Raw genomic sequence first — 105132 nt, 5'->3', positions numbered from 1 at the left:
TTCAGGGAAGCGGTCTGACGAACCGCCGGATGCGTGGTCCGCATGTCCGGTGGTGTGGGAGGCGGGTCGGGCGACCCGACCCGCCTACCCGATTGCGATCCCCCGGTGACGGGACGGAGGCCGTGTGCGACCATGGTCCGGATTTGGGCGTCACATGACCCGACCATGACCGGATGTCGTCCCGACACTGGAGGACCGAATGGCTGACCACGAGCGCGGTGGTTCCGGGCGAAGCGGCCCGATCGCCGCCGTCTGCGCGACCCTCGCCGTGTGCCTGCTGCTCACGGGCGGGGTCGTGTACACGGTCGACCGGATCTCGTCGAACCTGGGCGGATGGGACGCCTCCGCGCCCGTGGGGGAGATCACCGACGGGAGCATCCAGACACCGCCCGCCGCCGACCTGACCGGGCCGCCGACCTCCCCGGACGTCGTCGCCGAGGGCGGAGCGCGGGAGGCGGCAGGCGGCGCCGGGGCCGACGACGGCGCCGACGAGCAGCAGAACCCGGGCGCGGGCGTCGCCCGGCCCACGGCGGAGTGGCTCGACGAGGTGTCGGAGGCGACGCGGATCCCCCGCCGCGCGCTGGAGGGGTACGCCAGCGCCCAGCTCTCGATGGAGGAGCGGCAGCCCTCGTGCCGTCTGTCGTGGCCGACGCTGGCGGGGATCGGGTACGTCGAGTCGCGGCACGGCACCTACGGCGGGGGCGAGATCGGGCCGGACGGCGCCACGACCGTGGACATCATCGGCATCCCGCTGGACGGCGGCAACAACACCCGGGCCATCGCGGACACCGACGGCGGTGAGCTGGACGGCGACGACGTGTGGGACCGGGCGGTCGGTCCGATGCAGTTCATCCCCGGCACCTGGGCCCGGTGGGGCACGGCGCTGGAGGGCCGCGTCGCCGACCCGCAGAGCATCGACGACGCCGCGCTGTCCGCCGCCCGCTACCTGTGCGACGGGGGCCGCGACCTCACGGTGGCGGCGGACTGGGAGAGCGCGATGCTCGAGTACAACGAGTCCAGGACCTACCTCGCCGACGTGCTCGCCTACGCGCACGCCTACGCCGACGCCGCCTGACCGGCGCGGAGTCCGCGCCCTCGGGCCGCTGGTCCGGGGGCGCCGGGGCGGTCCGGGCGGGCGGGTCTAGGGTCGAGGCGTGAACACGCGTACGAGGCTGCTGCGCCGCATCAGGGTCTGGATCGTCCTCTTCATCGCGGGCCTGGTGGTCAGCGGAGTGACCGCCTTCCCGCTGCCCGCCGAGATCCGGCTCCTCGCGTCCCTCCTGCACGGCCCGTTCGCCCCCGTCGCGGAGGCGCTGCCGGGGCTGGTCCACTGGGTGGAGCGGGTCCGGGAGGGGCTGGACACCGTTGAGCGCGACCACCCGTTCGTGCTCTACGGGACCGACTGGCTGGCCTTCGCCCACCTGGTGATCGCGGTGGCCTTCTACGGCCCGTTCCGGGACCCGGTGCGCAACGTGTGGGTGATCCAGTTCGGGATGATCGCGTGCGTGATGGTGATCCCGCTCGCGCTGGTCTGCGGGCCGATCCGGGGGATCCCGTTCTTCTGGCAGCTGATCGACATGTCGTTCGGGGTGTTCGGGATCGTGCCGCTGGTGATCGTGTACCGGATGATCCGCCGCCTGGAGGCGCTCGGGACGGCGCCGGTGCACGGGACGGCGCCGGTCAGTCCCGCTCCAGCCGCTCCAGCAGCGTCCGACTGATGTCCAGGAGTTGGGTGCGCTGTTCGGGGCTGAGCAGGTCGAGGAGGTTCTCGCGCATGCTCCGGACGTGGCGCGGACCCGCCTCGTCGAGCACCCTCTGACCTTCGTCGGTCAGGACGGCGAACACGCTGCGCCGGTCGGTCTCGCAGTGGACGCGCTCCACCCAGCCCGCCTCGCCGAGCTTGCGGACGGCGTGCGAGATCCGGCTGGGCTTGGTGTGCGTGCGTTCGGCCAGCTCGCTCATCCGCAGTGACCGGTCGGGGTCCTTGGAGAGCATGACGAGCAGTTCGTAGTAGGTGAGCGGCAGGTCGACGGCCTCCTGGAGGTCCTGTTCGACCCGTTGGTCGAGCAGGCGGAAGGCCAGCGTCGCCGCGTCCCAGGTCCGTTCCTCCGTGGCGTCCAGGCAACCGTCGTGGCTCATGGTGAAATGCTACCACGCTGGAATGTTGCGCGCTGAAGTAAATTCCTCTACTCTCGTGCTCAATAGTTCAGCGCTGGAATATTCAGCGCTCGCGCACCACCCGAAGGAAGGGCCGCCATGCCCCCCGAGTCCGACCCGTCCCCGACCGCCGCCGCGGACCGCCCCCGGGGCGCCCGCCGACCGCGAGCCGCCCTCGCGGTCCTGGCGCTGGCGCACTTCACCGTCTCGGTCGACTTCAACATCGTCTACGTCGCGCTGCCGGAGATCGGCGACGCGCTCGGCTTCACGTCCCGATCCCTGCCGTGGGTGGTCAACGCCTTCGCCCTGGGCTTCGGCGGGTTCCTGCTCCTGGGCGGCCGCGCCGTCGACCGGCTGGGCGCCCGCCGCATGCTCGCCCTCGGCGCCGGTCTCATGGCCGCCGCCTCCGTGGCCGGCGCCCTGGCGGGACACCCCGGCGTGCTGGTCGCCGCCCGGGCCGCACAGGGACTGGGCGCCGCCGCGCTCTTCCCCGCCACACTGGCCCTGGTGAACTCCGTCTTCGCGGCCGGTCCCGAACGCACCCGGGCCATGGCGGTCTGGGGAACGGCCGGAGCCTTCGGCGCCCTGGCGGGCGGCGCGGTCGGCGGGCTGCTCACCAGCTACCTCGGCTGGTCGTCGGTGTTCTGGGCGCTGGTCCCGCTCGCCCTCGCCGTCGCGCTCGCGGCGCCGCGCCTGCTGCCCCGGGACGGGCGCGCGCCCGGCACCGGCGGGTTCGACGTCCTGGGCGGCGGACTGGTGACCGCCGCGTCGCTGCTGCTCGTGTTCGGGGTGTTCCGCACCCAGGAGGCGGGCTGGTTCGCCCTGGAGAGCACCGGTTCCCTCGCCCTCGGCCTGGTGCTGCTCGGTCTGCTGACCGTCGTCGAACGCCGCTCCGCCGACCCCCTGCTGCCCACGGCGCTGCTCACCGACCGGACGCTGCTGGTGACGATGGCGCTCATCCTCGTGCTCATGGGCGTCGTGAACACGCTGCACTACGTCTACACCACGCACGTCCAGTCCGTCCTCGGGCTCGGCCCCCTCGTCGCCGGGCTGGGCTTCCTGCCGCAGGGACTGTTCGCGATGCTCGGTTCCATGCTGGTCCTGCCCGCCGTCCTCCGGCGGTGGGGGACGCGCGCCGCCCTGTTCGCCGGCGTGCTGTCGGTCGGCGTCACCTCGCTGGTCTTCGCCCTCGCGGTGACCGGGGAGAGCTACTGGCTGACCCTCCCCGCCGTCGTGCTGCTCGGGATCACCGCGGGAACGACCTACCCGCTGGTCTTCGCCTCCGCGGGCAGCGGCGTCGCCCCGGAGCGGCAGGGGGTCGCTTCGGCCATGGTGTCCACGTCCCAGCAGGTGGGCGGGGCGCTCGGACTGGCGGTGCTGGTCGCCGTCGCCAACGCCGGGGGCGGAACGGAGCCCACGTCGGGCGGGCTCGCCGCGGCCTCGCTCGCCGGCGGCGCGGTGACCGTCGCGACCGCGTTCCTGGCCCTCGCCGTCCGGCGCGCGTGACGGGCGGGCCCAGCGGCTCAGGGCCGTGCCGCCCCGGCTCCCCGCGCGTCCTCGCGCGGGGAGCGGCTCATGCGCCGGACCACGACGCCGAGGATCTGGTGCTCCGGACAGGGGCCGTGGTGGCGGGAGTCGATGCTCCCGATGTTGTCGCCGAGCAGGGCCACGTGGGCGGGAGGGACGTTCCCGTCGAGGCCGACCGCGTCGGGGTAGCGCTCCCCCGCGGTGGCGGCCACGCGCTTGATGTACCACCCCTCCCCGGGGACGTCCGGGCCCAACGGCGCCGACCCGCGCCACCCGGACTCCGCGGAGGGCAGCCCGACGACCACCACGGCGCCCCGCTCCACCCCGTCGCGGCCCCGCCGCACCAGCACCCGGTCGCGGGGGGCGAAGGCGGGCGCCATGCTCTCCCCGTCCACCGTGACGACGACGTACCCGCGGCGCAGACGCCACGCCACGGCGGCCGCCGCGACGACGGCGACGGCGAGCACGGCGGCCGACGCCGCCCCGACCCACACCGGAACGTTCACACGATCGCCTCCTCGGGAGCGTCGGGACGGCGCCCGGCGCCGTCCTCGGCGTACCCCTCGGCCTGGAGGGCGAACAGCCGGGCGTACTCACCGCCCCGTGCCATGAGTTCCCCGTGCCGCCCGACCTCGGTGATCCGCCCCTCCTCCAGGACCGCGATCCGGTCCGCCTCGCGCACCGAGCCCATCCTGTGGGACACCATGACGGTCGCCGTGCCGCGGCGCAGGGTCCGCAGCCGGTCCTGGACCTCCCGCTCGGCCTGCGGGTCCAGCCCGGAGGTCGGCTCGTCCACGATCAGCAGGTCCCGCCCCTCGCGCATGAGCGATCGCGCGATCGCGAGCCGCTGCCACTGCCCGCCGGAGAGGGTGACGCCGGACTCGTCGTCGTCCTCCCCCTGGTAGAACACCCGCGAGAGCACGGTGTCGTATCCGTGCGGCAGGTCGGCGACGAAGCCGTCCGCGCCCGCCGCGCGGGCCGCGGCGCGGACCCGGCCGTCGTCGTCGGCGGCGTCCAGGGCTCCGAGCGCGATGTTCTCCCGCACGGGCAGGTCGTAGGACATGAAGTCCTGGAACACGGCGCTCATGCGCGAGCGCAGTTCGCCGACGTCCATGCGCCGGATGTCCACCCCGTCCCACAGGACCCGTCCCCGCGTCGGGTCGTACATCCGGCACAGGATCTTGACGAGGGTGCTCTTGCCCGCGCCGTTGAGCCCCACCAGCGCCAGCGAGCCCCCGGCCGGGACGGTCAGGGAGACCCCGCGGAGCACCCAGGGGCCGTCGTCGGTGTAGCGGAACCACACGTCCTCCAGCCGGACCTCCCCGCGCAGCGGCTCCACGGGATCGGGATCGGCGGGGGAGGGCAGGTCCGTCGGAGTGCCGACCACGTCGTCGTAGTGGCCCATGAGCAGCAGGGACTGGTAGGCGCGGGAGAGGGTCTCCACGATGCCGGCCAGGGCGCCCTGCACCCCCGCCACCGCGGCGACGAAAGCGGACACGTCGCCGATCGTGAACGCGCCCCGCACCGCGGCGGTCACCATCCAGACGAGGCCTCCGGCGGAGACCAGCGCGCCCAGCAGGGCCAGCGGCGCGTGGGTGGCCACCACCCGCCGGTCCACCCGTTCCTCGGCCCGGTTGACCTGGACGGTCTCCTCCCTCATCCGGCCGAGCAGGAAGTCCCCGGTCCCGAACAGGCGGGTCTCCTTGATCGCCGCCACGTTCAGTGTGAGCGCCCGGTAGAACACCTGCCGCCGCATGCGCGGGCTCATCCGCCACATCATCCCGGCGCGCTGGCGGTTCAGCGCGAGCTGGACGACCAGGGACGGAAGGGCCGCCGCCACGGTGACGGCGGTGACGACGGGGCTGACGGTCACCAGGATCCCGAGGAAGCTCGTGATGGTCAGAGCGGTGGTCACCGTCCCGAACAGGGAGCCGATGATCTCCTCCGGCGCGGCGGTGGCGGAGGACTGCGCGAGGCGCAGCCGGTCGAGGAACGCGGGATCCTCGAAGCGGCGCAGACCGTCGATCCGGTTGACCGCCCCGTACAGGCGCTGCTCCACCAGCAGGCCCACACCCCTCCGGACCCGGGAGTTCAGGTAGGTGGCCAGGTGGTCCGCCAGGGCGCCGACGAGGGTGCACGCGCCCAGCAGGACGACGACCAGGACCGGTGCGCCCGCCAGCGCACCGGGCACGCCGGGGGCCGGTCCGCCGAACTGGAGGGTGTCCAGCAGCCACTTGGTGAGCAGCGCGCCCGCCGCGGGCAGCAGCCCGGTCGCCACGGTCAGCGCGCCGTACGACGCCAACGACCAGGGTGCGGCCCGCCACGCGATCTCCAGCGAGCGCAGGGCCCGCGCGCACGCGGCGCGCGGGCCCAGGCGTCCGCTGGCGGGGGACGGGCCCATCACGCCCCCACGAGGGCGTCCTCGAGGTCCTTGACCGCCACCGCGGAGCGGACCACCACCCCCCGGGCGTCGGCGAAGACGAAGGCGGGGATTCCGGTGAGCGAGAACGCCTGGCCGACGTCGTCGTGGACCTTCTGCATGACCACGGTCACGTGTCCCTCCAGAACGGAGGTGTAGGTCCGCGCCTCGCCCCGCGGGTCGCCGACGAAGGCGATCACCTGCTCACGGGACAGACCCACCTGGCGCGCGAAGTCCACCAACGGCTGGAGCTGCTCCTTGCACGACCCGCAGGCGGTGTCGAAGAACGCGTACAGGGCCATGCCGCCGAGCCGGTCCGCGGAGGAGACGGTGACCCCGTCGGTGCTCTGGGCGGTGAACTCCGGGACCGGCGTGCCGGCGGGGACGTCCTCCAGATCCGGGGAGGGGACGGACGGCCCGCCGCCCGGGGAGCTCTCCAGCTGCCTCAGGCGACGTACGAGCGCCATGGTCAACAGCAGGTTGAACAGGGTGAGGGCGGTCAGCAGCACGACCGCCGCGATGAGGATTCCCACGGTGTTCTCCAAACTCACGGACGGGGGAGCCGCGCGGTCGGCCGTCCTCCCGCGCTGGAGCCGAAGAGGTCGACGAGGTCGTCGTAGTAGAAGGTCACGGCCGTGACCGCGACGGCGCCGACGACGGCCAGGCCGACCGCTCCCAGCGGGGCGGGAAGCCCCGGTCCGGCGGCGGTCGCGCAGGCCAGACCGGTCGCGGCCAGGCAGGTCAGGGCGAGGTTGCGCCACACGTGCGGCCACCCGAGCGACGTCCGGGTCTTGCCGAAGCAGGAGCAGGGAACGGCGTTCCCGGCACGTGCGGAGTACAGGGCCAGCAGGGTGAACGCGGCGAACAGGCCGGTGGCCGCCGCGAGGGCGGGCCCGCGCGCCCAGGAACCGGCGAGCAGGGCGGTCCCGACCACCAGTTCGACCGCGGTGTGCGCGACGGAGGCGGCGCGGACCGGGAAGCGGACGGCGGACAGGGGAAGACGCGCGGCCAGGACCGACCAGGTCTCCTCGTTGGCCGTACCGCGGGCCTTGGAGAGCCCGGAGGCGAGGAAGACCCCGGCGACGGCCAGTTGCAGGAAGAGGGCGGTGAGCGAGAGCAAGGAACCGGTGCCTCACGGGTGGGGGGTGGGCCGGGGCCGGTGGCGGAACGGCGGAACGCGGTCCGCCACCGGGGGAGGGGAGGGTCAGCGGCAGCAGCCGACGGGGTCCCAGCGGTAGCTGCCGTCGCTGCACTGGTACTTGTAGTCGCGGGACAGGAAGTAGGCGCTGCCGCCGCAGTACGGGAGGCGGCACCGGTAGGTGGTGTAGCTGCACTCGAACTGGTCGGCCTTGGCGGTGGCCTTCGGGGCGAGGCGCTCCAGGATGCGGTCGCCGAGGCGGGCGAGGGGGGTCGCCGTCATCACTCACATCTCCTTGTGTCGTGGATCACTCCCTCGTGGGAGCGGTATCACACTAGGACGGCGGGTGCGTTTTTCGAATGCGCCAACGGGCCAATTGAGCAAGATTTGAGCCTTGTGTGGAAGATGTTTCCCAGGCAACCGATCGGTTCCATTCCTCCGACCGGAGAATGCCCGGGCGACATGCCGTGAGGTGCGAATACGCGTGTCCCGGAGAACCGTCCGCATAGCCTGGGAGCCTCTGGCCGGTCCGATGGACAGGGGCTCCGGGCGGGTATCTGCCTGGGAGGAGCACCATCGAGACGGAGGACGACGGATGGCGACCACGTGGTTGGGACCGGACGCGCGCACCGAGGCGCTCGCGTCGTTGGCCGACGAGGAACTCGACGTCCTCGTCGTGGGCGGGGGCATCGTCGGGGCGGGTGTCGCGCTGGACGCGGTGTCGCGCGGTCTGTCCACCGGGCTGATCGAGGCGCGGGACTTCGCCTCGGGTACCTCCAGCAGATCCAGCAAGCTCATCCACGGCGGACTCCGCTATCTGGAGCAGTTGGACTTCGAACTGGTCCGCGAGGCGCTCACCGAACGGGGGCTGCTGCTCACGACGATCGCCCCGCACCTGGTCCGCCCGGTGCCCTTTCTTTTCCCTTTCTCCCACCACTGGGAGCGGTTCTACATCGGCGCCGGAGTGACCCTTTATGACGCCCTCGCCCTGACGTCGAGAAACAATCGCGGGCTGCCCGCGCACCGGCACCTGACCAGATCGGGCGCGCTGCGGGTCTTCCCCGCGCTCAGGAGGGACGCCCTGGCCGGCGCCGTGCAGTACTGGGACGCCCAGGTCGACGACGCCCGCTTCGTCACCACCGTGCTGCGCACCGCCGCGGGGCTCGGCGCGCGGATCGCCTCGCGCGTCCAGGCGGTCGGTTTCCTGCGGGAGGGGGAGCACGTGGTCGGCGCCCGCGCGGCCGATCTGGAGACCGGTGCGGAGCTGCGCGTCCGCGCCCGCCAGGTGGTCAACGCCGCCGGGGTGTGGACCGACGACATCCAGGAGATGGTCGGCGGTCGCGGCCAGATCCACGTGCGCGCCTCCAAGGGCGTCCACCTGGTCGTTCCGCGCGACCGCGTCCAGGCGTCCTCCGGCATGATCCTGCGCACGGAGAAGAGCGTCCTGTTCGTCATCCCCTGGGGGCGGCACTGGATCATCGGCACCACCGACACCGACTGGGACCTCGACAAGGAGAACCCGGCCGCGAGCCGTGCCGACATCGACTACGTCCTCGACCACGTCAACCAGGTCCTGCGCACCCCGCTGGGCAGGGACGACGTCGAGGGGGTCTTCGCGGGACTGCGCCCGCTGCTGTCCGGGGAGTCCGAGGAGAGCTCCCAGCTGTCCCGCGAGCACACGGTGGCCCATCCGGTGCCGGGCCTGGTCCTCATCGCGGGCGGCAAGTACACCACCTACCGCGTCATGGCCAAGGACGCGGTCGACGCGGTCGCGCACGGCCTCGGCGGCGGCGTCCCGGCCTCGGTCACCGACCGCCTGCCGCTCGTCGGCGCCGACGGGTACGCGGCCCTGCGGAACCAGCGCCACGCGCTCGCGCGGAGTTCGGGCCTGCACGTCTCGCGCGTCACCCACCTGCTGCGCCGCTACGGGTCCTCCGTCCACGACCTGCTGACGCTGATCCGGGAACGCCCCGACCTGGGCCGGCCGCTCGCCGCCGCCGACGACTACCTGCGCGCGGAGATCGTCTACGCCGCCCTGGCGGAGGGCGCCCGCCATCTGGAGGACGTGCTGAGCAGGCGGACCCGGATCTCCTTCGAGACCTGGGACCGGGGGATCGCCGTCGCCGAGGAGGCGGCCGAACTGCTCGCGGTGCCGCTCGAATGGAGCGAGGAGCAGGTCAAGCGGGAGGTCGAGTTCTACCGCAAGGGGATCGAGGCCGAGCGCGCCGCCCAGGAGCAGGACACCGACCAGGAGGCCGACGCCATCCAGCACGGGGCTCCGGAGATCGTCCCGGAGGCCGGGATCGGGCGGCCCGGCGGGGACTGACCCCTCCCGGCGGCGGGCCGGGGACGGCGGCTCCCGGCGCCGTCGCCGCGGCCAGTGTGGCCCGGAACACACGTTTGGCGTTAGGGTGCGGTACCGACATCCCCTCACCCCGCCGCGAAGGACCCCCATGATCACGGTGCTTCTCGTCGAGGACGACGTCAGGCTCGCCGACGCCCTCGCGGGCGCCCTGGAGGGCCACGGGTACACGGTCGAACAGGCCCGCACCGCGAAGGCCGCGCTCGCCGCCGCGCCCGTCGACATCGTTCTGCTGGACCTCGGCCTGCCCGACATGGACGGCATCGACCTGTGCCGTCGCCTGCGCGAACGTCCCGACGGCGGCGACACCGCCGTCATCATGGTCACCGCCCGGGGCGACCGCCACGAACGGGTGCGCGGCCTGCGCTCGGGCGCCGACGACTACGTGGTCAAACCCCTCGCGCTGGAGGAGCTGTGCGCCCGGATGGAGGCGGTCCTGCGGCGCACGGCCCGCCGGGGCGCACCCGCTCTCTCCGCGGGAGCGGTCGCCGTCGACCCGGCCACGCGCACCGCCACGTGCGCGGGCGTCCCGGTCGACCTCACCCGCAAGGAGTTCGACCTGCTCGCCGTCCTCGTCCGGGAGGCGGGGACGGTCGTCCCGCGCGAGCAGCTGCTGCTGCGGGTGTGGCAGACCGCCTGGCAGGGCACGCGCCGCACCCTGGAGGTGCACGTGGGGACGCTGCGCTCCAAGCTCGGCGTGCCGGGGCTCATCGAGACCGTGCGCGGCGTCGGGTACCGCCTGGTCCCGGACGCGCGGCCCGTGGCGGCCGACCGCGTCCCGCCCCCGGCCCGGGAGGGCGAGCCCGCGCCGCCGACCGCGTCCGCCGTCGCGCCGACGGCGCGGACGTGAGCCCGCTCCGACCGTCGGGAGCCTGAGCGGTGCGCCGACGCGTCGTGATCGTCTACGTCACCCTGCTGGTCGCCGGATGCCTGGGACTGGCCCTGCCGCTGTGCGGAAGCATCGCCGCGCGCGGGACCTCCGCCATGCTCCTCGACCGCATCAACGACACCGCGCGCTTCGCCGGGCTGGCCGAGCCGGGCGTGATCACCGGGTCGGCCGGGAGCCTGAGCGGCGAGCTGGTCGCCTACGACCGGCTGTACGGGATCAGGGCGCTCGTGGTCGACCGGGACGGCACCGTGGTCGCCGCGTCCAGGGAGGGCCTCACGCTGGCCGACCTCGACCCCTCCCCCGAGGACGACGCGGTGCTCCCGCCCGAGGTGCGCACCGCGCTCGCGGGCAACCGGATGGGCGCCGACACCGTCGTCTGGCCGTGGCAGGAGGAACCGCTGATCGTCGCCGAACCGATCGGCGGCGCGGGGGAGGTCGTCGGAGCCGCCGTGACCGCCTCGCCGACCGGGGCCCTGCGCGGGGCGACGCTCGTCCTGTGGGGGGAGGCCCTGGCGGCGGTCGCCCTGTTGATGGTCGCGGGCATCGCCGCCGCCGGTCCGCTCACCCGCTGGGTACTGCGGCCCATCGACGACCTGGACGAGGCGACGCGGGCGGTGAGCGACGGCAGCCTGGACACCCGGGTGCACACGGCGGCCGGCCCGCCCGAGCTGCGCCGGTTGGCGGAGTCGTTCAACCAGATGGCCGACACCATCACGACCATGATCGAGCGGCAGCGCCTGTTCGTCGCCTACGCCGGGCACCAGGTGCGCAACCCGCTGGCGGCGCTGCGGCTGCGGGTGGACTCCCTCGCGCGACACCTGCCGCCCGAGGGCCGCCAGGGCCACCGGCTGGCCCTGGACGAGGTGGACCGCCTGTCCCGGGTCTGCGACAGCCTGCTCACGCTGGCCCGGACCGAGGACGCCGACCACTCCACGGTGTGGGAGGACGTCGCCGCGGTCGCCGAGGCCCGGGTGGCGGCGTGGTCGCCGATCGCCGAGCGGGCCGGAGCCGTCCTGGCGGCCGAGGGGGAGCGGGGCGTCCGGGTCAGGTGCGTGGAGGGCACGCTCGACCAGACGCTGGACGCGCTGATCGACAACGCCCTGAAGTTCGGCGGGGAGGGCGTGCGGATCGCGGTGCGGGTGCGGGGCCCGTTCGCCGACCCGGACGGCGCGGGTGCGGGTCACGTGGACGTGCACGTGGTCGACGACGGGCCGGGGCTGTCCGAGGACCAGCTGGTCAACGCCGCCCGTCCGTTCTGGCGGGACGGACACGACGGGGTCGGCGGCAGCGGGCTGGGGCTGTCGGTCGTCGTCACGCTGCTGGAGCTCCAGGGCGCCAGGCTCACCCTCCGGCAGCGCAGCCCGCACGGGATCGACGCCCGGGTGCGCCTCCCGGTCGACGGGACGCGGACCTCGGCCGGTCAGGCGCCCGAACTGTCGTAGGCGTACTTCATCGAGCGGTAGTAGGCCGCCGCCCCCGGGTGCAGCGGCACCGGCAGCGTGGCGATCGCCGAGCGCGGGTTCAGGTGCAGCGCCACCGGATGGACGCCGACCAGGTCGGAGCGCGAATCGAACAGCAACCGGGTCAACTCCCCGGCCACCTCGTCCGGCATCCGCTCGTTGACCACGAGCAGGCTCGGCACGCCGATCGTGCGCACGGCCGGGACGTCCTCGTAGGTCCCGGCGGGGACGGGCATCTCCGTGAAGAACTCGCCGTACTCCTCGACCAGCGCGGGAACGAACTCGGCCAGGTCGATCAGCCGGATCGGCGTACGCGCGGCGAGTTCGGCCACGGCCCGGGTGGGCAGGCCGCCCGACCAGAAGAACGCGTCCACGCGCCCCTCCTCCAACGCGCGCGCGGACTCGCCGATCGGCAGGCGGGTCGGGACCACGCCCGCGGCCCCCGCCGCCCGTTCCTCCTCGGTGATCTCGTCCAGACCCGCCAACGCCAGCAGCCGCTCGGCCATCATCTCGGTGCCGGACCCGCTCGCGCCCATGGACACCGTCGCGCCCTCCAGGTCGGCGATCTCCGTGTGGGGCGCGTCGGCGCGGACCACCAGGTGGGTGTGGTTGTCGTACAGGCGCGCGATCGCCGCGACGGGCATCGGCGCGTCGAACGGGGGCTCTCCGGCGACGGCCAACGCCGCCACGTCGGCGAGGGAGAACGCCGCGTCCACGGCCCCGGCCGCGACGAGCCGGTTGTTCTCCACACTCGCGGCGGTGGGGATCGCGACGATCTCCGTGTCGTCCGGGCGGGCGAGGACGGCGCTCGCCAGACCGGAGCCGTAGTCGAAGTAGACGCCGCCCTCGCCGCCGGTGCCCACCGACAACCGCAGCGGAATCTCGTGCGGCGGAAGAGAACTCGTCAGGAGGGCGCCGACGAGCACGCCTGTGACCGCGGCCCGCATCATCGACCACGAATCGTGACATCCCGCCCACGCCATGGTCAGACGATAGCAACACGGACGGAACCTCAGCTGAACCTCAAAACGCGGCGCGGACACTGTCCGCGGCCGGTCGGTTGTCACTAGGTTTGCGCCTGGAGCGGCTCCCGCCGGAATCGGTTCCGGACCCTCGGGCGATCCCCGGTGGAATACCTCCGGCGCCCTCCTTGCTCCCGAACTGCCCCCCAGAGGATTCCGAGAGGACTCGACCATGCGACGCGCCCTGCCGTCCCTGGCCGCCCTGCCCGTCAGCGTTCTCCTGCTGGCGAGTTGCGCACAGCCCGCCGACCAAGCCGCCCAGGAGGAGACGCCGATCGGCGAAGGCGCGGTCCGCGACCAGCTCAGCATCGTCACCGGCGGTACCACCGGTGTGTACTTCCAGATCGGCGGTGTCCTCAGCACGATCATCGGGGACGAGATCGAGGGCCAGAGCGCCTCGGCCGAGACCACCGGCGCCTCCGTGGAGAACCTGCGCCTCCTCGGCAACGGCGAGGCCGACATGGCCATCGTCCAGGGCGACGCCGCCGGTCAGGCGTTCGACGGCCTCGCGGACTTCGAGAACAGCCCGGTCGAGTCCTACGCGCTCGGCGTGCTCTACCCGAACGTCTTCCACACGGTGGCCCTGGCGGCGACCGTCGAGGAGCAGGAGCTGTCCTGCTTCCGGGACGTGCTCGGCACCCGCTACTCGGTGGGCGCTCCCGGCAGCGGCAACGCGGCCACCACCAGCGCCGTGTTCGAGGCCCTGGAGATGTCCATGGGCGACATCGAGATCGAGCAGCTCGGGTACGCCGAGACCGACACCGCGCTGCGCAACGACCAGCTCGACGCCGGGTCGTGGGTCGTCGGCGAGGGCCACGCCGGGCTCGCTGAGCTGGCCACCACCGAGGACGTCGCCCTCGTCCCCATGTGCGAGGACGAGCGCTCCGCCATCACCGCCGGGTCCAGCAGCTACACCGAGCACACGATCCCGGGCGGCACCTACGAGGGCGTCGACGAGGACGTCGAGACCATCGCGGTGTGGAACTCGCTGGTGGTCGGCGGCGACTTCAACGAGGACCAGGCCTACGACATCACCGCCGCGCTGTTCGCGAACGTCGACGCGGTCCTGGAGGCCTACGCCCCGGCGGAGGACTACCTGGTCCCCGAGACCATCCTGAACAGCCCCGTCCCGGTGCACCCCGGCGCCGCCCGCTTCTACGAGGAGCAGGGCGTCGAGCTGCCCGACGAGCTGGTGGCGGACACCGGCGCGCAGGGCTAGGACGCCTGCGATGGCCGTCCGATCCGACCCGACCGACCGGCCATCCGCGGGCGCCGGAGCCCTCCGGCGCCCGCGGTCCGCGGCCCTGTGGGGCGGCGTGCTCGCCGCCGCCGCTGTCGCCGCCCTGCTGTGGCCCGTGTGGCCCGCCCTCCGCGTGACGGACGACGGAACCGTGATCGGCCACCTCCCGCTCGCCGAGGGCGAGACCCTCACGATCGCCTACGTCCACTCCATCGACGGCCTGCCGATCGAGGAGGACCTGACCGTGCGCGACGGCCGCCTCGTCGCCGTGTCCACCCGCAGCGTCCAGTACGGCGCGGGCATGGGCCAGATCCCCGGGGAGGGGGAGGCCCACGCCGACGGGGAGTGGTGGGTGGTCGACGCCATGGACCGCGACGTCGGCGCCGAGATGGTGCTGCGCCCCGGCTCCGCGGCGGTCGACCACCGCCTGCGCACGCCCCGCACCGAGGTGCGGCTCTCGCCGTGCCTCACCGCGCACCGCGTGGTCGTCGCCCCCGTGCGGGTGTCCACCCTCCGGTCGCTCCTCGGCCGCGTCCCGCGGCCCGAGTGCTGACCCGCCCCGAGACCTCCCGCTGAGAACCCGAGGAATGACCATGGATGAGACCCCGACGGCGGTGCGTCCGCAGGGCGCCCCCGACGAAGCAGGGGAAGGGACCGGCTCCGGAGCCCGGCCCGGACGCACCGGCAGGGCCGCCGACGTCCTCCCGGACGTGGACGGCCGGGACCGCGGCGACGGTCCCCTGTGGCGGAAGGTCGCCGCCGAACGGTGGGGCGAGGGCCGGGCGGCGACCGCGGTCGGCGCGGTGGTGGCCGTCCTCGCGGTCGGTCTGACCCTCTTCCAGCTCTACATCGCGCTCTTCGCCGGGCTGGACGCGCGCCAGCAGCGGATCGTCCACCTGCTGTTCGTCATGGTGATGGTCTTCCTGCTCATGCGCCCCTTCGACCTGGACGCCACGTCCCGGTTCTCGGCGGTCCGGCTCGTCCGGGCGCTGGCGCCCCGCCGCGGGGCCGCCGCGGACGGGGCCCCGGACGGGCGGGACCCGCGCGACACGGCGGCCCGGCGGGTGCTGACCGGGGTCGGCGGGGTGCTCGACCTGGTGCTGCTCGCCGCGGCCGTGGCGGCCAGCGTGTACCCGATCGTGTACCAGGACGAGCTGAACGCGCGCGCGGGCGCCTACACCGAGCTGGACTGGATCCTGGGCCTGGTCCTCATGGTCGTGCTGCTGGAGGCCACGCGCCGGGCGGTCGGGATGATCATGGTGGTGCTGGTCGCCGCGTTCGTCTACTACGCGTGGATCGGCCCGCTCATCCCCGGCCAGTTCGGGCACACCGGCGCGACCATCCAGCGCATCTCCACGCACGCCTACCTGGGCGACGGGATCTACGGCCTCACCCTCGGCGTGGTCGTGACCTTCGTGTTCGTGTTCATCCTCTTCGGCGCGCTGCTCAGCAAGACCGGTGGCGGCAACTTCTTCGTCGGGCTGGCCTACGTGGTCACCGGGAGGATGGTCGGCGGACCCGCCAAGGGCGCGGTGCTGGCCAGCGCGCTGATGGGCTCGGTGTCCGGGAGCGCGATCGCCAACGTCGTCACCTCCGGCCCGTTCACCATCCCGCTGATGCGCAAGGTCGGCTACCGCAGGGAGGACGCGGCCGGCGTCGAGGCCGCGGCCTCGACCGGAGGGCAGATCCTGCCGCCCATCATGGGCGCGGGCGCGTTCATCATGGCCGAGCGCACCGGGATCGCCTACGCCGACATCGTCAAGGTCGCGATCATCCCGGCGCTCATGTACTTCGGCGTGATGTTCCTGTTCGTGGACATCCTGGCGCGCAAGTACGGCATCGGCGCGGCCAGGAGCGAGGACCTGCCCAGACTGCGCCTGGTCCTGGCGGCGGGCTGGCACTTCCTCCTGCCGCTGCTGCTGCTCATCGTCCTGCTGCTCCAGTACGTGCCGCCGACGCAGGCGGGCCTGTACGCGTGCGGCGCCCTGCTCGTCGTGGCGATGCTGCGGGCGAGCAGCCGCCTGTCGCCGAGCGACTTCCTCGACGTGTTCGTCACCGCGGCGCGCAACACCCTTCCGGTGTCGGTGGCGTGCGCGGTGGCGGGCGTCATCGTCGGCATGGTCGGCCTGACCGGGCTCGGTCTGACGCTGTCGAACGTGCTGGTGACGGTGTTCGCCGGCAACCTGCTGCTCACGCTGGTGATGGTCGCGGTGGCGTCCCTGATCATGGGGTTCGGACTGCCGGTGACCGCCTCCTACGTGGTGATCTCGGTCCTGGCCGTGCCCGCCCTGGGCGAGCTCGGGCTGGCCGTGCTGGTGGCGCACATGATCGTGTACTGGTACAGCCAGGACTCCAACGTGACGCCGCCGGTGGCGCTGGCGGCGTTCGCGGCGGCGGGGATCGCGGGCGCCAAGCCGATGCGGGCGGGCGCGGCGGCGTGGAAGTTCGCCAAGGGGCTCTACCTGATCCCGGTCATGATGGCCTACTCCGCGCTGCTGGCGGTGGACGGCCCGGTCATGGACCTGGTGGTCGCGGTGCTCAGCGGGTGCGTGGCGCTCGCGACGTCGGCGATCGCCATCGAGGGGCACTTCCTGCGGCGCACGACGCTCGTGGAGCGGATCGGGCTGGCCCTGGCCTCGGCGTTCGTCCTGGTCGCGCCGGAGTGGAGCGCGCTCGCCGAGGGCGTGTCCGGGACGGCGGTGGGGGCCGGGTGGTTCGTGCTGGTCGGTTCGGTGGCGGGCGTGGTGCTGATCGCGGCGCAGGTGCTCGGCCGCCGTCGCGGTCCGGGCGAGGACGCGGTGCGGGCACGGCCGGACACGGACCGAAGCGAAGCGGAGGCTGAAAGCGAGCACAGCGCCCCCTAGGATCAACACACATGTGGCGATTCCGACGGACTCCTGGACGGGTGCCGACCGGCACGGGCATCGAGGCGGCGCTGGTGTCGGCCGCGTTCGGCACCGACCCCGTCCTCAGGTCCGGGTGCGAGGCGGTGCGCGAGGGCGGCGTCGCGGCGGGGCTGACCCTGCTCGCTGAGGACCGCGACGACCCCGAGGCCCGGGTCCACCGCGCGGAGGCGCTCGGCCGCGCCGCCGTCGGCCGGATCGGGGAGGTCGCCGCCCTGGCCGAGAGCGACGCCGACGAGGCCGACGTCATGCTCTGGCTCGGGTACACCCTGCTCGCGCGGGCCGCCGCCCAACCCGCCGGGGGAGCGGACACCGGCAGGGCCGACCGCAAGGCCCTGGAGGCGGCGCTCGTCGAGGCCCGCGCCCCGCTGGAGGCCGCCGCGCACCTGCGCCCCGACGACGCCGCGCCCTGGGCCGCCCTCCAGACCGCCGCCATGGGGCTGGGCGCGGACCGCGGGGAGAAGGACCGCCTCTGGGGCGAGCTGACCGACCGGGCGCCGCACCTGTTCCCCGCGCACCTGACCCGGGTCCGCACCGTGTCCCCGACCCGGGGCGGCTCGACCGAGGAGATGTTCGCGGTGGCGGGCGCGGCGGCCGACGGAGCCCCCGAGGGCAGCCCGCTGCCCGCCGTCCTGGCCCTCGCCCACGCCGAGCACCTGCGCGCCGAGCACAAGCGGCTGCTCGCCGAGGGCTCCTTCGACTACATCGCGCGCATGTCCCTGGGCCGCCTGCACGGCGAACCCGTCCGCGAGCTGTTCGACGCGGCCCGCGCCTGGGTGACCGCGGCCGTTCCGCACGAGCGCGACGTCCAGGCCCACCACCTGTTCGGCTGGGCCTTCCACCGCGCCGACGTCGCCGAGGCGGCGCGGTGGCACCTCGGCGCGGTCGGCCGGTACTACTGCGACCTGCCGTGGTCGTTCTTCGGCGATCCCCGGGCCGGGGTCGCGCACGCGATGGCGGGGGCCGGAGTGGACCCGCGCACCGCCCCGGAGCACGGGCCGGCCTGACCGCGCCGCCGGAAAAGCGGTGGTCCGGATCGCGGTACCTCGTCCACAATGCATGCGTGCTACTGACGATCACGACCACGGCGACACCGGCGACGGACCTCGGCTACCTGCTGCACAAGCATCCCGACAGGGCGCAGAGCTTCGAGCAGTCCTTCGGCACGGCGCACGTCTTCTACCCCGAGGCGACCGACGAGCGGTGCACCGCGGCGCTCATGCTGGAGGTGGACCCGCGGTCGCTGCTGCGCTCGCGCACGTCGGTGAGCACCCCCGACTTCGCGCTCGCGCAGTACGTCAACGACCGCCCCTTCGCGACGTCGTCGCTGTTCACCGTGGCGCTCGGCCGGGTCTTCGGCAGCGCGCTCAAGGGCCGGTGCGGCGCCCGGCCGGAGCTGGCGCGCACGCCCATCCCCCTCACGCTCAGCCTGCCCGCCGTGCCCTGCCGGGGCGGGGCCGACCGCGCCCGCGCCCTCTTCGCGCCGCTCGGCTGGCGGGTGGAGGCCGAACCCGTGCCGCTCGACCCCGGCCTGCCCGGATGGGGCGACTCGCACTACCTGTCGCTCACCCTGACCGGCACGATGCCGCTGTCCGAGGCGCTCAGCCACCTGTACGTGCTGCTGCCCGCGATGGACGGCGCCAAGCACTACTGGGTGGACGAGTCCGAGGTCGACAAGCTCCTGCGCGCGGGCGGCGCCGTCGACGAGGACGGCGACGGCCGCCCCGGCTGGCTGGCCGGGCACCCCGAGCGGGGCTGGATCGCCCGCCGCTACCTCAACCGGCGCGACCGGTACGTGCGCGCGGCCCTGGCGCGACTGGCCGAGGCCGACGACCGGTCCGAGCCGGAGGAGGCCGACGACCCCGCGGTGGAGGAGGTCGGCGCGGCCCCGGAGCGCGAGGAGCGCGGACCGACCCTCGCCGAACAGCGCGCCGGAGCCGTCCTGGCGGTGCTGGAGGCCGAGCGCGTCACCAGCGTCGTCGACCTGGGGTGCGGGCCCGGCGCGCTGCTCGACCGCCTGGTCCGGGACCGCACCCTGGAGCGGATCACCGGTGTGGACGTGAGCACCGTCAGCCTCGAACGCGCGCACCGCAGGGTGTGCCGGGGCTGCCACCCGGACGGGCGCGGTCGCCACCGCCCCGTCGTCGCCGACGGTGCGCGGGAGGGCGGCCGGCCCGCCCGGCCCGAGCTGCTGGTCGGGTCGGTCGTGTACCGGGACGCGCGGTTCGCGGGCCACGACGCCGCCGTGCTCATGGAGGTCGTCGAGCACCTCGACCCGCCGCGCCTGCCCGCGATGGAGGAGAGCGTGTTCGGGGCGGCCCAGCCCAGGGTCGTGGTGGTCACCACGCCCAACGCCGAGTACAACAGGCACTACGAGGGTCTGCCCGAGGGCGCCTTCCGCCACGGCGACCACCGCTTCGAGTGGACCCGCGCCGAGTTCGCCGCGTGGGCCGAGGGCGTCGCGCGGCGGCGCGGCTACCGGGTCCGCTTCCTGCCGGTGGGCCCCGAACACCCCGAGACCGGAGCCCCGACCCAGATGGGAGTCTTCACCAGATGAGCGAGACCGAGACCACGGCGGCCGCGGAGCCACGCGTGCTCGGCGTCCCCGCGATGGGGCTCGTCGTGCTCGTCGGGGTGTCCGGCTCGGGCAAGTCGACCTTCGCGGCCCGCCACTTCCTCCCGACGCAGGTGGTCGGTTCCGACCACTGCCGCGGGGTGGTCAGCGACGACCCCGACGACCAGAGCGCGAGCGCCGACGCCTTCGCCCTGCTGCACACGATCGTCGACATCCGCCTGCGCCGGGGCCTGCTGACCGTCGTGGACGCGACCAACGTGCAGCGCGGGGCGCGCGAACAGCTCGTGCGCATCGCCAAGGACAACGACGTGCTGTCCACCGCGATCGTGCTCGACGTGACCGAGTCGGTGGCGGTCCGCCGCAACCGCGGGCGCCCCGACCGGTCCTTCGGCGACCACGTCGTCCGACGGCAGCGCCGCGATCTGAAGTCGGGTCTCAAGCGGCTGTCCCGTGAGGGATTCCGTACGGTGCACGTACTGCGCGGCCCGGAGGAGATCGACGCGGCCGCCATCGAACTGGAACGCGCCTGGCCGGACCGCACGGAGCTGACCGGGCCCTTCGACATCGTCGGCGACGTGCACGGCTGCCGCGCCGAGCTGGAGCGGCTGCTCGGCGACCTCGGCTACGCGATCGCGCGGGACGAGGAGGGGCGGCCGGTCGGCGCCCGCCACCCGCGGGGCCGCACCGCCGTGTTCGTGGGCGACCTGGTGGACCGGGGACCCGACAGCCCCGGTGTGCTGCGGCTGGTCATGGGCATGGTCGCCGACGGGGACGCGCTGTGCGTGCCGGGCAACCACGAGAACAAGCTCGTGCGCGTGCTCAAGGGGGCCGAGGCGCGGCTCACGCACGGGCTCGCCGAGACCATGGAGCAGCTCGGGCGCGAGAGCGAGGAGTTCCGCGCGCGCGTGCTGGAGTTCTGCGACGGTCTGGTCAGCCACCTCGTCCTGGACGGCGGGAGGCTGGTCGTGGCGCACGCCGGTCTGAAGGAGGCGTACCACGGCCGCGCCTCCGGGCGGGTGCGCTCGTTCGCCCTGTACGGCGACACGACCGGCGAGACCGACGAGTACGGTCTCCCCGTCCGCCTCCCGTGGGCGCGCGACTACCGGGGCCGGGCCGCCGTGGTGTACGGGCACGTGCCCACGCACAAGGCGGAGTGGCTCAACAACACGATCTGCCTGGACACCGGCTGCGTGTTCGGCGGGCGGCTCACCGCCCTGCGGTACCCGGAGCGCGAACTGGTCGACGTGGCGGCGGAGCGCACGTGGTACGAGCCCGCCAAGCCGCTCGCGCCCGAGGCGCCCGCGTGCTCCGACGAGCGGCCGAGCGGAGTCGTGGACATCACCGACGTGGGCGTCGGCGACGGCCGCCGGGGTCTGCACGTGGACACCGAGCACGGCGCCGTCCGCGCTGACAGCGGCAGCGCCCTCGCGGCGCTGGAGGTGATGAGCCGGTTCGCGGTCGACCCGCGCTGGCTGCTGTACCTGCCGCCGACCATGGCCCCCGCGCCCACCGCCGCCGACCCCGGCCTGCTGGAGCACCCGGCGGAGGCGTTCGCCTCCTACCGGAACTCGGGGATCGGCCAGGTGGTGTGCGAGGAGAAGCACATGGGGTCGCGCGCGATCGCGGTGCTGTGCCGGGACGAGGCCGTGGCCGGTTCCCGGTTCGTGCCGGGGGAGCTGGGGACGGTCCACACCCGGACCGGTCGCCCCTTCTTCTCCGACCCCGCGCTCCAGGCGGAGGTCGTGGACCGGCTGCGCGAGGCGGTCGACGCCGCCGGACTGTGGGACCGGCTCGGCACGGACTGGATCGCCCTGGACGGGGAGATGCTGCCGTGGTCGGCCAAGGCCCGCTCGCTGATCCGCGAGCAGTACGCGTCGGTGGGCGCCGCCGCGCGCGCGGCCCTGCCCGCCGCCGGGGCCGCGCTGACCGCCGCCGCCGGGCGCGGGGTGGACGTGGGCGGCCTGCTGGCCACCGTGGAGCGCCGCACCGGGCAGATGGAGGAGTTCAGCCGGGTGTACCGGCGCTACTCCTGGGACACCGACGGTGTCGCGGGGCTCCAGTACGCGCCGTTCATGGTGCTGGCCTCCGAGGGCCGGGAGTACTCGGGCGCCGACCACCTGTGGCACATGGGCGTCGCCGAGCAGCTCGCCGAGGCCGGGGATCTGGTGCGCTCCACGCGCTACCTGGTCGTGGACACCACCGACCCGGCCGCGTGCGACGCGGCCGCCGGGTGGTGGCGGGAACTCGTGTCGGCGGGCGGCGAGGGCATGGTGGTCAAGCCGGTGCTGGGGGCGCGGGCACGGGCGCGCAAGGGCCTGGCCCAGCCGGGGCTGAAGGTGCGCGGGCCCGACTACCTGCGGATCATCTACGGGCCCGACTACACCGAGCCGGAGCGGCTGGCGGTGCTGAAGGAGCGCCGTTCGCTGGGCCGCAAGACGGGGCTGGCGATGCGCGAGCACAAGCTGGGACTGGAGGCGCTGGCGCGGCACGCCCGGGGCGAACCGCTGTGGCGGGTGCACGAGGCGGTGTTCGCGGTGCTGGCCCTGGAGTCGGAGCCGGTCGACCCGCGGCTGTAGTCGCCGCCGCCGTTCGCGAAATGGAGAAGCCGCCGCTCCTTTTTCGGGCATAAAGCGGCCGATTCTAGGCTAGGGCGGCCCATGGATGCGCATCCATGGGCCGCCCGCTTATTTGAGTAATATTTGAGCTTGGGTTCCCGTGTGACGCTCGGTGATTCTTCCCTGGCGTGGCGGCGTGTCCGCCGGTGGAGCCGTTCCGGAATTCTGGGCGCCGTTCTTTTCCCAGGTCACAGGTGGTGTCCGGGATTTCGTTCCAGGACTGTCGGTCATTCCCTGCGCTACGGGGTTCGGGGATCCGCAGATCGTTCCGGACGGCTTGCGGGCGGTGGGGGCGCGGGGGAGGTGAGCGAATGAATTCTTTCCTCATCTTTCCCGCCTCCTTCGTGAATGGGGTCCTTGATTTTTTCGTACGCCTCTGATTCCATAGCGGTGCTCTCCGGGGATCTTGCTAATTGGATTTTCCGGATTCCGCGTGCAGCGGTTTCCGGGAATGGCGAGAGGATAGGGAATGCAAAAGATGCTCAAGAGGTTCGGCGTCATCGCGGCGGCCGGCGCCGTCGTCGCGACCCTGATGCCCGCGCCCGCCTACGCGTACGTCTACGGCTACCCGGTCACGACGGCGCCGGTGCGCGTCGAGCCGTACGGGAGCGCGCACGCGGTCGACACCGTCGACCCGGGTGAGTACGTCCTCCTCGAGTGCTCCCTGATCAACCGCTACGGGAACCACTGGTACCGCACCCGCGGGGGCCGCTTCTACACCTACGCGGGCCACTACCCGTCGTACAACCTGCCCAACTGCTAGCGGTACCGGCACGAGGGGTCTCCTCGGGCCCCGCCCGCCCGTCGCGGTGGGCGGGGCCTTCGCGCGCCCGGGCTTGGAGGATCACATGACTGACGGCGTCCTGGTTCGTCGTCATATCCCACCAAACCGTGTCGTGTGTCGCCTCCTTTTCACGTCCGCTCTTCCGGGGGGTCATGCGCGGGGGTGATGATGTGCACGCCCACAAGGCAGACAACCCCCACAAACCCCCTCACACCGGAAATCGGAGCAGGCGTGTTCCCCACCTCCCTCAGAACGCCGTCCAGACGTGTGCCCGCGTCGGCCGCCGCCACCGCGGCCCTCCTCCTGACCGCCGCCCTCGGCACGGCCGCGCCCGCCGCCGCCGCGCCCACCACGCCGGTCATCAGCGAGGTCTACGGCGGCGGCGGCAACAGCGGCGCCGAACTGCGCCACGACTTCGTCGAACTCGGCAACCCCACCGACGCCGCCGTCGCCCTCGACGGCTGGAGCGTGCAGTACCTCCCCGCCCAGCCGGGCTCCGGCACCCGCGTCCAGGTCACCGAGCTGGACGGATCCGTCGACGCCGGGGGCCACTACCTGGTCCGCCAGGGCCAGGGCTCGGGCGGCGACACGGACCTGCCCACCCCCGACGCCGACGGCGGCACCGCCATGTCCGCGCGGTCGGGCGCGGTCCTCCTCGTCCAGGGCACCGACCCCGTCGCCTGCCGGACGGCCGCCGAGTGCGCCGGGGAGGAGGGGGTCGCCGACATCGTCGGCTACGGCGACGCGGTCATCCACGAGGGCGCTCCCACCGCCCAGCTGAGCAACACGACCTCCGCCGCGCGCGACGACGCGTTCACCGACACCGGCGACAACGCCGCCGACCTCACCGTCGGCGACCCGACCCCGGTCAACGCGGCCGGGGAGACCGTCGGCGACGACCCGGGCGGTCCGGTCGACCCCGGCGACCTGCGCGTCCACGACATCCAGGGCACCACCCGCACCTCCCCGTTCACGGGGCGGGACGTCGGCGGCGTGCCGGGCGTCGTCACGGCGGTCAGCGCCTTCGGCTCCGCCCAGGGCTTCTGGTTCCAGGACCCCGAGGGCGACGGCGACCCGCGCACCAGCGAGGGGCTCTTCGTCTTCACCGGTTCCACCACCCCCGACGTGGCCGTCGGCGACGCGGTGCTGGTCGAGGGCCGTGTCGCCGAGTACCTGCCCCAGGCGGACGCGCACACGATCACCCAGCTCTCCGGAGCGCGGTGGACCGTCGAGTCGTCCGGCAACCCCCTGCCCGGATCGGTCCGGCTGGACGCCGACGCGGTCCCGGAGACGTACGCGCCCGACCACGGCGGCGACATCTCCGACCTCGACCTGGCTCCCGACACCTACGCCCTCGACTTCTGGGCCGCCCACGAGCACATGCTCGTCCGGGTGGAGGACGCCCCCGTCATCGCCGCGACCGACCCCTACTCGGCGCTGTGGGTGACCACGGATCCCGGCGACGACGCCACCGTCAACGGCGGAACCCTCTACGGCTCCTACGACGACCCCAACTCCGGGCGGATCAAGATCGAGTCGCTGCTCGACCGCGACACCCGCCCCTTCCCCGAGGCCAACGTGGGCGACACCCTCACGGGCGTCACCGAGGGGCCGCTCTACTACAGCCGGTTCGGCGGCTTCGTCATCCGCGCCACCACGCTGGGCGAGCTCGCCGCGGGGAACCTGGAGCGCGAACCCGTCCGCGAGGCCGCGCCCTACGAGACCACCATCGCCACGTACAACGTCGAGAACCTCGACGGCGCGGACGACCAGGCGACGTTCGACGCGCTCGCCCGGGGCATCGTCGAGTACCTGGACTCCCCGGACATCATCGGACTGGAGGAGATCCAGGACGACAACGGCCCGGTGAACGACGGCACCGTCGACGCCGACCTCACGCTCCGGCGGCTCACGCGCGCCATCCACGAGCAGGGCGGCCCCCGCTACGCCTGGCGCCAGATCGACCCCGCCGACGGCCAGGACGGCGGCCAGCCGGGCGGCAACATCCGCAACGTCTTCCTCTTCAACCCCCGCCACGTCCGCTTCGTCGACACCCCCGGCGGCGACGCCACCACCCCCGTCGAGGTCGTGGAGGGACGGCGCGGCCCCGAGCTGAGCGTCTCCCCGGGCCGGATCGCCCCGCAGGACGAGGCGTGGGACTCCAGCCGCAAGCCGCTCGTCGGCCAGTTCCGGGTGCGCGGCCGCGACCTGTTCGTGGTCACCAACCACTTCAACTCCAAGGGCGGCGACCAGTCCCTGCACGGGGTCGTGCAGCCGCCCGAGCGGCCGAGCGAGGTCCAACGCAACGCGCAGGCCCGCCTGGTCAGGGAGTTCACCGACGAGCTGCTCGCGATGGACCCGGACGCCAACGTCGTGGTCATGGGCGACCTGAACGACTTCCCGTTCTCGCCGACCCTCGACATCCTCACCGGGGACGGTCCGCTCGCCAACCCGATGGCGGACCTGCCCGAGAACGAGCGGTACAACTACGTCTTCGACGGCAACTCCCAGGCGCTCGACCACATCCTGGTCAACGCCGCCCTGGCCGACCGGATGGACTACCAGGTCGTGCGGATCAACTCCGAGTTCCACGACCAGGTCAGCGACCACGACCCGCAGGTGCTGTGGTTGGACCTCAGGGGAGGCCGCCGCTAGCGGCGAAGGTGCGCCCGGGCGCCGCCTATCCTGGGTGGCGCCCGCGGCGCGGCGGGCACACCTCGACCCTGGGGAAGCGAGAGATGCACGTACTCCTCACCGGCGGCGCCGGATACATCGGCACCCACACCGCCGTCGAGCTGCTCGACGCCGGACACGACGTCGTGGTCCTCGACTCCCTGGTGAACAGCCACGAGGAGGCGCTGCGGCGCGTCGAGCGGATCACCGGCCGCGCCCTCACGTTCCACCGGGGCGACTGCACCGACCCGGCCGTCCTGCGCCGCGTCCTCGGCGCGCACGACGTCGGCGCCGTCATCCACCTGGCCGGGCTCAAAGCCGTCGGCGAGTCCGTCGAGCAGCCGCTGCGCTACTACCGCAACAACCTCGACGCCCTGCTCACCCTGGCCGAGGCGATGGACGAGCACGGCGTCCGCGACCTCGTGTTCAGCTCCTCGGCCACGGTCTACGGCGACCCCGCGCGGACCCCGATCACCGAGGACGGGGCGCTCAGCGTCACCAACCCCTACGGCGCGACCAAGCTCTTCGCCGAACAGGTCCTGCGCGACCTGGCCGTCGCCGACCCCCGGTGGCGGGTCACCGCGCTGCGGTACTTCAACCCGATCGGCGCCCACCCCAGCGGCCTGATCGGGGAGGACCCGCAGGGCGTGCCCAACAACCTCTTCCCCTACCTCGCGCAGGTCGCCGCCGGGCGCCGCGACCTCCTCCGGGTGTTCGGCGACGACTACGACACCCCCGACGGCACCGGTGTCCGCGACTACCTGCACGTCGTGGACCTGGCCCGCGGCCACCTCGCCGCCCTCGCCCACCTGGCGGACGCCCAGGGGTGGCGCACGTACAACCTGGGCACCGGCCAGGGCACGTCGGTCCTGGAGAGCGTCCGAGCCTTCGAGCGCGCCACCGGCGCCACGATCCCGTACGAGGTGGTCGGCCGCCGCCCCGGCGACATCGCCGTCTGCTACGCCGATCCGTCGGCCGCCGCGCGCGACCTGGGCTGGAAGGCCGTGCGCACGGTCGAGGACGCGTGCGCCGACGCCTGGCGCTGGCAGTCCGCCAACCCGGGCGGCTTCGCGGGGGACGGCGCCGCGCGCTGAGCGGCACGGCACACCCGGTCGGGGCTCCGCACCAAGCCGAACGCGCGGAACACGCCCAGGGCGTGTTCCGTGGATGCTGCCCGTCGCGCAGCAGGGAACGCGTCCGTGGAACACGCCCTAGACTGGGCGTATATCCCTGTTCTTCTGCGGAAGGTCCTCCGTCGTGTCCGTTGGTGCTGACAGCACGTTCGACACCGTCCTCGTCGTGGACTTCGGCGCGCAGTACGCGCAGCTGATCGCACGGCGTGTGCGGGAATGCCACGTGCACAGCGAGATCGTGCCCTCGACCATGCCGGTCGAGGAGATGCTCGCGAAGAACCCCAAGGCCATCATCCTGTCCGGCGGCCCGTCGTCGGTCTACGCGGAGGGCGCGCCCAACGTGGGCGCCGAGCTCTTCGAGACCGGGGTGCCCACCTTCGGCATCTGCTACGGCTTCCAGGCCATGACGCGGGCACTGGGCGGCACGGTCGACCGCACCGACCTGAGTGAGTTCGGTCGCACCGAGCTGACGGCCAGCACCGACTCCCTGCTCTTCGAGGGCGTGCCCGAGGACCTCCTGGTGTGGATGTCGCACGGCGACTCCGTCGTCCGCGCCCCCGAGGGCTTCCGGACCACGGCCAGCACCGCCGGAGCGCCGGTCGCCGCCTTCGAGGACACCGAGCGCCGCCTGTTCGGCGTGCAGTTCCACCCCGAGGTGATGCACACCGAGCACGGCCAGGACGTCCTGCGCCGGTTCCTGTACGAGGGGGCGGGCTGCCGCCCCACGTGGACGATGTTCAACATCGTCGAGGAGCAGCTGGAGCGGATCCGCGAGGAGATCGGCGACAAGCGCGTCATCTGCGCCCTGAGCGGCGGCGTGGACTCCGCCGTGGCGGGCGCCCTGGTGCAGCGCGCCGTCGGCGACCAGCTCACCTGCGTGTTCGTCGACCACGGGCTGCTCCGCAAGGGCGAGGCCGAGCAGGTCGAGAAGGACTTCGTCGCGATCACCGGCGCGAGCCTGAAGGTGGTCGACGCCGAGGAGCGCTTCCTGACCGCGCTGTCCGGGGTCACCGACCCGGAGGAGAAGCGCAAGATCATCGGCCGTGAGTTCATCCGCGTCTTCGAGCAGGCCGCGCGCGAGGTCGTCGCCGAGTCCGGCGAGCACGGCGCCGAGGTCGAGTTCCTCGTGCAGGGCACGCTCTACCCGGACGTCGTCGAGTCCGGCGGCGGCACCGGTACCGCGAACATCAAGTCGCACCACAACGTCGGCGGCCTTCCCGACGACCTCCAGTTCACCCTGGTCGAGCCGCTGCGCGAGCTGTTCAAGGACGAGGTGCGCAAGGTCGGCGAGGAGCTGGGCCTGCCCCCCGAGATGGTGTGGCGCCAGCCGTTCCCCGGCCCCGGCCTCGGCATCCGGATCATCGGAGAGGTGACCCGCGAGCGCCTGGAGATCCTGCGCGAAGCCGACGCGATCGCCCGCGAGGAGCTCACCCGGGCCGGGCTGGACCGCGACATCTGGCAGTGCCCGGTCGTGCTCCTCGCCGACGTCCGCTCGGTCGGCGTCCAGGGAGACGGCCGCACCTACGGCCACCCCGTGGTGCTTCGCCCGGTCAGCAGCGAGGACGCGATGACCGCCGACTGGTCGCGCGTGCCCTACGACGTGCTCGCCCGCATCTCCAACCGCATCACCAACGAGGTGCGCGAGATCAACCGGGTGACCCTGGACGTGACCAGCAAGCCCCCGGGCACCATCGAGTGGGAGTAGGGCCGGTCCCGTCGGCCGGAACGGTCCCGGGGCGACGGGCGGGCCGAGGCGGCACGACGGGCCCGGTACGCGCTGAGCGTGGACCGGGCCCGTTCCGTCGGTCGTCGCGGCGTCAGTCCACCAGGTGCCCGATGGAGATCACCGTGCGGTCCTCGCCGGTGCGGTGCGTCAACTGGACCGCGGTCGGCTCCTCGTCCTCGGCGACGATGAACGCGAGCTCACCGCCGACGGTGGCCCCGGGCGGGACGCCCTCCTCGTCCCAGAGGCTGACCGTCTCACTCTCCTCCTGCGTCGGCCGCTGCGCCGAGTAGGGGCCGTCGCCGCCGCCCGCGACCTGGATGAACTGCTGATCGAACTCGAACCTCAGCCGCTCGTCGCTGCGGTTGGTCATCTCCACCCGCACGAAGCAGTAGCCGCCCCCCTGCACCGGAACGGACCGGGGACGGTACTCGGCGGGATCCCGGTCGCAGTCCACGCCCAGGACCTCGTACTCGACCATGCCGTCGGCGGAGCGGACCGGCACGGTGACGGGGGCCTCGGCATCGGGCACGTCCCCCTTGTCCTCGGACCGGTTCTCTCCGCCGGCGGGCGCCTGCCCGTCCGGGGAGTCCTGGCTCTGGCCGACACCGGCGTCGGCGTTCGACCAGGGCGCGGTCCCGTTGAGCGTGGACACCACGGCCAGGAGCACCGCGATGACGAGGAGGAGCGCCGTTCCGCCCACGGCCAGGACCACGACGAGCCCCCTGCGGCGGCCCGGTGCGGCGGGCTGGTGCGGCGGCGGCGGAACCGGCGGGACGTAGGGCTGCGGGCCGGGGCGCGGGCCCTGCTGGTCGGCGGCGGGCACCATCGGGATCGGTCCGGTGGACGCCGGGTGCGGCTGCGCGGGGCCCGGAGCGGGGCGGTGCGGCGCGTTCTGGCCGCCCTGCTGGGGCGCGTTCCCCTGGGGCGGGCCCGCGGGGTGCGCGGCGGGTCGAACGGGCGGAGGAGCCTGGGGCCGGGGGTAGTTGCCGGTCTGGTGCGCCTGGGGCGGCATGGGGGCGGACTGGTAGTGGCCGGGCGGCGGGGGCCGCATGCCCGTCACGGTCTGCTGGGCGCGGCCCATCCCCGGTCGGGGGCCAACGGGCGGCATGGGGGGCAGGTTCGGCCGCCACGACTGGTGCAGGGCGTGCGAGACCATGTCGTTCGGGTTGGTGCTGTCCTCGCCGCCGGCGAGTTCCAGGAGCAGGTCCTGGGCGGTCGGGCGGCGGCCCGGCTCCTTGGCCAGGGCACGCAGGACGAGCCGGTCGAGCGGGCTGTCCAGGTTCCCGATCTGCGGCTCGGCGAAGAGCACGCGCTTGCCCAGCGTCATGGCGTCGCCGTTGCCGAACGGGTGGGTGCCGTTGCCCGCGAAGGCCACCAGACAGCCCCAGGCGAAGATGTCCGCCGAGGTGGTGACCTGTTCCTCCAACAGCTGCTCCGGCGCCATCCAGCCCGGGCTGCCCATGACGATGCCGGTCTGGGTGTGGTTGGTCGCGGTGTTCATCGCCCGCGCGATGCCGAAGTCGATCACGCGCGGACCGGAGAGCGACAGCAGTACGTTCGCCGGCTTGAGGTCGCGGTGCACGAGCCCGGTGCGGTGGATGGCCGCCAGCGCGGCGGCGACGCCCAGGGCGAAGCCGTGCAGGGTCGAGGAGTCCAGCGGCCCGTTCTCGGCGATGTGCTCGGCGAGCGCGGTCCCGGCGATGTACTCGGTGACCATGTAGGGGCGGTTCTCGAACGTCCCGTGGTCGAGGACCTTGGCGGTGCAGAAGGAGGCGACCTTGCGGGCGTTCTCCATCTCGTCGCGGAACCGCGCCCGCGTCGCCTCGTCGAAGGCGAGCTCGGGGCGGATGACCTTGATCGCTACCTGGTGGTTGCGGTCCGGAGCGCTGCCGAGGTAGACGGTGCCCATGCCGCCGCTCCCCAGCTTCCCGGACAGCACGTAGGGACCGATGGTGGCCGGATCTCCGGCTGCCAGCGGTTCCAGGTTCTTCGGGAGCCCATCCGACGGCAAGCGACCCTCCCCGACGGTGTCCAAACTCCGCCTCGCCCCAAGGTAGCGGTGTTTGTGCCCTGATTCCCACTCGCGCGCCGTTTCGGATCGTTCGGGGGAAGGGCCGTGACTGACATGACAGTGATGACTGATCCCCGATCGCGGTCCCCGGTTCGCGCCGACGGGTGTGATCCCGTCGGCGACGGGCGCGAAACACACCGGTTCCCCCGGCGGGGCAGGTGTTCACGCAAGGTAGGGGGTTCCTTTACGATTGGGGACTCGTGACCGTTAGTACCACCGTAACCGTGCGGGTCCCCGCGAAGGTGAACCTCCAGTTGGCGGTGGGGCCCAGCCGTGAGGACGGGTTCCACGCCCTCGTCAACGTGTTCCACGCCGTCTCACTGTTCGACGAGGTTACCGTCAAGGAGGCCCCTGCGCGTCAGGAGCCGGAACTCGTGACGCTCACGGCGTCCGGTGGGACGCGCGTCGACCTGGGCGGGGTTCCGCTCGACGCCACGAATCTCGCCGCGCGCGCGGCCGCCCTGCTGGCGGAGGAGACCGGCAAGGGGTCCCCCGTCGAGATCCACCTGGACAAGCGCATCCCGGTGGCCGGGGGGATGGCGGGCGGCAGCGCCGACGCGGCCGCGACCCTCGTCGCCTGCGACCGGTTGTGGGGATGCGGACTGCCCGAAACCGACCTTCTGGATCTGGCCGCGCGCCTGGGCAGCGACGTCCCCTTCCCCCTGCTGGGCCGCACGGCCGTGGGGACGGGGCGGGGCGAGATCCTGGAGCCCCTCGCGGCGCCCGGGCGGTACCGGTGGGTGTTCGCGCTCTCCTCGCGCGGCCTGTCGACGGCCCGCGTGTTCGCCGAGTACGACCGGCTGCGGCCGGACGCGCCCGCGCCGCTGCCCTCGCCCGCGATGGAGGAGGCTCTGGCGGCCGGGGACGCCGCCTCGCTGGGCGCGGCGCTCACCAACGACCTGGAACGGGCGGCGCTGTCGCTGCGCCCGGACCTGGCGGGCGTCCTGGCGGCGGGCAGGGCGGCGGGCGCGCTCGGAGCTCTGGTGTCCGGATCCGGACCGACCTGCGCGTTCCTGGTGGGTGACGAGGACGGCGCCGCGACGCCCGGGGTCGAGGCCGCCGTGGTTCGCGCGCTGGAGGCCGAGGGTGTGGACGCGTGCGTGCCCGCGGGTTCCGGTGACGTCCCCGGAACGACCGTGGTGTGACGCACCTCACTTCCCGATCGGCGGCTCCGGACCGCGCCCCGCCCTTGACTTGAACCATCGTTGAGGTTGAACACTGGGCCGCATGACGACCGCAGCCACGCTCTCGCGCTACGCCGACCTGCCCGTGCTCATCGGCCTCATGGAGGGCGACGAGAAGCACAAGGGCGCCGCCAACTCCACCCTCGACGTCCTGTGGGTGCTGTACGACCGGGTCCTCGCCGTCACCCCCGAGACCGCCGAGGATCCCGCCCGCGACCGCTTCCTGCTGTCCAAGGGACACGGGCCGACCGCCTACTACGCCGTGCTCGCCGCCAAGGGCTTCCTCGACGTACCCACCCTGCGCGGCTGGCGGGCGTTCGACTCGCCGCTCGGCCACCACCCCGACCGCGTGCTCGTCCCCGGCGCGGAGATCGGCAGCGGTTCGCTCGGCCACGGGCTGCCGCTCGCGCTGGGGACGGCGCTCGGGCTCCGTGCGCGCAACGTGCGGCGGGCCGACGGACGGCCGCCCCGGGTGGTGGTGCTCGTCGGCGACGGCGAACTCGACGAGGGCAGCAACCACGAGGCGATCGCCGTGGCCGGCCGGATGCGTCTGGAGTCGCTCACCACGGTGGTGGTCGACAACGCCTCGTCCGCCCACGGATGGCCCGGCGGCATCGGCGCCAGGTTCGAGGCCGAGGGATGGGTGTCCCGCGAGGTCGACGGGCGCGACCACGACGCCATGCACACGGCGCTGACCGCGCCCCACCCGTTCCGGCCGCTGGCCGTCGTCGTCCGGGTCCGCCCCGGAAACCGTTAGGAGCACGGCCATGCGAGAGACCTTCGTCACGACCGTCAACGCCGCCCTCGACGACGACCCGCGCACCGCCCTCGTCCTCGCCGAGATCTCCGCCGGGCACTTCCGGCGGGCCGCCCTCCGGCATCCGGGCCGCGTGATCAACGTCGGCATCCGCGAACAGGCCATGATCGGCGTGGCGGGCGGGCTCGCCCTGGCCGGCATGCGCCCGATCGTGCACAGCTACACGCCCTTCCTCGTCGAGCGGCCGTTCGAGCAGATCAAGCTGGACTTCGGACACCAGGACGCGGGCGCCGTCCTGGTGAGCATCGGCGGGTCCTACGACGCGGCCGTCGAGGGCCGCACCCACCAGGCGCCCGGGGACGTGGCGCTCCTGGACACCCTGCCCGGGTGGACCGTGTACGCGCCGGGGCACCCCGACGAGGTCCGCGAGGCGCTCGCCGCCGCCCTCCCCGGGGACCACCGCGTGTACGTGCGGCTGTCCGCGACGGGCAACCGGACGGCGCGGCCGGTGTCGGACCGGCTGACGGTCGTGCGCAGGGGGTCCGGGCGTTCGGCGGGCGTGGCGGTGGCCGTCGGGCCCATGCTCGACCGCGTCCTGGAGGCCACCGCCGACCTCGACGTCACGGTCGCCTACACCGCCACCGTGCGCCCCTTCGACCGCGCGGGGCTCAGCGCCCTCGTCGCCGCGGCGGGCAACGCCGACGTCCTGGTGGTCGAGCCCTACCTGCGGGGCACGTCCGCCCACGAGGTGGCCGCCGCCCTCGCCGACCGCCGCCACCGCCAACTGGGGCTGGGGGTCGCCCGGGACACGGAGGTGCGCGCCTACGGGACCCCCGCCGACCACGCGCGGGTCCACGGGCTCGACACGGAGGGCATCGCCAGGGCCGCACGGGAGTTCTTCCTCGTCTGAGCCAGGGCCCCGGGCCCTGCGTGGTGGCGCCTAGGGGCCCGCCTTTGCCCGATCGGGCGTTTCGCGCCCACGCCGCCCGGGGGATGCCTCCCACTGGACCACGGCGGGTGAGCGGGGAGGCTGCGATGGACACGCCCGGGGCGGAACTGCGGACCGTGGCGGGGGAGTCGGAGCTCCGGTTCGAACGGCGGCTCGCGCACCCCGTCCCGGAGGTGTGGCGGGCGCTCACCGACCCGATCGAGCTCGAACACTGGTTCCCCGCCATCGTGGAGGCCGACCTCCGGGTGGGCGGGTACGTCCGCTTCACGTTCGCCGACGCCCCCGAGGCCGCCGGAGAGGGCGGCGAGGGCGAGGTCACCGAGTACGAACCGCCGCGCGTGTTCGGCTTCCGCTGGGGCAAGGACGCGCTCAGGTTCGAGCTGGGCCCCGACGGGCCCGGATCCCGGCTCGTGTTCACCCAGGGCATGGGCGGCGGCGTGCTGGGCCGCCTGGCGGCCGCCCGCGACGCGTACGGGTGGGACGTGTGCCTGGCCGCCCTGGAGGCCCGGCTGGCGCGCCGGGACTTCGAGGAGCCCCAGGACTTCCTGGGCCCGGTGGAGCGCTACACGGACGCGTTCGGGCTCGGCGAGGGGGAGGTCGAGTCGGCCGACGAGGGCCTCGTGGTGCGGTTCGCGCGCGACCTGATGTGGCGGTCGCTCGACTCGGTCTGGGAGGTCGCCACCGAGGGAGTCGAACCCCGTGTCGGCGCGGCGCCGCCGCCCCGCCTCGCCAACGGGTACGTCACCACGGGCCTGGTCACCGGCTGCGAGCCGCCCCGGGCGCTGGAGTACGCGTGGCTGTACGAGGGGGAACTAGCGGGGACGGTGCTGTGGGAGTTCGCCCACGAGCCGGAGCTGGGCACACGCGTGGAGCTGACCCAGACCGTGCCCGACGGCCTGTCCGGACTGCTGCCCGTGACGCTGGCCGCCTGGCAGACCCACCTGGAGCTGTTCTTCGCGGCGGTCAACGGCGACGTGCGCTGCCCCTGGCCGGAGGACCGTACCGAGGAGCTGCGGCGGCGCTACGACGAACGCCTGGCCTGACGGCGCCGGACGACGTGGCGCCCGCGGGCGGCACAGCGCTTCCTCCGGCTGAACGCGGTGGTCCCTCCAGGAGGGCATCATGGAGGTGATGAATCTGGTCAATCTTCAGGACGTGTCCCTGGCCTACGGGCCGCTCGTACTCCTCGACAAGGTGTCGCTGGGCGTGGACGAGGGCGAGCGCATCGGCGTCGTCGGCCGCAACGGCGGCGGCAAGTCCACGCTGATCTCGGTGCTCTCCGGCCGCACCGAACCCGACTCAGGGCGGGTCGTGCACAACCGCGGCCTGCGGATCGGCTTCCTCCACCAGCGGGACGACTTCCCCGACACCACCGTCGGCGCCTTCGTCCTGGGCGATCGCGCCGAGCACGAGTGGGCCGGCGACGCCCGCGTCCGCGACATCCTGCGCGGCCTGCTCGGCGGCTGGGACCTGGACACCGACATGTCCGGGCTGTCCGGCGGCGAGCGCCGTCGGTCCGCCCTGGCGCGGCTGCTCGTGGGCGACCACGACCTGATCGTCCTCGACGAGCCCACCAACCACCTGGACATCGAGGGCATCGCCTGGCTCGCCCAGCACCTGAACGGCCGTCCCGAGTCGCTCGTGGTCGTCACCCACGACCGCTGGTTCCTCGACGCCGTCACCACCCGCACGTGGGAGGTCGGGCGCGGCGCGGTCGAGCGGTACGAGGGCGGGTACGCCGCCTACGTCCTGGCCAAGGCCGAACGCGAGCGCATGGCCGCGGCGGCCGAGGAGCGCCGCCAGAACCTCATGCGCAAGGAGCTGGCCTGGCTGCGCCGGGGCGCGCCCGCGCGCACCTCCAAGCCCAAGTTCCGCATCGAGGCCGCCAACCAGCTCATCGCCGACGTCCCGCCGGTCAGGGACACGGTCGAGCTCGTCCGCTTCGCCAGCTCGCGCCTGGGCAAGACCGTCGTGGACCTCAAGGACGTGACGGCCGCCGTGCCGGACCGCGTCCTCCTGGACCGCCTGACCTGGCAGCTCGGCCCCGGCGACCGGGTCGGCCTGGTCGGCGTCAACGGCGCTGGCAAGTCCACCCTGCTCCGGATCCTGGGCGGCGAGCGCGCGCCCGACTCCGGATCGGTGCGCACCGGCAAGACCGTCCGGCTCGCCCACCTGTCCCAGAACATCGCCGAGCTCGACCCCGACGCGCGCCCGCTCCAGGCCGTCATGGACGTGCGCGAACACGTCACCATCGGCAAGCGCGACTACACCGCCAGCCAGATGCTGGAGCGCTTCGGGTTCCGCGGCGAACGCCAGTGGACCCCGATCGGCGACCTGTCCGGCGGTGAGCGCCGCCGCCTCCAGCTGCTGCGCCTGCTCATGGACGAGCCCAACGTGCTCCTGCTGGACGAGCCCACCAACGACCTGGACATCGAGACCCTCACCGAGCTGGAGGACCTCCTCGACGGCTGGCCCGGGTCCCTGGTGCTGGTCAGCCACGACCGGTACTTCCTGGAGCGGATCACCGACCGCGTGCTCGCCCTCATGGGCGACGGCACCCTGGCCTTCCTGCCCGGCGGCGTCGACGAGTACCTGGAGCGCCGCGCCGCCACGGCGGAGCCGCCCCCGGTCCCGGCCGGATCCTCCGGGGCCGCCGCCCCCAGGGAGGAGCCCGCGGTCTCCCCGGCCGAGCGGCGCGCCGCCCAGAAGGAGATGCAGCGGGTCGAGCGGCGGATGGACCGCATCGCCGCGCGCGAGGCCGAACTGCACGAGCTCATGGCCGCCGCCGCGGAGGACTACACCCGGCTGGCCGAGCTGGACGCCGAGGCCAAGGCCCTGGCGGCCGAGCGCGACGAGCTGGAGGAGGCCTGGCTCGCCCAGGCCGAACTGGTCGGGGACTAGCGGCACGCACGACGGCGGCCCGGTGGACCGGGCCGCCGTCGTGTCCGGCCGCCCGCTACCAGGTGGTGCCCGCGGGCTCCTGGACGGTGACGTTGATGCGGTTGAACATGTTGGTCAGGCCGATCACGAGGATGAGCGCGGACAGCTCCCGCTCGTCGAAGTGGTCGGCGACGTCGTTCCAGACGTCGTCGGGCACCCGGTCACGGCTCTGGTCGGCGATGCGGGTGGCGTACTCCGACAGGGCCAGCGCCGCCCGCTCGGCCTCGGTGTAGAACGGCGCCTCGCGCCAGGCCACCGCCGACGCGATCCGCTCCTCGGACTCACCGGCCCCGCGCAGGCTCGCGACGTGCCCGTGGACGCAGGCGGCGCACCCGTTGATCTGGCTGACCCTCAGCGCCACGAGCTCCTGGAGCGCGTGGTCGAGGCCGCCCTCCCCGATGGCCTTCACCAGGGTCCCGATCCCCTTCATCGCGGTGGGCAGGACGTAGGCGGGGTTCTTCATGCGTGCGGTCATGGTGGTTCTCCTCGTCTCGGGGGCCGTCGTCGGCGGCCCCGTCCCGTTCGCTCCGACACCCCCCTGACGGTCCGGGTCGGGCGAACGTGACCGCCGCCGGAGAACTTTCCCGGGCCCGCGCCGTCACGTTCGCCGACGCGCGCGCGTCAGTGCGGTGACGCACCCGAGAAAGGACACGACCGTGACCGAACACGAACTCCTGGCACGCCGCTTCGAGGAGCACCGGGGACACCTGAGGGCGGTGGCGTACCGGATGCTCGGCTCGCTGAGCGAGGCCGACGACGCCGTCCAGGAGGCCTGGCTGCGACTCGCCCGCTCGGAGGCCGGGGACATCGACAACCTGGGCGGATGGCTGACGACCGTGGTCAGCCGCGTCTGCCTGGACCTGCTCCGCTCCCGGACCGCGCGGCGGGAGACCGGGTGGGAGGAGCACCTGCCCGACCCGGTGGTGTGCCGTGTGGACGGGGCGGACCCGGAACAGCGGGCGCTGACCGCCGACGCGGTCGGGATCGCCCTCCTCGTGGTGCTGGAGTCCCTCACCCCCGCCGAGCGGCTCGCGTTCGTCCTGCACGACATGTTCGGCGTGCCGTTCGACGAGATCGCCCCGATCGTGGACCGGACCCCCGACGCGGCCAGGAAGCTCGCGAGCCGTGCCCGACAGCGGGTCCGGGGCGCGGCGCCGGTCCCCGACCCGGAACCGGTGCGCCAGCGCCGGGTCGTCGACGCCTTCCTGACCGCCGCTCGCGACGGTGACTTCGAGGGGCTGCTGGCCGTCCTCGACCCCGACGTCGTCCTCCGGGCGGACTCCGGAGCGGGCGCGCCGCTGTCGGTCCGGGGCGCCCGGACGGTGGCCGGACGGGCCTCCGCCTTCCGGCGCCACACCACCGGCCTCACCGCGTGGCCCGCCCTGGTGAACGGGACCGCCGGGGTGGTCAGCACGGTCGGCGGCGCACCGGTGTCGGTCATGGGCTTCACCGTCGTCGACGGCCGGATCACCGGGATCGACGTCATCTCCGACCCGGAGCGGCTCGCCCGGCTCGACCTGGCGGGCTTCGGGGACTGAGCGGCGCTCAGAGGGCGGGGCGGCGCCGCCCCGCCCCTCGGTCAGCCGACCAGTTCCTCGAAGGCGGCGGCGATCTCCTGGGCCCCCGCCCGGTTGGTGTGGATGTCCGGCCCGCGGTCGACGTCGCACATCCAGGTCAGGTCGCAGATCCGCTGCACGTTGGTCGGCATGCCGGTCGTGCTGTCGGCCGGGACGCCGAAGTCCGCGGAGGCGAAGACCCCCTCGACGTCGGCGACCTCGATGTCGGCGCCGGAGTAGGAGTCGCGCAGGGACGCGTTCATCCGCTCCAGGACGCCGGCGGCGTACCCGACCAGGTCGTCCTCCGGTGCGGCCGCGTCGCCGCCGGCCTCCCCGCCGGCACCCGCCTCCTCGGGGGACGCAGACGCCTCGGCGTCCTCGTCGTCCTCCAGCAGCAGGGCGGCGAGGAACGGGTTGTAGTAGGTCATCGCGATGATCGGGGTGTCCGGTCCCGCCGCCGCGCGCAGACGGTTGGCGATCTCGGGCACCTCCGTCCCGATCCGCTCCAGCCCGTCGTCCACGCACGCCGTGTCGACGGCGGGCCCGTCCGGGTTCTCCAGGTCGCTCACGCAGCCGGTGAAGTTGTTGCCCCCGATGGTGACGGTGACCAGTGCGACGTCCCCCCGGTTCTCGACGAGGAACTCCTCCGCCGCCTCCAGCTGGGACCGGCCCCCGTACCGCTGGTCGCAGCGGGGCAGGCCGCCCTCGACGAACGTCGTGGTGTCCTCGCCGCCGCAGCCCATCCGCTCGTGGCCGAGCGTCGAGTCCGCGTCGTACAGCCGCCGGTACAGCACGTCGGTGTAGCCGTCGGCGGTCTCCCCGGGAACCCCGTTCTCGTCGGGCTGCACCCCCACGGTCAGGGAGTCGCCCAAGGACAGGTAGTGACGCTGCTCGACACCCGCGCCCTCGTCCCCGCCGCCGCAGCCCGTGGCGACCACGGCCGCGGCGGCCGTGGCCGCGATCCAGCGGAATCTCACTGTGCTCTCTCCAACCCATGCCTGGAATGTGGTCCGCGCCCAGACAGCGGTCTCCCGGTGAGAGACGGATACCGCCCGGTAACTAGCCTTGCGGACCGGAGGGCTCCCTGTCGAGGGGAGCGAGCAGGCTTCTCAGTAACGATGCGAGTCGGGCGCGGTCCTCGTCGGGCATCGGGGCCAGGAGCGACTCCTCGTACCGGACGAGGGAGGCGAGGGCCGCGTCGATGCGCTCGGTGCCCTTCTCCGTGAGCCGGACCAGGACGCCGCGCTTGTCGGCGGGGTCGGGTCTGCGCCGCACCAGGCCCGCCGCGGCGAGCCGGTCGACCCGGTTGGTCATGGTCCCCGAGGTCACGAGGGTGGCGCGCAGCAGGCGGCCGGGGCTGAGCTCGTAGGGCGGACCGGAGCGGCGGAGTTCGGCGAGGACGTCGAACTCCCAGGTCTCCAGGGAGTGTTCGGTGAAGACGGTGCGCCGGGCACGGTCCAGGTGGCGTGCGAGCCGGGAGACCCGGCTGAACACCTCCAGCGGCGTCACGTCCACGTCCGGGCGTTCGGCTCGCCACGCCTCGATCAGCCCATCCACCTCATCGCGCATGGGACCAGCATATCTCTTGACATCAAGATAGTGGGGCCGGTAAGGCGTTCACCGGCCCCACACGTCTTGTCAGGTCAGCCCGACCGGCGTCCGCGCGTGTTCAGCCCGGGCTTGGCCTCCAGCCGGGCGAGCCCGTTCCAGGCCAGGTTGACCAGGTGCGCCGCGACCACCTCGCGCTTGGGCTTGCGCACCTCCAGCCACCACTGGCCGGTCAGCGCCCACATGCCCACCAGCGCCTGCGCGTACATGGGCGCGAGCGCCGGGTCGTATCCGCGTTCGGCGAACTCGTCGACCATGATGTGCTCGACCTGGCTGGCGATGTCGTTGATCAGGCTGGCGAAACTGCCCGTGCCGGAGGCCACGTGCGAGTCCCGGGTCAGCACCCGGAAGCCCACGGTGTTCTCCTCCACGTAGCGCAGCAGCGCCAGCGCCGCCCGCTCGATCTTGTCGCGCGCGTGGTCGGCGGTGAGGGCCTCGCCCATCATGTCCAGGAGGGTGCGCATCTCCCGGTCGACGACGACCGCGTAGATGCCCTCCTTGCCGCCGAAGTGCTCGTAGACCACGGGCTTGGACACACCGGCCCGCGCGGCGATCTCCTCGACGGAGGTCGCGTCGAACCCCCGCTCGGCGAACAGCTCCCGGCCGATCTCCACGAGCTGTTGCCGACGCTCCTTGCCCGTCATGCGCTTGCGGCGCACGCGGGTCCCCTGCTGGCTGTCGGCTGCTCCCATGATGGCTACTGATCCTAGAGGCTGACCCGCTTGGCGGCGAGCCGTTCCGCGTTCGGCCAGCGCACCTTGGTCGCCCAGCCGAACCGCTCGAAGATCCAGATGATCCGGGCGGAGATGTCGATCTGCCCCTTGAGGACGCCGTGGCGGGCGCACGTGGGGTCGGCGTGGTGCAGGTTGTGCCAGGACTCGCCGAAGGACGGGATGGCCAGCCACCACACGTTGCGGGAACGGTCGCGGACCTCGAAGTTCTCCTCGCCGATGGTGTGGCAGATGGAGTTGATCGACCAGGTGACGTGGTGCAGCAGGGCGACGCGCACCAGGCTCGCCCAGAAGAACGCGGTGACCGCGCCCCACCAGGACAGGGTGACCAGACCGCCGATGACGGCCGGGGCGGCCAGCGAGACGACGACGATCGGGACGAAGAGCCTGTCGACGAGGACGACGTCCTTGTCCTTGAGCAGGTCGGGGGTGAAGCGGCGGGGCGAGGTCTTCTTCTCGTCCAGGTACATCCACGCCATGTGCGCGTAGTACAGGCCCTTGGCCACGGACTTCCAGTCGTCGCCGAAGCGCCACGGGGAGTGCGGGTCGCCCTCGGCGTCCGCGTACTTGTGGTGGCGGCGGTGGTCGGCCACCCACTTGATCACGCTGCCCTCGATGGCGAGGCTGCCCGCGACCGCCAGCGCGATCCGCAGCGGGCGGTTGGCCCGGAACGAGCCGTGCGTGAAGTGGCGGTGGAAGCCGACCGTGATCCCCAGCCCGCTGATCAGGTAGAAGACCGCGGCGATGGCGACGTCGACGAGCGTGAGGCCCCAGCCCCAGAAGAACGGCACCGCGGCCAGCAGGGCGATCAGCGGGATGAACACGAAGGCGAACACGGTGTAGCGCTCGGCCTTGCCGCGCGGCTCCGGTTCGATCTCCGGGATCGCCTCGCGTTTGGCGGTCGCGCTGATGGGCGCCTCGGGGGCTGCGGTCATGTCTCCACACCTCGTCACGGGAGCGTTGTCGAGGTCAGGACGGCGTCCGCAGCGCGCGGGGCACCCGTGTCGACGGCCCAACCTATTCCTACGTAACCGTAACCTACGACCCCGTAGGTTTGGCAAGCCCCCCGAGAATGGCGCTATGTTGGTGCCGAGCGTCTGGGTGCGCAGCGATCACGCCCAGTGCGTTCCCGGATGATGTAATCGGCAGCATGTGGGGTTTTGGTCCCCATCGTCCAGGTTCGAGCCCTGGTCCGGGAGCAGTCGATCCCCGTGACGTCACCGCGGGTGCGCCCGCGGCCCCGAACGCGCGACGCGGCGCTTCTCACACCGCGCCCCCGACCGCCCGACGCCGACGGCGTGCCCGCGCCCGTCGCGCGGCCCGCCCTGCCACACCCCCGCGAAGCGGCGGTGACGCGCATGTATCCTTCCCATGTCGGCCGCTGGATCATCCGACGGCCGCCCGTGCGGCACGCGGGCCGGGCCGCCGAGGGGTGAGCCGACAGTTCAACCGCCAGCTATGCACGAGGGGTCTCCTCCAGTGAGCGTGAACCGCCCGGCTGCCGTCATCGTCCTCGCGGCGGGCGAGGGCACCCGAATGAAGTCCAAGCTTCCCAAGGTTCTGCACGAGATCAACGGCCGCAGCATGCTCGGACACGTGCTCGCCGCCGCCCGCGACCTCACCCCCGAGCACACCGTGGTCGTCGTCGGCCACGCCCGTGAGCGGGTCGCCGAACACCTGGGAGAGGCCGCCCCGGAGGCGACCACCGCCGTCCAGGAGAAGCAGAACGGCACCGGTCACGCGGTCCGGATGGCGATCGAGGACCTCGCGGGCAGAGGCGTCACCCTCACCGGGACGGTCGTCCTGACCTGCGGGGACACCCCGCTGCTGCGCGGACAGACGCTGGCCGAGCTCGTCGCCGCGCACGAGAAGGAGGGCAACGCCGTCACCGCCCTCTCGGCGCGCGTCCCCGACCCCACGGGGTACGGGCGCATCGTCCGCGACGCCGACGGCGCGTTCACCGGCATCGTCGAGCACGCCGACGCCACCCCCGACCAGCGCGCGATCGACGAGATCAACTCCGGCATGTACGCCTTCGACGGCGCGCTGCTGTCCGCGGTCGTCCAGCACCTGTCGACCGACAACGCCAAGGGCGAGGAGTACATCACCGACGCCGTCGCCCTCCTGCGCGGGGACGGGCACCGGGTCGGCGCCTGGACCGCCGAGGACTGGCACGAGGTCCAGGGCGTCAACGACCGCGTCCAGCTCTCCGAGGCGCGCCGCATCCTCAACCGGCGTCTCGTCGACGAGCACATGCGCTCCGGCGTGACGGTCGTCGACCCCGCCAGCACCTGGCTCGACGTCCAGGTCCGGATCGGCCGCGACGCGGTGCTGGAGCCGAACACCCGGCTGCTGGGCGCCACCGTGGTCGGCGAGGACGCCGTCGTCGGCCCGGGGGCCACCCTGCGGGACACGGTCGTCGGCGAGGGAGCGCACGTCCGCGAGACCACCGCGGACCGGGCCGAGATCGGCTCCGGGGCCAACGTCGGCCCCTACACCTACCTCCGGCCGGGCACCCGCCTGGCCGAGCGGACCAAGATCGGCGCCTTCGTCGAGGTGAAGAACTCGACCGTCGGCGCCGGGTCCAAGGTCCCGCACCTGACCTACGTCGGGGACGCCGACATCGGCGAGAGCAGCAACATCGGCTGCTCCACGGTGTTCGTCAACTACGACGGGGTCAACAAGTCCCGGAGCACCATCGGCGACCACGTGCGCATCGGCAGCGACAACACCATCGTCGCGCCCGTGACCGTGGGCGACGGGGCCTACTCCGGGGCCGGGGCCGTGGTCCGGGACGATGTTCCGCCCGGCGCCCTGGCGGTCTCCGAGGGACACCGTCAGCGCAACGTCGAGGGGTGGACCCAGCGCAAGCGCCCGGGCACCGCCTCCGCCGAGGCCGCGGAGCGGGCCGAGCGGCGCAGAGCAGTCAATTCCGACAAGCAGTAACCGTGGGGGAGAAGTACGTGAGCGGGATGAAGGCCACCGGGCAGAAACAGTTGATGCTCTTCTCGGGGCGCACCCACCCCGAACTGGCCCAGGAGGTGGCGAAGGAGCTGGGGATCGACGTGGTCCCCACCCGGTTCGACACCTTCGCCAACAGTGAGATCTTCGTCCGCTACCTCGAGTCCGTCCGCGGCTGCGACGCGTTCGTCCTGCAGTGCCACTCGGCTCCGGTCAACGAGTCCATCATGGAGCAGCTGATCATGGTGGACGCGCTCAAGCGCGCGTCCGCCAAGCGGATCACCGTGGTGACGCCGTTCCTCGGGTACGCCCGCCAGGACAAGAAGCACCGGGGCCGCGAACCCATCTCCGCGCGCCTGATGACGGACCTGTTCCGTACCGCGGGCGCCAACCGGATGATGGCGGTCGACCTGCACACGGACCAGATCCAGGGGTTCTTCGACGGACCGGTGGACCACCTGTTCGCCCTGCCGATCCTGGCCGACTACGTGGCCGACCGGGTCGAGCACTCCGAGATCACCGTGGTCTCCCCGGACGCGGGCCGCGTGCGCACCGCCGACCGCTGGGCCGACCGCCTCGGCGCGCCGCTGGCGATCATCCACAAGCGCAGGGACCCGGACGTCGCCAACCAGGTGCGCGTGCACGAGGTCGTCGGCCAGGTCGCGGGCCGCACGTGCGTGCTGGTCGACGACATGATCGACACCGGCGGCACGATCGTGAAGGCCTCCGAGGCCCTGTTCGAGAACGGCGCCGAGAAGGTCATCGTGGCGGCCACGCACGGCGTGCTGTCCGGTCCGGCGGCCGAGCGCCTCCAGAACTCGCGGATCTCCGAGGTCATCATCACCAACTCGCTGCCGGTGCCGGAGGAGCGCTCCTTCGACAAGCTCACGCAGCTGTCGATCGCTCCGCTGATCGCCCGCGCGATCAGCGAGGTGTTCACCGACGGCTCGGTGACCAGCCTCTTCGAGTAGCGGCGGGGCTCCTCGCGCACCCGGCCGCGCCGCTGGCGGGCGCCCCGTGAATGGGGGGTGTCCGCCAGCGGGCCGTGTACGGAGTCGTCGGTGAAGCCAGTAGACTTGGCCGAGTGTCCCCGTGCCCAGCGGAGCCCCTTCGGCTGCGCAGGACAGCGCGGGCAGGGGTGCGCGACGAGTGTTCCCGGGCCGGGCGGGTCCGGTGGCGGCTCGCCGGGCACGCCTGGAACCACGGCGGCCGTGTCCCCACGTGGGTGACCCCGCCGCTTTCCCCGCCCAGTGCGGGAATCGTCGTACTACTGGAGTCGTGTTCCCCGTGCTGCGGGGTTGAACCCGAGGAGTTTTGTCGTGTCCGAGGTACGAATCGCTGCCGAGCCCCGCACGGAATTCGGCAAGGGCGCCGCTCGGCGCGCCCGCCGCGCGGGTAAGGTGCCGGCCGTCCTCTACGGCCACGGCACCGAGCCCCGCCACCTCAACCTGCCGGGCCACGAGCTCATGCTCGCCCTGAAGACCCCGAACGTCCTCATCCGTCTGGACGGCCTCGACAAGGACAACCTCGCCCTGCCCAAGAGCGTGCAGCGCGACGCCATCAAGGGCTTCCTGGAGCACATCGACCTGCTGGTCGTCTCCAAGGGCGAGAAGGTCCAGGTCGACATCCACGTCGAGCTGACCGGCGAGGTCAAGGCCCCGGGCGTGCTCAACCAGGAGCTCGTCGAGGTGACGGTCGAGGCCGAGGCCACCCACATCCCCGAGGGCGTGGCCTTCGACGTGGAGGGCCTGGAGATCGGCGCCACGCCGACCGCCGGTGACCTGAAGCTGCCCGCGGGCACCACGCTGGTCACGGACCCCGAGGCGATCCTGCTCACCGTCTCCGCTCCGCGGGTCGAGGAGGAGGCGCCCGCCGCCGAGGCCGCCGAGGAAGGCGCCGAGGCGCCCGCCGCCGAGTAGGGCGTTCCCCCGCACAGACATCGCACCGAACGCGCGGTTCCCGTCGGGGGCCGCGCGTTCGGCGTGCGTATAGGGTCGTGCACCATGGTGGACCTGTGGCGCATGCTGGGAATCAGGAAGAACGAGGACATGGCTGAGGCTGAGCGCTGGCTGGTCGTCGGGCTGGGCAACCCCGGCCCCAAGTACGCCGCGAACCGGCACAACGCCGGGTTCATGGTGGTGGACGCGCTGGCGTCCGCCGGCGACGAGCGCTGGAAGGCGCACAAGGCGCACGCCGAGGTCGTGGAGACCCGGATCGAGGGCGCCTCGGTGGTGCTGGCCAAGCCGCGGTCCTTCATGAACGTGTCCGGCGGTCCCGTCGCGGGGCTGGCGAAGTTCTACAAGGTGCCGGTCGAGCGCGTCGTCGTGGTCCACGACGAGCTGGACATCGACTTCTCCGCGCTCAAGCTCAAGCGCGGTGGCGGCTCCGGCGGCCACAACGGCCTGAAGTCGGTCACCGCCTCCCTGTCCAGCCCCGACTACGTGCGGGTCCGCTTCGGCGTGGGCCGACCGCCCGGCCGGATGGACGCCGCCGCCTACGTGCTGCGCGACTTCTCCTCCACCGAGCGCGGGGAACTCGACCTCAACGTCGAGCGGGCCGCCGACGCCGTCCGCACGATCATCAAGGACGGCCTGGAGCGGGCCCAGAACATCTTCCACACCGCCGTCTAGCCAGCCCCGGCGGACGCCTCCGGCCCCGTCTCCCCGGTCACCCGGCCAACAGCCGCCACGTGGCCGCGGCGACCGCCTCGGGGCCGCGGTCGGCCGCCGGTCCCGCGCCGGCGTCCGGCTCGCGGACCGCCTCCGCGATCACCCCGACCAGCGCGCCCGCCAGGTAGGCGGCGTGCACGCGCACGGGGACGCCGCCGGAGCCCGGCGGACGCGCCCCCTGTCCGAACCGGGCGGCGAGCACCTCGGTCAACCGGTCGCGGAGCAGGTGCGAGAAGCGGGCGCTGCCCTGGTCGGAGAGCATCCCCCGGTAGAGCACGGCGTCCTCCGCCACCCGTGCGAACAGGTCCACCAGGGGCTCGGGCGGCCGGTCGCCCGGCACGTCCAGGGGGCACAGCTCGGCGCACCGCGCGACGTGGGCCACGGCGTCCTCCATGGTGTCGGCCACGAGCGCGTCCAGGTCGGGGTAGTGCTGGTACACGGTCGCCCGGTTGACCCCGGCGTGCCGGGCGACGGCCGCGACGGTGAGCGAACCCAGGCGGTGGCCGGTGGCCAGGGACCGCAGGGCGGCACGCAGGCGGTCGCGGGTGCGTTGGACGCGGGGATCGTCGGGGTTCATGGCGCCAGTCTACGGGAGCTAAACGACACGTGTTGCATAAACGACAGGTGTTGTTTATGTTGGCCGCATGAGAATCGAGATCTGGGCGGACCTCGTCTGCCCCTGGGGGTACATCGGCAAGCGTCGGCTCGAACGGGGCGTGGACTCCTGGAACGGTGAGCCGGTCGAGGTGGTCTGGCGCCCCTTCCGGATCGACCCCACGGCCCCGGCCGAGGCCGTGCCCTTGGACGAGCTGCTGCGCGACCCCCTCGTCGACACCGCGCTGCGCGCGTGCGCGCCCGGCCTCACCCCGGCCCAGAACCGCGTCCGGGTCGGAGCCGTCGCCCGGGAGGCGGGGCTGGGTCCGACGTGGGGTGCGGCATGGCACGTCAGCAGCCATGACGCGCACCGGTTGGCCTGGCTCGCCCTGGAACACGGCGGGCCCGGGCTCCAGGACGCCGTGGTGGAGGGCCTGTTCCACGCCCACTTCGTGGCGGCCGAGGACATCGGCGCGCCCGGGACGCTCGACCGGATCGCCCGCGACGCCGGATTCGCCGACGGCGGCGCCCTCCTGCGCGACGGCGCGGGGGAGTCCGAGGTCCGCGAGCTCGTCCTGCGCGGCCGGGCGGTCGGGGTGCGGACCTCGCCCACCTTCGTCGTGGGCGGGCGGGCCCTGGCGGGGGCGCAGGAGGGCGGGGCCGTCCTCGACTTCGCCGCCGCGGCGGCGGAGGCGGCGCGGCGGGAGGGCCGGGCCGTGCCCGAGGAGGTCGAACGGTTCCGGCAGGCCGAGGCACTGCTGGGGGCGGGCGATCCGCTCGGCGCGCTCACCCTGCTCGGCCCGCTCCTGGCCGAGCACGGCGGGGACCGGGGCGTCCGGCTGCTCGCCGCCCGCTGCCACGTGCGGTCGGCGGCGCTGGTCAGCGCCCGGCGGATCCTGGAGGAGCTGGTCGAGGAGGCGCCCGACGACGGCTACGCGCACCGGCTGCTGGGCTCGGTCCTGCGTCGGCAGGGCGAGGGGGCCGCGGCCGAGCCGCACCTGCGCCTGGCCGCGGCACTGGCCCCGGAGTACGCGATGTCCTGACCGGGACGCCGCACGCTGGACGGGTCGTCACCCATCGCACGTGGTTTTGGTCACCCGAAGGCGTTTTGGTCTCGACATAGACACGTTCTTAGGACGACCTGATCCAGCTTCCCCAACAAGCCGACACGAGACGCGACTTCTCCACTACTTTTGGTTACTGTTCGGGTCGTCAGTCGTTGATGTCCGACCACACCCCACCCCGCCCTGCCGGGCTTCGTGGTGCCAGGTGTGATTACTCAGTGTGAGGATTCAGGAACACGTCGTACCCTTGGGGGGAAGTGTGGTCACAGCCAGCGGGGTGGAGACAGCTCAGAATCAACGCGTACGGCCGATGGGCACGGCGGCGTACGTCACCGAGCCCCGCGGCGGGTCGTGGACGCGGTCGTACGTGGCGGGGCTCGTCGCCCTCGACCTGCTCGCCGCCGCCGCGGCCGCGGCCGGCGGAACGGTCGTCCGGTTCCACGACACCCTCGGGGCCGCCGAGGCGGCTCCCTACCTGCACCTCTCGCTGCTGCTCCCGGTCGTGTGGGTGGCCTTCGTGTGGTTGGGCGGCGGGTACGAGCGGCGGTTCCTGGGCGTCGGCACCGAGGAGTACCGCCGGGTGGCCGTGGCGGGGGTGTTCCTGACCGCCTCGGTGGCCATCGGCGCCTACGCCGTCGCGTTCGACCTCTCCCGCGGCTACGCGCTCGCCGTCCCGCCGCTCATCGTCACCACGACCCTGGCCCTGCACTACGCCCGACGCAAGGCCCTGCACCGGCGCCGCCGCTCCGGGCAGTGCATGAGCGGCGTCGTCGTGGTCGGCTACCGCTGCGCCGCCGGGGACCTCATCCGCCGCTTCCGCGGGGAGATCTACCACGGCATGCGGGTCGTCGGCGTGTGTCTGCCGCCGGGCGAGGCCGCCCCGGACGGCCTCGGGGAGGGCGCCGTCGAGGGTTGCCCGGTGCTGGGCGACTTCACCGAGGTGGCCCAGGCCGCCTCCCTCGTCGGCGCCGACACCGTGGCGGTGCTCGCCTGTCCCGAGATGGACGGCGTGGAGCTGCGGCGGCTGGCGTGGGAGTTGGAGAAGACCGGGACCGACCTCATCGTCGCCTCCGCGCTCATGGAGGTCGCCGGTCCGCGCACCTCCATCCGCCCCGTGGCCGGGCTGCCCCTCCTGCACGTGGAACACCCCGAACTCGAGGGCGGGCGCCGCCTGCTCAAGGGCGCCTTCGACCGGTGCGCCGCGGCCTTCGCGCTGGCCCTGCTGTCCCCGTTGTTCCTGGTGCTGACGGTGCTCATCCGCTCCGAGGGCGGCGGGCCCGCCCTGTTCACCCAGACCCGCGTCGGCCGGGGAGGGGCCGAGTTCACTGTTTACAAGTTCCGTACCATGGTGGTCGGGGCCGACACGCTGAAGGAGATGCTCAAGCCCCGCAACGAGCACGACGGGGTGCTGTTCAAGATGCGTCGCGACCCCAGGGTCACGTCCGTGGGGGCATGGTTGCGCCGGTACTCGCTCGACGAGCTACCCCAGCTCGTCAACGTGGTCCGGGGGGAGATGTCGCTTGTCGGTCCCAGGCCGCCGCTGCCGGAGGAGGTCGCCCAGTACGGGCACGACGTCCGCCGCCGGCTCGTGGTCAAACCGGGCATGACGGGCCTGTGGCAGGTCAGTGGCCGATCCGACCTCTCCTGGGAGGAGTCGGTCCGGCTGGACCTGAGGTACGTGGAAAACTGGTCGCTGACGTTGGACATCCAGATCCTGTGGAAGACGTGGTCAGCGGTGATCCGTGGGGCGGGAGCTTACTAGCCGGTGAAGAGCATCAGAAACGATCATGAGGTGGCCAGGGACCTGGCGACCGAGGCGGGTCAGCTGCTGCTGCGCCTGCGCGCCAGGCACGGGTTCGCCGAGCCCGAGGTGCTGCGCACCCTGGGGGACAGGACCTCCCACGAGTTCCTCTTCTCCGCCCTCGGCCGACTGCGCCCCAGCGACGCCGTGCTCTCCGAGGAGGGCGCCGACGACCTGTCGCGGCTGCGGGCGCGGCGCGTGTGGATCATCGACCCCCTCGACGGCACCCGGGAGTTCGCCGAGGCGGGCCGCACCGACTGGGCCGTGCACGTGGCGCTGTGGGAGAACGGCGACCTCGTCGCCGGCGCGGTCTCCCTTCCCGCGCAGGGCAGCACCGTCTCCACGGTCGACCCGCCGTGGCTGCCGGACGAGCGCCCCGGCGACCAGCGCCTGCGCATCACCGCGAGCCGGACGCGGCCGCCCGCGTTCGTGCAGCGGATGGCCAACCAGCTCGGCGCCGAGGTGATCCCCATGGGCTCGGCGGGGGCGAAGATCTGCGCGGTGATGCTCGGGATCGCCGACATCTACGTGCACGCGGGCGGCCAGTACGAGTGGGACAGCGCGGCGCCCGTCGCGGTCGCGCGCGCCGCCGGACTGCACACCTCGCGCATCGACGGGTCGCCTCTGCGCTACAACGTGGCCGATCCGCTACTCCCCGATGTCCTTGTATGTCGATCGGAATTGTCGGGTATGTTGTTGGCAAGCATCCGCGACGGTGCGGACCTGGACAGCGCGGGGCCGCACGCGGGGGGCTGACCGAAGAGGCCCTCCGCCGTCGGCCGTGTCGGTATCACAAAGGCGGATTCATGGGTCAGTCCAGTCAGCAGGCGCCCGGGCGCTACCAGCTCTCCCAACTCGACGTGCTCGAGGCCGAGGCGATCTTCGTCATGCGCGAGGTGGCCGCGGAGTTCGAGCGGCCCGTGCTGCTCTTCTCCGGGGGCAAGGACTCCATCGTCATGCTCCGCCTCGCGGAGAAGGCCTTCTGGCCCGGCGCCGTCCCCTTCCCCGTGATGCACGTGGACACCGGCCACAACTTCGACGAGGTGATCGAGTTCCGCGACCGCCGCGTCGCCGAGGCGGGCGTCCGCCTGGTCGTCGCCTCGGTCCAGGAGCAGATCGACGCGGGCAAGGTCAGCGAGCCGACCGGACGCTGGGCCAGCCGCAACCGGCTCCAGACCGCCGCGCTGCTGGAGGCCATCGAGGACAACGGCTTCGACGCGGCCTTCGGCGGCGCCCGCCGCGACGAGGAGAAGGCCCGCGCCAAGGAGCGCGTCTTCTCCTTCCGCGACGAGTTCGGGCAGTGGGACCCCAAGAACCAGCGCCCCGAGCTGTGGAGCGTGTTCAACACCCGCATCGACCGCGGCGAGCACATCCGCGTGTTCCCGATCTCCAACTGGACCGAGTTGGACGTGTGGAGCTACATCAAGCGCGAGCGGCTGGAGCTGCCCTCCATCTACTTCGCGCACGAGCGCCGGGTCTTCGAGCGTGACGGCATCCTCCTGGCCGACTCGCCCATCATCCAGCGCGACGAGACCGAGACCGTCTTCGCCGAGACCGTGCGCTACCGCACCGTCGGAGACCTGACCTGCACCGGAGCGGTCAAGTCCACGGCGGTGGAGCTGGACGACATCATCGCCGAGATCGCCGCGACCCGGCTCACCGAGCGCGGACAGACCCGGGCGGACGACCGTGCCAGCGAGGCGGCCATGGAGGACCGCAAGCGCGAGGGCTACTTCTAGCCGCCGAGCTCCCACCACTTCGACCCTGGACCAGGCAAGCATGAGCAAAGACATCCTGCGGTTCGCCACGGCGGGCTCCGTCGACGACGGTAAGAGCACCCTGATCGGCCGACTGCTGTACGACTCCAAGTCGATCTTCGAGGACCAGCTCGACGCGGTCGAGCGCACCAGCGCCGCGCGCGGCGAGGAGCACACCAACCTGGCGCTGCTCACCGACGGTCTGCGCGCCGAGCGGGAGCAGGGCATCACCATCGACGTGGCCTACCGCTACTTCGCCACGCCCAAGCGCACCTTCATCATCGCGGACACCCCCGGCCACATCCAGTACACCCGGAACATGGTCACCGGCGCCTCCACCGCCGACCTGGCGATCATCCTCGTGGACGCGCGCAAGGGCCTCCAGGAGCAGAGCCGCCGCCACGCCTTCCTCACCTCCCTGCTCCAGGTCCCGCACCTGGTGCTGGCGGTCAACAAGATGGACCTGGTGGACTACTCCCAAGAGCGCTTCGAGGAGATCAAGTCGGAGTTCGCCGACTTCGCCAGCAAGCTCGACGTGTGCGACCTCACCTTCGTTCCGCTGTCGGCCCTGCACGGCGACAACGTGGTGAGCCGTTCGGAGAACATGCCGTGGTACAGCGGGCCGTCCCTGCTGCACCACCTGGAGAACGTGCACATCGCCTCGGACCGCAACCTCATCGACGCGCGCTTCCCCGTGCAGTACGTCATCCGGCCGCACAGGTCGGACGACCCCGAACTGCACGACTACCGCGGTTACGCCGGCCAGCTCGCGGGCGGGGTGCTCAAGCCGGGTGACGAGGTGACCCACCTGCCCTCCGGGCTGAGCTCGCGGATCTCGCGGATCATGACCGCCGACGGCGAGGTGGCCGAGGCGTACTCGCCGATGTCGGTCACCCTCCTGTTGGAGGACGAGATCGACATCTCGCGGGGCGACATGATCTGCCGGCCCAACAACGCGCCGAGGGCGTCGCAGGACATCGAGGCGATGGTGTGCTGGATGACGGACGCGCGCAAGCTCACGCCGCGCTCCAAGCTCATCGTCAAGCACACGACCCGCACGGCGAAGGTCATGGTCAAGGACCTGCGCTACCGGCTCGACGTGAACACGCTGCACCGGGACGAGGACGCCGACCACCTGGCGCTGAACGAGATCGGCCGGGTGCGGCTGCGCTCCACGCAGCCCCTGTTCGTGGACGAGTACGCCAAGAACCGCCAGACGGGCGGGTTCATCCTCATCGACGAGGCCACCAACGCCACCGTCGGCGCGGGCATGGTCGTCAAGGCGGAGTAGGACCGACACGGACGATCCGACCTGGCAGGGGCCGCCTTCGGGCGGCCCCTTCGCGTTGCGGCGGCACCGGCGTCCGGAGGCGCTCGGGGATGATCCCGGCCACGGCCCGGTCGGGCCGCACACGCTGGCGGAGAGGGGGCGAGCCCCGTGCGCCCAGGACGGCGCCCGCTGTCCGATCAGGCCCGTCACTGTGAACACTATGAACAGAAATATTCACAATGATCACAATGTTTACGGGAGGGCAACGCGTGGGTCATTCTCGGACCATCAGTGCACGTGAGACCGGCACCACTGGACCGAGTGGCATGCGACACACGCCACCTCCGCGATCGACACCGGTACCTGTTCGAAGGAACGGCGTGATGCCCTCCATAGCCAAGGCCGAACCGGGCCCCACCACCACCGCCGATCCCGGCGAGTCCCACCGACTGCCCGGGGTCCTCGACAGCGCGCGCACGGCCCGCCGCGCGGTCGACCGCTTCCTGCGCGGACTGGGCCGCCCCGACCTGGTCGAGTCGGCGGCGCTCGTCGTCGGCGAACTCGTCGCGAACGCCGTCGTCCACGGCCGCCCACCCGTGCACCTCGACCTCGCCTGGTCGGTCGGCGACACCCCCGCCCTGCGCCTCGACGTCCACGACCACGGGCGCATCCTCCTCCACGCCGTGGACCGCCACGCCGACGACGAGGCGGAATCCGGCCGCGGGCTGGTCATCGTCGACCACCTCGCCGCCCGCTGGGGCCTGAGCCCGCACCCCGTCCACGGGACCCACGCCTGGGCGGAGATCGCCGCGGCGCACTGACCCCCGCACCCCCCTCCCGGCGCCCGACCGCGCGTCCGACCGGCGCACCTGTCACGTTTTCGCCACGCACGGTGACCCGACGTCCTACGCTTGACCCGTGGATGGCTATCGTCTGGTGTTCGTCGGCGGCATGGGGCGCTCCGGTTCGACCCTGATCGAACGGCTCCTCGGTGAGCTGCCCGGGTTCTGTTCGGTCGGAGAGGTCGTGCACCTGTGGCGGCGCGGTCTTGTGGAGAACGAGCGCTGCGGGTGCGGGCAGCCGTTCGCCGACTGCGGCTTCTGGTCGGACGTCGGCAAGGAGGCGTTCGGCGGCTGGGACCGCCTGGACACCGGCGCGGTGCTCCGCCTCAAGGCCGGCGTCGACCGCACGCGGTACCTGCCGGTGCTCCTGAACGGGTCCGGCGGCGGCGTCCTCGCCGCGCGCGGCGATCGCTACACCGACCTCTACCACCGCCTCTACTCGGCGGTCGCCTTGGTCAGCGGGGCCCACGTGGTCGTGGACGCCAGCAAGCACGCCTCGCTCGCGGCCTGCCTGCGGCTGCGCTACGGGGCCCGGATGCGACTCCTGCACGTGGTCCGCGACCCCCGGGCGGTGGCCCACTCCTGGGGCAAGCGCGTGCCGCGCCCCGACGCCTCCCCGGACAGCAGCGAACCGGAGATGGCGCGGTACTCGGCGGGCCGCGCGGCCGTGCAGTGGATGACCCAGAACGCGACCCTGGACGCGCTCGCCCGACGCGGCACGCCCACCCTGCGCGTGCGTTACGAGGACTTCGTCGCGGATCCGGCGGCCGAGTTCGCCCGGATCGCCGAGTTCGCCGGGTACGCGGGAGCGCCGCCGGCGGTGGGGGAGGGGGACGTCCGGTTGTCGCTGACGCACGCGGTCTCGGGCAACCCGATGCGGTTCGCGGAGGGGCCGCTCGGGGTCCGCCCCGACCACGGCTGGCGGGAGTCCCTGGCGCCGTGGCGGCGGGGCCTGGTGAGCGCGGTGACGGCGCCCGCCCGGGGGCGCTATGGCTACTGACCAGGGAAAGCAAGGAATCGCCATGGGCGGAAAGGTTGCCGCGTGTCCGAATTTTAACGTAAAGTCATTATCCAAGTACTGTACGTAGTTCTGCGTCTGGGGGCGTTGACCGTGAACAGGAGACCGACACGAGGACTGGCGGCGGCGGGGGCCGTGCTCACCGCCCTGACACTGGCGGGGCCGGGAACCTCGGCCGAGGCGCGCGTGCGACCGGTGGACGACCTCCCCGTCGACACGCCCGGAAGGAACACCGCCGCCCTCCTGGGACTGCCCGCACCGGTCGAGTCCGCGTGCACGGTCTCCGAGATCCTCGAACCCTCCTGCGGCGTGTGGTGGGGAGCCAGCCCGAACGAGAACCGAGTCGAGCCGCTGGAGTCCGCCGTCGACCGGGGCATGGACATCGTCTACACCTGGCGCGGCGTCGACCAGGCGGACGTCCCGGGGGACCGCGAGCGGCGGCTGATCGCGGAGGGCCGCTTCGTGCACACCAACATCGAGGCGCGCCGTTTCGAACGCCCCGGCCACCCCGCCGTCGACTACGACGACATCACCGACGGGGACTTCGACGACTCGCTGCGCGCCCAGGCGCGCACGATCGCCGACCTGGGCGTGCCCTACTTCGTCACCTTCGACCACGAGGCCGACGCCGACAAGCGGTACCGGCGGCGCGGCAGCCCCGACGAGTTCGTCGCCGCCTGGCGGCACATCGTCGACCTCTACCGCGAGGAGGGCGCGGACAACGCGATCTGGGTGTGGAACGTGACCGGCTGGCGCGGCAACCTCGACCGCCTGCCCGGCCTGTGGCCCGGCAACGACCGCGTCGACTGGATCAGCTACGAGGCGTACAACATGACCGGCTGCCCGCTCATGCCCAAGTGGACCGACGTGCACACCTTCGAGGACGCCCTCCGGCCCGCCTACGAGTGGTTCCAGAACGAGGGGCCCCGACACGGCATCGACCCCGCCAAGCCGATCATGATCGGCGAGATGGGCACCACCGACATCGGTCCGCGCGACACCCTGCGCTGGTACGCCGACATCCCCGACGTCCTGCGCAGGTACGAGCGGGTGCGCGCGGTCAAGGTCTGGGACGACGAGGTCGCCGGCTGCGACTTCCGGATCGGCGCCAACGAGTACGCCCGCCGCGGCTTCGAACTGGCCGGCCGGGACCCCTACGTCAACCTGCCCGACCGGGTCCGCCGCCTGGCCGCCTACGCCGAGAGCCGGGACTGAGACCGACCGGGCCGAAAACCGGGTGACAGGTGCGGCGCGCCCTCCTAGGGTCGCCGCATGGACCGGAACCTGCTGAACGTGGTCGACGTCGAGGCGACCTGCTGGAGGGGCTCCACGCCGCCGGGGCGGGCCAACGAGATCATCGAGATCGGACTGACCGTCGTCGACCTGGACGCACGCCGACGGGTGGCCAGGCACGGCCTGCTCGTGCGGCCCGCGCGGTCCGAGGTCAGCGCGTTCTGCACCGAACTGACCTCGCTCACCCAGGCCGAGGTGGACTCCGGCGTGGGATTCGCCGAGGCCTGCCGGTGGCTGGTGGAGGAGCACGGGGCGAGGGAGCGCCCCTGGGCCAGCTGGGGTGACTACGACCGCAACCAGTTCACCCGCCAGTGCCGGGTCACCGGAACCGGCTACCCGTTCGGGAGGGGCCACACGAACGCCAAGCGCCTCTTCGGGGAGGCCCTCGGTCTCCCCAGGAAGCCCGGCATGGCCGCGGCGTTGGGAACGGCCGGTCTGCCCCTGGAGGGCCGCCACCACCGGGGCGAGGACGACGCGTGGAACATCGCCGCGCTGGTGCTGTTCCTCGTGGAGCGCGACGCGTGGCCGGGGGCCGGGGCCCGGCAGCCGCGGTGATCCGGGGCGGTCAGACCTCGGAGCGCTGGGGCACCCGCGCCGGGTCCGCGGTGGCCTCGCGGGTCAGGTACTGGGGCACGGGACAGGTGTCGTCACCCGTGTCGTGCACCACGCCGTAGCGGAGGATGCCGTCCTGCGACCCGGGTTCGGCGTTGACGTCCTCGTCGACCCGCCACCAGTCCAGCGGCCGGACGACGAGGTTGTAGTCGGCGCCGCGCTCGTGGTTGGTGAAGGTGACGGTCCCGTCGAGGTAGAAGAACTCGCTCTGCCACATCTGCCGGGCGCCGTCGGGCAGGACGACATACCCCCGCTCGGGGTCGCCCATCCAGGTGGAGCCCGCCTCGTGGCCCGGCAGCGTGTCGTCCATCCGACGGCCGCCACCCGACGCCACGTGGAACAGCCTCCCGTCGAGCCCGGTCCAGGTGGGCATGATCATCTCCCCGGTCCGGTCGCGGCCGATCTGGTAGCGGACCCGGACATACCCCTGACCGGAGAGCGTGACGTACTCGCCCCGGTGCGGCATCACGTGGTTCCCGCCGGGGTCCGCCCGCATACCGTCCACCACCCGGACGCCCGACTCGGGGCGCCGCGGCAGCTCTCCGGGGCGGACGTTCGGCGGGAGGTCCCCCGGCCCCGACACGACCGACCCGTACACCCCCTCGCCTTCGACCGCGTCCTCCTCCGCCGGGGCGGGGCCGCCCGCCGCCTCCCCCGCCGGGGCCGCGTCCCGTCCGGTGTCCGCCTCGGGCCCGGGGTCAGCCGAGGGGGCCGGTGCGGCGGACACGTCGGACTCGGTGGCCGTCACGACCGTCGGCGCGAGCGGCTGCGGATCCTCACGCGGCACGGACACGGTCACCGCCACCGCGGCGACGGCGGCGGCGACCACCGTGGCCATCCCCGCGGCCAGGGGCTTGGCCGCGACCGTGCCGCCGACCGCCTGGAGCCCCAGACTCCTGTGGGCCGCCGCTGCCGCCCCGGCGAGGAGGTCGGGGCGGGCGAGCAGGGCCAAGGGCACGGGCACCAGCGAGAACGAGGCCAGCAGCCGTTCCGTGGGCACCTGGCCGGTGAACGCGTTCCCGCAGGAGGCGCACTCACGGATGTGGCGGGAGAAGCGCTTGCGCCACAGCGGGCCCGGCCGTCCGTCCCAGCGGTCCGCCAGCGGCGCCAGATCCGCGCAGAGCGGCCGTCCGTCGAGGGCCCGCACCACGGCGCGCGCGGCCGACAGCCGCTCCTTCACCCTCTGCACACGCACGGCCGCGTGCGCGTTCGACAACCGGAGCGCGGAGGCGAGCTCGCCCCGGGTCAGCTCGCCCATCGCCTCCAGCCACCACAGGGACAGCAGCCTCCGGTCGTCCTGGTCCAGCCAGCGCGTCGCTTCGGCCGTCTCGCGGCGCTGGCCGGTGAGCTCCAGCCGCAGGACGGTCAGGTCGGCGAAATCGCCCCCCGGATCCGCGACCTCCTCCGACTCCTCCAGAGTCCGGCTGCGCGCGAGCACCCTCTGGCGGGCCCGCCCCCGGTCGGTGATCTGCCGCATCGCGATCGCCACGAGCCAGGAGCGGAAGTCCTCCGGCCGCCGCAGACGGGGGAGGCCCCGAACGGCGCGGACCATGGTCTCCTGGACGACGTCGTCCACGTCCGCGTGGCCGTCCAGTGCCCGCCCCACGACGTTGTAGACCAGCGGCAGGTACTCGGCGACCAGCGCGTCCATCGCCCGCTGGTCGCCGGCCCGGGCCGCGATGACGAGGTCGTGTCCGTCCGTCCGCATCGGGTCTCCACTTCTTGCGCGTTTTTCCGTTAGCCGGGCCGCCCGTGCGGCGTCTCCTGTCCGAACGGCGCCGAACCGGGCGCCGTCCAGTGACCGAAGGACGACGATGTTGTGTGTGAGGAACCTCGGGGGACGGTTCGCCGTGCGCCCCGTGGCCGTGGGTCTGGCGTTGACGACGATGCTCGCGGTGTCCGCGTGCGGGGAGCGCGACGTCGCGGGCTCCGCGCCCGAGCCCGGGCCGGTCGGATCGTCGGAGGAGACCGGAGCCCCCGAGGCCGCCGCGGTGGAGGAGAGTCCCGCTCCGGAGGCCGGCGCCTCCGACCGGGATGAGGACGAGGAGACCGGAGGAGACGAGGATACGGCGGACGGCGGGGGCCCGAGCACCCCCGACAGGTGCGGGGGCCTGTGGAACGGCTAGAGCCGACCCGCTGACCGGCGGTGCCCGCCCCTCGCGGCGGCGGGCACCGTTCGTGTGTCCGGTCGGCCGGTCAGAGGGTGTAGGCGAGCGTGCCGAAGCCGAGGACGTCGTAGCCGCCGCTGGCGTCCCCGTAGTCGCCGCCGCCGCCCTCGGCGCGCTGCTGTTCCGCGATGGCCGCGACGTTCGGCACGTCCAGGCACTGGCGGACGGCGTAGTGGTTGTAGACCATCTCCCACACCGGCCGGACCTGGCCCCGTCCCGCGTCGGAGACCACCTCCTGCACCCGGGGGGCGCAGGTCGTGTGGTGGCCCCACTCGTAGGGGGTGAAGGGGACGTCCTCACCCAGGTTGTACCGGGCCACGTACTCGCACGCCTTCATGAAGCGGTTGTCGTCGTAGCCGTACAGGTCCACGCCCTGGCTCCAGGCCATCTCGCAGATCGAGGCCATCAGACCGATGCCCATGAGCGAATGCGGCTGGTCGCGCCCGCTCTCCTGCCACTGCCCGAGCCCGCCGTCGTGCAGGTGCGGGACGGCGTTGCGGATCGCCCCGTTGCCCTCGCCGGTCTCGAAGTAGTCGACGGCCTGGTCGAACAGGGCCCGCTCGTCGCACAGCACGCCGGTCGCCATGATCGAGGCCATGGTGCACAGGTCCCAGTTGGCCCAGTAGTTGGTGACGCAGGCGCCGTTGTGCTCGCGCAGGAAGCGGTCGTTGAGCGGGTAGAAGCGGGTGAGCAGCAGGTCCTGGCAGCGGGCCAGGTCGAAGCCCTCGTAGTCGCGGATGATCTCCGCCGCGTTGGCGAGCTGGTAGCCGTAGATGCCCGCCGCCAGGTACCGGTCGGCGTTGCCGGTCACCTCGGTCAGCTCCGCCGACCAGGCGTTGAGGATGTCGCGGGCGGTCTCGGCGTGCGCCTCGTCCCCGCTGACCCTCCAGCGCAGCGCGTTCTGGTAGGCGGCGTGGACGTCCTTGTAGAACTGCGGGTAGTTCTGACCCTCACCGCCCCGGACGACCCTCGCCAGCGGGCGCGGCCGCCACGTGGCGTGCGACCGTCCGTTGGCGGTCAGCCGCTCCCAGCCCGACATCCAGGGGTCGGCGCCGTCGGCCACGACCGCGGCCATACGGGTGAAGTCCCCCTCCGTGTGCAGCAGGCCGGGGTGGACGAAGCCCGCCGCCTCCGCGGTGTCCGCCGCACTCTGGGTCGCGGCGGTCGGCGGCGGGGAGCACCCCGCGGCGGCGAGGGTGCCGACCGCGGCGGTGGTCGCGGTCGTGGTGAGCAGGGCGCGCCTGCTCAGCTGCGTGGCCGGGGACGCGGTCATGGATCCGCCCTCTCGCGTGGGGGTGACGTGGCGGACGCACCGGGCGCGACCGCGACGGGCGCGCGGTCGCGGAGCGGGGAGCTTCGGGTGTGCGCCGCGCCGCTACGCTACCCAGGTGCGCCCTGGTCGCCGGGAGGGCGCCGCCGGCCGTTCGGGGCTCCGCGGCGGAGGACGCGCAGGTGGACGCCGCGGGGCCGACGGATAACGGGAATCCGCTGTGGGAAACGCCGCTTCCCGCGCCGGGCCGTCCGCGCCCTCATACCCCCTTGCCGCGCAGGTGGAGCGCGCGCAGAACCCAGCCCGCGGGCACGCCGCACACCACGAGCAGGGCGACCACGGCGCGGCCCTCGGTGAGCCGGTGCCGCAGGGTGGCCCGGATCCAGCGCAGCGCCTCGACGCGTCGGCCGGACGCCGCCTCCGCGAAGGCGATCTGGCCGGCCACGCGCGCGTACCCGCGCGGCACGAGGGAGAACTCGGGGTAGCGCTCCAGCAGCCAGCGCAGCGCCGTGGAGATGGTCCGCCACCGGCCCGCGAAGTGCGACTTGCGGTGCCACAGCACGCGCACTCCGGGCTCGGCGAGGTTGCGGATCGGTCCCCGGCGCGCCATGCGGAGCAGCAGTTCGTAGTCCTCGGCGTAGCTGCCCGGGATCTCCTCGCTCACCGCACCGCACCCGTCGATCATCGCCCGGCGGCGGATGAGGAACGTGGACGGGTGCAGCTCGGTCAGCCGTGAGCCGAGCAGGTCGCCGAACGTGACCGAGGTGCGGTCCAGGACGCGTTCGGCCTCGACCCGGTCGTAGACCACCCGGATGCCGCAGCACACCATCTCGGTCTCGGGTTCGGCCATCATGACCAGTGCCTGGGCCCGGAGTTTGTCGGGCAGCCAGGTGTCGTCGTCGTCGCAGAAGGCGACCAGGTCGGTGTCGGCGGCCAGCACCCCGGTGTTGCGCGCCCCGGCCAGCCCGGGCGTGAGGGTGTTGGTGACCACGCGCACCGGGCGGTCGCCGTCGTCCTCGGCGAGCGAGGTGTCGGGCTGGTCGTTGTCGAAGACCACGATGGTGGTGATCCGCCCGGGGTACTCCTGTTCGCGGATCCCGCGCAGGGTGCGGCGCAGCAGTTCCGGGCGGTCCCGGGTGGGGACGACGACGGTCACCTCGGGCCAGTCGCCGCCGACCGGCGCCGTCACGGTCGCGGTGCGGGGCGCTCCGGGGGCCTCGGTGAGCAGGTCGATGAGCTCGCCGGCGCGCCGGGCGGCGCGCTCGGGCCCGCCGTCCTCGCCGGGGCGGACGCGGAAGTCGTCGGGGGAGGCGAGCGCCCGGTCGATCAGAGCGGCGAGCTGCTGGGGGGTCGAGCAGGACCTGACCCTGCCCGCCTCCTCCAGCCGGGTGACGAACAGGAGCTGGTGGTCGTCGACGTGTTCGTCCAGTTCGGGGTCGCGCGCCACGACGATCGGCAGATGGCCGGTCGCGCGCGCCTGGACGATGGTGCCCGGTCCTCCGTGCGTGACCACGACCCGTGCCGCGCGCATGTGCTCGCCGAGAGCCTCACCCGCGAGGAACGCGGTCCCCGCGGCGCGCTCGGGTGGGCAGCTGTGCCCGTACTGGACCAGCACGCGCAGGTCCCGGTGGCGGCGGGCGTAGTCGTCCGCCCATCGGACCAGCCGGTCGAACGCGTGGTGGTCCGTGCCGAGGCTGAACACCACGTCCGGATGGTCGTGGGCGTCGAGGCTCGGTGTCGTGCGGGTGGTCGGTTCGGTCACAGGAGCGGTCCTACCGTGATGGCGCTGGGCATGAACGATCGCTGCTCCTCCCACTGGGCCAGGAACAGCCGGGTGAAGGGGCGGCAGAGACGGGCGGTGAGGGTGGGGGTGTCGAGCCGGTCGTAGACCTCGATGTAGACCGTCGGGACCCGCAGGAACCAGGCCAGGACGAAGAACGGCAGCGCCACCCCGGCCCCGGTCGTCACGACCGCGATGGGCCGCCCCTCACGCAGCACCCGCATCGCCAGCCACGTGTTCCGTAGCAGGTTGCCGACGTGGCGGGTGGTGGGGTGGAAGGCCCAGCGCACGTTCTCCCCGACGAGGGCGGACTCGGCGTCGGGCGTGCGGAAGGTCACCCACAGTCGCGTCCTGTCCCGCCACCAGGGCCTCAGGGACAGGAGTTGGGCGAGGTGGCCGCCGCTGGAGGCGACCAGGAGAACCGGTCGAGCAGACATGGAGTCATCATGGCATAACTCAACGTAGTGGGTCGGGTGGTCTGGAGAGCCCGTCCGTCTCATCTCCGCAGGCGGAGGTCGAGGTGGGCGCGCAGTCGCCACACGGTGGCCAGGTGGCCCACGGCCCCGACGGCCGCGGACACCGCCAGCGCGACCGTCGCCTGGCCCAGCAGACCCACCGCGAGCAGTGGGACGGCCCCGAACCAGACCACCGCGCTGCCCGCCGCGACCATCACCGGGGCGCCGAACGGGTGCAGGACCACCCTCGCCCGCAGCTGCCACAGCGGGAGCACCTTGCGCACCGCGACCGAGGCCACCAGTGCCACCGCCGCGCCCGTCGCGCCCGTCGACGGCACCAGCCAGACGCACACCGCGAGGTTGGCCACCAGCGCCAGGACGTTGTTGACCAGGTTGAGGGCGCTGCGCCCGGTCATCGCCAGGATCAGGTCGCCCATCCCCAACGCGGACCCGATCAGCTGTCCCGCGCACACGACGACCAGGGCGTCCGCCCCCGCCGCGTACCCGGCACCGAACAGGGCCATCACCTGGGGCGCGAACACCAGCGCCGACAGGTACAGCGGCCAGGTCAGGCACACCAGCCACGACGTCCCCGCCTGGTAGAGCGACCGCACGCCCGCGCGGTCGTCCGTCGCCAGCTGCTCGGCGAACTGCGGCTGCGCGGCGGACAGCACGGCCTGGTTGCCGAACTGGCCGAGCACCATGATCCGCGTGGCGGCCGTGTACACCGCCGCGCCGGTCAGGCCGCTGAGCAGGGCCACGAGCACGACCCCGCCGCGCTGGACGCCCATCTGCGCGACCCCCGCCACCGCGCGCGGCAGGGCGAAGGCCCAGAACTCCCCGGACCGGACCTCGGCGTCGCTCCGGGCGGCGCCGGGGGCGTCGGATCCCGGCGCCGCACGGGACAGGATCCGTCCCAGCCAGAACCACGCCAGCACCCCCGCCGGGAGGTAGGGTCCCGCCCACGCCAGCGCCAGCAGCCCGGCCGAACCGGACAGCGCGACCGCGCCCACCAGCCCCAGCTGGGCCAGCGGCCGGCCCACCTTGTCCACCACGACGGTCGTGGCCATGTCGTGGTGCGCGCGGGTGGCCGCCAGCGCGGTGTCGACCATGACCGCGAACGGCACGAACGCCGCCAGCAGCCGCAGGTACGTCGCGGCGTCCTCGGAGGACAGGGCCCGCGCCATCGGATCGGCGAAGACCACCATCAGCACGCCGGTCAGCCCCGCGACGGCCACGGCCGGGCCCATCGCCACGCGGAGCAGCCGGGCCACGCCGTCGGTCCGGCCGACGACGCGCAGGCGGGCGATGAAGTAGACCAGGCCGTCCGGAGCCCCCGCGCCCGCCACGGTCGCCGCGATGAGGAAGACCGACGTCGCCGAGAACAGCAGACCCGCGGTCTCCTGGGTGAACGCCCGCGTGATCGCCACGATGAGCGCCAGGTTGAGCCCCGCGCCCACGACGGCGCCCGCCATGTTGAGGACGCCGCCGCGCAGGACGCGCCGGAGTCCGGCGCCCGCGGCGTCCTCGGTGGCGGTCACGCGCGCCACGAGGGGGTACGGCCCCACCAGGCGGCCAGTCGGGTGTCGCTCTCGGCGAACCGGGCGGTCAGCTCGGCGCGCAGCGGCTCGGGCATCGAGGAGCGCCGGCGGGCGTTGTGTCGCCCGGGCGGTGCGCCGGGGCCGGGCGGCAGGCCGAGGAACCGCTCGATCCCGGCCAGCGCCCGCGCGGTGCCGTCGAACAGGTCCCCGTAGTCCACCACGTGCAGCCGCTCCCGGCCCAGCTGCCGCTCGAACCGCGCGAGCTGGTCGGCGTACCTCCCGCGGGCCAGGTACGCGTGGTGCTGGTGGGCGAACGAGTAGTACCCGGGATCCGCCAGAAGCCGCTCCTCCTCGCCCGACAGCCGTTTCTCCTCCAGGCCGATCGCCCGCTCGAACGGCTCGGTCTCGAAGCCGCGCGCGCTCTCGTGCGCGTGCGCGGAGTAGGCGCGCTCCACGGGGTCGCGCAGGATCACCACGACCAGCACACCCGGGAGCGTGCTGGCGATCCGCTCCGCTGCCAGCGGGTGGAACAGGTAGTAGGGGCTGGACTCCATCGCGAGCACGCGCGGGCGTCCGCGTCGGGCCCGCAGCGAGGCGCGCATCGGGAAGCACGCCCGGTACCAGTCCACGCCCCGCGCGTAACCGACGTCGAAGTAGTGCACTCCTTTGCGCAGCGTGGGGCCGGTGACCGCCGGATGTCGGGCCAGCGCCTTGAACAGCGACGTGGTCCCCGACCGCTGCGCGCCGCAGATGAGCACGTCGGGCAGGGCGCGCGCGGCGCTGGTCACGCCGCCCAGCCCGTCCGCCAGGGGCAGGAGCACCCGACGCGCCGGGTCGGACAGGTGGCGGAGGGCGGCGGGCGGCGTGTCCACGGGCATCACGGTGTCCTTCGCTGGTCGTGGCGGGAGGCCCGTCCTGGGGCGGGCCGGTCTGGGCGGCACTGGGGCGGTCGGGGCGGCGTCACCCCGTGTGCGCGGCCTCGTGCGTCGCTCTCTCCTGGAGGCCCTCCAGCGCGGGGAGCAGCCAGTCGTCGACGGACGCCAGGTGGCCGCCGCTCTCGTCCTGGCGGTCGTGCAGGTAGCGGGTGGCCAGGTCGATCAGGTACAGGGCCATGACCGTGGACACCGTGTGCGGGCGCAGCCCCGTCTCGGCGATCAGCGGGTCGCGCAGCAGCCGCGAACCGCTGTCCAGCCACCGGTGCACGCCCGGGTGCACCCCCGCCTGGACGCACTCGTTGAGGTCGTAGTGCAGGGCGTCGAATCCGGCGGGCGAGTCCAGGGCCAGCCGCTCCCAGTCCCACACGAACGCCCGGCGGGCGGTGCTGGCGATGTTCCACCTGGTCAGGTCCCCGTGCCAGGCTCCGAAGGGGATGGTCACGTCCGGCAGACGGCGGAGCGCCGCGCGCAGCGGGGCCGCCTCTGGGCGGGACCCCAGGGCCGCGATCCGCTCCTCCAGGGAGATCCGGTACGGGCTGTCGGACAGGCGCCGCTCGCGCACGCGGGCCAGTTCGATGATCTGGGTGACGCAGCGCAGCAGTTGGCGCCGGGTCGGACGGTCGGTCTGGTCCCCGACCGGCAGCGCCTCCTGGACCAGCAGGGGGTGGCCGTTCCACTCGCCCTCGTAGAGCAGGCGCGGGACCGTCACGTCCCGCAGCCGGGCGTCGGCGAGGTGCCGCAGGGCGCGGGTCTCGGCGCGCACCAGCCGCGACGTCAGGTCGTTCACGGCGACCTTGGCGTACCCGATCGTCCGCCCACCCGGCGTGAGCAGGAGCAGGACGGGTTTGCGGTTGGCCCGGGGCGGCCCGAGGTGGATGGCGATCGCCAGTCGCCGGTCCAGGGCGGAGGTGAGCGCGTGCTCGATGCCGGGCCCGGCGCCCACGTACAGGCGGTCCCGCAGCAGCAGGGGCGCGAGCCCGGTCGCGAAGGCGCCGGTGAGCAGGGCGGCGCGCGTGCGTTCGGAGAACGAGTGCCCCCGGCAGAAGGACGCGATGCCCCGGAGGGCCGCCGAGCGGTCGTGCGCTGGCAGGATCACGCGCGGACTTCGCGCGTTGGGGACCGGCAGGTACTGGTTGCCGCGTTCCTGGCGGACGAGGCGCCTGACGCCCCCGTCCCCGGGACCGAGCAGCCCGCCGCACGGCCACAGGACCGCCGCCAGATCCGTCAGGTAGGTCGTCTCGCTGTTCACCGAAGACCCCCGCTCGCGCGCGCCGCGTCCAGGCCGGGCGCCGGTCCCGGGTCGCCGCGCCAGAGCAGGGCGACGGCGACCATGGTGACGGCCAGCGGGGACATCAGCGCGACGTAGAAGAACATGTACCAGAACAGCAACAGCACGGTCAGCAGCGCGCCCTGCCCCGCCGGGGAGGTCGTGGCCCGGTGGCGCCACGCCGTCCAGGCGGGGAAGGCGAGGAAGAACGCGGTGCCCACCCATCCGTTGGCGATGAGCGTGATCCACAGCTGACCGGCGTTGCCGATGACGTGCTGGCCGCAGCCGGGGCAGTCGGCGGTCGGCCCGATGGCGATCGACTCCGAACTGCCCGCCATCTCCCGCGTGGTCCCCCAGCCGACGACCGGGGACAGGTCGGCGGCGGCCACGGACGCGGCGTTGCTCGCCGCTCGGCCGTCATCGCTGTGCGGGTTGTCGGCCCGGGCGCGGACCACGTCGGCCAACGGCGACACGGCCAGCACGAGCAGCGCGGTCGCGCAGGCGGCGGCGCAGGCGCCCACGAGCAGCACGCGGCCGCGGCGCAGCGCTTGGACGGCGGCGTAGGCCAGCGACAGCACCAGCCCGGCCCACAGTGCGCGGTTGAGGGAGTGGACGACGGGGACCACCGACGCGGCCGCGGCGGCCAGGGCGGCCCACCGCGTGAGTACGGACCCCTGGAGCACCCAGCCGACCACGAGCCACACCAGGAGCAGGGAGACCATGTAGCCCCAGATGTTGGTGTACTCCCACGGCGCCTTGGGCCGGGCCGACTCGTACCCGAAGATGTCCATGATCTGGGCGGAGGCGGGGTGCACGAGGGTCTGGAGGTAGGGGTCGGCGGCCAGCGCGCCGGGCAGCAGGTACTCCAGCGGGGCGGTGAACTCGAACCGGGGCGCGAGCATGCCCAGGTAGCCGCCCGCGATCGTGGCCAGGCACAGCACGGACAGCGACCACACGACCGTCCGCGTCGGCAGTTCGCGCTCGGACAGGTTGCCGACGTAGAGCATGACGACGGTCAGCACCAGGTAGTTGGCGACGCGCAGCACCGCGCCCGCGAGCCCGCCGCTGCCGGGAACCGTGTCGGGCACGTCCAGGGGGACCATGGCCAGGCCGAGCACGCACCAGAGCAGGAACAGCGCCCACATCCAGAAGCCCGGGGGCAGGCGCAGGCCGACCGTGCGGTGGCGTCGGACCAGTTCCGCCGCCATCGGCACGGCGAACAGCCAGTAGGCGAACTGGCCCATGCCCAGCGCCCACCAGAGCGGGTACCCGGCCAGGAGCCAGACCACGGGCCGTCCGGCGACCGGGGGAGGGGCGATCGGGACCCCGGCCCCGGGGAGGGGACGCGGGGTGGCGGGAGCCGCCATCAGTTCGAGGCCCCGACGGCGTCGGCGGCGGTGTCCTGCGGGTCCGGCCCGCCGCGGTCGGCGGTCCCGTCCGACGCGGACTCCGCGGTGGTCTCGCCGGAGGCGCCGTCCTCGGCCGCGGTCGCGCCGACGGTGGTCTCCTGCGCGGTGGCCTCGGTCTCCCGCGCGGGGTCCCGTTCCGGGGCGGACTCCGCGGCGGCCTCCCCCCGGTCGGTGGATCCGTTCGGGGCGGCCTCGGCGCGGGCGTCGGCGCGGGGCTGGCGGGGCAGCGCGGCGACACCGGCGACGGCGAGGTCGAACCGGGCGGCCACGGCGACCAGCGACGCGAGGTCGGCGCGGCGGGTGCGGCCCAGTTCGACGGCGGGGACGAGGAGGTCCGCCGAGGCGGCCAGGGCGTGGGCGTCGGCGCGCTCGGCGGCGGGCGGCACGGCGACGACCACGTACTCGGCCCCCTCGCGCAGCAGGTCGAGCAGCTCCGGCATCGCGGTCCCCTGGACGGGGGCGACGGTGCCGGGACGGCCGTACCGCAGGACGCGCAGCCGGGGCGCGGCGTCGGGCCGGACCTCCAGTTCGGCGGGGTCCTCACCGTCCAGGAGCGCCTCCGCCAGGCCGGGGCCCTCCGCCAGGTCCAGCGGGTCGGTCGTGGCGGCGGGCACGGGGTCGGCGCGGACGAGCAGGGTGTCCGAGCCGGTGCGGGCGAGCGCCGCGGCCAGGTGGAGGGCGGCCGCGGGGCCCGATCGGCCCGGGGCGGTGGCGGCCACGAGCAGGACGCCGGGGGAGGGGACGCGGGCGCGCACCGCGTGGGCGCACTGGTTGACGCGCTGACCGGCGGGGCCGTCGTCGGAGGGCGGGCCGTAGGCGGCGTCGCCCGCCGCGGACAGGTCCAGCAGCACGGGCACACGGCCGATCCGCGCGGTGTCCCCGGTGTCGCGGAGGACGGGGTCGAGGCGGTCGCGCGCGAACGCGAGCAGGAGTCCGGCGAGGAGGCCGAGGGCGCCGCCGCCGGCCACCCAGACGGGGAGCACGGGGCTGGTCGGGCCCTCGGGGAGGCGCGCGGGGGTGATGATCCGGCCGGGTTCGACGGTCTCCCGCAGGGCGCTGAGCGGGCTGATGCCGCGGCCGAGGTCGGCGATCTCCGCGCGCAGGGCGTCGGCACGGACGTCGGAGGCGTCGGGCAGCCCGGCCAGCTCCTGGTAGCGGGCCTCCTGCTCCGCGCGCAGGGCCGTCAGGTGCGCGGCGATGAGGTCGCCGACCTCGGCCTCGCGTTGTTCGAGGTAGGCCTCGGCGTAGGCGGCGGCCCCGTCGCGCGCGGCCTCCGGGGTGCGGGCCGTGTACGTGATCTCCAGCACGTTGCTGTTGGGCGGAACGGACAACGACACGCGCTCGCGCAGGTCGTCGCTGCTCGGCGGGGCGGAGTCGGGCCCGGCGAGGCGCCGCGCCGCGGCGGTCGAGACGCGGTCGGAGGTGAGGATCTGCGCCTCGGTGTCGAGGTTGACGTCACCGGCCAGCCGTCCGGAGCGCTCGCCCGTGAACTCGGCCATGCCGGTCGGGCGGACCTGGACGGCGGCGGTGGACTCGTAGGTGGAGGGCAGCGCGAACACCCCGGCCGTGGCGAGGACCAGCCCCCCGAGGACCCCGGCACCGACCATCCGCCACCGGCGGCGCAGCAGGGCCGTGTACTCCTTCAGTTCCGGTCCGGGCGGGCCAGGGGCGTCGGTGTCCATCGGGTCCTCTCCACACACACGTGTGCAACACATTTAGTGAACGATTGCATACTAAGTGTAGTCCCATTGGGGGTGTGTGGTGCTTGCCGAAACAGCCGATTCCGGTGGGGAGACGTCCGGAACGACCGCGTCCCCCGGGTGTGCGCCCGGGGGACGACGCGGAGCGGGAGGGGTCAGCTGGCGAACAGCGGCGACGGCGGCATCCCGGTCTCGGACTCCCAGCTCTCGTCGCACTGCTCCTGCGTGGACACCGTGTGCGCGCGGGCGGAGCAGTCGCGGTAGGCCCGCACCTGCTCGTCGTAGACCACGAACACCGAGGTCACCGCGAGCGACATGACGATGCCGAGCGTCCCGACGGCCACGCTCAGCAGCGCGCCCGGCGCCTGCGTGCTGTTCGCCCGGGCGGCCCGGCGCGCACGGAACCCCTGGACGACACCGAACACGGACAGCACGACGCCGTAGGGCTGGAGCAGGAGGCCAGCCATCCCCAGGAAGAGGCCCCACAGGCCGCCTCGCTCGACCCTGGGCAGCTGCCCGTCGGTCTGGGGCTCCGGGCTCTTGTCGGTCACAGGTTCACTCCTTCGACGCGCCCCGGTCGGGCGCCGTGGTCCGCGTCCGCCCGCGCGGACCGTTCTCGGTGTCAGCGGTTCCGGAGCGCGTCCGGAACCCGGTGGGGTGCGGTTCCGGGCAGCGTAGGCCCGGTCCCCGTGGGTCCGACGCTACCCGGACCGATAGGGTGGGACCACGGACGGGCCGCCATGGTTCGACCGCCACCCGTCATGGCCCCGCGGGCACCGCTCCGCGGGGGGACCGGCGGGCCACTCTCCAGCGACGCCCCTCGGCGCGGCCCGGACCGGGCGCGAGGCCGCACGGGCGCGCGACCTTCCGGATGCTGCGCCGTCCCCCGGCGCCCCCGGACACGGGAGCCCGCTCCCGCACCGCCTTCTACACACTGGGAGAAGCATTGTCCGCGCGAGTGGTCGTCCTCATATCGGGCACGGGCAGCAACATGGCCGCCCTGGTCGACGCGGCCGAGGACCCCGCGTACGGCGTCGACGTCGTCGCCGTCGGCTCGGACCGACGGGGCACCCGGGGCATCGAACTGGCCGAGAAGGCCGGTGTGCCCACGTTCGTCGTCCCCTTCCGAGACTACTCCGACCGCGCCGAGTGGGACACGGCCATGGCCGACCGGATCAGCGGGTACGCGCCCGACCTCGTGGTCTCCGCCGGGTTCATGCGCCTTCTGGGCCCCGCCGTCGTCGGCCGGCACGCCGCGGTGAACATCCACCCGGCGCTGCTCCCCTCCTTCCCCGGCGCGCACGCCGTGCGTGACGCGCTCGCCCACGGTGTCCGGGTCACCGGCACCACCATCCACTTCCTCGACGAGGGCGTCGACTCCGGTCCGATCATCGACCAGGTGGCGGTCCCCGTCGAGGACGGCGACGACGAGTCCAGCCTCCACGAGCGGATCAAGGCCGTGGAGCGGCGGATGCTGGTCGACACGGTCGGCCGGCTCGCCCGCGAGGGCTGGACGGTCGACGGCAGGCACGTGCGGTTCGGCCGCACCGAGCACAGCGTCACGGACGCGACCGACACGAAGGAGCAGCGGTGACCCAGCAGGCCATCAGGCGTGCGTTGATCAGCGTGTACGACAAGACCGGTCTGGAGGAGCTGGGGATCGGCCTGGCCGAGGCCGGGGTGGAGATCGTCTCCACCGGCTCGACCGCCGCGCGGCTGCGCGACGCGGACATCCCCGTCACCCCCGTCGAGGACGTCACCGGCTTCCCGGAGATCATGGAGGGCCGGGTCAAGACCCTGCACCCCAACGTCCACGCGGGCCTCCTCGCCGACCAGACCAACCCCGACCACGTCGCGACCGTCGAGCGCCTGGGAATCGCCCCCTTCGACCTGGTCGTGGTCAACCTCTACCCCTTCCAGGACACGGTCGCCTCCGGCGCGTCCGAGGCCGACTGCATCGAGAAGATCGACATCGGCGGCCCCGCGATGGTCCGCGCCTCGGCCAAGAACCACGCGAGCGTCGCCGTCGTGGTCGACCCCGCCGGGTACGACGCCGTCCTCCAGGCCGTCCGCGACGGCGGGTTCACCCTGGAGGAGCGCAAGCGCCTGGCCGGGCTCGCCTTCCGCCACACCGCCACCTACGACGCGGCAGTCGCCTCCTGGTTCGCGGGCTCCTACGCCCCCGACGACGCGACCGCCGAGTCTGGCTGGCCGGCCTACCTGGGCATCGGGTACACCCGCCAGGACGTGCTGCGCTACGGCGAGAACCCGCACCAGAAGGCGGCGCTGTACACGGTCGACGGCGCCCCGGCGACCGGTCTGGCCGGCGCGCGGCAGCTGCACGGCAAGGCCATGTCCTACAACAACTACGTCGACGCCGACGCCGCCCTGCGCGCCGCCCACGACTTCGACCGGCCGTGCGTGGCGATCATCAAGCACGCCAACCCCTGCGGCATCGCCGTGGGCGCGGACAACGCCGAGGCCCACCGCCTGGCGCACGCCTGCGACCCGGTGTCGGCGTTCGGCGGCGTCATCGCCACCAACCGCCCGGTCCGCGCCGAACTGGCCGAGCAGATCTCCGAGGTCTTCACCGAGGTCGTCGTCGCGCCCGGTTTCGACGCCCAGGCGATGGCGGTCCTGACCAGGAAGAAGAACATCCGCCTCCTGGTCGTGGACACCCCCGGCTTCGGTTCGGGCGTGGAGAACCGCCAGATCAGCGGCGGCCTGCTGGTGCAGTCCCGCGACGCGATCGACGCCGAGGGCGACGACCCCGCGCACTGGACGCTGGCCGCGGGAGAGCCCGCCGACGAGGCCACCCTGGCCGACCTCGCCTTCGCGTGGCGCGCGGTGCGCGCGGTCAAGTCCAACGCCATCCTGCTCGCCTCCGGCGGCGCCACCGTGGGCGTGGGCATGGGCCAGGTCAACCGGGTCGACTCCGCGCGCCTGGCGGTCACCCGCGCGGGCGACCGCGTGACCGGCTCGGTCGCCGCGAGCGACGCCTTCTTCCCGTTCGCCGACGGTCTGGAGATCCTCACCGAGGCGGGGGTGCGCGCCGTCGTCCAGCCGGGGGGCTCCGTCCGTGACGAGGAGGTCGTCGCCGCCGCGAAGGCGGCCGGGATCACCATGTACATGACTCGCACCCGCCACTTCTTCCACTGACGCGAGGAGCCGACATGAGCGCGACGATTCTCGACGGCAAGGCCGTCGCCAAGGCCATCCGCGGGGACCTGGCCGAGCGCGTGGCCAAGCTGAGGGCCAAGGGCGTCACCCCCGGCCTGGGCACGGTCCTGGTCGGCGACGACCCGGGCAGCCACTCCTACGTGCAGGGCAAGCACCGCGACTGCGCCCAGGTGGGCATCGCGAGCATCCGCCGCGACCTGCCCGCCGACGCCACCCAGGAGGACGTGGAGCGGGCGGTCCGCGAGCTGAACGAGGACCCGGACTGCACCGGCTACATCGTGCAGCTGCCGCTGCCGAAGGGCCTGGACGAGAACCGGGTGCTGGGCCTCATCGACCCGGCCAAGGACGCCGACGGGCTCCAGCCCTCCAACCTGGGCAAGCTCGTCCTGATGCAGGAGGCCCCGCTGCCGTGCACCCCGCGCGGCATCGTGGAGCTGCTCACCCGCTACGACGTGCCGCTCCGGGGCGCGGAGGTGGTCGTGGTGGGCCGCGGCGTCACCGTGGGCCGTCCCCTCGGCCTGCTGCTGACCCGCCGATCGGAGAACGCCACCGTCACCCTGTGCCACACGGGCACCCGTGACCTGGCGGAGCACACCCGCCGCGCCGACGTCATCGTCGCCGGGGCCGGTGTGCCCGGGCTGATCACCGAGGACATGGTCCGGCCGGGCGCGGCAGTGCTGGACGTCGGCGTCTCCCGCACGGAGGACGGCCTGGTCGGCGACGTGCGGCCGGAGGTCGCCGAGGTCGCCGGGTACCTGTCCCCGAACCCGGGCGGCGTGGGCCCGATGACCCGGGCGATGCTGCTGGTGAACGTCGTGGAGGCGGCGGAGCGCGAGCTCGCCTGACGGCGGTTCGGTCGCGGGGGCGGGGCGGGCGGCGCCACCGCCCCCGCCGTGTCCGCACGGGGCGGGGACGCGCGGGGCGCCGACGGCGCCCGGACGGGACCGGGCGCGGGCGCCGGCGCGGTCCGGAGTCAGCTGGCCCGGCGGGACGAACCGGTGGTCGGCATCGGGCGCACCAGGCCGAGCGCCACGACCTCGTTGGCGAGGCGGGTCCGGCGGTTCTGGCCCTCGGGGATGCGGAACTTCTGGTAGAGCCGCAGCAGGTGCTGTTTGACCGCGGCCTCGGTCACGACCAGGGCCTCGGCGATGTCGCGGGCCGTGGCCGGGGCCACGAAGGCCTCCTCCGACAGCGCGGGCTGGCACAGGGCGGTGAGCACGTCGAGTTCGCGCCGGGTCAGCTCGGGCGCGGCGCCGCGCCGGAGTTCGATGTCGGGGCTGATCTGTTCGTGGGGGAGCCCGCCCACACGGCAGCGCGCGGTGCCGAAGGTCACCACGTCGTCCTCCTCCAGCACCCGCCGGGCGATGGGGCGGCCGTTGACGCGGGTGCCGTTGCGGGACAGCCCCAGGTCGACGACGTACACGTAGGGCCCGCGGCGGACGAGTTCGGCGTGGAGCAGGGAGACGCTCGGATCGTCGAGCCGGACGTCGGCGCCCGCGCCGCGTCCGACGGTGGTGACCTCGCCGGTGAGCTGGCGGATGTCCCCGGTCTCTTCGACCCGGAGGTAGGGCCCGTCCACGGTGACTCCTCCCGGGCTGGTGGTGTGGCGCGGCCGGTGGGGGTGCGGGTGACGGCGGGGGAGCGGCGGCTGTCGAGTGGTCGGTCGGTCTGCGCGTTGAGTGGGCTTCATGGGGGCTTGTCCTCGCTCACCGTTGCACTCGTCTCAGGTTGGATTACCCGGGTGGTACGCGTTCTACGCGCTTACTCCGGAGTTAGGCGGATACGGCGCGGATACACGCCTGTGTGACCGAACCGGAAGTGGGTAACGGACGTCGGGCCCTCGGGAGCAGGGCCCGACCGATTCCGTGAGCGCTGGGGTCCTGGCGACTCCGATCACTACAATGGGCGGCGTCTCGACCGTTCGGGCGGCGCTGGCCCCCGGCGGACCCCTGCTCGCCACCAGGTCGGTGCGGCCTCGTGGCGGCGTGTGCCGTTTCGGACACGTCGGCGGGTGCGGTGTGGCCGGTCTGGGCCAGGGACGAGCACGTGGACGAGCCGCGCGGCGGCCGGAGGATGTCGGAACGGGTCGGATGCGCGGTGGACATGACGGGGCGGGTGGAGTTGGCGGACACGGACCAGGGCGGCCGGGCGGAGGAGACCCCCGGCGACGGGGAGCACGCCTCGCGGGGCCCGTCCGACGGCGGCCGTGACGACGGGCACGCGGCCCCCGGGGCCGAACCGGAGGCCCAGGCCCGCCCCGAGGTCCCCTTCTGGCTGGCCCAGGTGCCCTACGCGCTCGTGCTCTCGGCCCTGGTCGCCGGGATCGTGGTCGTGGCCGCCGCCCACTTCAAACGGGGCCCCGCGATCATCGCCGGAGCGTTGCTGCTGGCCGCGGCCTTCCGGTCGGTCCTGCCCGGGGACTGGATCGGCCTGCTGGCCGTCCGGCGCCGCTGGATCGACCTCGTCACGTGTGTCGGCCTCGCCGTCCTGCTCATCGTGCTGGCATGGGTGGCGCCGCAACTCTCGGACTGACCGTGGAATAAGCTTGATGTCGAGATACCCCGACACCGACAAGCCGCCGCCTTCCCGGTCAGCACGGACACCGGGCGGGATCAGGGGATTGCCGAGCGTGCGGTGCGGTCACGGCCACGAACCAGCACCGCGCCGGCCGCGTGAGGCGGTGGCACAGACTGAAGGGACAGCCACACAGCCATGGCCAAGATCAAGGTCGAGAACCCCGTAGTCGAGCTCGACGGCGACGAGATGACCCGGATCATCTGGTCCTTCATCAAGGACCGCCTGATCCTTCCCTACCTCGACATCGACCTGAAGTACTACGACCTCGGCATCGAGGAGCGCGACCGCACCGACGACCAGGTCACCGTCGACTCCGCCAACGCCATCAAGAAGTACGGCGTCGGCGTCAAGTGCGCGACCATCACCCCGGACGAGGCCCGGGTCGAGGAGTTCGGCCTGAAGAAGATGTGGCGGTCGCCCAACGGCACCATCCGCAACATCCTCGGCGGCGTCGTCTTCCGCGAGCCGATCATCTGCGAGAACGTCCCCCGGCTCGTCCCCGGTTGGACCAAGCCGGTCATCATCGGCCGCCACGCCCACGGTGACCAGTACAAGGCCACCGACTTCAAGGTTCCCGGCCCCGGCTCGGTGACCATGACCTACACCCCGGCCGACGGCGGCGAGCCGGTCGAGTTCGAGGTCGCCGACTTCCCCGAAGGCGGCGGCGTCGCCATGGGGATGTACAACTTCCGCAGGTCCATCGAGGACTTCGCGCGCGCGAGCCTGAACTACGGCCTGGACCGCGACTACCCGGTCTACATGTCCACCAAGAACACGATCCTCAAGGCCTACGACGGCATGTTCAAGGACGTGTTCCAGGAGATCTACGACACGGAGTTCAAGGAGCGGTTCGAGGCCGCCGGTCTCACCTACGAGCACCGCCTGATCGACGACATGGTCGCCGCCGCGCTCAAGTGGGAGGGCGGCTACGTCTGGGCGTGCAAGAACTACGACGGTGACGTGCAGTCCGACACCGTCGCGCAGGGCTTCGGTTCGCTGGGCCTGATGACCTCGGTCCTGCGCACCGCCGACGGCCGCACCGTCGAGGCCGAGGCCGCGCACGGCACGGTCACCCGCCACTACCGCCAGCACCAGCAGGGCAAGCCCACCTCGACCAACCCGATCGCCTCCATCTTCGCGTGGACCCGCGGTCTGGAGCACCGGGCCAAGCTGGACAACACCCCGAAGCTGGCGGAGTTCGCCAGCACGCTCGAGGACGTCGTCATCAACACCGTCGAGGGCGGCCAGATGACCAAGGACCTCGCGCTGCTGGTCGGCGGCGACCAGGAGTGGCTCACCACCGAGCAGTTCCTCGCCGCCCTGGACGAGAACCTGGCCAAGCGCCTGGCCTGAGCCCGTCCCCGCGTCGGGCCTCCGCCTCGCCTGGGCGATCCGGGTGAGAGGCGCGGCCCGGCGCGGTGGTCCCGGGTGAGACCTTGGCCACGCCCGGGCGTCCCCACACGGGGGCGCCCGGGCGTCGTCGTACGAGGCTGCCCCGAACGTCCCGATCGCGCTGTGGGCGGGCGGTTTGGCCACTCGGGAGGACGAAGTTTCCCGGGGAGTTCTCCGTGTTCGGCGCACATCCGGAGCCGTCGGATGCGAGGATGGAGGGGTCGCACGGGGCGGGTGGCCGCAGGGTGCGACATAGGCCACGCGAGCAGGATTTACACCTTTCGCGAACTTTGACCTATTGTGGAGGAGCGCCGGTGAGAACCGGCAGGCCAGAGAGGGTGTCAACCCCTCTGAGCCACCACGAACCGACGTACCGGCCGTGCGCCCGCTGGGGGGTAGGCGCGCACAGTACGGAACGTCACGAAGAAGGGCCCGTCGCCTCGTGCGGCGGGCCCTTCGCCTTGCTGACGCGTCCTCGCGGGCTCGGCCGGGGCTCGGGGCGTGGAGAACGGGAATCTTCATCCTCGACTTCGCCTGTCGCTCGTTCCTCGCTCGCGGCTCGTCTCGTCTTGCAGATCCCCGTACGCCCCTCGCGCTCCTGCGTCCTCGCGGGCTCGGCCGGGGCTCAGTCCTGCATGGCGCTCTCGGGGATCGGCTCGCCGGCCCGCATGGCCGCGAACATCTCCTCCGAGCGGACCTCGTCCCACAGCACCACGGAGCCGACACCCTCCAGCGTCGGGGTCTCGCCCACCGGGACCGCCGTGGTCTGGGTGCCGCCCCGCATCGCCAGCATCATCGTCACCAGGTGCCGCAGGTGGACGTCCTCGTCGACCATGAACGTGTCCGTGCCCGCCGCCACCAGCGGGAGCGCGCGGAACGGGTTGAACATGGTCGACGGCGCGGACGCCGTCTCGACCAGCACCGAGAAGAACTCCCGCTGCCGCTGGATCCGGTCCAGGTCGGCGCGCGGCGTGGCGCGGGTCCGCACGTAGCCCAGGGCCGTGCCGCCGTCCATCAGCTGGCAGCCCGCCTCGATGTCCAGACCCGCCTTGGGGTCCTCCATCGCCTCCTCCGGGCACAGCTCCACCCCGCCGACCGCGTCCACCAGGTCGACGAACCCGCCCATGCCGATCTCGACGTAGTGGTCGACGCGCACGCCCGAGGCGCGCTCGAAGGTCTCCACCAGGGGACCGGGGCCGCCGCAGACCTCCTCGCCCGCCTCGTTCGTGCCGCACACCGCGTCCGCGAAGGCCGTGTTGATCTTGTTGTCGGCGAAGCCCGGAATGGCCATCGGCACATAGGAGTCGCGCGGGACGCTGACGATGGTGGGCTCCCCGTCGTCGGGGATGTAGAGCACCATGATCGAGTCGGTCCGGCGGCCCTCGGCGTACCCGGTGGCCAGCTCGTCCATCTCCTCGTCGCTCAGGCCGTCCCGGCTGTCGGAGCCGACGATCATGTACGTCGTCCCCGGCTGCTCCTCCGGCCTGTCCTCGTAGTCGCCCAGGGCGTCGACGCGGGTCAGCCGCCCGTCCGCCCACAGGTAGACGGCGGCCGGGGGCACGATCAGGACGACGAGCAGGACCGCCACGACCGTCAGCGCGATGTTGCGGACCCGGTTCCCGCGCCGCTCCTTGGCCCGGCGGGCCCTTCCGGTGCCGTCGTACTCGCGCGCGGCCCCGTGCGTGCGGCGCTGCCGCGAGGACCGCGGCTCGGGCGCGCGTCGCCGGGGCGGCGCCTCCTCGGCGGTCGGGACGCGCCTGGCCCCGCCCAACGACCGCTGCTCCGACTCGCGCTGGCGGTACAACCGCTCGAACTCGTCCGGCTTGCCGGGGTCGCCCGCGCGTCGGAACACGCCTGGACTGTCGTGTTCACCGGTCGGGCCGGACCCGTCCCGGTTCCGTGGGTCTGCCATCGAACCGCCTTATCCGCTCCACGCCCGCAGGTCGACTGCGCCTGTCCGTCGTCTGTGTGATCGCGGAAACTGTAGCGGGGTTCACTCCGGATCCGTCGGGGCGCCCTCGGCGGCCCCCAGCGGCGGTCGTGGAGCACGGTCAGCGCAGGCGGTGGGCGCCCGCCGAGGGGAGCGCGGCGCGCACGCGCGGAGGGACCCGGCTCCGGTCGGTGAATTCCCTGGTCAGGGCCGTGCCGATCCGCTCCACCCGCTCTTCGGCGGCGAGCGCCACCACGGTCCCCGCCCAGCCGGACAGCCGCACGCCGCGCGCGCCGGCGCGGGAGGCGGTCTCCGCGGCGAGTTCGACGTCGGGCGAGGGCAGGCCGAACCCGCGCAGGGACAGGTGCGAGGCGCTCAGGATCGGGCCGACCTCGCCGGCGCGGCCCGCGCGCAGCAGCCCGACCGCCGCGTTGAGCCGGTGCGCCTCCGTGCCCTCGAACTCCACCCGGTCGCGCTGCCTCCGGTCCGGCAGTTCCGCCAGCGCGGCGCGCAGGTCGCCCACGGAGCGGAGCGGGCCGAGGACCTCCTGCGCGGCCTCGATCGCGGCGGTGTGCACGCGCCTGGGGTCGCGGCGGGGGAGCGCCCCGGTGTCGACGACCAGCAGCCGCAGCCCCTCGGCGGCCAGGTCGAACGGCAGGACCCGGGTGCGCAGCGTCCGCTGGTTCACCCGGACCGCGTGCCCCGGTCGCGCCGTGAGCACCGCGCGCCGGTCCGCCGTGGAGCCCTCAGGCGGCGGCCCTCCGGCGAGGTCGGCGAGCGCGAGCGCGACGGCCGCCCCGACGGCGGCCGTGCGGCCCAGGGAGGCGTGCGCGGGCAGATCGGACTCCAGGAGCACCCGGAGCCCCTGATCGGCCCGGAGAAGGCCGCTCCGGCGCGCCTCGCCGACCGCCTCGTCCACCGCCCGCGCGGCGGGCTCCCGGGGCCTCAGGGCTCCGTGCGCCGTGGCCGCGTGCACGCCGCCGTCCGACGTGAGTCCCGCGGCGGCGGTCACACCCCAGGGCAGCGCCGCGTACAGGGCGGCGCCGCCGCTGGCGGTCGTGTGCTCGCCCATGAGCGCCACCCGGCCCGGCGCGCGCCAGACGCCCCCGGCGGGCACCCCGTACCGTCGGGTGAAGGCCTCCGCCAGCGCGTCGGCGTCCGGGGCCGACGACGGCCAGTCTCCCCGCGGTCCCGCCGGACGCAGGCCCAACACGGCACGCCACCGAGCCCCCAAGCCCCCCACCGGTCCACCTTTCTCCCCCGTCGCACGATTGCCTCCAAGTCTGCCCCCACCCGGGGACCGCGCGTCGGGTTCCCCCTCTCCGCGCCGCTCGTTACGGTGACGGTCCACGACCGGCGCGGAGGGGGAGCCATGCCCGCAGCCCTGGACCGGGCCAAGGACACGTCCCGTCACTACCGGAACCTGGCCATGGACGCCTACTGGGGGCTGCGGCGCCGACGGCCGGGCGTCGACCACCTGGTCCGCGCCTACGAGCGCTACGCCGACCGGAACGGGAGCCTGCTCGCGGGCGCCGTGACGTACTTCACCTTCCTGTCCTTCTTCCCGCTGATCGCGCTCGCCTTCGCGGCGTTCGGCTTCGTCGTCGCGGCGGGAGGGCCGGAGCTCACCGCCTACCTCGAAAAGGCGCTGGACGAGGTCCTGCCCGGCCTGTCCGACCAACTGCCGATGGACCAGGTGGCCAGCGCGCGCGTGGGCGCGGGTGTGATCGGCGTGCTCGGCCTGCTCTACGCGGGACTGAACTCGGTCTCCGAGCTGCGCCAGGCGCTGCACTCGATCTGGCTCAAGAACGTCAAGGACGGCCCCGGCTACCTGCTGCGCAAGACGGGCGATCTGGCGGTCATGCTCGGGCTGGGGACGGCCCTGCTGTTCACGGTCTCCTTCACCAGCGTCGCGCAGGCCGCCACGACCTGGCTGCTGTCCTGGGTCGGGCTGGACGGCTCGGTGCTCGCCCACCTGTCCCTGCGCGCGCTCGCCGTGGCGATCGCGGTGGGGGCCAACTCGCTGATCTTCCTGCTGGTCTTCGCGCTGCTCTCGGGGAGCGGGCGGCCGACCCGGGCGATGTGGCGCGGCGCGCTGATCGGGGCGGTGGGCTTCGAGATCCTCAAGGCGGCCGCCGCGATCCTGCTCGCCGGGACGCTGGCCAACCCGGTGTACGCGTCGTTCGCGGTGTTGGTGGGGCTCCTGGTGTGGATCAACCTGGTGATGCGCCTGGTCATGTTCAGCGCGGCGTGGACGGCGACCTGGCTGCCCATGCCGCCGCCGTACACGGGCACCCTGCCGCTGCCGGAGGAGAACGGGCTGGACTGGTCCCGGCCCGCCCGCGCCCCGCGCGCCCGGCGGGGGATCGGGCGGGAGCGCCGCGCCGCCCAGCGGGCGTTGGCGGCGGTGTTGTCCCTGGTCGGCGCAGCCGGTGCGGCCGGGGCCGCCGCGTGGGCGCTCCGCCGCCGTCATTCCGGTCGGGAATGACGGCGGTTCACGCACGAGGAAATTACCTCACTGTGCGTCCTCGTCCCGTATGCGCGGGGTGTCGACAGGGTAGTCCTCCCCTGTCCCGGTTGACCGATTCATCGGGGCGCACCGACCGCCGGCCGTGAGACCGCTGGCGACACCCCCCTCGGAGGGCAGATGGGAATCGCATTCAAGTCGTCCGAACGCGCGACGCTCGGAGTGGAGTGGGAACTCCAACTCGTCGATCGGAGCACGCGTCACCTGAGGCAGGAGGCGCAGGAACTCCTGTCCGAGCTGCCCGACCTCAGTGCGGGCGCCGACGTCCCCCCGCTTCGGCACGAACTGATGCAGTCACAGGTCGAGGTCGTCACCGGAATCTGCGAGACGGTCGACGAGGCCAAGCGCGACCTCACCGGCAACATCGAGCGGATGCGTGACGTCCTCGAACCGCGCGGAACCACTCTGACCTGCTCCGGAACCCACCCGATCGACGACTGGCGGGACCAGTCGCTCAGCCCCGGGGAGCGCTACGGCGAGCTGGTCGAGCAGATGCAGTGGCTCGCCCGGCGCATCCTCACCTGCGGGGTCCACGTCCACGTGGGGGTGCGCAGCCAGGAGAAGGCCATTCCCATGGTGAACGCACTTGCGAAGTTCCTCCCGCATTTTCTGGCTTTGAGTGCTTCCAGCCCATTTTGGAGTGGGCATGACACGGGTCTGGCGTCCGCGAGGTCGGTGGTCTTCGGCGCCCTTCCCACGTCGGGGCCGCCGCCGAACCTGTCGGGTTGGACTGCTTTCGAGGAATACCTCGAAACGCTTCTGCGGGCGGGTACCATCGCCTCTATCAAGGAAGTGTGGTGGGACATCCGGCCGCACCCGGATTTCGGCACCATCGAGATCCGGATGTTCGACGGGATACCCACCCTGCGCGAGGTGGGAATGGCCGCCGCGCTCTGCCAGAGCCTGGTCGAGCTGTTCGATCACCAGCTCGATCGGGGATACGGGCTGCCCAACCCGCCGTCCTGGCTGGTGAGCGACAACAAGTGGCGGGCCACCCGCTACGGACTGGACGCTCGTGTGATCACGGACGTGCACGGAACCACGGTGCCGATCCGGGACGACCTCTACGAGTTGGTCCGCGAGTTGCGTCCGGTCGCGGCCCGTCTGGGCTGCGCCGAGGACCTGGACCTGGTCTCCGAGATCCTGGACAAGGGTGCCTCCTACGAACGGCAGCGCGCGGTCGTCGCCGAGGGCGGTTCGCTCGACGACGTCGTGGACATGCTCGCCGCCGAGCTCCGGGGCGGCCTCACCCGCGCAGAGGTCAGTGTCAGCGACGGAGCCGGCGTGCGCTGACACGCGATGAAGAGGGGACCCTCGCATGCAGGGACGTGACCTGCCGGAACAGTTGACCGCTTTTCTGGCGCGCCATGAGCGGGAGTTCACCGGATTCCGCCGGGACCTGCACATGCACCCCGAACTCGCCTTCGCCGAACACCGCACGACCGGGCGGATCGCGGAGCGGCTGCGCGAGGTGGGTCTGCGTCCGCGCGTCCTCGCCCAGGGCACGGGGCTGGTGTGCGACATCGGTTCCGGGCCGGGTCCCCTGGTCGCGCTCAGGGCCGACATCGACGCCCTCCCGCTCACCGACGAGAAGGCGGGGGTCCCCTACCGCTCGACGGTCCCGGGCGCCGCACACGCCTGCGGGCACGACGTGCACACCACGGTCCTGCTGGCGTCCGCGGTCTTCCTCGCCCAGCAGGACCGGATGGGCGCCCTGCCCGGTCGGGTGCGGCTGATCTTCCAACCCGCCGAGGAGCTGCCCGGCGGCGCGCTCGAGGTGGTCAACGACGGGGCGATGAAGGGTGTGGACCGGATCTTCGCCCTGCACTGCGACCCCCGCCTCATGGTCGGCAAGGTCGGGCTGCGCGTGGGCGGCATCACCGCCGCCTGCGACCAGCTGATGGTCCGCCTGTCCGGGCCGGGCGGCCACACCGCCCGGCCGCACCTGACCTCCGACCTCGTCTACGCCATGGGCAAGGTGGTCACCGAGCTGCCCGCCGCGCTGTCCCGCCTGGTCGACCCGCGTGCCGGATTCAGCCTGGTCTGGGGCCGGATCAGCGCGGGGGCCGCGCCCAACGTCATCCCCGACGACGCCGTCGCCGAGGGCACCGTCCGCTGCCTGGACGACGAGGCCTGGCACTCCGCCCCGGACATCGTCAAGGGGCTGGTCGAGTCGGTCGCCTCCGCCTACGGCGCGGAGGCGGAGGTCACCTACCGCCGCGGCGTCCCGCCCACGATCAACGAGGCGGAGAGCGTGGAGATGATGCGCGAGGCGGTCGGTCTCTCGCTCGGCTCGGACGCGGTCGCCAGCACGCCGCAGAGCCTGGGCGGGGAGGACTTCGCCTGGTACCTGGAGCACGTCCCCGGCGCGCTGGCCCGCCTGGGCACCCACTCCCCGGACTGGGACGGCCCCATGCTGGACCTGCACCGGGGCACCTTCGACGTCGACGAGCGCGCCATCGGCGTGGGGACCCGGTTCATGGTCACCACGGCGCTGACCGCGCTGTGGAACGCCGCCCGCACGGGGGATCGCGTCGACGACGAGGCCCTGGCCTGAGCTTTCGCCCCCGGACCCCGCGGGCGGATCTGCCGGATTCTCGGAAACTTGGCGTCGGCGTGGACGGCCGCGTGCCGCCCGGGTGGCATTCTGAGGAGTATGAACCACCCACTCACAGTTGAGCAGATCCGGCGGGCGCCGAAGGTCCTGCTGCACGACCACCTCGACGGCGGCCTGCGCCCGTCCACCGTCGTCGAACTGGCGCGGGAGGTCGGCTACACCGGTCTGCCCACCTACGACCCCGGCGAGCTGGGCGTGTGGTTCCGCGAGGCTTCCGACTCCGGGTCGCTGGAGCGTTACCTGGAGACCTTCGCGCACACGACCGCCGTGATGCAGACGCGCGACGCGCTCGTGCGGGTGGCGGCCGAGGCGGCGGAGGACCTGGCCGCCGACGGCGTGGTCTACGCCGAGCAGCGCTACGCCCCCGAGCAGCACCTGTCGGCGGGACTCACCCTGGAGGAGGTCGTGGAGGCCGTCCAGGAAGGGCTGGAACTGGGTGAGAAGCGCGCCGCCGACCAGGGGCGCAGCATCCGCACCGGGCAGCTGGTCACCGCGATGCGGCACGCCGCGCGCTCCTCGGAGATCGCCGAGCTGGCCGTGCGCTACCGGGACGCCGGTGTGTCCGGCTTCGACATCGCGGGCGCCGAGGCGGGCAACCCGCCCACGCGTCACCTGGACGCGTTCGAGTACCTGCGCCGCGAGAACTTCCACTTCACCATCCACGCGGGCGAGGCGTTCGGGCTCCCGTCCATCTGGGAGGCCCTCCAGTGGTGCGGGTGCGACCGCCTGGGCCACGGCGTGCGCATCGTCGACGACATCACCGTGAACGAGAACGGCGTGCCGCGCCTCGGCCGCCTCGCCCAGTACGTGCGGGACAAGCGCGTGCCGCTGGAGATGTGCCCGAGCTCGAACGTCCAGACCGCGGCGGCCGAGTCCATCGCCGCGCACCCCATCCGGCTCCTGCACGACCTGCGGTTCCGGGTCACCGTGAACACCGACAACCGGCTCCAGAGCGGCGTGACGCTGTCGGAGGAGTTCGCCAAGCTCTCCGAGGCCTTCTCCTACGGCTGGGACGACCTGGAGTGGTTCACGGTCAACGCGATGAAGTCGGCGTTCCTGCCCTTCGACGAGCGCCTGGCCCTGATCAACGGCGTCATCAAGCCGGGGTTCGCCCAGCTGAAGTGGGCGGCGGTCTGATGGACCGGCCCCAGTCCACCACCCACGCCTCGACCTCCTCGCGGGTCCTGGCGCTGGTGTGGGTCGCCATCGCCGTCCTGTTGCTGCTCGACGTGCTGCTGCGCGGCGAGGGCCGCTCGGCGTGGGTGGCCTCCGCGGTGCTGGTGGCGAGCGTGGCCGGCGTCTACCTGGTGTGGCTGCGTCCCCGCGTGGTCTCCACCGGGCGCGGGCTGCGGATGGTCAACCCGCTGCGCGAGACCTTCGTGCCGTGGTCCGCGGTGGTCTGGGTGGACGTCACCGACGTGCTGCGCGTGCACACGCCGGGCGGGGTCGTGCGGTCGTGGCCGTTGCGCGAGACGAAGCGCGCCAGGGTCCGCGAGAACCTGCGCCGCGACTCGGGGCTGGCGGACGCCGACGACGACACCGACCCCGCCCGGCAGCGCCCGGTCGACGTGGTCGCACGGCAGCTGCGCCGGGACGCCGAACGGTACAAGGCGCGCCCGCTGAGCGGGCCGATCCGGGACGTCGGCGAGGCGGGCCCGGCGGCGCTGGGCGCCGAGGACACGCCGCAGACGATGGTGCCGGTCGAGGTGATCGTCGTCCTCGCGGTGACGGCGGTGTACTTCGCGGGAGTGCTGGTGCTGGCCTGAGCGCCCGGCCCCGAGCGTCGCCGCTCGCGGTGTCTCCTGGTGGGACCCGGTCCCCGCGTCGCGCGGGGGCCGGGTCCCTTTCTCGCGGCACGGGGTTGACGCCGCCTCCCGCTTCTGGTTAGGTAAGGCATGCCTAAGGGAGAGCGCGCCGAGCGGACGGGCTTCGCGCGGATGGTCATCCGCTCGGTTCCTCCCCCTGGGCGTCGCGCGCGGTCCAACTGAATAAAGGGAAGGTGCCCGGTTCGCGAGTCCAACGGGATCTGCGGGGATTCCGCGCGAACGGACACCGGGGAAGCACCGCCTCCGGCCGCACCACGGCCGGTACCGTCCACCCCAGGCCTCGGGGTGTACGCTCGCCACGCCGGTACCGGCCTCGCCCGGTGCGGCCGGAGGCGCCCCAGCCACACGACCCCGCGGGCCCGGCCCGCCGGTCCGACGGCTTTCCCGGAGCGCGAGTCAGGAGGTGCCCCGGCACGTCGCGAGTCCAACGGGATCTGCGGGGATTCCGCGCGACACCGGAGTCCGTCCGACCCTGACGCGAAGCGAGCCCGGCCCACCCGTCGCCCACCTTCATCGGGGGCGGCTTCGCCGGAGACGGTCCACCCTGCCGTGGCCCTCCACCGCCCTCAGGGGACGGCCTTCGGCCGCGGCGTTTCCCACGTGCGGACGCCTTCGGCGCGGTCGTGTACGGGGGCCGGGCTCATCGCGTGTCCGGGATCGCTCGGAGGCCGGGGTCAGGCCCGGTCGAGGACCCGGTGCAGCAGTTCCCCCAGTCTCCGGGCCCGGTGTCTGACGATCTCCAGGGCCTGGTCGGACTCGAAGCGCTCCAGCACCGAGCCCACCGCGTCGTTGGTGATGATCGCCAGACCCAGCACCTCCGCCCCCATCTCCACGGCGGCGATGGTCTCCAGGGCGATCGACCGACCCACCACGTCAGCCCCCGCCTGGCGGAGCAGGCCCAGTTCTGCGGGGGTCTGGAGCTGGGGGCCGACCGTGGAGACGTACACGCCCTCCGCCAGCGACGGGTCGACGTCGTGGATGATCTCCCGCAGCCGCTGGCTGTAGGCGTTCGACAGGTCGACGAACCTCGCCCCGGCCAGCGGTGAGCGCGCGGTCAGGTTGATGTGGTCGCGCACCACCACGGGCAGGCCCGGCGCGAAGTCGGCTCGCAGCGACCCGGCGGACCCGGTGAGGACGGCGAGCCCCGCACCGGCGGACAGGCCGGTTCGGACGGCGTGCGTGGCGCGCATGGGGTCGTGCGTCTCGTACTCGTGGACGCGTCCCATGAACACGATCACCCGCTTGTCGCCCACCCACATGCTCCGGACCTTGCTGGAGTGTCCCTTGGCCGCGGGGGTGACGAAGCCGGGCAGTTCGGTGACGTCGAACTCGATGTCGGAGGCGCCGAGCGTGTCGACCGCACCCGCCCAGCCGGAACCGAGCACCACCAGGGCGTCGAAGCTGTCGGCGCCAGCTCGGGACAACAGCTCCCGTGCCGCCTCGGCCGCGAGGTCCTTGGCTTCGTCCGTCGTCTGGGACGCCTGCTCTGTTTCGCTCACAAGTCGGATGCTACCGCTGTGTAGTCGGATTGTTCCGGAACGCAACGCAGTGTGTCCACCGGGTGGAATGGGAGGGGCGGTGGTGCTTGCGGACGAGGGGCGACGGGGACGCACGGTGACGCCGGGAGCGCCCCGAGCCACCCCTCACAGTGGGCGTTTCCTGCGGGTGAAGTGGTGTTCGTCCCATTCTCGGCGTCTGCGGGGCGGCGTACGGGTCGTGAGGAGGGCCACGGAGCGGTCCCGGCCCCGGGAGCCGGGGGTGCCTGCGGTTTCCTCCGGTCGGCATGGACGACAATGGGAACAAGCGAAAAACCTGGTGGTGCCCTGCCATGCCCGATTTTCGCTCCGGACCGGGAACGGGCGCGGCGGTCCAACCGAAGAGGGAGTGAAGCAGCGTGACGAAGGTCGTGATCATCGGTGGCGGACCCGGGGGTTATGAGGCGGCGCTGGTCGCGGCACAGCTCGGCGCGGACGTGACCGTGGTGGAACGCGACGGCGTCGGCGGCGCCTGCGTCCTCACCGACTGCGTGCCCTCCAAGAGCCTGATCGCCACCTCCACGCGGACCACCTACGTACGCGAGGCGGACGCCCTCGGCATCAACGTCCCCGAGATCCACGACGGCAAGGCCGAGGTGGAGGTCGACCCCGCCCGCATCAACCCCCGGATCAAGGCCCTCGCCCGCGCCCAGTCCGACGACACCCGCGCCCGCCTGGTCAAGGAGGGCGTGGAGGTCATGCTCGGCGAGGCCCGTCTGGTCGACCCGCACATCGTGGCCGTCGGCGACCTGCGGATCCGCGCCGACGTCATCCTCATCGCCACCGGAGCCCACCCCCGCGAGCTGCCCAGCGCCAAACCCGACGGCGAGCGCATCCTCACCTGGCGGCACCTGTACGACCTCGACGAACTCCCCGAGAAGCTCATCGTCGTTGGCTCGGGCGTCACCGGCGCCGAGTTCGCCAGCGCCTACCAGTCCCTCGGTTCGGACGTCACCCTCGTCTCCTCGCGCGAGCACGTCATGCCCACCCAGGACGCCGACGCGGCCGAGGTCCTGGAGGACGTGTTCATGCGGCGCGGCATGACGGTCCTCAGCCAGACCCGCGCCGAGTCGGTGGTGCGCACCGCCGACGGCGTCAGGGTCACCCTCACCGACGGCCGGACGGTCGACGGGAGCCACTGCCTGATGACGGTCGGCATGATCCCCAACACCGAGGGGCTCGGCCTGGAGGAGGCCGGTGTGCGGCTGGGGCAGGGCGGCTTCGTCGAGGTCGACCGGGTCTCCCGCACCACCGTCCCGGGCGTGTACGCGGCGGGCGACTGCACCGGCGTCAACATGCTGGCCTCCGTCGCCGCCATGCAGGGCCGGATCGCCATGTGGCACGCGCTCGGCGAGGCCGTCGCCCCGCTCAAGCTGTCCACGGTCGCCTCCACCGTGTTCACCCACCCGGAGCTCGCGGCGGTCGGCGCCAGCGAGGACGACGTGCGCAGCGGGCGCATCGACGGCCGGTCGGTGACGCTCCCGCTCAACACCAACCCGCGCGCCAAGATGAACGAGGTCAAGGAGGGCTTCGTCAAGCTGATCTGCCGCCAGCACACCGGCATCGTGCTCGGCGGAGTCATCGTCGGCCCGCGCGCCAGCGAACTCATCCTGGCGGTGTCGGTCGCCGTCCAGCAGCGCCTGACTGTCGACGACCTCGCGCACACCTTCGCGGTGTACCCGTCGCTGTCGGGCAGTGTCACCGAGGCGGCGCGGTCGCTCATGCTCGCCTCGCCGGAGTAGGAACCCGCGGGTCCGGGAACGGACGGGGGCGCGCCGGGCGTCGGGCCAAGAACGCCGACGGCGGCCCCCGGGAGCCCCGAACAGGGAAATCGCCCCGTTTACGCCGATCTCACGGTGGAGGCGGTAGTGTCTGGGGTGTGATCTGTCCCAAGTGCCAGAGCCCCATGCGTACCTACGACCGACAGGGCGTCCACATCGACCGGTGTGACGTCTGCCAGGGCATCTTCCTGGACCGGGGTGAGCTGGAGAGCATCATCGCGGCCGAGCAGCGCCACTATTCGGCGCCGCCTCCGCCGGACCCGAGCGCGCCCCAGCCCGGTTACCAGCAGGCCCCGCCGCGCTCCTACCCCCAGGCCCCGCCGCCCGGGTACCACCAGGGCGGCTACCCCGACTCCCCGCGCGGGTACGGCGGTTACCGCGACTCGCCGCGCGGCTACGGCGGCTACCGGGACTCTCCCAAGCCCTACCGCGGCCGCAGGAAGAGCTTCCTGGAAGAGCTGTTCGACTGAGCCGCGCGTGCATCCGCTGATCTGCACGCGGTGCGGAGAGCTGGACGAGACCCCGGACACCAGCGCGGGCGCGTCCGTGCTGCGGTGTGCCTCCTGCGGCCAGACCCGGCCGTTCACACGCCTGCCGCTGTACTGCGTGTCGGGTCCGAGCGGCACCGGGAAGTCCACCATCGCCGGGATGCTGCTCGAACGGCTCAGCGACCGCTTCGTCGTGCTCGAACAGGACCTGCTGTGGGTGGGCGGTCTGCGTGACCCCGCCGAGCACCACCGCCTCTTCCGCTCCACCTGGCTGCGCACCGCGGCCATGGTGCAGCAGAACGGGCGCCCGGTCGTGCTCTGCGGGACCGTGGTACCCCCGGAGTTCGAGCCCCTCCCCGAGCGCGCGCTGTTCTCCGCCGTCCACTACCTGGCGCTGACCTGCGACCCCGACGTGCTCGCCGACCGGCTGCGCGCCCGACCCGCCTGGCGGGAGTGGGACGAGGAGCGGATCGAGGAGACCCTCGACTTCGCCGCGTGGGTGGCGGGGGAGGGGCCCCGCCTCGCCCCGCCGCTGACCCTCGTGGACACGACCGGGACCGGACCGGCCCAGACCGCCGACACGGTGTGCCGGTGGGTCGAGGAGCTGCACGCGCGCTCCGCGGCCTGACGGCGTCGTCGCGCCGGCCACCCGCACGAGACGCCGACGGCCCCGGGCACGTGCCCGGGGCCGTCGGCGTCTCAGCGCCCGTCGGGGGGCGCGGACCTCAGAAGTCGAAGCCGCCGAAGTCGCCTCCGCCCCCGAAGTCCCCTCCGAAGTCGCCACCGCCGAAGTCGCCGCCGCCGAGGTCCCCGGCGTCGCCCATGTCCCCGGCGCCCATCATGCCGCCGCCCAGCATCGACCCCATCATGGAGCCCATCATCATGCCGGTGAACATGCCCATCATCATGTCCATGCCGAAGTAGCCGCCGGCGTAGGGCGAGTAGGCCGGGCCCGCGTCGTAGTACGGGCGGCGCTCGCCGTTGACCTCGACCAGGCGCACGTCCGGCTGCCCACCGGTCCGCACGGCCTGCGCGCACGCGGGACAGGCGGTGACCGACCGGGGCGAGCCGCCGGGCGGGGCCCACATGACGTCCTCGGAGGACGGGCCGTGCTGCGGGTTGAAGAAGCAGGGGCCGCGCCGCTCGGGCACCGGCGCCCCGCTCATCCGCGCCCGGGTCGCGCTCATGTAGTAGCGGCCGTCCTCCAGGGCGCTGGTGACCATGCGCACCTGGTCGGGCTCGGAGATGGTGTCGAGCAGGGACTTGGCCTGGTCGTAGGAGTCGATCGCGCGCGTGTAGTCGGCGCGGGTGGCGTCGTCGACCGCGGTGAGGTCGATCTCCAGGCGGGCCACGTCCTCGCCGAGCCGGACGACGTCCTCGGTGGCCATCTGCCGGATCTCGGCGAGCTGCTTGGCCTTCTCGGCCGCACGCTTCCTGCGGCTGTTGTAGACGAACCAGCCGCCCGCCGCGACGACGAGCACCAGGAGGGCGAGCAGGACGAGGGCCGAACCCCCGCCGCCGCCGGACGCGGCGCCGGACTCCACGCTCTCGGCGGCGTCGGGCACGGCCGTGAGCGTGTCGATCTGGTTCCCCGCGCCCTCGGAGAGCGCGATCTCCCGGATCGCCTCGGTGTCCTCGATGTTCGGGGACGTGACCAGGAAGGCGTCGGACCCGGCCAGGATGCCGTAGGCTCCGTCGCCGACCTCGGCCATCACGGGCTCCATGACGGCGTCCACACCGGAGTTGGAACCGGCGGCCCCCGTCGGGAGGATCACGTAGTACACGGGCACGTCGGACCCGGCCGCGGCCGCCTCCAGGGCGGCCTCGTCGGCCGCGGGGATCTGGTCGATGCTCGGGTCGATGAAGACGCCGTCACCCTCCAGCTCGTCGACGATGTCCTGGGTGTCGGGGAGTTCGGGTGCGGTGTCGGCCGCGGCGGGCATCGCCGAGGCGGTCACGACCGCCGCCGCGAGTCCGGCGGTCAGGACTGTGGGTGTTACCAAGCGGCGCAGCATGTCGTTCCTCTCGCCTCCGTCACTAGCTGGGACGAACGGGGTGTCCGCTCAGTTCCCGCGGTGTCCACCGTCTCACCGTGTCCGTGTCCCCACAACGCCGCGCGGCCCGCCGGAGACGTTCCGGCGGGCCGCGGTGCGTGCGGGGGTCAGGCCTTGGCGGCGGGCTCGGCCTCCCGCTCGGCGGCCTCCGCGGCCCCGTCCCCGCCCTTCCCGTCGAGGGGCTGGGCGGGCGCCTCGTCCAGCGGCACGAAACCGCTGGAGCCGCGCGGGGCGTGGTAGCGCGCGACGTCGAGGATGCCCTCGCGCTTGGCGACGATCGCCGGGACGAACGCCTGACCGGCCACGTTGGTGGCGGTGCGGCCCATGTCCAGGATCGGGTCGACCGCGAGGAGCAGGCCGACGCCCTCCAGGGGCAGGCCCACCGTGGACAGGGTCAGGGTGAGCATCACGGTCGCGCCGGTGGTTCCAGCGGTCGCGGCCGAGCCGATCACCGAGACGAACACGATGAGCAGGTAGTCGGTGACGCCCAGGTCGATCCCGAAGAACTGGGCGACGAAGATCGCCGAGATCGCCGGGTAGATCGCGGCGCAGCCGTCCATCTTGGTGGTGGCGCCGAACGGGACGGCGAACGCGGAGTAGTGGCGCGGAACGCCGAGGTTCTGCTCGGCGACCCGCTGGGTGACGGGCAGGGTGCCCATCGACGAGCGGGAGACGAAGCCGAGCTGCACGGCGGGCCAGACACCCGTGAGGTACTTGACCGGAGACAGGCCGTGCAGGCGGGCCAGCACCGGGTAGACGACGAACACCACCAGCACCAGGCCGACGTAGATCGCCGCCGTGAACTTGCCGAGCGCGCCGATGGTGGTCCAGCCGTAGCTGTAGACCGCGTTGCCCAGGAGGCCGACGGTGCCGATCGGGGCGAGCCGGATGACCCACCACAGGGCCTTGAGCACCACGTCCAGGGCGGAGGCGGTGAAGTTGATGAACGGCTCGGCGGACTTGCCGACCTTCACGGCCGCGATGCCGAGGACCACGGCGATCACGATGAGCTGGAGGGCGTTGAACGACAGCGACGTGCTCAGCGAGCCGTCGTCGGCCTGCGAGGTGCTCGCGGCCAGGCCGAGGAAGTTGGACGGGACGATGCTCTCGATGAACGCGATCCAGGAGCCGTGGGTGGTGGGCTCCGCGGCCGTCGACGCGTCCACACCGCTGTTCAGGCCGGGCCGGAAGACCAGCCCGAGCGTGATGCCGATCGCGACGGCGACCAGCGCGGTGATCGCGAACCAGAGCAGGGTCTGCCCGGCGAGGCGGGCCGCGTTGGTGACGTTGCGCAGGTTGGCGATCGAGGAGATGACGGCCAGGACGATCAGCGGCGGGACGATCGTGCGCAGGAGCGTCACGAAGATCGAGCCGACGGTGTCCAGGGTGGTGGCGAGCCAGTTCGGGCCGCCGTCGGCCGTGGTGCCGAGCTGGAGGGCGACGACGCCGAGGGCGAGGCCGAGGACCAGACCGGCGAGGACCTGGACGGAGAAGGGGACGCGTGCGAACGGATTTCGCGAACGTGCGGTGGCACTCTGCGAGGACACGGAGGTGGCTCCAGAAGGGTGGCGATGACAGCCGAGGACGCGCGGCGGCACGGTCGGCGCCGCCGGGTCCGGCTACGGGGCGAGGGAGGGGGTGTCACCGGTAGGGGGTGACACACGGGGCGGGTGTGCGGCGCGCGCCTCGACGGGCGCGCGTGAGCCTAGCTACACGCCTGACAGCCGCGGCGGCACAGGTCGATGTGCCACCGTCGCGTCAGTCCCCAGATGTTCGTCACGATCAAGGACAATAACCCCTACGCCTTACTTATTCCATACATGTCATGGGATGAATTTTGTGTGGTTCCGTCCGGATCGCCCGAGCCCAGGGGGCTCCGCCGCGGGGGCGGGTGGCGGGAGTGCGGCGAGGATCACGCCGGACGCTGGGTCTGGGTGAGATGATTCAGGAAAACACCGTTACGGGGTGACGGATACGGCTACCGCGGGTGATGAGAACGATCCGACGACCGGAGGCGACGACATGTCCGTTCCAACCGCGGCCAAGCGCCCGGTCTCCGAGTTCGACAGGGTGACCCTTCCCATGCCCCCGCAGGACGGGTTCACCGCCGACGACCTCGACCGAATCCCGGATCTTCCGCCGCATACCGAACTCATCGACGGAAGCCTGGTGCTGGTGAGCCCCCGGAAACGCTTTCATATGCGCATGCTCCGGCGCCTGGAGGTGCAGCTGCTGATGCAGGCTCCGGAGACCCTGGAGGTAGAGCGTGAGATGACCGCCGTGCTCGGAGAGCGGCAGCGACCTGAGCCTGATCTCACACTGGTTCGTGCCGAAGCCGCGGAAGACGAGGACGGAACCTGGGTCGCGGCGGAAGACGTGCTTCTGGCGGTGGAGGTGGTCTCCCCTGAGTCCGGGGTGAGGGATCGTGAACGCAGGCCCGAACTCTACGCGGACGACGGAATTCCCCACTTCTGGCTGGTGGACAAGGAGGAAGGTGGTCCGGTCGTGTACGTCTACGAGCTCGATCCAGTCAACAAGCAGTACACGAACACCGGTGTCTACCGAGAACGACTGAAGGTAGCTGTCCCCTGTCCGCTGGACATCGATCTCACGAGACTGTCGTTCGACAGGTAGGGACACGACACACGTGGAGGGGAGGCACCGATCCCCCGGTACCTCCCCCTGCTGTGCCGGCGGCGCGACCTACGCGTCCTTGATCTCGCAGACCACCGCGCCGTTGGCCACGGTCTCACCCGCGGCGAGCGTCAGCCCGGTCACCGTCCCGGCCTTGTGCGCGTTCAGCGGCTGCTCCATCTTCATCGCCTCGATGACCACCACCGGGTCGCCCTCGGCGACCGCCTGGCCCTCCTCGGCCACGAGCTTGACCACTGTGCCCTGCATCGGCGACACCAGCGCGTCCCCGCCGGCCGCGGCCGGACCGCCGCCGCGGCGTGCCGACCGCTTCCTCTTCCCGGCGGCCGCACCCGGGCCCGCCGCCGCGGCCGAGCCCAGACCGGCGGGCAGCACCACGTCGATCCGCTTGCCGCCGACCTCCACGGTCACCGTCTCGCGCTCGACGGCCGCCGCCGTGCCCGGCTCGCCCGCCCACGGCTCGATCCGGTTGTCGAACTCCGTCTCGATCCACCGCGTGTACACCCCGAACGGCCGCTCCGGGTCGGCCGGTGCGAACGCGGGGTCGGCCACCACCGCCTGGTGGAACGGGATCACCGTGGGCATCCCGCCGACCGTGAACTCCGCCAGCGCCCGCTTCGAGCGCGCCAGCGCCTCCTGCCGGGTCCGCCCCGTCACGATGAGCTTGGCGACCATCGAGTCGAACGCCTGCGGCACGGTGAACCCGGCCTCGCACCCGGTGTCCACGCGCACGCCAGGGCCGCCCGGCAGCGACAGCTCGGTGATCGTCCCAGGGGCGGGCATGAAGCCCCGCCCGGCGTCCTCGGCGTTGATCCGGAACTCGAAGGAATGGCCGCGGATCTCCGGGTCGCCGTACCCCAGCTCCTCGCCGTCGGCCACCCGGAACATCTCCCGCACCAGGTCGATGCCGGTGACCTCCTCGGTGACCGGGTGCTCCACCTGCAGGCGGGTGTTGACCTCCAGGAACGAGATGGTCCCGTCGACGCCGACGAGGAACTCGCACGTCCCGGCGCCCACGTACCCGGCTTCCCTGAGGATGGCCTTGGAGGCGCCGTACAGCCGCTCCATCTGGTCCTCGGACAGGAACGGCGCCGGGGCCTCCTCCACCAGCTTCTGGTGGCGGCGCTGGAGCGAGCAGTCACGGGTGGAGACCACCACGACGTTGCCGTGGGAGTCGGCCAGGCACTGGGTCTCCACGTGGCGCGGCTTGTCCAGGTAGCGCTCCACGAAGCACTCGCCGCGCCCGAACGCGGTGACCGCCTCGCGGACGGCGGACTCGTAGGCGTCGGCCACCTCGTCCAGGGTGTGGGCGACCTTCAGACCGCGCCCGCCGCCGCCGAACGCGGCCTTGATCGCGATGGGCAGGCCGTGCTCCTCGGCGAAGGCCACGACCTCCTCGGCTCCCGAGACCGGGTCGGGGGTGCCGGCCACGAGCGGGGCGCCGACCTTCTGCGCGATGTGGCGGGCCTGGACCTTGTCGCCCAGGGCGGTGATCGCCGACGGGGGCGGGCCGATCCAGGTCAGTCCGGCGTCGATGACCGCCTGGGCGAACTCGGCGTTCTCGGCCAGGAACCCGTACCCGGGGTGGACGGCGTCCGCGCCGGTCTCGGCGGCCACGGCCAGGAGCTTGGCGATGTCGAGGTAGGAGTCGGCGGGGGTCGAACCACCGAGGGAGTGGGCTTCGTCGGCGAGTTTGACGTGCAGCGCGTCCAGGTCGGGCTCGGCGTAGACGGCGACGCTGGCCAGTCCGGCGTCGCGGCAGGCGCGGGCGACGCGCACGGCGATCTCGCCGCGGTTGGCGATCAGAACTTTACGCACGGTGGGAAATCCTCCTGCTGTGGCACGGAGCTGGAGAGCGCCGTCCGCTCAACGGAAATTCTATGAATCGGGGCGGCGGGGTCACCTCAGGCTGAGGCGCCAGGCGCCGGGACCGGGCCGGGGCGGCACGTGCGCACGCAGGTTCCGTGCGCGGTCCCGCCAACCGGAGGCCGGTTCCGTCGCCGCGTCGGCGTCGGTGGCGCGTCGGGCCGCACGCGCGCTGAGCACGGCGGCGAGGGCCGCGAGCTCCTCGTCTGAGGGGGCGCCGCGGACCACGACCACGTGCGGCGGTGTCGTCGGTTCGTTCACAGCGGGATGTTCCCGTGCTTCTTGGGCGGAAGCTGCTTGCGCTTGTTCCGCAGGGCCTTGAGGGCCTTGGTGACCTGGTCGCGCGTCTCGGACGGCATGATGACCCCGTCCACGTAGCCGCGTTCGGCCGCCGAGTAGGGGTTGAGGAGGGTGTCCTCGTACTCCGCGACCAGCCGCGCGCGCTCGGCCTCGACGTCCTCGGAGTCGGCCAGGGTGCGGCGGTGCAGGATGTTCACCGCGCCCTGGGCGCCCATGACGGCGATCTGCGCGGTGGGCCAGGCCAGGTTGACGTCGGCGCCCAGGTGCTTGGAGCCCATGACGTCGTAGGCGCCGCCGAAGGCCTTGCGGGTGATCACGGTGATCAGCGGGACGGTGGCCTCGGCGTAGGCGTAGAGCAGTTTGGCCCCGCGCCGGATGATGCCGTCCCACTCCTGGTCGGTGCCGGGCAGGAAGCCCGGCACGTCGACGAAGGTCAGGACCGGGATGTTGAAGGCGTCGCAGGTGCGCACGAAGCGCGCGGCCTTCTCGGAGGCGTCGATGTCCAGGCAGCCCGCGAAGCTCATGGGCTGGTTGGCGACCACGCCCACGGAGCGGCCGTCGACGCGGCCGTAGCCCACCACGATGTTGGTGGCGAACTGGGCGTGCACCTCCAGGAAGTCGCCGTCGTCGAGGACCGCCTCGACGACCTGCTTCATCTCGTAGGGCTGGTTGGCCGAGTCCGGGATGAACGCGTCCAGCGCCAGGTCGGCGTCGGTGGGCCCGTCGCCCGGGTCGTCCTCGGGCGGCAGGACCGGCGCCTCCTCGAGGTTGTTGTCGGGCAGGTAGCCGAGCAGGGTGCGCACGTAGTCGATCGCGTCGTGCTCGTCCGCCCCCATGTAGTGGGCCACACCCGACTTGGTGTTGTGGGTGCGGGCGCCGCCCAGCTCCTCCATCGACACGTCCTCGCCGGTGACCGTCTTGATGACGTCGGGGCCGGTGATGAACATCTGGGAGGTCTCGTCGACCATGACGACGAAGTCGGTGAGGGCGGGGGAGTACACGTGGCCGCCCGCCGCGGCGCCCATGACGAGCGAGATCTGCGGGATGACACCGGAGGCGTGGGTGTTCCGCTTGAAGATCTCCGCGTACAGGCCCAGCGAGACCACACCCTCCTGGATGCGCGCGCCGCCGCCCTCGTTGATGCCCACGACGGGGCACCCGTTGGTGAGGGCGTGGTCGAGGACCTTGGTGATCTTCTCGCCGTAGACCTCGCCGAGCGAGCCGCCGAAGACGGTGACGTCCTGGCTGAAGACGGCGACGGGGCGCCCGTCGACCGTCCCGTGGCCGGTGACGACGCCGTCGCCGTAGGGGCGGTTGCGCTCCAGGCCGAAACTGGTCGAGCGGTGTCGTGCCAGGGCGTCGAACTCCACGAACGAACCCGGGTCGAGCAGGGCGTCGATCCGCTCGCGCGCGGTCATCTTGCCCTTGGCGTGCTGCTTCTCCACGGCTCGCTCGGAACCGGCGTGCACGGCCTCGTACCGGCGTCGTTGCAGGTCGGCGAGCTTGCCAGCGGTGGTGTGGATGTCGATCTCAGCCGCGGACGGCGGCTCTGGGGCTTGGGTGGCCATGTCAACAGAGCTTAGCCGCTGGGTTGTTGAACAATCCGAGGCGGCCCTGGGTTACTCATGAGTAGGAGTGAGGGAGAGCACAGGGCCGCGGGGCCCCGCACCGCGCCGAAAACGGGACGGACTTCCGGAATTCGCGCGTGACCGAATGTGAATTCATCGCCGCCGCACACAATTGTTAACGCGCTGGCAAAGCCGGTGAAATCCACCCCCCGATCGCGTCCGCGCAGGCCCGACCTCTGTAGTCTCGGCCCCATGACAGCGGTTAGCGCAGAACGAGACAGTGCCAGGCAGGTAGTTCCCGAGCAGCTCCGAAATGACGTCAAACTGCTCGGTGAGATGCTCGGTACGGTCCTGGCCGAAAGCGGCGGCGAGGACCTGCTCGCCGACGTGGAGAAGCTCCGGCACGCCGTGATCGGCGCCCGCGACGGGTCGGTCTCCACCGACGAGATCACGGCGATCGTGTCCGAGTGGCCCCTGGAGCGGGCCAAGCAGGTCGCGCGCGCCTTCACCGTGTACTTCCACCTGGCCAACCTGGCCGAAGAGCACCAGCGGATGCGCGCCCTGCGCGAGCGCGACGACGCCGCCAACCCGCCCCGCGAGTCCCTGGCCGCCGCCGTGCGCGCCATCCGTGAGACCGACGGGGGCGAGGAGCGCCTCAACGAACTCGTCGCGGGCATGGAGTTCCACCCCGTGCTCACCGCGCACCCCACCGAGGCCCGCCGGCGCGCCGTGTCGACGTCCATCCTGCGGATCAGCGCCCAGCTGGACGCCTGGCACGCCGCCCACGAGGGCAGCAGCGCGGCGGCCGAGGCGCACCGGCGCCTGATGGAGGAGATCGACCTGCTCTGGCGCACCTCCCAGCTGCGCTACACCAAGCTCGACCCGCTCGACGAGGTGCGCACCGCGCTCGCCGCGTTCGACGAGACGATCTTCCAGGTCATCCCGCAGGTGTACCGGACGCTGGACGCGGCGGTCGACCCCGGGGGAACGGGCGTGCGCGCCCCCCGCGCGACCCCGTTCGTCCGCTACGGCAGCTGGATCGGCGGCGACCGCGACGGCAACCCGTTCGTCACGCACGACGTGACGCGCGAAGCCATGCGCATCCAGTCCGAGCACGTGCTGCGCGGTCTGGAGAACGCGTGCGGCCAGGTCGCCCGCACCCTCACCGCCTACTCCAACCTCACCCCGGCCAGCCCCGCCCTCCTGGACGCCATCTCGGCCGCCAAGGCGGGACACCCCGCCCTCCTGGCCGAGATCACCGGGCGCTCGCCCAACGAGCCGCACCGCCAGTTCCTGCTGCTGTGCGCCGCGCGGCTGCGCGCGACCCGCGAGCGCGACGCGGACCTGGCCTACGCCACCGCCGCCGACTTCCTCGCCGACCTGCGCGTCGTCCAGGACTCCCTGGTCGCCGCCGGTGCGGTCCGGCAGGCCTACGGAGAGCTCCAGCACGTGATCTGGCAGGCCGAGACCTTCGGCTTCCACCTGGCCGAGCTGGAGATCCGCCAGCACAGCGAGGTGCACGCCGCCGCCCTGGCCGAGCTGCGCGCGGGCGAGCGGCCCTCCGAGCGCACCGAGGAGGTGCTGGCGACCCTGCGGGTGATCTCCTGGATCCAGGAGCGCTTCGGGGTGGAGGCCTGCCGCCGCTACATCGTGAGCTTCACGCGCTCGGCCGAGGACATCGCGGCCGTGTACGAGCTGGCGGGCTACGCGCTGCCCGCCGACCGGGTCCCCGTCCTGGACGTGATCCCGCTGTTCGAGACGGGCGCCGACCTGGACGCCTCGCCCGACGTCCTCGCCGGCATGCTGGAGCTGCCGGGGGTCCAGCGCCGCCTGGCGGAGTCCGGCCGGCGGATCGAGGTCATGCTCGGCTACAGCGACTCGGCCAAGGACGTCGGCCCGGTCAGCGCCACGCTGCGGCTGTACGACGCCCAGGCCCGACTGGCCGCGTGGGCGCGCGAGCACGACGTGCGACTGACCCTCTTCCACGGCCGGGGCGGGTCCCTGGGCCGCGGTGGCGGCCCGGCCAGCCGTGCGCTGCTCGCGCAGGCGCCGGGTTCGGTCGGCGGCCGGTTCAAGGTGACCGAGCAGGGCGAGGTCATCTTCGCCCGCTACGGCCAGCCCGCGATCGCCCGCCGCCACGTCGAGCAGGTGGGCCACGCGATCCTCATGGCATCGACCGACGCCGTGCAGGAGCGCGAGCGCTCGGCGGCCGAGCGGTTCCGACCGTTCGCGGACACCATCGCGGCGGCGGCGCAGGAGACCTACCTGGAGCTGATCGGCACCGAGGGCTTCGCGGTGTGGTTCTCCCAGGTCAGCCCGCTGGAGGAGCTGGGGGAGCTGCGCCTGGGCTCGCGTCCGTCGCGGCGCGGCGCCGCCAAGGGGCTGGGGGACCTGCGGGCGATCCCGTGGGTGTTCGCGTGGACGCAGACCCGCGTGAACCTGCCCGGCTGGTACGGCCTGGGCACCGGCCTGGCGGCCGTCGAGGACGTCTCGGTGCTCCAGCAGGCCTACCGCGAGTGGCCGATGTTCGCGTCGCTGCTGGACAACGCGGAGATGAGCCTGGCCAAGACCGACCGCACGATCGCCGAGCGCTACCTGGCGCTGGGCGGGCGGCCGGAACTGAGCGAGCGGGTGCTGGCCGAGTACGACCGCACACGCGAACTGGTGCTCAAGGTGACGGGGCACAGCCGCCTGCTGGAGAACCGCGCGGTGCTCTCGCGCGCGGTGGACCTGCGCAACCCGTACGTGGACGCGCTGTCGCACCTCCAGCTGCGGGCGCTGGAGGCGCTGCGGGGCGAGGAGGCCGACTCCCTGTCCGAACAGGACCAGCAGCACCTGGAGCGCCTGCTCCTGCTGTCGGTCAACGGTGTGGCGGCCGGACTCCAGAACACCGGCTGACGCGGACGGACGCGACGTGCCCCCGTGCTCGGGAAGGGTGCGGGGGCGCGGTCGTGCTCGGGAAGGGTGCGGGGGCGCGGTCGTGCTCGGGAAGGGTGCGGGGGCGCGGTCGTGCTCGGGAAGGGTGTGGGGGCGCGGTCGTGCTCGGGAAGGGTGCGCGGTCGTGCTCGGGACGGGAGAGGGTTCTCCCCAGGGATTCCCGCGCTGCTGTAATGGGTGCATGGCTCACGACACCGACGACGTCCTCCGACCGCCGCTCGACCCGGTGGCGCTCAACGCCGCCCTGGCGCGCCCCGGAGGGATGTGGCGCGGCGTCGACGTGCTCCCCGCCGTGGGCTCCACCAACACCGAACTCCTCGCGCGGGCCAAGGCCGGGGCGCCGCACGGCAGCGTGCTGGCCACCGAGCACCAGACCGCCGGGCGCGGCCGTCTCGGGCGCGACTTCACCACCCCCGACCGCGCCGCGCTCACCTTCTCCGTCCTGCTGCGCATCACCGTTCCCGCCGACACCCTCGGCTGGCTGTCGATGCTCATGGGCGTCGCCGCGGTCGGCGCGGTCCGCCGGGTGTCCGGGGTCGGGGCCGCGCTGAAGTGGCCCAACGACGTCATCGTCCCCGCCGAGGTCCGGGCCGGGGTCCGGGCCGGGGGCGCGCCCGGCGACGGCAAGCTGGCGGGCATCCTCTCCGAGGCGGACTTCTCCGACCCCGACGCCCCGGCGGTCGTGGTCGGCATGGGTGTGAACGTCTCCCAAACCCGCGGCGAACTTCCCGTGGACACCGCGGCCTCCCTGCGCGGGGAGGGTGCCACCGATCTGGACCGCTCCGCGCTGCTCGGCGCCGTCCTGGGCGGCTTCGAGGAGCTGTACGCCGCGTGGTCGGCCGCCGACGGGGACGCCGAGGCCAGCGGACTCGCCGACGCCTACCGGGGGATGTGCGTGACCGTGGGCCGACGGGTCCGCGTCCACCTACCCGGCGGTGCGCTGCTGGAGGGCACCGCGACCGCCGTCGACCACCACGCCAGGCTCGTGGTGGACGCGCCGGGCGGGACCCGGGCGCTCAGCGCGGGCGACGTCGTCCACGTGCGCCCCGGCGCCTGACCGGGCGGAACGCCCGGCCGGGAACGCGGCGGGCCCGCGGAACGTTGTCGGTTGCGTCCGCGTCCGAACGGGTCAGGCCGCGCCTTCGCGCGTCCGGGCGTCCGGCTGCGGTCCCGGGACCGGTGACGGTCTTCACCGCGCGGTGACCTTGTGGGCCTGGTTCGTCACCGACGGTCAGGGCCCGGCCCTGGCCGTTCGGAACCCCGGGCGTAAGCTGGAGGGGAACCGCCGGAATGAACCCGGGCGCCGCGCGCCGCGCGGCGCCGCACCGTCGGCCCAGTGACGAAGTGCTGGTTCCCCGCCCAGGCGGGGATGGTCTGAGAGAGAACGTATGCCGTCGCGTCCCGACCCGAAAGCGATCGAGTCCGTCCTGCTCGGCGGTGAACCGGTCTACAGCAGGCAGCAGGCGGTCGAGCTCTCCGGAGCCGACGCCGAACTCGCGGGCCGCGTCTGGCGTGCCCTGGGCTTCCCCACGCAGGGCGACGACGACCCCGTCTTCGCCGAGAGCGACGTCGAGGCCCTGCGCATCGCCCACTCCCTGATGGAGGAGGGCGTCCTGGACGAGGAGGGCGTCGTCCGCTTCGCTCGCGCCATGGGGCAGACGATGGCCCGCCTCGCCGACTGGCAGACGAGCATCCTCAGCACGCTCATCTTCAAGGACGGCGACGAGGCCGCGGCCAGCCCGCTGATGAACCGGGTCAAGGAGCTCCTGCCCGACGTCGAGCGGCTGCTGCTGCACATCTGGCGGCGCCAGCTGGCCGCGTCCACCGCACGCACCCTGGCGGTGATGTCCAACAACAGCGACATCGTCCCCAACTACTACCCGCTCATCGTCGGCTTCGCGGACCTGGTCTCCTTCACCACGCTCAGCCGTGAACTCGACGAGGTAGAGCTGGCCGAGGTGGTCGAGGGGTTCGAGGCCACCGCGGCCGACATCGTCGCCTCCGGCGGCGGACGGGTGGTCAAGACCCTCGGCGACGAGGTGCTCTACGTCGCCGACTCCCCGCGTGAGGCCGCCGACATCGCGCTGCGCCTGGCCTCCGGCGTCAAGACCCACGTGGAGGTCCCCGACGTGCGGGTCGGCGTCGCCTACGGGCCCGTCCTCACCCTGCACGGGGACGTGTTCGGCACGACCGTCAACCGTTCCAGCCGCCTGACCTCCTTCGCCCGCCCCGGGACCGTCCTCATCGACGACAGCCTCGCCGAGAGCCTCGCGGGCGAGGACGGGCTCCAGGTGGTGAAGGTGCGGGCCCGCCACGCGCACGGCCTCGGCCTCATCCAGCCCTACACCCTGCGGCGCGACTTCGAACCCGGCGGGCACTGACCCGCGTTCGGCGGGAAGCCGTGTGTGCCGGGGGAATCGGGGGATAGGCTCAGAGCGCCGGACCCGCCCGCGACACGTACAGGTGGTGAGCCTTGTCGAGTGCCCCTCCCCCCGTGGAGAGACTCCGCACCTCGGGCGTCTTCAGCCTCGAGGGCAGCGAGTTCGACGTCGAGAACAACGTGTGGATCGTCGGGGACGCCGACTCCGCCGTCGTCATCGACGCCGCCCACGACCATGAGCGCATCGCCCGGGGCCTGGGCGACCGCGAACTCATGGCGATCGTGTGCACCCACGGGCACAGCGACCACGTCAACGCGGCTGTCGCCCTGGCCGACCTCACCGACACCCCGATCCTGCTGCACCCCGACGACGCCGAGCTCTGGCACCACGTCCACCCGAACCGCGAGCCGGACGCCCCGCTCCTGCACGGGGAGACCCTGGTCGCCGGGGGAGTGGAGCTGAAGGTCCTGCACACCCCGGGGCACACACCCGGCGGGGTCTGCCTGTACGCGCCGGAGATCGGCACGCTGTTCAGCGGGGACACGCTCTTCCCCGGCGGGCCTGGCGCCACGGGACAGCCGTTCTCGGACTTCCCGACGATCATCGCCAGCATCCGCGACCATCTGGTCGACCTGCCGCCGGAGACCGTCGTCCACCCCGGGCACGGCGAGTCCACCACCGTCGCCGAGGCCGCGGCGCATCTGGAGGAATGGGCCGACCGGGGCTTCTGACGCCCTGTGGGGGTGTGGGCCGGTGGGGTGTGGAGTGGGCCGGTGGGGCGTGGACCGGTGGATTCATGGCGTGGGCGTCGCCGCTCCCGTGCGGGGTCCCCGGCCGATCCCTGGGGCCGAGTGGGTGGGGAGGTGGGGAGGTGGAGAGGTTGCCTGGCTTCGCTGTGGTGCCGTACCGGTCGGGTCTCAGCAACCCCCCCTGTGGTCCTGTACCGGTCCCTCAGTAACCCCCCTGTGGTTGGGCGGGCGGGGAGGGTTTTCCCTAACCCCCCTGTGGTTGGGCGGGCGGGGAGGGTGTAGACCCCCTTTCCGGTGACGGGTGTGCGGACCTGTGTGGGGCTTGGGGCGGGTGTTTGCTGGACCGTCCACCCCCCGCTCCTGGGGTCGGGGGTGTCATCACTTCGGAATCACGTTCCCACGTGGTGGCCGCCTTCTGCATATCTGTGGACCGTCCGGGGTGACGGTAGGTGAGGGACCTCGCCCTCCGGAACGAATTCGCTGCGCGAACACGCCCTCCGGACGAGCCACACCCCCACCGGTGACCGGGGCAGTAAAACACCACACCCAGCCCGCTGGGGAGCCGCGAACAGGTCGACGCCAACCCCCCTTCGGTGACCCGAGGCGGGCACGCACTCCCCTGCCTCCTGGGGGAGCGAGGTGGGAGGGTTTCCGGTTGATCCCCTGCGGCACCAGGCCCTCGGTGACCCGACGTCGCGTTGGAAACCGACGTGATCCATTGCACTCGATGCATCTGTGCACTCCAGTGCAAGAAGCTTCTAGTGTGACGTCATGGCCCACACCACGCCGCCCGCCGCGAACCGTCGCGAAGCGCTCAAGGCCCGCCACCGCCGCGCGATCATCAACGCAGCCGCGGAGCTCATCGACGAGCGGAGCGGGCCGACCTTCACCGTCGACGAACTGGCGGAACGGGCGGACGTGGCCAGGCGGACGGTGTTCAACCACTTCTCCTCCCTCGACGACGTCGTCATGGAGGTGTGCGACGAGGCCGTCAGCGATCTGACCGACACCCTGCGCCGCAGCATCGCGGCCAGGGCGGAGGGCGGCGCGGGGTCGATGGCGGACCAGTTCGCCGACGCCCTCCGCGAGACCGACCTCCTCTCCACCATCACCTACCTGACCGGGGTCCTCGGCGGCCCAAAGCGGGACCTCTCGCACCGGGAGTTGCTCCTCGTCGACCGGGTGATGAACGAGTTCAGCGCCTCCCTCGCGGGGACCCTGGAACGCCACCACCCCGACGCCGACCCCTTCGACGTGCACATCCTGGTGGCCTCGTTCATCGCCGGACTCATGGCGGTGCTCCACCACTGGGACCGGGCCACGGGCGCGGTCGACACCCCCGAGACCCGACAGGTCTGGAACGACCTCCAGGAACGCCTGTTCACCACCCTGCGCGACGGGTTCGCCTGATCTCCGCTCCCCACCACGACACCGGAAGTTGACCATGGCAGAACTGCTCTACCGACTCGGTCGCGGCGCCGCCGGGCGCGCGCGGACCGTGATCGTCCTGTGGCTGGCCGCACTCGTGGCCGCCGCGGGGGCCTACGCACTCTTCGCCGGAGAGTTGGAGGAGAGCTTCTCCCTCCCCGGCACCCCGACCACGGAGGTCAGCGACCGGCTCGCCGACGAGTTCTCCGGGATGGGCAGCGGGACGGGCACCGTCGTCCTGCGCACCCAGGACGGAGAACCCTTCACCGACGGCCAACGCGCCGACATCGCCGACCGCGTCGAGGAGGCCGAGTCGGTCGACGGCGTCGAGTCCGCCGCGGACCCGTTCGGGATCGAGGCGGGGCGGGAGGCGCAGCGGGCGGAGATCGAGGAGGGCCGCGCCGAGATCACCGGCGGCCGTGAGGAGATCGAAGCCGGGCTGGAGGCCGCCCGTGCGCAGGCGGAGGAGGCGGGGACGCTCGACCTCGTCGAGCCGCAGATCGAGGAGCTGGAGGGTCG

The 105132-nt window shown here is 72.9% G+C and carries 89 protein-coding genes (1 of these 89 cut by a window edge); 56 read left to right on the top strand and 33 right to left on the bottom strand.

Features of this window, described 5'->3' with window-relative positions:
* Positions 1-199: 199 nt before the first annotated feature.
* Together ACIBFB_RS02690 and ACIBFB_RS02685 are read left to right on the top strand one after the other, a co-directional pair.
* Positions 200-1075, top strand: a complete 876-nt coding sequence (locus ACIBFB_RS02690; RefSeq protein WP_397225387.1) for a murein transglycosylase — start codon at positions 200-202, stop codon at positions 1073-1075.
* Between the two features lie 79 nt (positions 1076-1154).
* Entirely contained in the window at positions 1155-1718 is a 564-nt protein-coding gene (locus tag ACIBFB_RS02685) for a hypothetical protein (protein WP_397225385.1), read from the top strand.
* Here the strand turns inward: ACIBFB_RS02685 and ACIBFB_RS02680 are convergent.
* Positions 1681-2139: a MarR family winged helix-turn-helix transcriptional regulator gene (locus tag ACIBFB_RS02680; protein ID WP_397225383.1), complete on the bottom strand. Its 459-nt coding sequence runs from the start codon at positions 2137-2139 to the stop codon at positions 1681-1683. The genes ACIBFB_RS02685 and ACIBFB_RS02680 overlap by 38 nt on opposite strands.
* 117 nt (positions 2140-2256) lie before the next feature.
* Here ACIBFB_RS02680 and ACIBFB_RS02675 point away from each other — a divergent pair, with 117 nt between their 5' ends.
* Complete coding sequence (locus ACIBFB_RS02675; RefSeq protein WP_397225381.1) at positions 2257-3663, top strand: MFS transporter; 1407 nt, start codon at positions 2257-2259, stop codon at positions 3661-3663.
* 17 nt (positions 3664-3680) lie between these two features.
* Here ACIBFB_RS02675 and ACIBFB_RS02670 read toward each other — a convergent pair whose 3' ends face one another.
* From ACIBFB_RS02670 to ACIBFB_RS02650, 5 genes are all read right to left on the bottom strand, one after another.
* Positions 3681-4190 carry a S24/S26 family peptidase gene (locus tag ACIBFB_RS02670; RefSeq protein WP_397225379.1) on the bottom strand — a complete coding sequence of 170 codons (510 nt, stop codon included), beginning with the start codon at positions 4188-4190 and terminating at the stop codon, positions 3681-3683.
* The gene (locus ACIBFB_RS02665) at positions 4187-6085 is read right to left on the bottom strand and encodes an ABC transporter ATP-binding protein (protein WP_397225377.1); all 1899 of its coding nucleotides are present in this window, start codon (positions 6083-6085) and stop codon (positions 4187-4189) included. Before ACIBFB_RS02665 ends, ACIBFB_RS02670 begins: the two co-directional genes overlap by 4 nt.
* A complete protein-coding gene (locus ACIBFB_RS02660) occupies positions 6085-6636 on the bottom strand; it encodes a TlpA family protein disulfide reductase (protein ID WP_397225375.1) in 552 nt (183 codons plus the stop codon). Before ACIBFB_RS02660 ends, ACIBFB_RS02665 begins: the two co-directional genes overlap by 1 nt.
* A gap of 14 nt (positions 6637-6650) precedes the next feature.
* Positions 6651-7223, bottom strand: a complete 573-nt coding sequence (locus tag ACIBFB_RS02655) for a MauE/DoxX family redox-associated membrane protein (RefSeq protein ID WP_397225373.1) — start codon at positions 7221-7223, stop codon at positions 6651-6653.
* Positions 7224-7307: 84 nt separating this feature from the next.
* The gene (locus ACIBFB_RS02650; RefSeq protein WP_397225371.1) at positions 7308-7523 is read right to left on the bottom strand and encodes a hypothetical protein; all 216 of its coding nucleotides are present in this window, start codon (positions 7521-7523) and stop codon (positions 7308-7310) included.
* 313 nt (positions 7524-7836) lie between these two features.
* On the opposite strand from ACIBFB_RS02650, the gene ACIBFB_RS02645 reads away from it, so the two are divergent.
* The 3 genes from ACIBFB_RS02645 to ACIBFB_RS02635 all read left to right on the top strand — a co-directional run bounded on the left by ACIBFB_RS02645 (position 7837) and on the right by ACIBFB_RS02635 (position 11934).
* A complete protein-coding gene (locus tag ACIBFB_RS02645) occupies positions 7837-9567 on the top strand; it encodes a glycerol-3-phosphate dehydrogenase/oxidase (protein ID WP_397225369.1) in 1731 nt (576 codons plus the stop codon).
* Positions 9568-9694: 127 nt separating this feature from the next.
* Positions 9695-10453, top strand: coding sequence for a response regulator transcription factor (locus tag ACIBFB_RS02640; protein WP_397225367.1), 759 nt, complete (start codon positions 9695-9697; stop codon positions 10451-10453).
* Positions 10454-10482: 29 nt separating this feature from the next.
* Entirely contained in the window at positions 10483-11934 is a 1452-nt protein-coding gene (locus tag ACIBFB_RS02635) for an ATP-binding protein (RefSeq protein WP_397225365.1), read from the top strand.
* On the opposite strand, the gene ACIBFB_RS02630 is transcribed toward ACIBFB_RS02635, so the two are convergent.
* Entirely contained in the window at positions 11913-12935 is a 1023-nt protein-coding gene (locus ACIBFB_RS02630; RefSeq protein WP_397225363.1) for a TAXI family TRAP transporter solute-binding subunit, read from the bottom strand. The genes ACIBFB_RS02635 and ACIBFB_RS02630 overlap by 22 nt on opposite strands.
* A 211-nt stretch (positions 12936-13146) precedes the next feature.
* On the opposite strand from ACIBFB_RS02630, the gene ACIBFB_RS02625 reads away from it, so the two are divergent.
* From ACIBFB_RS02625 to guaA, 10 genes are all read left to right on the top strand, one after another.
* Positions 13147-14193, top strand: a complete 1047-nt coding sequence (locus ACIBFB_RS02625) for a TAXI family TRAP transporter solute-binding subunit (RefSeq protein WP_397225361.1) — start codon at positions 13147-13149, stop codon at positions 14191-14193.
* Positions 14194-14203: 10 nt separating this feature from the next.
* Positions 14204-14767: a DUF1850 domain-containing protein gene (locus tag ACIBFB_RS02620; RefSeq protein WP_397225359.1), complete on the top strand. Its 564-nt coding sequence runs from the start codon at positions 14204-14206 to the stop codon at positions 14765-14767.
* Positions 14768-14801: 34 nt separating this feature from the next.
* Positions 14802-17078, top strand: a complete 2277-nt coding sequence (locus ACIBFB_RS02615) for a TRAP transporter permease (protein WP_397225357.1) — start codon at positions 14802-14804, stop codon at positions 17076-17078.
* An 11-nt stretch (positions 17079-17089) separates the two neighbouring features.
* Complete coding sequence (locus ACIBFB_RS02610) at positions 17090-18124, top strand: hypothetical protein (protein WP_397225355.1); 1035 nt, start codon at positions 17090-17092, stop codon at positions 18122-18124.
* A 56-nt stretch (positions 18125-18180) separates the two neighbouring features.
* The gene (locus ACIBFB_RS02605) at positions 18181-19674 is read left to right on the top strand and encodes a 3' terminal RNA ribose 2'-O-methyltransferase Hen1 (protein WP_397225353.1); all 1494 of its coding nucleotides are present in this window, start codon (positions 18181-18183) and stop codon (positions 19672-19674) included.
* Entirely contained in the window at positions 19671-22268 is a 2598-nt protein-coding gene (locus ACIBFB_RS02600) for a polynucleotide kinase-phosphatase (RefSeq protein WP_397225351.1), read from the top strand. The genes ACIBFB_RS02605 and ACIBFB_RS02600 overlap by 4 nt, the downstream gene beginning before the upstream one ends.
* A 508-nt stretch (positions 22269-22776) precedes the next feature.
* Positions 22777-23070, top strand: coding sequence for a hypothetical protein (locus tag ACIBFB_RS02595; RefSeq protein ID WP_397225349.1), 294 nt, complete (start codon positions 22777-22779; stop codon positions 23068-23070).
* A gap of 252 nt (positions 23071-23322) precedes the next feature.
* Positions 23323-25746 carry an endonuclease/exonuclease/phosphatase family protein gene (locus ACIBFB_RS02590; RefSeq protein ID WP_397225347.1) on the top strand — a complete coding sequence of 808 codons (2424 nt, stop codon included), beginning with the start codon at positions 23323-23325 and terminating at the stop codon, positions 25744-25746.
* 83 nt (positions 25747-25829) lie between these two features.
* The gene (gene galE / locus ACIBFB_RS02585) at positions 25830-26858 is read left to right on the top strand and encodes a UDP-glucose 4-epimerase GalE (protein ID WP_397225345.1); all 1029 of its coding nucleotides are present in this window, start codon (positions 25830-25832) and stop codon (positions 26856-26858) included.
* Between the two features lie 163 nt (positions 26859-27021).
* Positions 27022-28602, top strand: a complete 1581-nt coding sequence (gene guaA, locus ACIBFB_RS02580) for a glutamine-hydrolyzing GMP synthase (RefSeq protein ID WP_397225343.1) — start codon at positions 27022-27024, stop codon at positions 28600-28602.
* A gap of 112 nt (positions 28603-28714) precedes the next feature.
* Here the strand turns inward: guaA and ACIBFB_RS02575 are convergent, their stop codons facing one another.
* A complete protein-coding gene (locus ACIBFB_RS02575; RefSeq protein WP_397225341.1) occupies positions 28715-30634 on the bottom strand; it encodes a protein kinase in 1920 nt (639 codons plus the stop codon).
* 260 nt (positions 30635-30894) lie between these two features.
* Here ACIBFB_RS02575 and ACIBFB_RS02570 point away from each other — a divergent pair, with 260 nt between their 5' ends.
* From ACIBFB_RS02570 to ACIBFB_RS02550, 5 genes are all read left to right on the top strand, one after another.
* The gene (locus ACIBFB_RS02570; RefSeq protein WP_397225339.1) at positions 30895-31839 is read left to right on the top strand and encodes a 4-(cytidine 5'-diphospho)-2-C-methyl-D-erythritol kinase; all 945 of its coding nucleotides are present in this window, start codon (positions 30895-30897) and stop codon (positions 31837-31839) included.
* An 82-nt stretch (positions 31840-31921) separates the two neighbouring features.
* Complete coding sequence (locus tag ACIBFB_RS02565; protein WP_397225337.1) at positions 31922-32635, top strand: thiamine pyrophosphate-dependent enzyme; 714 nt, start codon at positions 31922-31924, stop codon at positions 32633-32635.
* Positions 32636-32645: 10 nt separating this feature from the next.
* On the top strand, positions 32646-33545 hold the full coding sequence (locus ACIBFB_RS02560; RefSeq protein ID WP_397225335.1) for a transketolase family protein: 900 nt from the start codon (positions 32646-32648) through the stop codon (positions 33543-33545).
* A gap of 125 nt (positions 33546-33670) precedes the next feature.
* On the top strand, positions 33671-34627 hold the full coding sequence (locus ACIBFB_RS02555) for an SRPBCC domain-containing protein (protein ID WP_397225333.1): 957 nt from the start codon (positions 33671-33673) through the stop codon (positions 34625-34627).
* An 88-nt stretch (positions 34628-34715) separates the two neighbouring features.
* Positions 34716-36485: an ABC-F family ATP-binding cassette domain-containing protein gene (locus tag ACIBFB_RS02550; RefSeq protein ID WP_397225452.1), complete on the top strand. Its 1770-nt coding sequence runs from the start codon at positions 34716-34718 to the stop codon at positions 36483-36485.
* 55 nt (positions 36486-36540) lie between these two features.
* On the opposite strand, the gene ACIBFB_RS02545 is transcribed toward ACIBFB_RS02550, so the two are convergent.
* Complete coding sequence (locus ACIBFB_RS02545; protein WP_397225331.1) at positions 36541-36999, bottom strand: carboxymuconolactone decarboxylase family protein; 459 nt, start codon at positions 36997-36999, stop codon at positions 36541-36543.
* Between the two features lie 181 nt (positions 37000-37180).
* Here ACIBFB_RS02545 and ACIBFB_RS02540 point away from each other — a divergent pair, with 181 nt between their 5' ends.
* On the top strand, positions 37181-38062 hold the full coding sequence (locus ACIBFB_RS02540; protein WP_397225329.1) for a sigma-70 family RNA polymerase sigma factor: 882 nt from the start codon (positions 37181-37183) through the stop codon (positions 38060-38062).
* 41 nt (positions 38063-38103) lie between these two features.
* Here ACIBFB_RS02540 and ACIBFB_RS02535 read toward each other — a convergent pair whose 3' ends face one another.
* The 4 genes from ACIBFB_RS02535 to ACIBFB_RS02520 form a co-directional block, all read right to left on the bottom strand.
* A complete protein-coding gene (locus ACIBFB_RS02535; protein ID WP_397225327.1) occupies positions 38104-39057 on the bottom strand; it encodes a GDSL-type esterase/lipase family protein in 954 nt (317 codons plus the stop codon).
* Positions 39058-39139: 82 nt separating this feature from the next.
* On the bottom strand, positions 39140-39649 hold the full coding sequence (locus tag ACIBFB_RS02530; RefSeq protein WP_397225325.1) for a MarR family winged helix-turn-helix transcriptional regulator: 510 nt from the start codon (positions 39647-39649) through the stop codon (positions 39140-39142).
* 74 nt (positions 39650-39723) lie between these two features.
* Entirely contained in the window at positions 39724-40380 is a 657-nt protein-coding gene (locus ACIBFB_RS02525) for a TetR/AcrR family transcriptional regulator (RefSeq protein WP_358561572.1), read from the bottom strand.
* A 14-nt stretch (positions 40381-40394) separates the two neighbouring features.
* Positions 40395-41354 carry an acyl-CoA desaturase gene (locus ACIBFB_RS02520; RefSeq protein ID WP_397225323.1) on the bottom strand — a complete coding sequence of 320 codons (960 nt, stop codon included), beginning with the start codon at positions 41352-41354 and terminating at the stop codon, positions 40395-40397.
* Between the two features lie 544 nt (positions 41355-41898).
* Between ACIBFB_RS02520 and glmU the strand changes: the two genes are divergently transcribed.
* The 4 genes from glmU to pth all read left to right on the top strand — a co-directional run bounded on the left by glmU (position 41899) and on the right by pth (position 46010).
* On the top strand, positions 41899-43365 hold the full coding sequence (gene glmU / locus ACIBFB_RS02515) for a bifunctional UDP-N-acetylglucosamine diphosphorylase/glucosamine-1-phosphate N-acetyltransferase GlmU (protein WP_397225321.1): 1467 nt from the start codon (positions 41899-41901) through the stop codon (positions 43363-43365).
* Positions 43366-43382: 17 nt separating this feature from the next.
* A complete protein-coding gene (locus ACIBFB_RS02510; RefSeq protein ID WP_397225319.1) occupies positions 43383-44351 on the top strand; it encodes a ribose-phosphate diphosphokinase in 969 nt (322 codons plus the stop codon).
* Positions 44352-44699: 348 nt separating this feature from the next.
* Positions 44700-45299 (top strand): 50S ribosomal protein L25/general stress protein Ctc, encoded by a 600-nt coding sequence (locus ACIBFB_RS02505; RefSeq protein ID WP_397225317.1) that lies wholly within the window; start codon positions 44700-44702, stop codon positions 45297-45299.
* An 84-nt stretch (positions 45300-45383) separates the two neighbouring features.
* Positions 45384-46010, top strand: coding sequence for an aminoacyl-tRNA hydrolase (pth, locus tag ACIBFB_RS02500; RefSeq protein ID WP_397225315.1), 627 nt, complete (start codon positions 45384-45386; stop codon positions 46008-46010).
* Between the two features lie 37 nt (positions 46011-46047).
* On the opposite strand, the gene ACIBFB_RS02495 is transcribed toward pth, so the two are convergent.
* The gene (locus ACIBFB_RS02495; RefSeq protein WP_397225313.1) at positions 46048-46626 is read right to left on the bottom strand and encodes a TetR/AcrR family transcriptional regulator; all 579 of its coding nucleotides are present in this window, start codon (positions 46624-46626) and stop codon (positions 46048-46050) included.
* A gap of 67 nt (positions 46627-46693) precedes the next feature.
* Here ACIBFB_RS02495 and ACIBFB_RS02490 point away from each other — a divergent pair, with 67 nt between their 5' ends.
* The 9 genes from ACIBFB_RS02490 (at position 46694) to ACIBFB_RS02450 (ending at position 56243) form a co-directional block, all read left to right on the top strand.
* Positions 46694-47686 carry a DsbA family protein gene (locus tag ACIBFB_RS02490; RefSeq protein WP_397225311.1) on the top strand — a complete coding sequence of 331 codons (993 nt, stop codon included), beginning with the start codon at positions 46694-46696 and terminating at the stop codon, positions 47684-47686.
* Positions 47687-48017: 331 nt separating this feature from the next.
* On the top strand, positions 48018-49469 hold the full coding sequence (locus ACIBFB_RS02485; protein ID WP_397225450.1) for a sugar transferase: 1452 nt from the start codon (positions 48018-48020) through the stop codon (positions 49467-49469).
* Between the two features lie 3 nt (positions 49470-49472).
* Complete coding sequence (locus ACIBFB_RS02480) at positions 49473-50264, top strand: 3'(2'),5'-bisphosphate nucleotidase CysQ (protein WP_397225308.1); 792 nt, start codon at positions 49473-49475, stop codon at positions 50262-50264.
* A 50-nt stretch (positions 50265-50314) separates the two neighbouring features.
* Positions 50315-51247, top strand: coding sequence for a sulfate adenylyltransferase subunit CysD (gene cysD, locus ACIBFB_RS02475; protein WP_397225306.1), 933 nt, complete (start codon positions 50315-50317; stop codon positions 51245-51247).
* 25 nt (positions 51248-51272) lie between these two features.
* The gene (cysN, locus tag ACIBFB_RS02470; RefSeq protein WP_397225448.1) at positions 51273-52556 is read left to right on the top strand and encodes a sulfate adenylyltransferase subunit CysN; all 1284 of its coding nucleotides are present in this window, start codon (positions 51273-51275) and stop codon (positions 52554-52556) included.
* 362 nt (positions 52557-52918) lie between these two features.
* A complete protein-coding gene (locus tag ACIBFB_RS02465) occupies positions 52919-53356 on the top strand; it encodes an ATP-binding protein (protein WP_397225304.1) in 438 nt (145 codons plus the stop codon).
* A gap of 130 nt (positions 53357-53486) precedes the next feature.
* Positions 53487-54377, top strand: coding sequence for a sulfotransferase (locus ACIBFB_RS02460; protein WP_397225446.1), 891 nt, complete (start codon positions 53487-53489; stop codon positions 54375-54377).
* A gap of 105 nt (positions 54378-54482) precedes the next feature.
* Positions 54483-55610 carry a glycosyl hydrolase family 26 gene (locus ACIBFB_RS02455; RefSeq protein ID WP_397225302.1) on the top strand — a complete coding sequence of 376 codons (1128 nt, stop codon included), beginning with the start codon at positions 54483-54485 and terminating at the stop codon, positions 55608-55610.
* 57 nt (positions 55611-55667) lie between these two features.
* Complete coding sequence (locus ACIBFB_RS02450; protein WP_397225300.1) at positions 55668-56243, top strand: exonuclease domain-containing protein; 576 nt, start codon at positions 55668-55670, stop codon at positions 56241-56243.
* Positions 56244-56253: 10 nt separating this feature from the next.
* Here the strand turns inward: ACIBFB_RS02450 and ACIBFB_RS02445 are convergent, their stop codons facing one another.
* Positions 56254-58008 carry an RNA polymerase sigma factor gene (locus ACIBFB_RS02445; RefSeq protein ID WP_397225298.1) on the bottom strand — a complete coding sequence of 585 codons (1755 nt, stop codon included), beginning with the start codon at positions 58006-58008 and terminating at the stop codon, positions 56254-56256.
* A 115-nt stretch (positions 58009-58123) separates the two neighbouring features.
* Here ACIBFB_RS02445 and ACIBFB_RS02440 point away from each other — a divergent pair, with 115 nt between their 5' ends.
* Positions 58124-58426, top strand: a complete 303-nt coding sequence (locus tag ACIBFB_RS02440) for a hypothetical protein (RefSeq protein ID WP_397225296.1) — start codon at positions 58124-58126, stop codon at positions 58424-58426.
* A 70-nt stretch (positions 58427-58496) separates the two neighbouring features.
* Here the strand turns inward: ACIBFB_RS02440 and ACIBFB_RS02435 are convergent, their stop codons facing one another.
* The 9 genes from ACIBFB_RS02435 to ACIBFB_RS02395 form a co-directional block, all read right to left on the bottom strand.
* The gene (locus tag ACIBFB_RS02435; protein ID WP_397225294.1) at positions 58497-59741 is read right to left on the bottom strand and encodes an alginate lyase family protein; all 1245 of its coding nucleotides are present in this window, start codon (positions 59739-59741) and stop codon (positions 58497-58499) included.
* Between the two features lie 256 nt (positions 59742-59997).
* Entirely contained in the window at positions 59998-61500 is a 1503-nt protein-coding gene (locus ACIBFB_RS02430) for a glycosyltransferase (RefSeq protein ID WP_397225292.1), read from the bottom strand.
* On the bottom strand, positions 61497-61955 hold the full coding sequence (locus tag ACIBFB_RS02425) for a UDP-N-acetylglucosamine--LPS N-acetylglucosamine transferase (protein WP_397225290.1): 459 nt from the start codon (positions 61953-61955) through the stop codon (positions 61497-61499). Before ACIBFB_RS02425 ends, ACIBFB_RS02430 begins: the two co-directional genes overlap by 4 nt.
* A 59-nt stretch (positions 61956-62014) precedes the next feature.
* The gene (locus ACIBFB_RS02420; protein WP_397225288.1) at positions 62015-63541 is read right to left on the bottom strand and encodes a lipopolysaccharide biosynthesis protein; all 1527 of its coding nucleotides are present in this window, start codon (positions 63539-63541) and stop codon (positions 62015-62017) included.
* Positions 63511-64392 (bottom strand): sulfotransferase, encoded by an 882-nt coding sequence (locus ACIBFB_RS02415; RefSeq protein WP_397225286.1) that lies wholly within the window; start codon positions 64390-64392, stop codon positions 63511-63513. The genes ACIBFB_RS02420 and ACIBFB_RS02415 overlap by 31 nt, the downstream gene beginning before the upstream one ends.
* 82 nt (positions 64393-64474) lie before the next feature.
* A complete protein-coding gene (locus ACIBFB_RS02410; RefSeq protein ID WP_397225284.1) occupies positions 64475-65698 on the bottom strand; it encodes an aminoglycoside phosphotransferase in 1224 nt (407 codons plus the stop codon).
* Positions 65695-67083: a ligase gene (locus ACIBFB_RS02405; protein ID WP_397225282.1), complete on the bottom strand. Its 1389-nt coding sequence runs from the start codon at positions 67081-67083 to the stop codon at positions 65695-65697. Before ACIBFB_RS02405 ends, ACIBFB_RS02410 begins: the two co-directional genes overlap by 4 nt.
* Positions 67083-68807, bottom strand: coding sequence for a Wzz/FepE/Etk N-terminal domain-containing protein (locus ACIBFB_RS02400; protein WP_397225281.1), 1725 nt, complete (start codon positions 68805-68807; stop codon positions 67083-67085). Before ACIBFB_RS02400 ends, ACIBFB_RS02405 begins: the two co-directional genes overlap by 1 nt.
* 173 nt (positions 68808-68980) lie before the next feature.
* Positions 68981-69376, bottom strand: coding sequence for a DUF4190 domain-containing protein (locus ACIBFB_RS02395; RefSeq protein WP_397225279.1), 396 nt, complete (start codon positions 69374-69376; stop codon positions 68981-68983).
* Positions 69377-69783: 407 nt separating this feature from the next.
* Here ACIBFB_RS02395 and purN point away from each other — a divergent pair, with 407 nt between their 5' ends.
* The 3 genes from purN to ACIBFB_RS02380 are packed head-to-tail and all read left to right on the top strand — an operon-like array spanning position 69784 to position 72850.
* Positions 69784-70419, top strand: a complete 636-nt coding sequence (gene purN / locus ACIBFB_RS02390) for a phosphoribosylglycinamide formyltransferase (protein WP_397225444.1) — start codon at positions 69784-69786, stop codon at positions 70417-70419.
* Entirely contained in the window at positions 70416-71984 is a 1569-nt protein-coding gene (gene purH / locus ACIBFB_RS02385) for a bifunctional phosphoribosylaminoimidazolecarboxamide formyltransferase/IMP cyclohydrolase (protein WP_397225277.1), read from the top strand. The genes purN and purH overlap by 4 nt, the downstream gene beginning before the upstream one ends.
* A 14-nt stretch (positions 71985-71998) precedes the next feature.
* Positions 71999-72850, top strand: a complete 852-nt coding sequence (locus ACIBFB_RS02380; protein WP_397225275.1) for a bifunctional methylenetetrahydrofolate dehydrogenase/methenyltetrahydrofolate cyclohydrolase — start codon at positions 71999-72001, stop codon at positions 72848-72850.
* A 128-nt stretch (positions 72851-72978) separates the two neighbouring features.
* On the opposite strand, the gene ACIBFB_RS02375 is transcribed toward ACIBFB_RS02380, so the two are convergent.
* Positions 72979-73584 carry an FHA domain-containing protein gene (locus ACIBFB_RS02375; protein ID WP_358561475.1) on the bottom strand — a complete coding sequence of 202 codons (606 nt, stop codon included), beginning with the start codon at positions 73582-73584 and terminating at the stop codon, positions 72979-72981.
* A gap of 518 nt (positions 73585-74102) precedes the next feature.
* Here ACIBFB_RS02375 and ACIBFB_RS02370 point away from each other — a divergent pair.
* A complete protein-coding gene (locus tag ACIBFB_RS02370) occupies positions 74103-74537 on the top strand; it encodes a DUF3017 domain-containing protein (RefSeq protein ID WP_397225442.1) in 435 nt (144 codons plus the stop codon).
* Between the two features lie 180 nt (positions 74538-74717).
* Positions 74718-75935: an NADP-dependent isocitrate dehydrogenase gene (locus ACIBFB_RS02365; protein ID WP_397225273.1), complete on the top strand. Its 1218-nt coding sequence runs from the start codon at positions 74718-74720 to the stop codon at positions 75933-75935.
* A gap of 664 nt (positions 75936-76599) precedes the next feature.
* On the opposite strand, the gene ACIBFB_RS02360 is transcribed toward ACIBFB_RS02365, so the two are convergent.
* The gene (locus tag ACIBFB_RS02360; RefSeq protein WP_397225271.1) at positions 76600-77886 is read right to left on the bottom strand and encodes an LCP family protein; all 1287 of its coding nucleotides are present in this window, start codon (positions 77884-77886) and stop codon (positions 76600-76602) included.
* 139 nt (positions 77887-78025) lie between these two features.
* Positions 78026-79147 carry a galactokinase family protein gene (locus tag ACIBFB_RS02355; protein ID WP_397225269.1) on the bottom strand — a complete coding sequence of 374 codons (1122 nt, stop codon included), beginning with the start codon at positions 79145-79147 and terminating at the stop codon, positions 78026-78028.
* A 129-nt stretch (positions 79148-79276) separates the two neighbouring features.
* On the opposite strand from ACIBFB_RS02355, the gene ACIBFB_RS02350 reads away from it, so the two are divergent.
* The 5 genes from ACIBFB_RS02350 (at position 79277) to ACIBFB_RS02330 (ending at position 84814) form a co-directional block, all read left to right on the top strand.
* The gene (locus ACIBFB_RS02350) at positions 79277-80392 is read left to right on the top strand and encodes a YihY/virulence factor BrkB family protein (RefSeq protein ID WP_397225267.1); all 1116 of its coding nucleotides are present in this window, start codon (positions 79277-79279) and stop codon (positions 80390-80392) included.
* A gap of 159 nt (positions 80393-80551) precedes the next feature.
* Positions 80552-81724 carry a glutamate--cysteine ligase gene (locus ACIBFB_RS02345; RefSeq protein ID WP_397225265.1) on the top strand — a complete coding sequence of 391 codons (1173 nt, stop codon included), beginning with the start codon at positions 80552-80554 and terminating at the stop codon, positions 81722-81724.
* A 25-nt stretch (positions 81725-81749) separates the two neighbouring features.
* Positions 81750-82988 carry a M20 family metallopeptidase gene (locus tag ACIBFB_RS02340; protein WP_397225263.1) on the top strand — a complete coding sequence of 413 codons (1239 nt, stop codon included), beginning with the start codon at positions 81750-81752 and terminating at the stop codon, positions 82986-82988.
* 99 nt (positions 82989-83087) lie between these two features.
* Positions 83088-84185: an adenosine deaminase gene (locus ACIBFB_RS02335; RefSeq protein ID WP_397225261.1), complete on the top strand. Its 1098-nt coding sequence runs from the start codon at positions 83088-83090 to the stop codon at positions 84183-84185.
* Complete coding sequence (locus tag ACIBFB_RS02330) at positions 84185-84814, top strand: PH domain-containing protein (RefSeq protein WP_397225259.1); 630 nt, start codon at positions 84185-84187, stop codon at positions 84812-84814. Before ACIBFB_RS02335 ends, ACIBFB_RS02330 begins: the two co-directional genes overlap by 1 nt.
* Before the next feature lie 734 nt (positions 84815-85548).
* Here the strand turns inward: ACIBFB_RS02330 and ACIBFB_RS02325 are convergent.
* On the bottom strand, positions 85549-86373 hold the full coding sequence (locus tag ACIBFB_RS02325; RefSeq protein WP_397225257.1) for a purine-nucleoside phosphorylase: 825 nt from the start codon (positions 86371-86373) through the stop codon (positions 85549-85551).
* A 395-nt stretch (positions 86374-86768) separates the two neighbouring features.
* On the opposite strand from ACIBFB_RS02325, the gene ACIBFB_RS02320 reads away from it, so the two are divergent.
* The 3 genes from ACIBFB_RS02320 to ACIBFB_RS02310 all read left to right on the top strand — a co-directional run bounded on the left by ACIBFB_RS02320 (position 86769) and on the right by ACIBFB_RS02310 (position 89306).
* Positions 86769-88151: an NAD(P)H-quinone dehydrogenase gene (locus ACIBFB_RS02320; protein WP_397225255.1), complete on the top strand. Its 1383-nt coding sequence runs from the start codon at positions 86769-86771 to the stop codon at positions 88149-88151.
* Positions 88152-88288: 137 nt separating this feature from the next.
* Positions 88289-88660 carry a zf-TFIIB domain-containing protein gene (locus ACIBFB_RS02315; protein ID WP_397225253.1) on the top strand — a complete coding sequence of 124 codons (372 nt, stop codon included), beginning with the start codon at positions 88289-88291 and terminating at the stop codon, positions 88658-88660.
* A 7-nt stretch (positions 88661-88667) separates the two neighbouring features.
* Positions 88668-89306 carry an AAA family ATPase gene (locus tag ACIBFB_RS02310; RefSeq protein ID WP_397225251.1) on the top strand — a complete coding sequence of 213 codons (639 nt, stop codon included), beginning with the start codon at positions 88668-88670 and terminating at the stop codon, positions 89304-89306.
* Between the two features lie 97 nt (positions 89307-89403).
* On the opposite strand, the gene ACIBFB_RS02305 is transcribed toward ACIBFB_RS02310, so the two are convergent.
* A complete protein-coding gene (locus tag ACIBFB_RS02305) occupies positions 89404-90693 on the bottom strand; it encodes a chemotaxis protein CheA (RefSeq protein WP_397225249.1) in 1290 nt (429 codons plus the stop codon).
* Positions 90694-90839: 146 nt separating this feature from the next.
* Positions 90840-92279, bottom strand: coding sequence for a dicarboxylate/amino acid:cation symporter (locus ACIBFB_RS02300; protein WP_397225247.1), 1440 nt, complete (start codon positions 92277-92279; stop codon positions 90840-90842).
* A gap of 475 nt (positions 92280-92754) precedes the next feature.
* Here ACIBFB_RS02300 and ACIBFB_RS02295 point away from each other — a divergent pair, with 475 nt between their 5' ends.
* A complete protein-coding gene (locus ACIBFB_RS02295) occupies positions 92755-93366 on the top strand; it encodes a Uma2 family endonuclease (RefSeq protein WP_397225440.1) in 612 nt (203 codons plus the stop codon).
* 69 nt (positions 93367-93435) lie between these two features.
* Here ACIBFB_RS02295 and ACIBFB_RS02290 read toward each other — a convergent pair whose 3' ends face one another.
* The 3 genes from ACIBFB_RS02290 to ACIBFB_RS02280 form a co-directional block, all read right to left on the bottom strand.
* Entirely contained in the window at positions 93436-95202 is a 1767-nt protein-coding gene (locus ACIBFB_RS02290) for an acetyl/propionyl/methylcrotonyl-CoA carboxylase subunit alpha (RefSeq protein WP_397225245.1), read from the bottom strand.
* Positions 95203-95283: 81 nt separating this feature from the next.
* Positions 95284-95511: an acyl-CoA carboxylase epsilon subunit gene (locus tag ACIBFB_RS02285; protein WP_397225243.1), complete on the bottom strand. Its 228-nt coding sequence runs from the start codon at positions 95509-95511 to the stop codon at positions 95284-95286.
* Positions 95508-97118, bottom strand: coding sequence for an acyl-CoA carboxylase subunit beta (locus ACIBFB_RS02280; protein WP_397225241.1), 1611 nt, complete (start codon positions 97116-97118; stop codon positions 95508-95510). The genes ACIBFB_RS02285 and ACIBFB_RS02280 overlap by 4 nt, the downstream gene beginning before the upstream one ends.
* Before the next feature lie 252 nt (positions 97119-97370).
* Between ACIBFB_RS02280 and ACIBFB_RS02275 the strand changes: the two genes are divergently transcribed.
* From ACIBFB_RS02275 to ACIBFB_RS02250, 6 genes are all read left to right on the top strand, one after another.
* Complete coding sequence (locus tag ACIBFB_RS02275) at positions 97371-100016, top strand: phosphoenolpyruvate carboxylase (RefSeq protein ID WP_397225239.1); 2646 nt, start codon at positions 97371-97373, stop codon at positions 100014-100016.
* Between the two features lie 220 nt (positions 100017-100236).
* Positions 100237-101112, top strand: a complete 876-nt coding sequence (locus ACIBFB_RS02270; RefSeq protein WP_397225237.1) for a biotin--[acetyl-CoA-carboxylase] ligase — start codon at positions 100237-100239, stop codon at positions 101110-101112.
* A 331-nt stretch (positions 101113-101443) separates the two neighbouring features.
* Positions 101444-102436 carry an adenylate/guanylate cyclase domain-containing protein gene (locus ACIBFB_RS02265; protein ID WP_397225235.1) on the top strand — a complete coding sequence of 331 codons (993 nt, stop codon included), beginning with the start codon at positions 101444-101446 and terminating at the stop codon, positions 102434-102436.
* Positions 102437-102549: 113 nt separating this feature from the next.
* The gene (locus ACIBFB_RS02260; RefSeq protein ID WP_397225233.1) at positions 102550-103167 is read left to right on the top strand and encodes an MBL fold metallo-hydrolase; all 618 of its coding nucleotides are present in this window, start codon (positions 102550-102552) and stop codon (positions 103165-103167) included.
* A gap of 789 nt (positions 103168-103956) precedes the next feature.
* Positions 103957-104595, top strand: coding sequence for a TetR/AcrR family transcriptional regulator (locus ACIBFB_RS02255; protein ID WP_397225231.1), 639 nt, complete (start codon positions 103957-103959; stop codon positions 104593-104595).
* 34 nt (positions 104596-104629) lie between these two features.
* A protein-coding gene (locus tag ACIBFB_RS02250; RefSeq protein WP_397225229.1) for an MMPL family transporter crosses the window boundary here: on the top strand, positions 104630-105132 show its 5' portion. 1933 nt of this gene lie beyond the right edge of the window; only the first 503 of its 2436 coding nucleotides appear in the window; the start codon lies at positions 104630-104632; its stop codon lies beyond the right edge, outside the window.

The sequence above is a fragment of the Nocardiopsis sp. NPDC050513 genome (assembly GCF_044457925.1).
Taxonomy (GTDB): domain Bacteria; phylum Actinomycetota; class Actinomycetes; order Streptosporangiales; family Streptosporangiaceae; genus Nocardiopsis.
This window is presented reverse-complemented; position numbering and strand designations above follow the sequence as displayed.

Excerpts from the sequence above, each read along its gene's own strand:
- ACIBFB_RS02690 (WP_397225387.1), top strand. The coding sequence starts at position 200 with ATGGCTGACCACGAGCGCGGTGGTTCCGGGCGAAGCGGCCCGATCGCC.
- ACIBFB_RS02680 (WP_397225383.1), bottom strand. The coding sequence starts at position 2,139 with ATGAGCCACGACGGTTGCCTGGACGCCACGGAGGAACGGACCTGGGAC.
- ACIBFB_RS02675 (WP_397225381.1), top strand. The coding sequence starts at position 2,257 with ATGCCCCCCGAGTCCGACCCGTCCCCGACCGCCGCCGCGGACCGCCCC.
- ACIBFB_RS02665 (WP_397225377.1), bottom strand. The coding sequence starts at position 6,085 with ATGGGCCCGTCCCCCGCCAGCGGACGCCTGGGCCCGCGCGCCGCGTGC.
- ACIBFB_RS02650 (WP_397225371.1), bottom strand. The coding sequence starts at position 7,523 with ATGACGGCGACCCCCCTCGCCCGCCTCGGCGACCGCATCCTGGAGCGC.
- ACIBFB_RS02645 (WP_397225369.1), top strand. The coding sequence starts at position 7,837 with ATGGCGACCACGTGGTTGGGACCGGACGCGCGCACCGAGGCGCTCGCG.
- ACIBFB_RS02640 (WP_397225367.1), top strand. The coding sequence starts at position 9,695 with ATGATCACGGTGCTTCTCGTCGAGGACGACGTCAGGCTCGCCGACGCC.
- ACIBFB_RS02630 (WP_397225363.1), bottom strand. The coding sequence starts at position 12,935 with ATGGCGTGGGCGGGATGTCACGATTCGTGGTCGATGATGCGGGCCGCG.
- ACIBFB_RS02625 (WP_397225361.1), top strand. The coding sequence starts at position 13,147 with ATGCGACGCGCCCTGCCGTCCCTGGCCGCCCTGCCCGTCAGCGTTCTC.
- ACIBFB_RS02620 (WP_397225359.1), top strand. The coding sequence starts at position 14,204 with ATGGCCGTCCGATCCGACCCGACCGACCGGCCATCCGCGGGCGCCGGA.
- ACIBFB_RS02615 (WP_397225357.1), top strand. The coding sequence starts at position 14,802 with ATGACCATGGATGAGACCCCGACGGCGGTGCGTCCGCAGGGCGCCCCC.
- ACIBFB_RS02610 (WP_397225355.1), top strand. The coding sequence starts at position 17,090 with ATGTGGCGATTCCGACGGACTCCTGGACGGGTGCCGACCGGCACGGGC.
- ACIBFB_RS02600 (WP_397225351.1), top strand. The coding sequence starts at position 19,671 with ATGAGCGAGACCGAGACCACGGCGGCCGCGGAGCCACGCGTGCTCGGC.
- ACIBFB_RS02595 (WP_397225349.1), top strand. The coding sequence starts at position 22,777 with ATGCAAAAGATGCTCAAGAGGTTCGGCGTCATCGCGGCGGCCGGCGCC.
- galE (WP_397225345.1), top strand. The coding sequence starts at position 25,830 with ATGCACGTACTCCTCACCGGCGGCGCCGGATACATCGGCACCCACACC.
- ACIBFB_RS02565 (WP_397225337.1), top strand. The coding sequence starts at position 31,922 with ATGACGACCGCAGCCACGCTCTCGCGCTACGCCGACCTGCCCGTGCTC.
- ACIBFB_RS02560 (WP_397225335.1), top strand. The coding sequence starts at position 32,646 with ATGCGAGAGACCTTCGTCACGACCGTCAACGCCGCCCTCGACGACGAC.
- ACIBFB_RS02555 (WP_397225333.1), top strand. The coding sequence starts at position 33,671 with ATGGACACGCCCGGGGCGGAACTGCGGACCGTGGCGGGGGAGTCGGAG.
- ACIBFB_RS02550 (WP_397225452.1), top strand. The coding sequence starts at position 34,716 with ATGAATCTGGTCAATCTTCAGGACGTGTCCCTGGCCTACGGGCCGCTC.
- ACIBFB_RS02545 (WP_397225331.1), bottom strand. The coding sequence starts at position 36,999 with ATGACCGCACGCATGAAGAACCCCGCCTACGTCCTGCCCACCGCGATG.
- ACIBFB_RS02530 (WP_397225325.1), bottom strand. The coding sequence starts at position 39,649 with ATGCGCGATGAGGTGGATGGGCTGATCGAGGCGTGGCGAGCCGAACGC.
- ACIBFB_RS02525 (WP_358561572.1), bottom strand. The coding sequence starts at position 40,380 with ATGGGAGCAGCCGACAGCCAGCAGGGGACCCGCGTGCGCCGCAAGCGC.
- ACIBFB_RS02520 (WP_397225323.1), bottom strand. The coding sequence starts at position 41,354 with ATGACCGCAGCCCCCGAGGCGCCCATCAGCGCGACCGCCAAACGCGAG.
- pth (WP_397225315.1), top strand. The coding sequence starts at position 45,384 with ATGGTGGACCTGTGGCGCATGCTGGGAATCAGGAAGAACGAGGACATG.
- ACIBFB_RS02495 (WP_397225313.1), bottom strand. The coding sequence starts at position 46,626 with ATGAACCCCGACGATCCCCGCGTCCAACGCACCCGCGACCGCCTGCGT.
- ACIBFB_RS02490 (WP_397225311.1), top strand. The coding sequence starts at position 46,694 with ATGAGAATCGAGATCTGGGCGGACCTCGTCTGCCCCTGGGGGTACATC.
- ACIBFB_RS02485 (WP_397225450.1), top strand. The coding sequence starts at position 48,018 with ATGGGCACGGCGGCGTACGTCACCGAGCCCCGCGGCGGGTCGTGGACG.
- cysD (WP_397225306.1), top strand. The coding sequence starts at position 50,315 with ATGGGTCAGTCCAGTCAGCAGGCGCCCGGGCGCTACCAGCTCTCCCAA.
- ACIBFB_RS02465 (WP_397225304.1), top strand. The coding sequence starts at position 52,919 with ATGCCCTCCATAGCCAAGGCCGAACCGGGCCCCACCACCACCGCCGAT.
- ACIBFB_RS02460 (WP_397225446.1), top strand. The coding sequence starts at position 53,487 with ATGGGGCGCTCCGGTTCGACCCTGATCGAACGGCTCCTCGGTGAGCTG.
- ACIBFB_RS02450 (WP_397225300.1), top strand. The coding sequence starts at position 55,668 with ATGGACCGGAACCTGCTGAACGTGGTCGACGTCGAGGCGACCTGCTGG.
- ACIBFB_RS02445 (WP_397225298.1), bottom strand. The coding sequence starts at position 58,008 with ATGCGGACGGACGGACACGACCTCGTCATCGCGGCCCGGGCCGGCGAC.
- ACIBFB_RS02435 (WP_397225294.1), bottom strand. The coding sequence starts at position 59,741 with ATGACCGCGTCCCCGGCCACGCAGCTGAGCAGGCGCGCCCTGCTCACC.
- ACIBFB_RS02425 (WP_397225290.1), bottom strand. The coding sequence starts at position 61,955 with ATGTCTGCTCGACCGGTTCTCCTGGTCGCCTCCAGCGGCGGCCACCTC.
- ACIBFB_RS02415 (WP_397225286.1), bottom strand. The coding sequence starts at position 64,392 with ATGCCCGTGGACACGCCGCCCGCCGCCCTCCGCCACCTGTCCGACCCG.
- ACIBFB_RS02405 (WP_397225282.1), bottom strand. The coding sequence starts at position 67,083 with ATGGCGGCTCCCGCCACCCCGCGTCCCCTCCCCGGGGCCGGGGTCCCG.
- ACIBFB_RS02400 (WP_397225281.1), bottom strand. The coding sequence starts at position 68,807 with ATGGACACCGACGCCCCTGGCCCGCCCGGACCGGAACTGAAGGAGTAC.
- ACIBFB_RS02380 (WP_397225275.1), top strand. The coding sequence starts at position 71,999 with ATGAGCGCGACGATTCTCGACGGCAAGGCCGTCGCCAAGGCCATCCGC.
- ACIBFB_RS02365 (WP_397225273.1), top strand. The coding sequence starts at position 74,718 with ATGGCCAAGATCAAGGTCGAGAACCCCGTAGTCGAGCTCGACGGCGAC.
- ACIBFB_RS02360 (WP_397225271.1), bottom strand. The coding sequence starts at position 77,886 with ATGGCAGACCCACGGAACCGGGACGGGTCCGGCCCGACCGGTGAACAC.
- ACIBFB_RS02350 (WP_397225267.1), top strand. The coding sequence starts at position 79,277 with ATGCCCGCAGCCCTGGACCGGGCCAAGGACACGTCCCGTCACTACCGG.
- ACIBFB_RS02345 (WP_397225265.1), top strand. The coding sequence starts at position 80,552 with ATGGGAATCGCATTCAAGTCGTCCGAACGCGCGACGCTCGGAGTGGAG.
- ACIBFB_RS02340 (WP_397225263.1), top strand. The coding sequence starts at position 81,750 with ATGCAGGGACGTGACCTGCCGGAACAGTTGACCGCTTTTCTGGCGCGC.
- ACIBFB_RS02335 (WP_397225261.1), top strand. The coding sequence starts at position 83,088 with ATGAACCACCCACTCACAGTTGAGCAGATCCGGCGGGCGCCGAAGGTC.
- ACIBFB_RS02330 (WP_397225259.1), top strand. The coding sequence starts at position 84,185 with ATGGACCGGCCCCAGTCCACCACCCACGCCTCGACCTCCTCGCGGGTC.
- ACIBFB_RS02305 (WP_397225249.1), bottom strand. The coding sequence starts at position 90,693 with ATGCTGCGCCGCTTGGTAACACCCACAGTCCTGACCGCCGGACTCGCG.
- ACIBFB_RS02295 (WP_397225440.1), top strand. The coding sequence starts at position 92,755 with ATGTCCGTTCCAACCGCGGCCAAGCGCCCGGTCTCCGAGTTCGACAGG.
- ACIBFB_RS02280 (WP_397225241.1), bottom strand. The coding sequence starts at position 97,118 with ATGGCCACCCAAGCCCCAGAGCCGCCGTCCGCGGCTGAGATCGACATC.
- ACIBFB_RS02275 (WP_397225239.1), top strand. The coding sequence starts at position 97,371 with ATGACAGCGGTTAGCGCAGAACGAGACAGTGCCAGGCAGGTAGTTCCC.
- ACIBFB_RS02270 (WP_397225237.1), top strand. The coding sequence starts at position 100,237 with ATGGCTCACGACACCGACGACGTCCTCCGACCGCCGCTCGACCCGGTG.
- ACIBFB_RS02265 (WP_397225235.1), top strand. The coding sequence starts at position 101,444 with ATGCCGTCGCGTCCCGACCCGAAAGCGATCGAGTCCGTCCTGCTCGGC.
- ACIBFB_RS02255 (WP_397225231.1), top strand. The coding sequence starts at position 103,957 with ATGGCCCACACCACGCCGCCCGCCGCGAACCGTCGCGAAGCGCTCAAG.